Origin of the sequence: Psychrobacillus faecigallinarum (assembly GCF_014836595.1) — a bacterium.
GTDB classification, from domain to species: Bacteria; Bacillota; Bacilli; order Bacillales_A; family Planococcaceae; genus Psychrobacillus; species Psychrobacillus faecigallinarum.
In genome coordinates, this window is record NZ_JACSQO010000002.1 from 115,344 (window position 1) to 230,686 (window position 115,343).

Consider the following 115,343-nt stretch of genomic DNA (forward strand, 5'->3'; position numbering starts at 1 on the left):
TGAAAGAACAAGGCTGGATCGAGTGTTCAATCCTATAGAAAACTTTATATATAAATTATCTGGTATTAGTCAATCACATATGAATTGGAAGCAATACGCAACAGCTTTACTTATTAGTAACTTTGTAATGTTTGGACTCTGTTACTTAATTGTTAGGCTACAGGGGATTCTGCCCTTTAACCCAAGTGAAATAGGGGGGATGGAAGCATTATTATCATTCAATACGATTTCTAGTTTTCTGACAAATACTAATCTGCAGCATTATAGTGGTGAGAGTGGGCTATCATATTTTTCTCAAATGACAGTGATTACTTTCTTAATGATGACGACACCGGCAACAGGTCTTGCCCTATGTATCGCGTTCATCAGAGGAATTTCAGGTCATAAGAGCTTAGGTAACTTTTACGTGGATTTAGTTCGTTCGCTTACCAGAATTTTCATACCAAGTTCAATAGTAGTAGGTCTCTTATTGGTAGGCCAAGGAGTACCACAAACCTTGGATCCAACTGCAATTGCAACAACTCTTGAAGGGGAACAACAGCAAATATCTCGAGGACCAGTTGCATCCTTAGAATCTATTAAACATTTGGGAACTAATGGTGGCGGATTCTTTGGTGTTAACGCTGCTCACCCATTTGAAAATCCGACACCATTTTCAAATGTTATACACATGCTTTCGATGTTATTAATACCTATGGCGATTCCTTTTACCTTTGGATATATGACAAAAAAACGGAAGCTTAGCTGGATGCTTACGGGTGCTATGAGTATTATTTTCTTAGCAATGCTAGTAACAATTTATGTTCAGGAGTCTAATGGAAACCAAGCTTTAGCTAATATAGGTCTGTCGCAAGATGCAGGAAGTATGGAAGGTAAAGAAGTCAGATTTGGAATTGCCCAAAGTGTTTTATTTACAACTGTAACAACGGCTGCCACTACAGGGTCTGTAAATAATATGCATGATACATTAACGCCTCTCGGTGGCTTTGTGCCACTAGTGTTAATGATGTTAAACAATATCTTCGGGGGAGATGGAGTGGGCTTTGTAAACATTATTATGTATGCAATTTTAGCTGTCTTTATTGCTGGTTTAATGGTAGGCAGGACTCCAGAATTTTTGGGAAGAAAGATTGATGCAAAAGAAATGAAACTAATTGCAATTACCATTCTTATTCATCCTTTGATCATTCTAGTCCCATCTGCGATTGCGCTAACAACTGAAATGGGCAATTCAGCGATCTCGAATGCTAGTTTTCATGGAATATCTCAAGTGATATATGAATTTACTTCATCTGCAGCAAACAACGGATCGGGTTTTGAAGGTTTAGGAGATAACACAGACTTTTGGAATATCTCAACAGGTTTGGTAATGTTATTCGGTCGCTACTTTTCTATGATTGCTATGCTTGCTGTTGCTTCGTCTCTAATGGTTAAAAAGCCTGTGCCTGAAACAATAGGAACTATGAGGACTGACAATAGCACGTTTTTAGTTTTCCTAATAGCAACTGTATTGGTTGTTGGAGCATTAACATTCTTCCCAGTACTAGCATTAGGACCAATTGCCGAAGCTCTAACCATGTGAAATTGAAATGAAAAAAGAGATTAAAGGAGTATCATTATGAATTCAGAACGGAACACGGCGCTCACAAACGAGATGATTAAACTGGCTTTTGTCGAATCACTTAGAAAGTTGAATCCAAAAACAATGAGGAAAAACCCTGTCATGTTTGTTGTAGAGATAGGATTTTTAGTGACAATAATAATGACGTTCTTTCCATCTTTCTTTGGAGCAGAATCAGATTTTTATTATAACGGATTTGTAAGTATTATATTGCTTATTACAATTTTATTTGCAAACTTTGCGGAAAGTATAGCGGAGGGGAGAGGTAAGGCACAAGCCGAAAGTCTAAAGAAAACCCAAAAAGATTTACAAGCAAGAGTTTTGTTAGAAGACGGAAGCTATAGTTATGTCTGCTCTAAGGATTTAAAAAAAGGAGACATAATTTTTGTAGAAGCTGGGGAGTTGATTCCAAGTGATGGGGAAGTTATAAAGGGTTTAGCATCTGTCGATGAGTCAGCTATTACAGGTGAATCAGCTACCATTATTAAAGAGTCTGGAGGAGATTTTAGTTCTGTTACTGGAGGAACTAAGGTTATTAGTGATCAACTTACAATACGCATAACCTCTAATCCAGGTGAATCATTTCTAGACCGAATGATTAGTTTAGTAGAAGGTGCTAAGCGACAAAAAACTCCTAATGAAATTGCTCTTAATATAATTTTGGTGAGCTTAACATTAATATTTTTAATCGTTTGTGTTACCTTAGTGCCTATCTCAGGCTATGTAGGGGTTACTATTCCAATCGCTACTTTGGTAGCGTTGCTTGTTTGTTTAATTCCTACTACGATAGGTGGACTCTTGTCTGCAATAGGGATTGCAGGAATGGATCGTGTAACTAAATTCAATGTGATAGCTAAATCAGGAAAAGCGGTGGAAGCTGCTGGGGACATTAATACAATTATTTTGGATAAAACCGGAACAATTACTTATGGGAATAGAATGGCTTCCGAATTTATAACCGTTGAAGATGTTAAATCAGTTGAACTAACAAAAGCGGCATTACTTAGCTCTTTATATGATGAGACACCTGAAGGACGTTCGATTGTTGAACTAACAAAAGAATTGGAGCTTATCGAGATAGAGCAAAATATGAAAGAATCTTTCGGGGTTGAATTTAATGCACAAGCTCGAATGAGCGGAACAGACTTTCAAAATGGACTTAAAGTACGTAAAGGTGCTGTAGATGCAGTAAAAGAATATGTAATCATGCAAGGTGGCGTTATTCCATCTGATTTAGATGATAAAACAAAATTGATAGCATCCAAAGGTGGAACACCACTTGCTGTAGTAGTAGACAATAAAATAATGGGTTTAATATACCTAAAGGATACTGTTAAGGTTGGATTGAAGGAGCGCTTTGATCAACTACGAAAAATGGGGATTAAAACAATTATGTGTACAGGAGATAACCCATTGACTGCTGCAACCATAGCTAAAGAGGCTGGAGTTGATGAATTTATCGCAGAGGCAAAGCCTGAAGATAAAATTGCTGTTATAAAACGGGAACAAGCAGAAGGGAAGCTTGTAGCAATGACTGGAGACGGAACAAATGACGCGCCGGCACTTGCACAAGCGGATGTAGGAATGGCTATGAATAGCGGTACTATAGCTGCTAAAGATGCTGCTAATATGGTGGACTTAGATTCAGATCCTACCAAAATAATTGAAATTGTAGGTATTGGTAAGCAATTATTAATGACTAGGGGGGCACTGACGACATTCAGTATAGCTAATGATATCGCGAAATACTTCGCAATTATCCCTGCTATGTTTATGTTAACTATCCCTCAAATGAGTACTCTTAACATTATGAATTTAGCTACACCACAAAGTGCCATTCTGTCAGCATTAATTTTTAATGCAGTAATCATTCCGCTACTCATACCACTAGCAATGAGAGGTGTAAAATATTTGCCGATGAAATCTACAAAACTCTTAAGTCGTAACTTATTGATATATGGAATGGGAGGAGTCATTATTCCATTTATTGGAGTTAAGCTAATCGATATATTGTTAGTTTCTATTAATCTTGTTTAAGTAATATAAAAGAAAGGTGATATAAATGTTAAAAAATTTACGTATTAGTATTATTCTACTCTTAATATGTGGATTGGCATATCCTTTAGTAATGACTGGAATTTCACAATTATTAATGCCCGAGAAGGCTGCAGGAAGTATCATTACTAATGCAGAGGGTAATATTATTGGATCTGAACTGATAGGCCAAAAATTTACTGAACCACATTATTTTAATGGGCGAGTATCATCTATAGAATATAATGCTTCCGGATCGGGCTCTATGAATTATGCACCAACAAATAAAGATATGGTTGAACGAACGAAAACCGATTTAAAACTGTTTTTAAAGAACAATCCCGAAGTAAGACAAGAAGATATTCCCAATGATCTATTAACTAACTCTGGCTCGGGACTTGACCCACATATAACCAAGCTTGCTGCACAAATTCAAGTACCTAGAATTGCACAAGAGCGTGGATTAAGTGAAGCTAAACTAATGAATTTAATAGAAGATAATACAGAAAGTCGTCAATTTAATTTTATTGGTGAGCAGAGAATAAATGTCTTGAAATTGAATATTGCACTAGATCAATTGTAAGCATAAGGATAGAATTATGACTTCTTTTCTAAGATGAAGGAGGCAACCTTTAGGAAGCGAAATTTTAATTGGCTTACTTGAAACCCATTGGCGTAAAGAAACAATAGAGCAGTGGAGGAACTAGTAGAGGGCCCTGTAGAAAGGTTCCTTCAGAGTGGCATTTCGATGTGTTAGTTGTAGCAGAACAAAAGCATGCCAAGATAACATAGATACTATCAAAGCTTGGAACTAGTAATGACCTCATTTTAGGTATAAAAATCCATTTATTGGACAATAATTTATCTAAACTGGAGGGGAACTATAAATGCTTTTAGATGAAAAAGAAATCTACTGCTACAGTTGCCGTAGAAAAACCTTATTTACTTGTAGGGATCTGAATAATAATAAAGGTGTAGATAGCCATTGCAGCGAGTGTATAAATTTTTGGTTTGAATGGCAAAACAAAGCGGTAGAGCGAGAAATGAAAAAATGGTTAGATTATAATGAAGGAGTTTTACTTAAGGAATTTAGCAAAGAGTCAAATTTTTATAGCTAACAAATAGCAATATAAAATGTAGGTAATAAATAAACTGATAGTCGTACTTTGCTAGACTATTGACTACCTAACAATAAAGCATATCCAAGATTTTTCTTAGATATGCTTTTTTTATGCTTGTTAACCCTTTTTTATTCAATGATTTAATAGTAGCAAAAGATTCATAAAATCAAGATTAAAGTGCGTAATTAACCAAGTCAAAGTAGTTATTCCTTTCTCATCTATTTTTTTGCATAAAAAACTCGCCCCTAAATAGGGACGAGTTTGTACTAATGTTATTCTCATTATTTGATTAAGCCATCTTTCATCGTAATGATATGATCAGCATATGCAAGCATTTCCTCGTCATGAGTCACCATCAAGGTTGTAATATTAAGTGTTTTAGTTAAATTGCGAATTAGCTCCATAACATCTTTTGAGCGTTTTGAATCCAAGCTGGCAGTTGGTTCGTCTGCAAAAAGTATTTTGGGTTTATGAATGATGGCACGGGCAATCGCTACCCTTTGTCTCTCCCCACCAGACAAAGATGCTGGGTAGGCATTTTTTCGGTGTTCCATATCAATCAGTTTTAAAATATGGGCAATTTCTTTTTTTTGTTGCTCTTTTTTTAATTTTGATTCCGACACCTCGAGCATTAGAATCAACTGTTCTTCTACTGTAAGGAAAGGTACAAGATGCGCAGACTGAAAGACAAAGCCAAACTCACTAGCCCGGACTTTTCGTATTTGTTCTTGGTCCATGTCTGTCATGTTGTTTCCATTGAACATAATTTGGCCGTCCGATGCCGGTTGGAGCCCTGCTGCAATTGTCAGTAGAGTACTTTTACCAGAACCTGAGGCCCCTACTAGCGCAGTAATCTCGCCTTGTTGAAGAGAAAGGTCGATTCCCTTTAATATTTCTTCTACTACTTCGCCATTTGTAAATTTTTTTCTCACATCATTTATTGTGAAAATTGCCATATTAAACCTCTCCTTGTTGAATCGCTTGCAGCGGTTCGACTTTTTTTATTTGGATACCTGAAAGTGTTGCACCAACAAATCCAATAATGAGGAAAACGATAGACAATTGGACCGTAGTGGCAGCAGTTAAACTAAAAGGCATTCCTTCAGGTGCGATGTAGTTAAAACTCTGGCTAAGTGCAATTGACAGTCCGAGGGCAATGACTGTGATGAAGAGCATCTGAGCCCACATCATTTTAAACAGTGTACTCGTCTTTACACCGATTGCTTTTAAGATCCCATACAATCCGATTTTTTGTACATTTATCATATAGAAGAAGATGGCGAACAACAGCCCGCTGATGACGACTAAAAACCAGACAATCATGTTAAGTGACAATTGTTCCGCACTGTAACTGGGAATAGTATTGAGGAATTCGGTGTTTGAAAAAGATTGTAGCCCTTCGATTGCTAGTAAACTCTCTTCACCAGGTATAAAAATCAATTGCATTTCATTTACCCGATACATCTCTTTGTAGTTTTCCATATTGATAAATGCGACAGGAGCGTGACTGTACTTTTGTTGATCTACAAATCCTTTAACAATGAATTCGCCACTGAATTGGTTGTTGGTCAGTGTATCACCGACTTTTAATCCCTCTTCCTCCAGAGAGCGATCCAGGACAATTTCGCCTTCTTTGACGTTTTCAAACAACTTCGATTCAGTTGATGTGACAAATGCTACACTGCGTTGCTTGTCTTTTTCATCATTCAAAAACCCCATTTGAATGGATAATGCAGCAGCCTCTTCTTTTTCACTTAAAACAGTATCTTGGACACTGGTATCTATCAGCGAAAGATTATAGGTTTCTTCCGCGTCTGTATTCATATAAAATTGTCCATCCGGCAACTCTTTAATCAGAGCTGCGTTGTCTTGGGACAAACCATTAGCGAGACCAGAAATAATGAAGGTCAACAAACTGACCAGAAACACAATCGAACCCAAAATCATAAATCTTATTTTATTTTTTTTAATTTCTTTCCATGCAATGTTCATTTGAATGCCTCCGATTTTGTTTATAGTCTCAGTTTATATCCGTTAGATGAATGGAAGATGAACAAGAGATTACAGTTCGAGATGGAAGTCCCAAAATAACGTTTCACATTTTGAACCCAAAGAAATAAGTAGAAGCCAATCACCCTGTTCCGCGGTGAATGGCTTCTACTTATTTCTCATCTTTTTAGCATATCGAGAACGTTGTCAGCAACATCAAAAGCACAGATTAAACGGAACACTGCAAAGCAAAAAACTCCATTACATTTGTTATTTCAACATTCATTTATAAAAGAGGCAGTTTTATTTGTACTGTCGTGCCTATATTAGGAGTACTTTTTATTTCAACAGTCCCTTTATGCAATTCGACAATCTCTTTTACAATAGCCAATCCTAAACCAGATCCTTTCAATGAACGTATTCGTGCATGATCCGCCCGATAAAAGCGATCAAATGCACGACTGGCTTCTTCAGCTGTCATACCGATCCCTTCATCCAAAACTTCTAACACCATATTAGTAGAAGTAACGCTTAGTTGGACTTCAATGGAATCTCCAGGCTCACTATATTTAATTGCATTGGTCAACAGATTCTCCCAAACAGTTCGAAGGAGTACTGCGTTTCCTTTCACTTTAACAGCTACCAATTTAGCTGAAATTCCAATCTCTTTTTCATCAAATGCGTACCGCAAATGAGACAGTATGTCGCGTATCTGTTGGTCAATGAAAATCTCCTCTACTAAATCTGTCGCTTCTACATCAAATGACGCTAAAGTGAGTAATTGTTTAGTTAAAAGAGATAGGCGAGTCGTTTCTTCTTGGATAATGGCAGCGTATTGTTTTTTTTCCTCCTCGCTGCTTTCTTTCTTTTGAAGAAGAGACAAATAACTTTGTATTGTATGAAGCGGTGATTGTATATCATGGGACACATTGTGAACGAATTCTTTACGTTTTAAGGTGGATTGTTCAATACTATTACGCATCTTGATAAATTGATCGGCCAAACGGCCAATCTCATCTTTTCGATCAATGGAAAGAGGTACGTCAAAGGTTTCCGTACCCATTTTTTCTGTCGCTTCCGTTAATTTCGTAATCGGTTGAATCAATAAGCGTGCGACCAGTAGCATTCCGATAAAACTCAATAAAATGATACCTGCTGCCATTCCACCAAATAATAAGTGAAGTTCTTGGAAAAGAAGCTTAATATTCGGCCGTAGGAAGAGTGCGTGGTTTTCACCATTAAGTTCCAGAGGAACACCCACTGTATTTTCTAACTCGTTGGCAAAAAAACCGGTAACGAAGGTTTCTCGCGGAAAATCTCGTATACCATTAAAAACTTCCCCGTCCAGAACTTGTTGAACGTTCTCATCATCAATAGATTCGTCCCGGAACTTTCCGCCAAAGCGATTTACAGTCTTTCCATCTGTGACATACAGCTGATAACCGGCATCTCCTAGCAAACTAAAAGTTTTTTCAATTTGATCTGTGGGGAGGTTATCCATGAATTCGATAATAGATGTGGCAACGTCCAGATTTTTGTCGTTATTTTCTTCTTTTAAATATTGATGATAATAGGTGTTCATCGCGAAAAAGGAGACAACGCTGCTGAAGAGCATTGTTGCAAAGGTGAACCAAATAAATTTGACATAAAGGCTCATGTGTTCACCTCAAGTTTATAGCCTACTCCTCTTACAGTTATGATCCGAACATCTGGAGCGAAACGCTCTAAACGTTGGCGTAGACGTTTAATATGAACATTCACCGTCTGTTCATTGCCTTGAAAGTCAATTCCCCATATTTGTTCTATTATTAAATCTCGACTCAGCACTTGTCTAGGTCTCGAGGCAAGAAGTGTCAGCAATTCAAATTCTTTAAGGGGAATGAGCAATATTCCTTGTTGCGAGCTTACTTCGTAGCTTTTGAAATCAATGGTCAAGGAACCGATAGTCAACGTGTCATTCTCGGGATAATTATATCTTCGCAAAATAGCTTTAACCCGGTATAACAACTCCTTAGACTCGAAAGGTTTAACTAGATAATCGTCAGAGCCGGCTAAGAATCCACGCTCTTTATCTTCAATATGATGACGAGCAGTAAGCAGGATGACTGGAAGATCGTAATCTTTACGCAATATTTTTGTAAGTTCAAACCCATCCATACCTGGCATCATTACATCAACTACTGCTAAATCCATTGCCTTAGAATTTAAGCACATTAAAGCTTGTTCGCCTGAAGTCGCTTCAATTACTTCATAGCCATTTTGTCGAAGTTCGGCTGAAACAAAATTCAGCATATGTATATCGTCATCTACTGCAAGTATGCGAATCACTTAAATCCTCCTTCATATGCATTGTAAAATAACAATAATTAGACTATAAGGCTTAATAAACGAAGAAGCAATTAATGAGAAGAAAAAGGAAGATGTAATTTATAGAGGCACCTAAAGAAGATTATTAATGTTTCAATTGGTTTCGCGGAGGACTAGTTTAGGAAGTAGGGTAAAAGGGAGGATTACTTTCTATTACTTGTTTTATCTTTCATTATAGACAAAATAAAAAAGCCTCCAAACCCTGTATTAACAAGGTTGTGAAGGCTTTTAACATCACTCTTTGCAGAGCAATAAGATTAACGAGAGTAGAACTCAACGATAAGAGCTTCGTTGATTTCAGCTGATAATTCGCTGCGTTCTGGAAGGCGAACGAAAGTACCAACTTTGTTGTCTGCGTCAAATGTAAGGTATTCTGGTACGAAGTTGTTTACTTCGATTGATTCGTTTACAACGTCCAAGTTTTGAGATTTTTCACGAAGTGAAATTTCTTGACCTGGTTTTAAGCGGTAAGAAGGAATATCAACACGTTTACCATCAACCATAACATGACCGTGGTTAACTAATTGACGAGCTCCACGACGAGTGCGAGCAAGACCTAAACGGTATACAATGTTATCAAGGCGAGTTTCAAGAAGAATCATGAAGTTTTCACCATGTTTACCTTGCATTTTACCAGCTTTATCAAACAAAGTACGGAATTGACGTTCGTTTACACCGTAAGTGTGACGAAGTTTTTGTTTTTCTTGTAATTGAAGACCGTACTCAGTTAATTTTTTACGTTGGTTAGGACCGTGTTGTCCTGGTGCGTATGGGCGTTTTTCTAATTCTTTACCAGTGCCACTTAGTGAGATACCAAGACGACGTGATAATTTCCATGCTGGACCTGTATAGCGAGCCATGAAAGACTCCTCCTTTGTATTGGTTTTATTTTGTTGTAAAATAAGAACCAGATGCATTCAGAAAAGCAGCCATTTCGTTTTCATGTATCATCGCCCTAGCAGCCGAGGGTTACGGGATACACCATCTATATACATAGAGGAACAAAATGAACAATCTAATCCATACAACTGCTGCATTTATTTTACACAAAGATTATTGTATCTTGCAGGAAACAGAAAGTCAATCATATTCGTTTGAACTCATCATATTTAAATTGTTTTTGGAGATAGAATATATTGACAATCAGGTAGTTTTATAGTCAAATTGAATTATAAGGGTTTTGGGCTAAAAGTATCATGTTTTCTCTTAGAAAGCTGAGAGGTGTATAAATGGACAATCAAATAGACTTAACGAAGTTTAAAGGTAAAGTGTTTGACATATGGACAGAATTTGCGTTTAGCCATGAGTCTAGTGCTAAATGGTTCGAGGATTTTAAAATTTTATTAGCCGAATTTTTTGATGTGAAGTATGCCGGCTATTATATACAAGATGCACATACATTTATTCAATTGAAATGGAATCATTCACTCTCCAAGAAAAGAGAAGCCATTAGATGGCATGAGATAGAGGGTTTTTTCTACGAAAAAGATTTTGCAGAAATTCCTTTTATAAGAAAAGAGGAAAAATTGAACAGAGAAGTTTCTATTCTCTTAAGAGATGAAGAAAACGTTATACTCGGAATGCTTATGATGGACCTAACTGAAAAATGGGAGAGATTTTCTCAAACACCAGATGTAAATGAATTTATTGCCATTGTAAGTAAACTAATCAAGGTTATTCGAAAGTCAGTTTATCTCACTCAACAAGAGCACCAATATCGAAATCTATTTAATGTTACAAAGATGTTCCACTCGACTCTAGAAATTGACCAAATTTTACAAGGGACATTATTTGCCATTCATGATGCGTTTCCTGACTTTGGCACGACTCTAATACTATCGAATGATCAAGATCGTAAAACTTCTGTTCCTTACAAGCTGTTTGATTATACAGCGGAAAGACCTGCTACAGTAGAAGCATATGTGTCAGGGGAGATAACTTCCGATTTAGTAGAAGACCTAGAAATGAGACAGCTAAACGTACCGATTAAAGGAAAGCAGGGGAACTATGGGATTTTACAAGTTTCCACCCCTCTAGATTATTTGTTTTCCTATAGACAGAAGGAGTTTATCACGATGCTTGCTGCCACGGCGGGAAATGCATTGGAAAATGCGAAGTTATTTATCCAATCTCACCGTCTAGTAGGTGACTTACAATTAATAAATGAAACTACGCATAAGTTAAATATGAATTTATCGCAGGGTGAAATGGTTATTTTTTTAAGAAATCAGCTGATGAAATCCTTTCAACCAGAGCATGTGTGCTTTGTATTTATAGAGGATGAAGAATATTCTATAAATGCAGCAAGTTCGGATTATTTTTATACATTAGAAGGTCAAATGTATATCCAGCACGTGGGCAACCAATTTAAAAAAATGAAGGATTCTCTGTTTATAGCTGACTTCAATCGGATTAGCAATGCAAATGTTGCATATCGATCTCTAGTGGCAATTCCTTTGAGAGAACAAGATACTATTACTGGATTTAGCATTGTATTGCATAGTGAACCTTACTATTTTTCCTTTGATAGTTTCAAATTAATGCAATCATTAATACAGCATTCCTCTTTAGCACTTAGTAACTCAGCGCTTCGTCATAAGCTTCAAGAAATGGTTGATCGTGATCATTTGACGAATCTCTACGCTAGAAGCTATTTAGATAGGTATGTAGAGGAATCTATGGAGAAGGATACAAGCGGGACATTTGTATTAATGGATATTGATAACTTCAAACAAATAAATGACACACATGGTCATCAAATAGGGGACAGCATTCTTAGGCAAATTGCTACCGTTATTGAGAAGCAAGTTGAAAAATTAGGGATTGGTGCACGTTGGGGCGGGGAGGAGCTTGCTCTATATTTTTCCGAAATGACTCTTGAAGAAGGGAAAAAAATTTGTAAATCTCTTTTAGAAATAATTCCTATATATACAAATCCAAGTGTAACTGTGTCTATCGGTGTTTCGTTATGGTGTGAGGACGGCGAAATGAACTTCCACAATTTGTTTCATCATGCTGATACCGCGTTATATGAGGCAAAAAATAATGGTAAAAACCAGCTCTGTGTTTATAAGGCAGACCACTTCTAAGAGTAGCTGCCTTTTCTTTTTTTTAATAAATGTGTACACTATTGTTGTAAGCGTTTACAAAAGGGGTGCACTATTTTGGGAAAATCATCAATGGAAAAAGAAACATTATTAATTCATCAAGGGTACACGACAGAAAATCATCACGATAGTTTAGCTGTTCCGTTGTATCAAACTTCTACTTTTGCATTTGAGAATGCTGAGCAGGGTGCAAGACGATTTGCAGGGGAGGAAGCAGGCGGAATATACTCTCGCTTAGGGAATCCAACTGTTAATGTACTGGAACAAAGAATGGCTGCAATTGAAAATGGAGAGGGAGCGCTTGCCTTTGGGTCGGGGATGGCCGCAGTGAGCACAATCCTAGTACATTTAACAAAGGCAGGTGACCATATTTTATGTACTAGAGGCATTTATGGTTGTACATTCGGCTTACTCAACATTATGAAAGAAAAATACAATATTACACATAGTTTAGAAAAATTAACGACAGAAGAAGAGATTGAAGCTTCTATTAAACCGAATACAAGTTGTATTTATATTGAAACACCGATTAATCCAACAATGGAAATTGTAGACATTGCTTTAATCACGAATATTGCTAGGAAGCATAATATTCCAGTAGTAGTAGATAACACCTTTTGCTCTCCATATATACAAAATCCTTTGGACATAGGAGCGGACTTTGTGCTGCATAGTGCAACGAAATACATTAATGGACATGGTGACGTAATAGCTGGACTTCTGGTTGGAAAGAATAAAGAAGAGATGGATAAAATCCGCTCAACAGTTCAAAAGGATTTTGGTGGAATCATTTCTCCGTTTGATGCTTGGCTATTAATTAGAGGGTTAAAAACTTTGCATGTAAGAATGGATAGACATTCAAAAAATGCAGAAGAGGTGTTCTCCTTTTTAGCATCGCACCCTTCAGTAGAATCCATTTATTATCCTTTCGATGAGAAAAATCCTCAGTATGAGGTAGCAAAGAAACAGATGAAAAGTGGGGGGGGACTTATTTCTTTTGCAGTTAAAGGAGGCAAAGAAAAAGCCCAACAGCTGATGGATGCTCTTTCCCTTATCAAGATTGCTGTTAGTCTTGGTGATGCAGAAACGCTAATACAGCATCCGGCAACAATGACACATTCTGTTGTACCGGAAAAAGAAAGAGTTGCAATGGGGATTACTGATGGATTACTCCGACTGTCTGTCGGTCTAGAAAACTCCGAAGATATAATAGAGGATTTAAAGCAAGCCTTTGATAATTTGAAGCTATAAAAAAGAGAGGATGGCCGTGACATAAGTCAGGGGCATCCTCTCCTAATATTAAAAAACAAAGTCCTATCTTATATATGCTTAATAAGCACCTCTATAAATTTTTCTAAACCCTCTGCATCCTCGGAAGAAAAACGTTCTTTTACAGGGCTATCAATATCTAAAACTCCAACTAGTTTACTATCTTTTACTATAGGTACAACTATCTCCGATTGAGAGGCAGCGTCACAAGCAATATGACCAGGGAATGCGTGAACATCTGGAACGATAATCGTTTCCTGTGTTTCTGCCGCAGTACCACAAACGCCTTTACCCAGCTGTATTCTTACACAAGCAGGTAATCCTTGGAATGGTCCTAGTACAAGACCGCCGTCTTCTACTAAATAAAATCCAACCCAATTTATTTGATCAAAAAATTGGTTTAAAAGTGCTGCAGCATTACTTAAGTTAGCGATCACATTTTTTTCGCCTTCTAATAGAGCATCTAGCTGCTTAGATAATAATGAATAATTAGCTGATAAGTCAGTTGAATAGTTGGTTGTTTGAAACATATTGATTCTCCATTCTACAATATATTACTTATAAGATTATAATGCTGATGTAAATCTTTTGCTTGATGTGCATCTGAACCGAACACTAAAGGTATTCCTAATTTTTTTGCTAGTGATACGTATGGAAGTGGCGGATAACTCTCTTTACAAAAGGGCTTAGCAAAGCCAGCACTATTTACATCTAACTCCATATTTCTATTCTTTATTTCTACTAGTATAGCTAATATGTCCTCATGATCGTCAACCGTTTTGGGGAGAGCGTGCTGAAACTTATGAGCAAGCGTAATATGCCCAATTCGTTTTGGCTTAAATATTCCTAAGTCGCTCGTTATTGAATCCATCACCGTTTTGTAATACAATTTATAGACAGACATAGGATTACCTAGTTTTTGAACAAATTTTAGAAAAACTTCTTTAGAATAATCGATACATACATAGTCCTCATGAGCGAGTAAGAAATGTACGGATAAAATCGAATCATCTAAATATTTGCCATAAGTGTTTAGAAAACTAGTAGTTTCAAGTTCGAAGCCTGTAATATAGTCAATTTCCAAACCTGTAGATATAACAATATCTTGTTTGTATTCTTTTTTCAACTGATCTAGATCAAACAGATATGCCTCAAGTAGTTTTAAGTCCATGCCACTATCTTCGTCTGGGGTAGGGTCTTTAAAATTAGAAGGCAACGGAGCATGCTCGGTAAAGGAGATTTCGCTAGTTCCAGCTTGTATAGCCTTCTCAATATATTGATGAAAGCTATCTAGAGATCCATGTGGGCAGTAAGGTGTATGTATATGTCCATCTTTTATCATTATTACTAGCTCCTTTTGACAAAAGTAAAATATTTTTAACATTTCCTAGGTTTATTCTTCTTTTATGAAACAATAACATAAAAAGCATGGTAATATATAGAGTAAGATAGAATTAGAACTTTTTGATTTTGGAACAGGGGGCTTACGATGAGGTATATCATCCCAGCAGTCATTGTACTTTTAGTAATAGCAATCATTGCATTTATCATACGAAAAAAACATCATACAGAAATTGCTCGATTGGAGCATGAAAAGCACCAAATTCAAAACAAGCCTATTTTAGAAGAAATGACGAAAGTTAAACAACTGAATATGAATGGGCAGACAGAGGAAATGTTCGAAAGATGGCGCAATACCTGGACAGAGGTTATGGATGTACATATGCCTAAGATAGACGTTCTTCTTTTTGATGCAGAAGAATATGTAGATAAGTTCCTATTTATGAAAGCCACCAAAATCGAAAAAGAGCTTCAAATTTTAATATCCTCTTGTGATGAAAAAATGTCAGGCATCATTAAGGAACTCGAAGAACTGATCGGTAGTGAAGAAAAGAATAGAATTGAAATAGAACAATTGAAAGAGCAGCACCGAGCGGCAAGAAAAACATTACTTGCTCATCAATATTCCTTCGGAGAAGCGGCTCCTGCTCTAGAAGCCAAGTTAGAATCCTTTCTTCCACTTTTCGAGGAATTCGATCATTTAACTGATACAGGTAACTATTTGAGTGCTAGAGAAATAGTGATTAATATTCAAAACGAAGGACAAAAATTCTTTCATAAAATACATGAGATTCCAACATTGCTGAGCGAAATCCAACATAAGATTCCAGCTACTATTCATGAATTACGAAATGGTCAAAAAGAAATGGAAGCAAGCTCTTACTACTTGCAACATTTAGAAATGACAAAGAAGCTAGATGGATTAGAAGCGGAGCTTGGAGAATTGAAAGCCTCTATTGTGGAACTCGAGGTTAGTAAGCCATTGACTCGTGTAGAAGAGATTAAAGAAGAAATAGAAACTTTCTATGATTTATTGGAAAAAGAAGTATTGGCTAAAAAGTATGTGGATAATTATAAGGATCAAACCGCTATACGATTAAAAGAAGTAACGAGTGCTACTAAAGCGATAAACGAAGAAGCAACATATGTTCAACAAAGCTATCGTTTACCTGAAAAAGAAGCTGAAATTCCTCAAAGCTGTCTAAAAGAGCTGGAGGAACTTAATAAGAAGTTTAGCCTTCTAGCTCAAAGAGTTGAAGAAGAAAAATCTGCTTATTCTAGCCTTCAAGAGGAGTTAAATGATATTGCTGAAGAAATCGATCGGTTATACGAAGAACAGGATCGTTTTGCGAATCGCTTAAAAAATCTTCGTATTGATGAAAATAAAGCTCGTGAAAAGCTAGATGATTTAAAAGTATTACTGCATGATACAGACCGAATGATTCAAAAGGCTAATATTCCAGGAATTCCAGAGGAAATGGACGTCCGTCTAGAAGAAGCAGAAGAGCATATTTATGTTGCTATGCAAAGCCTACAGGAAGTTCCATTGAATATGACGTTAGTAGATGGCTATCTTGAAAAGGCTGAAGCTTGCATGGAAGAAGTGCACCAAAAAGCCAAAGAAATGCTAGAGAATGTAGAGTTAACCGAAAAAATTATTCAATATGGTAACCGTTATCGTGCGACACATCCAAATGTCCATGCACGTTTACTCGAAGCAGAGGAAGCATTCAGACAGTTGCGCTATGCTAAGGCGTTAGAGGATGCTGCTACTGCTGTGGAAGAGGTGGAACCGGGAGCTTTAAAGAAAATCGAAATGATGATTAAAGAAGCAGCTTGGCGTACATAACAAATATCTGGCATTAGCTATTAATTATTTTATAAAATCAGATAGAAATGTAGACCACCTCACTACTTGTGAAGGTGGTCTTTTTCCTAAAAAGGAGAGAGAATACTTTGATTTATTTGGACAATAGTGCAACAACCAAGGTTTTGCCTGAAATAATGGATACCTTTATTGCAGTGAATGAAAAATATTGGGCAAATCCATCCTCCATACATGAATTTGGTCATAACACAAATGAGCTGTTACAATCAGCGCGCGAGCAGGTTGCAGAAATATTGCATACGTCAAGCTCGAAGATATATTTTACATCAGGAGGAACTGAATCAAACAATTTAGCTATTTTTGGGCTGGCTAACAAGTACAAATTCCGAGGGAAGCATATACTTGTCTCAAAAATAGAACATCCATCTGTTTTAGAGGCAGCTAAACAGCTAAATACATTGGGTTTTGAAGTAGAATTCATTCCCGTTGATTCTAAAGGAATCATTGACTTAGTTGAACTACAAAAGCTACTAAGGAAAGAAACATCTCTAGTTAGTGTCATGCATGTGAATAATGAAATAGGTGCTATTCAACCAATAGAAGCTATTAGTAAAATGGTTAGAAGCAATAGTAAGGCAGTTATTCACATCGATGCCGTTCAGAGCTTTGGCAAGTTACCGATAGATTTCAAGCGTTATGATATAGATGCGCTTACTATTTCATCTCATAAAATTCATGGCCTAAAAGGTTCAGGTTTACTTGCACTTTCTAAAACACGTGAAGTGGAGCCAATGATCCTCGGTGGCGGACAGGAAGCTGGAATTCGTAGTGGCACTACACCTGTCCCCTTAGCAGTATGCACTGCTAAAGCAATTAGAATTGCTAGTGCTAGCTTAGAAAAAAATACAACGGAAATGAAGAGGCTAACAGAGGAGCTTGTTCATTTTCTTCGTGGCTTCGAAAATATTAAGATTATTTCTCCAGATACTCGTGCTCCCCATATCGTTACTTTTTCTGTGCGTAAAGTTAAGGGAGAGGTTATAATCAATGCATTGCAAAAAAGAAATGTGATTGTGTCGACAAGCAGTGCTTGCTCGTCTAGACAAACGAAGACAAGCCATGTGTTGCAGGCAATGCATATTTCAGATGATTATATTAAGGGAGTTATTCGGTTAAGTATTAGTTCCTTAACAACAGAACAGGAAATAGATACGTTTAAAAAAATATTCACCGAAGTGATAAATGTTATTAAAGGAGATTAAATGTTATGAAGTGGGAAAAAATATTAGTTAGGTACGGAGAGCTATCAACAAAAGGAAAAAATAGAAAGCAGTTTATCAATCATTTACGTAATAATATAAAATTTTCATTTGTGGATTTGCCTAATATAAAGGTTCATGCAGAAAGAGACCGTATGTTCTTAACTTCTTCTGATGATGAGGAAATTCAAGAGCTTATTAAACGTCTGCCTAAAATTTTTGGTATTCAATCCTTTAGTCCGGTTGCTTCTTGTACACAAGACATAGAAGATATTCAAAAAACTGCATTAGAGATTATGGAAAGTTTAGATACAGAGGATAAAACCTTCAGAGTTACGGTCAAGCGGACCGATAAACGATTCTCTATGGATACGTATGAATTGCAAACAACTGTTGCAAGTAATGTACTAAGAAATTATCCTTCTCTAAAAGTTCAAATGAAAAAGCCAGAAATTGATTTGCGAATTGAAGTTCTAGCAGATGCTGTTTATATGATGGCACAAGTAATTCCAGGAGCAGGAGGAATGCCATTAGGATCTAATGGTCGTTCATTATTGATGCTTTCAGGTGGAATTGACAGCCCTGTAGCAGGATACATGCTAATGAAGCGTGGGGTAAGATTAGACGCTATCCATTTTCATAGTCCCCCTTTTACAAGTGAGCGCTCAAAAGAAAAGGTTATGGATCTTGCCAATCAGTTGAGTCATTTCGGGGCAACTGTACGCCTTCATGTCATACCTTTTACAGAAATACAGCAAAGTATTCAAGCTCAAATTCCTGATAATGTTTCAATGACAACGACGCGCAGAATTATGATGAAAATTGCAGATCAAGTTCGTCTTGAAATTGGTGCATTGGGTATTGTAACTGGAGAAAGCTTAGGACAAGTGGCTAGTCAAACGCTTGAAAGTCTAACTGCAATCAATGCAGTAACTTCTACACCTATTTTTAGACCTTTAATATCAATGGACAAATTAGACATTATTGATATTGCCCGGGAAATAGGGACTTATGACACATCTATTCTTCCATACGAGGACTGTTGTACTATTTTTACTCCATCATGCCCTAAAACAAAGCCGAAGCTAGAAAAAGTGGAATTCTACGAAAGCTTTAAGGATTTTGATGAGCTAATAAAAGAAGCGGTTGAAAATAGAGAAGTTATTTCGTTTCCAAAGAAAAAAGAAAATGCTTTTGAAGAACTCTTGTAAAAATAACAAAATATACCTCATTTCTTGTGTACATAAAAAGAATGAAATCGACCATTCTAATTTCACAAGGAGGTGATTACAATGTCTTCAAACAACAGCAACCAACTTTTAGTTCCTGGTGTGAAACAAGCTCTTGATCAAATGAAATATGAAATCGCTCAAGAATTTGGTGTGAATCTTGGAGCAGATGCAACTGCGCGTGCCAACGGATCCGTAGGCGGAGAAATTACTAAGCGTTTAGTGCAAAAAGCTCAACAACAAATGAACGGTTTTAACAGCTAATAATATAAAAAGGAAGTCGGCAGTGAAAACTGTTGGCTTCCTTTTTCAATTTTAAGTAAGCCAAGATAAAGCCCCTTCAACGAATAAACTCATGCCATTATATTTTTTGAAAAATAAAATTATTATTTGAAAATTGAGAAGAATCCCCTATACTTTATAGTAGAACAAGAAGGGGGAAATGATTCATGAACAAAGAAGATTTAATCGCACCATCACACTATAATTTAGTCAGCGAGTTTGAGAAGTATGGTTCAGATGAAAATAGGTTAGCTCTTATTTGGGAATCAGATAAAGGTGAAAAGAAACAAATCACCTATAAAAATTTAATCCTTCGAGCAAACAAAATTGCAAATGTATTTACTAACAAGGGCCTTAAAAAAGGCGATGTAGTGCTTATTATGGTACCTCGACTAATTGAAGCATATGAAGTTTATATTGCCGCTTTAAAAGCAGGTTTAGTCGTAATACCAAGCTCCGAAATGTTAAGAGCAAAAGATATTGAATATCGTTTATCACATAGTGAAGCAAAAGCGATTATATCTTACGAACCCTTCCTGTCTCAATATGAAGAGGTAAGGGATTTAGAGAGTAGGCTATTATTTGTTATAGGCCAAGGTCAAGAGCAATGGATTTCTTTAACAGATGAGATGGAGAAGGAAGAAGATAGTTTTCCTACAATAGATACATTAAAAGAAGATATAGCTTTCTTATCTTATACGAGTGGAACTACAGGTAATCCTAAAGGTGTTGTTCATACACATGGCTGGGCTTTTGCACATTTGCGTACTTCAGCTCCTAATTGGCTAGGTATTGAGGATGGGGACATTGTATGGGCAACTGCTAGTCCAGGATGGCAAAAATGGATTTGGAGTCCTTTCTTAGCTACTCTTGGTAGTGGTGCAACAGGATATGTATATAACGGTAAATTCGAACCGAAAGTATATTTGAAGAACATTCAGCAACATAAAGTCAACGTTCTTTGCTGTACACCTACAGAATATAGAATTATGGCAAAGGTAGAAGGGCTTGCAGATTATAATCTTTCTAGCCTTCACAGTGCAGTATCTGCAGGAGAGCCATTGAATAGAGAGGTTATTGAAACCTTTGGGAAATTATTTAACCTCGAAGTAAGAGACGGATATGGGCAAACTGAAAATACTTTGCTAGTTGGTACTATGAAGGGGATGGATGCTAAGCCTGGTTCTATGGGCAAACCTACTCCAGGGAATACTGTAGAGGTTATAAACGACCAGGGTGAACCTTGTGCTGCAGAAGAAGTAGGCGACATTGCTGTTCATATAGAAACTCCAGCTCTTTTTAAGGAATATTTAAAGGATCCAGAAAGAACCTCAATGCAATTTAGAGGAGAATACTATATAACAGGAGACAGAGCTAGAAAGGATGAAGACGGCTATTTCTGGTTTGAGGGAAGAGGAGATGACATCATCATTAGCTCTGGGTATACTATCGGACCTTTTGAAGTAGAGGATGCATTAACTAAACACACATTAGTACAAGAATGCGCAGTTGTTGGAAGCCCAGATGAAGTACGCGGTACGATTGTTAAGGCATATGTCGTGTTAAGAGATTCTTCCGTGGTGCCAACTGAGGAGCTAGTGAAGGAGCTTCAAGACCACGTAAAATCTCTTACTGCACCATACAAGTATCCTAGAGAAATAGAATTTATATCTGAATTACCTAAGACGACTTCAGGGAAGATCAGAAGAATCGAGCTTAGACAAAAGGAATTATTAAAGACTAAGTAAAAATTATAAACTTAGTTACTGCTAGGACTGTAAACAGCATGGATATTCTATGCTTGTTTACAGTTCCCCTAGTATGGATCAAGGCTATATAGGTCTATATAATAGCTATCAGCTAAATGCTAAATAACTCCACATAACCATAACTAATCACATGTTAATCCTCCCAATAAAAAATTGCATCCATTATCAAATAGTCCCTAGGTTTACGATAAATCGTTGGAATTTTGGCTTGAAAAGGCAAAGGTTTATTTATATTTTCTGCTTCTAAAAGTGTATAATCGTACTTACTTAATACGGCTTTCAATTTCCTTACCATTGGACTAAATTTTTCACTAGTTTTTAATTGATTAGGATGCTCTAACATGCTATAACTGCCCCCAACGACTTCGTTTGTTATGATATGGATTGTCTTATCTCTTTCATCTTCTCCTAATATTGCCACAGGGGCTAAGCGACATATATTGATAACAACTCCTTCTATCCTTTCTGTTTTATGCTCTTTATTTTCTTTTATAACTATAATATCTTCCTTTCGAAAACAAAATAATTCCACAAATGAGGCAAATCCGCTACCAAAATGATCCCACTCTGCCACACAAGTTAAGTTGGGAATACGATTTATTTGATAAAATAGTCGTCGAATATGGGCTTCGATTTCAAGATGATCATTTGTATTATATGGAAAGCTATTGCCTATTACTTTACCTGCAATTAAATATTTTAATTGTTTTTCAGTAAACATAAACATTCTCCTAGGTAATTTCACATTATATGATTGCCTTCAAGGTAACCCTTGTTTATTTCGCTTATCAACTACTCTGCGTATTTACTTTAGTTAGATAAAGAACTATAATAATGCTATTATTTCGTGTGTCAAAGTATGTAAAGAAGGTGTTTGTTTTGAGTGCAGAAGAAAAGCAAGGAATTATTGTAGTTGTGCTGGCATATGCTTGGTGGGGATTTATGCCAATCTATTGGAAGCTGTTGGACCATGTTGCTAGTGGTGAAATATTATCTGGACGTGTTATATGGTCATTCGTCTTCACATTGATAGTAGTCCTACTAGGTCGAAGGTTTTCTGTTTTAATAGAAGACCTAAAAAATTTATGGAAGGACAAAAAGTCTTTTTGGAGTCTTGTTTTAGCCTCTTATTTAGTCACAGGAAATTGGTTTTTGTACATATTTGCAGTAAACGAGGGCTATATAGTGCAAGCGAGTCTCGGATATTACATCAATCCATTACTATCCGTATTGCTTGGCATTGTCTTTTTGAAGGAAAAGCTTTCTTGGGCCCAAAAGTTATCCGTCCTAATAGCAGCGACAGGTGTGCTTTTACTTACTATTTCCTATGGTGAAATACCATGGATTGCCATGTTATTAGCAAGTACATTTGCATTTTACGGGCTGATTAAGAAAAGAATCACCATTGATCCGTTAAGAGGGCTGACTATTGAGACATTATTTGTGCTTCCAGTTGCATTAGCTTACTTTAGTTACATGGTTGTAGCAGATCAAGCGGTATTTTTCTCGAGCGATTTTACGACAACCATACTTCTAGTATTTACGGGTGTAGCTACTGCAGTTCCACTTGTCCTATTTGCAAAAGGTACAAAAACAATGCCTCTTTATATGTCCGGATTTATTCAGTACATTGCGCCAACTCTGATGTTACTTATAGGTATTTTTGTATATGGTGAAAAATTTAGTAAAATAGAGTTCATCTCTTTTTCTTTCATTTGGGTTGCGCTTTTATTATTTACTTTTTCAAAAATTCTAGAATTAAGAAGAAAGAAAATGCTAATAGTATAAGTGTGATTTATAGAAAAGAACGTTTTACCTTATCCCAATAGCTATTGTCTTTTAGCTTAACGGTTTTCACTACTCTATCGCTCAAGGAAAGGGTAACAGTGTCCACATGCTGAATGCTTAGTGCCTCATTGTCTGTGCTCATGGATGGATAGTCGTTCCAATCCTGCTGCAAGCGAAGCTCTAGAGTTCTTTCACTGCTTAATACAAAAGGGGAACCTAGTGTTCGATATTCATTGCTATTCATAGATGCAATTTCAGCAACCTGAATGCATTGAAGGAGCGGATCCACTACAGCGCCGTTTAATGATTTGTTGTATGCGGAGCTACCGGTAGGGGTAGAAATGACCATCCCGTCTCCTCGAAAGGTTTCAAAATGCTTTTGATCAATAAAAATATCTAAAACAAAAGATTTGATGACATTGGAACGAATAGTAAATTCATTTAGACAAAAGAACTTTGGGTTCTTATTTACAGAGACCTCTAAAATAGGATATTTGCGAACTTCAATTTTATCTTTTTGTACAGCATCTGCCATCTTCTCTATGTCATCTGCGAAAAAATCGCAATACATGTTTAAAGAATCAGTTATAGAGATTCCTGCGTAAAGAGTGTCCTGACGAAACCCGGTTTTTCTAACTGCCTGTAAAAAAGTAGCGTCAGAACCGATGCTAACAATAATAGAAGCTTCTTCAAAATTATCAACAGCTTTAAATCCATGCTGATGAATAACTTTTTGCAACAATTCTTTTCGTCGTAGTGAGTCTGTGTCATTTTTAGTGTATAAGTAGATATTATTTCTGGAAGTCATATGCATGCTCCTTTTTTATGCTAATACTTTAATGTACGAAATCTATTATTTAAAATTGTACTTTTAGTCTATGTACTTTTATTTTATCATTTAGTGAAACATTTAGACATTTATAACGTATGTAAAAGGGATAGAAAAAGGAGGAAAATAGAAATATGAATACGAAACGTTGGTTGGCTATAGTCGGAGCTTCTATTTTGTTAGCCATATCTTTGGTTGTCAATACAGCTTCATCAATCTTTTCAACAAATTGGTCAACATTAATGGAAGAGGTTACTTCCACCGCAAATACAGAATTCTTTGAAACAGTTCTAGAACCAGGCAGCATAGATGAACGAGTTGCCATTTTAACAGTAGATGGAACTATTCAAGACACTGGTGGTACTACAAGCTTGTTTGGTACAGAAGGTTATAATCATCAATTTTTCCTAGAGCAATTAGATCAGGTGAGATATGATGACTCAGTAAAAGCAGTTGTTCTTCAAGTTAACTCACCTGGTGGAGGAGTTGTGGAATCTGCTCAAATCTACAAGGAAATTAGAGAAATCCAAGAGGAAACAGGAAAACCTTTTTACGTTTCAATGGGAAGTATGGCAGCCTCAGGAGGATATTACATATCTGCACCAGCGGAAAAAATATTTGTTAATAAAGAAACAATGACAGGATCCATTGGGGTTATTATGCAGAGTATTAACTATGGTGGCCTAGCTGAAAAATACGGAGTAGAATTTGTTACGATTAAATCTGGTCCTTATAAAGATATTATGAGTCCTACAAGAGACATGACAGAGGAAGAGCGTAATATGCTTCAAGAAATGCTGAATGATTCTTATGAAGATTTTGTAGATATTATAGAACAAGGTCGTAACATGACCGAGGCAGAAGTGAAAAAAGTAGCAGATGGAAGAATCTTAAATGGAAGACAGGCAGTCGAAGCTGGTCTAGCAGATGAGCTTGGTTTCTTAGAAGATGCAGTTGCCGCAGTTCAGGCAGACTATGATTTGGAGGGTGCAGAAGTATTCGAGTACGGATATTCACCTAGCTTCTCTTCGTTATTTGCGATGAAAGCACAATCATTTTTAGGAGTAGATATTGAATCTAAACTAATCGCTAAACTAATTGCGGACAATTCAGCACCAAAAATGATGTACTTATATGGAAATGAATAAGGAGGGTTCTAGATGAGTGAGTTTGTACAAAACGATGGGGAGAATGTGCAAGAAAGCCCATCGTCAACCCAACAACGAATAGTTGTACAGCAAACGGAAAGTTATGTACAAAAGGCGGCCGGATTTTGGATTCGTTTTTGGGCTTACACCGTGGATCTGCTCGTATTATCATCCATTGGTATGTTGCTGGTCAAACCGATTTTCCGATTATTTTCAATCGACATTAACAATCCGAGCTGGTATGCACCAATTTCGATAGTAACGGCTGTCATTTTTTATCTTTACTTCGTTCTTATGACTAAGTTCTTTGCTCAGACAATTGGTAAAATGATTTTTGGTATTCGAGTGATTCCCAAAAATAAAGGAAAGTTAACATGGGGGAATGTTATTTTTAGAGAGTGGATAGGCCGATTAATCTCAATTATTCCATTTAACCTTCCGTATATAGTAGCTGCGTTTACACCAAAAAAACAAGCGATTCATGATTATATTGCGGACACACTAGTTGTTCACGAGAATACGTACGATAAAAAGGAAAAAGTGTCGTATAAGCAAGTTCCCGTTGCAAATGAGTTGCAAGAGACGAACGAATTCTAGTAAGATGAAAGTATTGAAAAGGAGGCTACATATTATGACACAAGTAACTTTTAAAAATAATCCTGTAACTTTAGGTGGTAAAGAGGTCGAGGTTGGAGAAAAAGCTCCGAACTTTACAGTATTAGCTAATGACTTATCCCCAGTAACTCTTGAGGATTCAGCTGGCAAAACTCGATTAATTAGTGTAGTACCTTCCCTTGATACTGGTGTTTGTTCTGCACAAACTAACAAATTTAATGAGAGTGCAGCAAGTCTAGGTGATGATGTTGTTATTTTAACAATCTCTGTAGATTTACCTTTTGCACAATCTCGTTGGTGTGGAGCAAATGCAGCTGATGCAATTCAAACATTATCTGATCACCGAGACCTTTCCTTTGGTAAAGCATTCGGAGTAGTAATGGAAGAATTACGCTTACTTGCACGCTCTGTATTCGTAGTAGACAAAAATGGTGTTGTGACTTACAAGGAGATTGTAAGTGAAGGAACGAACCATCCGGACTACGAAAAAGCTCTTGAGGCTGTAAAAGCAGCACAATAACTATTAGTCTAAAAATTATAAAAAATAAGTAAACCCACTCTTTCTCGAGTGGGTTTTCATTTGAGGGATCATCATGCAAACAAACGTAGAAAAAATCTTTTCATTTATCGATCAAGAAGCCACTTTTATAGAAGAGCAAGAATCCGCTCCTTATCTTGAAGGAATCGTCTATGCGCTTGAGCTATGGCTCGAAGAAAAGAAAAAACCTGATCTTGTAAATCCTAAAAAAGAAGAGATTCGCAAAGCAATACAACTAGGAATCTTAAAAGGGATGAATAGATCAACACAAGTAAATCACCAAATGACACCTGACGCCATTGGATTACTTTTAAGCTATTTCGTAAAAGAAATGAATAAGGATAAAAAGGAGCTATCCTTTTTAGACCCTGCGCTAGGTACTGGAAACCTACTGTATACATTAATGAATGTTCTACCAAATTCCTCCCATGCTTTCGGAGTAGAAATTGACGAGTTGCTTATCCAGCTTGCGGCACAGGTAGGAGAGTTATTAGAGCAGGACATCCAGCTATTTAGACAGGATGCAATACGTCCATTAATGATCGATCCGGTTGATATAGTAGTAAGCGATTTACCTGTGGGTTATTATCCAGATGAGGAAACTTCCAAAGACTATTTCTTGCACACTGAGGATGAGATGCCTTATGCACATCATCTGTTCATGGAACAAGCAATGAAGCATGTAAAACCAGGTGGATACCTTTACTTCCTAGTTCCGGCAAGTATTTTTGAATCAAAACAAGCCGCACAGCTGCATAAATTTATTAAAGAAAATGGTTGGATTCAGGCAGTTATTCAACTACCAGGCTCTATTTTTAAGAACAAAGCCCAAGAAAAGAGCCTGCTCATTTTACAAAAGAAGGGTGAAAATTTACAGGCTCCACGTGAGGTATTGCTTGCTAAGGTTCCAAGTATGACGAATCGAGAAGCAATGGAACTTTTCTTTCAAAAAATTGACATATGGCAAGAACAAAATAATAGGTAAAATTTGCCCGCCCCTTTTATGCAAGGTACAATTATTGTATCAGTATAAAGAAGGGGCGTTTTCTTATGCCAAATATTTTAGCAGTGAATGCAGGTAGTTCTTCTTTAAAATTTCAATTATACAAAATGCCAGAAGAAAAAGTGATAGCAAAAGGATTAATCGAAAGAATTGGATTAGTTAACCCTGTATTTACGATGAACTTTGACGATGAGCGAATACACCTGATAGAGCAAGTAGAAAACCATGAACAGGCGGTTAAATTGCTTATTAAAATGCTTATTGATCATAAGGTGATAGATTCGTTAGAGAATATCCAAGGGATTGGTCACCGTGTAGTTCATGGTGGAGAAACGTACAGTGATTCTGTTTTAATAGACGAAGAAGTTATTCAGAATATCGAAAGACTAGCAGAATTTGCACCTTTACATAATCCTGCTAATGTTACTGGTATAAGAGAATTCCAAAAGGTATTACCGGACATTCCTGCTGTTGCAGTTTTTGACACTGCATTCCATCAAACTATGCCAGAAAGCTCTTATTTATATTCTATTCCCTATGATTACTATGAAAAATACAGTATTCGAAAATACGGCTTCCATGGAACCTCTCATAAATATGTAGCGCATCGAGCAGCGGAACTGTTAAATAGACCGTTAGAGATTACTCGTCTGATTTCATGTCACCTTGGTAATGGGGCAAGTATTGCAGCCATTCATAAGGGCAAATCCATCGATACCTCAATGGGCTTTACCCCACTAGCTGGAGTTACAATGGGGACAAGGTCTGGAAACATAGACCCGGCATTAATACCTTACTTAATGGAGAAGACCGGAAAGAGTGCAGAGGGTATTTTAGACATTTTAAACAAGAAATCCGGGATGCTCGGCGTATCTGGCTTCTCAAGTGATTTAAGAGACATTGTTACAGAGGCGACCAAAGGTAATGATCGTGCCCAATTAGCACTAGATGTCTTTGCCAACAGAATACACAAATACATCGGATCATACGCTGCTAGAATGAATGGTGTAGACGCAATCATCTTTACAGCGGGCATTGGCGAAAATAGCGAGGTCATCCGGGAAAAAGTACTCTCAGGGCTTCAATTCATGGGAATCTACATGGATCCAGATCTAAACAAGCTACACGGCAAAGAAGGTTTTATCAACTATCCACATTCTCCTGTAAAAGTTATCGTAATTCCGACAAATGAAGAGATCATGATCGCTAAAGATGTTATGAGGATTTCTGGGATGTAAGAGTACGAGAGAACCTAAGCTAATAATGATTATTTTCTTACATGCAATCATTGCTGATATAATGGAGAATAAAGCATAATAATTGAAGAAAGAACTATTGTTGATTTCCACTGTAGGTGATGGCTTATCGCTCACCCCACGGAAAGCGAAAATCAACTTCTACTTTCTTATTTATTCCTGCTTTATTCATCCTCCACATTTTTATAACTTTTCAAAATAAAAAAAGAGAACCAAGGCATAAGCCAGAGTTCTCTTTTAATTATATTAATAGATTAAGCTTGCACTTCATCAGTACGAACAACAAGAACATCACAAGTAGAAGAACGAACAATATATTCAGACACACTACCAATTAAGAATCGCTCCATTGCATTTAGACCAGTTGCTCCACAAATGATTAAATCTGCTTGTACTTTGTTTGCAAGATCTTTGGAAATCATTGTCTTTGGTGAACCGTATTCAACGATAATATTTACATTTTCAACACCTGCAGCAAGTGCCTCTTTTTTATAACCATCTAGTAAATCCTCTGCAAAATTTTGTGCTCTTTCAGCGATAGAACGGTCATAAGCTTCAATTGCAGCAAAAGATCTAGTATCAATTATATTAACAAGATTTAATGTTGCGTTATTTCTTTCAGCAATAGAAACAGATTTTTTAAATGCAAATTCAGCTTCCTTCGATCCGTCTACAGCTACTAAGATTTGATTGTATTTTAATGTCATTATAAATCCCTCCTGGGTTTGTTATACTATTATATTTCTATACTTATCCTCTTATTCCTGCTATTTTTTAATAGTTATTTAGTCTAATTTGTGAACAAAGACGGATTAAAAAAAGAAATTGATGAGCAATTTGGAATTATTAATGCTAAAATATACTTGTTTCACTAATCTATTTAATCTTGTTAAAGGGGATATAGGTATGCGTATAGGAGTTCCAAAGGAAATTAAAAACCACGAAAATCGTGTCGCAATGACACCAGCGGGAGTTGTTAGCTTAACTCTACATAACCATCAAGTGTTCATCGAAACAGGAGCAGGATTAGGTTCTAGCTTTACCGATGAAGATTATGTAGCTGCAGGAGCAACCATTGTTCAAACTGCTCAGGAAGCATGGAACCAAGAAATGGTGATGAAAGTAAAAGAACCAACTCATGACGAATTTGATTTAATTCAAGAAGAGTCAATCTTGTTCACTTATTTACATCTGGCTCCTGAAGAAGCTTTAACAAAAGTTTTGTTAGAAAAGAAAGTGACAGCAATTGCTTACGAAACAGTTCAATTACCAAACAATTCCTTACCACTTCTTTCTCCTATGAGTGAGGTTGCAGGACGTATGGCAACTCAAATTGGTGCGCAATTCTTAGAGCAAATTCATGGAGGTAAAGGGATTTTACTTGGTGGAGTTCCAGGGGTTCCACGTGCCAATGTTGCAATTATCGGTGGAGGTATTGCAGGAACAAATGCTGCACGAGTAGCAATCGGCATGGGAGCGAAAGTTACAATTATTGATTTAAATGTAGATCGTCTTCGTCAATTAGAAGATATTTTTGGAAGCAATGTTCAAACACTAATCTCTAACCCATATAATATTGGAGAAGCTGTGAAAGAAGCAGACTTAGTAGTAGGCGCCGTATTAATACCAGGTGCTAAAGCTCCGAAACTAGTAACAGAGGATATGATTAAATCTATGACTCCTGGATCGGTTGTAATTGATATTGCCATCGACCAAGGTGGAATTTTTGAAACTTCTGATAGAATAACAACTCATGACAACCCAACCTATGAGAAGCATGGCGTGGTGCATTATGCAGTTGCAAATATGCCTGGAGCTGTTCCAAGAACATCTACTATGGCATTAACGAATGCAACTGTACCTTATGCGGTGCAAATCGCAAACAAAGGGTACAAGCAAGCGTGCTTAGATAATCTAGCGCTTCAAAAAGGGATTAATACATTAGATGGTCACGTTACTTTTGCAGCAGTTGCAGAAGCACAAGGTCTGCCTTATACAGACGTTACATCACTATTAAAATAAGAATGACAAATCACCCAGCTCCTTTGAGTCTGGGTGATTTCTAACTTTTTAGGACAGAGAGGTGGAGGAAATGAACTATTTATATATTGGTGTTGCTGGGGGATTAGGGGCAATTTGCCGGTATATAATCGGTATTTTTTTAGCTCCTCAATCTACTTTTCCTTTTTCCACTTTACTTGTGAATTGGATAGGTTGTTTTGTCCTGTCCTTTATTCTGTCTCGTACAGAGAGATTCTCCTTGAAATTACGTTTAGCTCTAGGGACGGGATTCCTTGGTTCTTTTACAACTTTTTCTGCTTTTAGTATGGAAACTATTCAGTTGATAGAACAAGCTCATATCCTTCTTGCTATGCTCTATTTGGCAAGTAGTATCATAGGCAGCATTCTTTTGACTAATCTCGCGTGGAAAAAAGAGGTGGACGAATGACTCTTATTTCTTTAATAGCAGTAGGGGGAGCGGGTTTCCTTGGAGCAATTATAAGATACTATACATCGGAAAAATTAAATAAGCATACTAAGATTCCACTGGGTACACTTTTCGTGAATATAATAGGTTCTTTTATGCTTGGCTTACTATGTGGACTGCATGTGGAAGGAATTTATTATTTGATGATTGGCATCGGACTATTAGGAGCACTAACAACATTTTCTACTTTAAATGTGGAGTTAATTAAATTACAGAAATATAGAAGGTTATACTATTTCTATTTTACGGCCACCTATGTCGGTGGCTTACTAGTGGCATTCATAGGATACATGCTAGGTAAAGTATTTTAACTTTGATAGAAACAATTTAATTATTATTGATTGAAGCGATAAGCGGCGACTCCTGCGGAAGGAGGGAGACAGATAAGCCATCATGTACGGCGCGTTAGCGACGGTGATGGCTTATCGCTCCCCCGCGGAAAGCGTCCGCTTAAGAGCGTAAATCAAACATCTCTCGTTCATGCTATTTCAGTAAACTGTTTTTATTCGTTTCATATACTTTCTGACCGCTTCTCTCTATATGTGATTGAAGCGATAAGCGGCGACTCCTGCGGGAGGAGGGAGACAGATAAGCCGTCATGTACGGCGCGTTAGCGACGGTGATGGCTTATCGCTCCCCCCGCGGAAAGCGTCCGCTTAGGAGCGTAAATCAAAAATCTCTCTCTATACTTTTAAAGTAAATGGTTTCTATTCGATGGTTATATGAAAAAAGAGTCTAATCCAATAGAGGATTAAACTCTTTTTTGTTTAAAGAATTTGTAATTCTTTAGGGAATTTAGTTAAGACTTCTACTCCATCCGAAGTTACGACTACATCATCTTCAATTCGAACGCCTGTAATATCTGGGTGGTAGATTCCTGGTTCAATTGTAAATACCATGCCTTCTTCTAATACCATTTCATTTACACCTGTAATTGAAGGGAATTCATGAACAGATATTCCTAAGCCATGACCTAAACGATGTGTAAAGTAATCCCCGTAACCAGCGTCTGTGATTACATCGCGAGCAGTTTTGTCTAACTCCATAGCAGTTACACCAGGCTTCACTGCATGGACAGCTGCTAGTTCTGCTTTCAGCACTGTTTCATAGATTTCTCTTTTGTCAGGAGATGGCTCACCGAATGCTACAGTTCGTGTAATATCAGAGCAGTAGCCGTTATATACAACTCCAAGGTCAAATAGGATAAAGTCACCTTTTTGGATTTTACGATCACCTGGAGTTCCATGTGGAGAAGCGGTTTTCGGACCACTTAATACCATCGTATCAAATGACATTTGAGCTGCGCCTTTTTCTTTTACAGCTAGCTCTATCGCATTTAGAATTTCTAATTCTGTTTTGCCTTCAGCAATTTCTTTACAACCCACTTCAATAGCGTAGTCGGCTAACTCTGCTGCTTTACGCATATTAATTAATTCTTCCTCAGATTTAATTACACGAAGCTCGTTAATCTTCTCGTCTAAACGATTAATCTGTAGGGATGAAAATCTTTTTGTTATTGCTTCTAATCTTTCTACAGTCATATGAGACTTTTCGATAGCAAGACTTTGAATAGACTGTCCATTGTCTTTTACTGCCGATGCTAAAATGTCCCAAGCATTTTCTGTATCCTGATGACCAATAATTTTACCTGCCCAACCAGCCGCTTTGGCATCTGGCATCTCCATTTTTGGGCAAATAATGAATGGGTCAGCATTTTTAAAAATCATTACGCCGAGTAAACGTTCGTGCGGATTGCTTCTAAATCCAGTAAAATAGAAGACGTTATCAGGAGTAGTTACAAACGCCGCATCTATATTATTAGTTTGTAGGTAAGATTGTATTTTTTCAATAGTTTTCAAATGTAGCACCTCTTTTTAGTTTATAAGATAAGGATAGCAGAATAAAGGAATTCTCGCATCTACGTTGAATGAACAATAAGTGAACCTAATACTATTTGAAGGAGAGATATCAAAATGAAAATTAGTTATCACGGACACTCAGTAGTAAAAATAAAAACAAAATCTCACACTATATTAATCGATCCCTTTATCACAGGTAATGAGATTACGGACTTGAAGGCATCAGAACAACAGGTGGATGCTATTCTTTTAACACACGGTCATGATGATCACGTGGGGGATACTGTTGAAATTGCTAAAAAGTGCAATGCGATTGTCATCGCTCCTTTTGAGCTAGCAAATTACATACAATCTAAAGGAGTAGAAGTACATCCGATGGGTATTGGCGGAGAGCGTGAATTTGAGTTTGGTAAAGTGAAATTTACACAAGCTTTTCATAGCTCTTCTACGACCACGGAGGATGGAAATATAATTTACTTAGGTATGCCTACTGGAATTATTTTCAGTGCTGAGGGAACTACTCTCTATCATGCGGGAGATACGGGTTTATTTGGTGATATGAAGCTTATAGGAGAGCGACACGATATTGATATTGCCTTTCTACCAATAGGTAGCAATTTTACAATGGGGCCAGAGGACGCTGCCTATGCGACGGAGCTAATCCAACCAAAAATAGTAGTTCCAATTCACTATAATACGTTTCCGCCTATTAAACAGGATCCAGAGTACTTTAAAGGCTTAGTTAAAAAAGTAGATGTACAAGTACTTTCAGCTGGAGAATTTGTTACACTCTCATAGGATTAGAAAATTATTAATATGTGTTACAATAAGCGTATAACTAACGTTTGGATGTGACTACATGACAACAAAACATGAGCAGATTTTAGCTTACATTGAAAACCTTCCCGTTGGTGATAAAATATCGGTTAGGCAAATTGCTAAGGATTTATCGGTAAGCGAGGGAACAGCTTATAGAGCGATAAAGGAAGCAGAAAATAGAAGAATAGTTAGTACCATTGAACGAGTTGGTACGATTCGTATAGAGCTTAAGAAAAAGGAACATTTTGAACGTCTGACTTTTGCTGAGGTTGTGAATATAGTCGATGGACAGGTGCTTGGTGGAAAAGCAGGATTATATAAAACGTTGAACAAATTTGTAATTGGCGCAATGCAGCTAGAGGATATGATGCGTTATGTAGAGCCTAGCAATTTATTGATTGTTGGTAATCGTTTGAAGGTGCATGAAACTGCTTTAAAAGCAGGAGCTGCAGTACTAATCACAGGGGGCTTTGATGTTCTAGACCACACAAAAAAGTTGGCTGATGAACTAGAGCTACCGGTGATTTCTACTAGCTATGATACCTTTACAGTAGCAACTATGATAAATCGTGCTATTGACGACCAGTTGATTAAAAAAGATGTTCTGCTTATAGAGGATATATATGTTCCTTTAGAAGATACCTATTATTTATATGCAACCGACCAGGTGAAGCAATACCGAGACTTAAATAATATAACAACTCATGGCGGATTCCCGGTAGTAGATAGAGCTAATAAGCTTGTCGGAATTGTTACGGCTAGAGATGTCATAGGGAAAAATAGCAATGAGATAATTGAAAAGGTAATGACGAAGAATCCTATTTCGATAACTATGAAAACAAGTGTAGCCTCTGCCAGTCATCGGATGATATGGGAGGGCATTGACCTGCTGCCGGTAGTTAAGGATAGCAATTACTTAGTAGGTGTCATTAGTAGACAGGATGTTTTAAAGGCATTACAAGCAGCTTCTAGACAACCTCAAAACGGTGAAACGATTGACGATATAGTAAAACAACAGATTAAAGTAGTTTCATCAGAAGAATTTATATTTGAATTTGTCGTTACTCCTCAAATGACCGATCATTATGGAGCGATGTCTTATGGAGCCTTTACTATTCTTTTAACGGAGACAGGAGCTCAAACGTTGAAAATCCGAAAACGTGGAGAATCCGTTGTAGAAAATATGACAATCTATTTTACAAAACCAATACAATTAGAAAGTATACTTCGTATACAAGCAAGGCTATTAGAAATGAGCAGAAAAGTAGCAAAAATGGATATCGAAGTTTTCAATGACAAGCAGTTAGTTGGGAAGGCAATGGTCACTTATCAATTACTAGAGAGATAGCATTTGTTAACTAGCTTTTACTAGTAAAGGACAAAAAAATGATGCGGCATAATGCCGCATCATTGATTTAGATTAAGTTCTTCTTGGACAAACTGACCATAGTGTTTGGCTGCTTTATAATTATGGTACATAAAATAACCGCCGATTAATATAAATAGTATCGAAACCACATAAGTGATGGCTGATTGATAAATCACTAAAAAGTTAATACCAAAAAATAAAATAAAAGCTCCAAGACAAACGGAAGCTTTCGCAGTATACCATTTTTTGCGAATCGGAAGTGTTGCGCGAAGCTGTTTTGTTTTAAAATAAAAATACCATACAAAAGAGACTATTATACCTAACACTAATATACCGTTTATAAACATAATGTACCTCCAATAAAAGTAATGCTACTTTTATTGTATAGGTAAATTTAAAAAAAGGCGAATAGTAGTTACGTCTCTACGGAGGAAAAATAATGAAAAGACAAATCATCGACACAATCGAAAGCTATGACAAAATTATTATACATCGTCATGTTAGACCCGATCCGGATGCATATGGCTCTCAAATTGGTTTAAAGGAACTTATCGCATTAAATTATCCAGACAAAAAAGTTTGGGCAACGGGTACTCATGAAAGTACTTTAGATTTTCTAGCAAAACCAGATTCTGTTTCAGACGAGGATTTTAAGGATGCACTAGTTATTGTGACCGATACTGCAAATACAGAGAGAATCGATGATAGCCGTTATAAACTAGGTAGTTTTTTAATCAAGATAGACCATCATCCTAACGAGGATGCTTATGGAGACCTATTATGGGTAAACACAGAGGCTAGCTCTGTAAGTGAAATGATCTGTGAGCTTTATGAAGAAGCGAAGGAATATAAGGGTTGGGAGTTAGATGCTTCTATTGCTCGATTGTTATACGCAGGTATTGTAGGCGATACTGGTCGATTTATGTTCCAGAGCACTACCGAGCAAACAATGTTTTATGCTGGTAAGCTTCTGTCTTATGGGTTTGACCGAACTACTTTGTTCAATGAAATGTATGAGGTAGAGAGTAACATGCTTCAGCTAAAAGGTTATATCTATGCCAATTTCGAAATGGAAAATGGTGTAGGGCATATGAAACTTACAAAAGAGTTGCTGAATAAATATCAAGTAGCAGAATCTGAGGCTTCCTTATTGGTAAGTGCCTTGTCAGACGTGAAAGGTATGAAATGCTGGGTATTTTTCATCGAGGACGAGAAGGAAATTCGGGTACGATTACGTTCCAAGGGACCGATTATCAATGAAGTAGCGAAGAAGTATGGTGGTGGAGGACATCCTTTAGCCGCGGGTGCAACCGCTTATTCATGGGAAGAAGCAGATCGGGTAATAGAAGATTTAAAAAAAGCTGTAAATTGAGGTGGTTTGAATGCAAACAGTATATCCCCAAATTGTAACATCAGCGGATATGCTGAAAAGTACAATTCAATTGGAGCAGCTCGTTGAAAAGCTGAAAAAGAATAATACAAAGGTAGCAGCCATTACAAACAGTAAGTTGTATGGTGTGTTGCCTTTTTGGCATACGCTCATAAAAAATCAAATCCAACCCGTAATCGGACTAACTTTAAAAGTCCAGTTAGACTACAGTCCGGTATCAATAGTTCTATATGCGGAAAATAACAAAGGGTATGAGAATATCTTGAAAATTTCAAGTGGTATGGAAACAAGAGAGCTAGATTTACTTCCAAAAAAGTGGCTTCATGCCTATAAAGAAGGAATCATAGCAGTTTATAAAGCAGATTTGTTATTTTCCAAGGATTCTCTTGAGGAACTGAAATCTATATTTACTCCAACCTATTTGTTTGTTGGCGTAGAACGACCAAGCGGCATTGAAACAGAGGAAGAGAAAGCGATTAGAAAAACCTGTGGAGAGGAAAATATTAAGCTTACTGCTTATCATGAATGTCGCTATGTTGAGAAGGATGATGCCTTTGCATTTGAAGTTTTAAATGCTATGGATCAGTCCGTAAAAATGTCTGATTTTCAAAGAAAAAAACCTCAGCCTGATTCACATTTGCTTTCCCATGAGGAGTGGCAGGAATGGTTTACAGACGTGCCTGAATGGCTATCGAACACAAAATTAATGCTAGAACGATGTATGGTTGTTTTTGATAAAAAGAAGCATATAATGCCGAAGTATCCATTGCCGGCCGAGATTACAGCTAAGGATTACTTAACTCTCCAATGTGAGGAGGGACTGAAGGCTCGTATTCCTCATTACACCCATGACTATACAGTAAGACTACACTATGAGTTAGACGTCATTAGTCAAATGCAATATGAGGATTATTTTTTAATCGTTCAAGATTTTATGAAATTTGCAAGGCAGTCAAATATTCTAACCGGACCGGGAAGGGGCTCCTCCGCCAGCTCTCTTGTAGCTTACACATTGTATATTACGGATGTAGATCCTCTTCCATATGGACTTCTGTTTGAACGCTTTTTAAACCCAGAACGTATTACTATGCCTGATATTGACATTGACTTTGCTGACTCGAAAAGAATGGACGTTGTACGCTATGTAGCAGAAAAGTATGGTCAAAACTATGTTTCTCAAATTATTACATTTGGTACGTTATCCGCCAAAGCAGCTGCTCGTGAAGTAGCGAGAGTGTTTGGCTTTGAATCCAGTACATTAGAGGCAATCTCCTCGTTTATCCCTTCAAAGCTAGGAATCACCTTAAAAGAGGCTTATGATCAATCATCAAAATTACGTGAGTTCATCCAAACAGAAGATATACGAAAAAAATGGTTTGATGTTGCATTGAAATTAGAAGGATTACCTAGAAACGCTTCCACGCATGCAGCTGGAGTTGTGTTGTCACCAGTTCCTCTTGTGGACATTGTTCCTATACAAAAAGGGCATGAGGATATCTACCTTACTCAATGGCCAATGAAGGAAGTAGAGGAAAAGGGTCTGTTAAAAATGGACTTTTTAGGTTTAAGAAATTTGACCATTATGGAGCGAATACTAAATTCCATTCATTATAAAAAACAGAGCTTTTCTTTGAAGGAAATACCGTTCAACGATGAGCAAACGTTTCGCTTATTGCAAAAAGGAGATACAACAGGAGTGTTCCAATTGGAATCGAGTGGTATGAGGAGTGCACTAAAGCAAATTAAACCAACTAGATTTGAGGATATTGTGGCAGTGAATGCCTTATACCGTCCAGGCCCAATGGAAAGTATTCCTCTGTATGCTAAGCGTAAGCTTGGGCATGTGCCAGTCACTTATGAGCACCCTGTTTTAGAGCCAATACTGAAAGAAACATATGGTATTATTGTTTATCAAGAGCAAATTATGCAGATTGCCTCTCAAATGGCAGGTTTTACATTCGGTGAAGCTGATTTGCTTCGTAGGGCAGTTAGTAAAAAAATTCGTGAAGTATTGGAAAAGGAGCGCAGCCACTTTGTTCATAAGGCAAAACAGCTTGGACATCAAGAGCAGGCTGCCACCTCTGTTTATGATTTAATCGTCCGTTTTGCAGATTATGGCTTTCCTAAAAGTCACGCAGTTGCTTATAGTGTAATCTCTTATCAAATGGCCTATTTAAAGGCCCACTACCCTTTAGAATTTTATGGTGCTTTATTAAGTACTGCTATAGGCAATCAGGATAAGATCAATCAGTTAGTTCTAGAAATGAAGCAAAAGCAAATTTCGGTATTACCACCATCAATTTTTAAAAGTCAATCAACCTTTACGGTGGAGCAAAATGGTATTCGTTTTGGCTTACAGGCAGTAAAGGGAATATCTTATCCTTTCACCCAAAAGCTACTACAGCAAAGACAAAGAAGATCTGCTAAGTGGGAAGATATTTTTGACTTAGCTACTGATTTATCAGCCGTTTTTTTTACACGTAAAAATATAGAGCCACTTGTGAAGGCTGGAGCATTGGATGATTTCGGAGTAGAGCGTTCCACATTATTGGCTACTATTGATGCCGCAGTAAAATATGCAGAGCTTGTCAGTCCTACTGAGGAAACAGATTTATTTGAAGGAGACTCATCACCTTTTGGCAAATCTAAATATATTAAAACGGATCCATTACCAGTAATGCTAAAGCTTCAGTTTGAGAAGGAAGTACTTGGCCAATATTTCTCAGAGCATCCTACGGTCTCCAAGAAAAAAACAAACGACAAGGTGCAGCATATATGGGATATAATGCAATCCTCTAAGGACTCATTTGTACATGCTATTGGAATGATACAAGAAATTAGAAGAATTCGGACTAAAAAAGGAGAGGCAATGGCCTTTGTCACAATTCAGGATGACACTGGAAACATTTCAGTAACTCTTTTTCCGGAGGAATACGCTAAGTTTAATGCAATATTAAAAGAACAAGCCATCATTTTAGTGGAGGGCAAGAGAGAGAGCAGAAATAATAGAATTCAGGTTATCGCTAAAAATATTACACTCTACTAAACGAACCAACAGTCTGTATGCATTATTACAAACTATCGACAAAGATAATGAGAGTACAATCTCTCGATTATCTTTGTCTTTTCTATTTAAGGGAATCATTAGCTTAGCTAGCATTTATGATTATTTTTTAATGTTACGCTACTAAACTTATGTGGAAAATTACAAAGCAGGATATGAACTTAAAAACTTGAATACTTATACGTCACAAATTAAGCAAAATTTATAAAAAAAGTTGGAATAGCTTCTAATTCAGAAAATTCCAGAAGAAATGACTTTCTTATAAAAAATAGACAGTACATTGTTACATATGCAATTTTTCCTTTACGTTTAAGAAAAATTTATGTATCCTATTATTTATAAGTGGTCAGACCACTTTGTAATTAATGGAAGAGTGATGGTGGATGGATTCAAATAATAACTCTAGAAAAATGTTTTCAGAAATTGTAAAACAGTTGAGGCAGTTAATCCACGATGAAAAAATTCCTGTAGGTGGTAAATTGCCATCTGAACGAGAATTAGCAGAAAGGCTTCAAGTTGGTAGGTCTTCAGTAAGAGAAGCATTAAGAAGCCTAGAGCTACTTGGTTTAATAGAAACGAGAAGAGGCGAAGGGACCTTTCTTTCAGATTATCGAAAGCATCAATTAGTTGAGTTGTTATCCACTTTCATCTTGCCAGAATCCAAATCAAAGGAAGATGTACACACAACTAGAGCATCGCTCGAAAAAGATGCTATCAGACAGGTCTGCCATTCGGATAAACTTCATAAGCTATTAATTTGGGATGCATTTATCGAAAAGTTACTAAAGGAAGAAGTGCTTAGGGAAGATATTATTAGAGAAATTTTAATCATTTCGAATAATCGCCTTGGCTTAAAAATATGGTTTTTATTGAAACAATACGGTGGAGAGCCTTATCGTAGCTACATGACTTTAGAAGAGAAAGGAATATGGACTCTACTGCTAGAATGTATAAAGCTAGGAGATGAGCAAAAAGGAATTTCTCTTTTTGAGGATTGGCTATTGTTACTAAACAGGGGAGATGTTTAAATGAGCATTCGAGATATATTTAGAAAGAATCAGAAAAGAAAATATGCCACGATACCATCGGAGAAGGCAAAAAATGATGTTCCAGAAGGAATAATGGTTAAATGTCCTGAGTGTAGAAAGAATGTGTTTACAAAGGACTTGATGAAAAATCTAAAAGTTTGTCCTTCCTGTGATCATCATATGAAAATGACAGCTCAAGAACGAATTGAAATTTTTCTAGATGAAGACACATTTGTATCAATGGATGACCATCTAGAAACGGTTAACCCTTTAAATTTTCCAGGCTACACAGAAAAGGTAAAATCAGATTCCAATAAGACGGGACTAAACGAGGCTGTCTTAACCGGTGTCGGAAAGCTACAAGGACAAACGATAGTTGTTGCTGTGATGGACTCTCACTTTAGAATGGGCTCTATGGGGTCAGTGGTAGGAGAAAAGATTACAAGAGCTGTTGAAAAAGCTACAGAGCTAAAAGTTCCTTTCATTATTTACACAGCAAGCGGTGGAGCAAGAATGCAGGAAGGTGTACTATCCTTAATGCAAATGGCGAAGACGTCTGTCGCTTTGCGTAGACATAGTGATCATGGATTATTATATATATCTATCTTAACTCATCCAACTACCGGGGGGGTTTCAGCGAGCTTTGCTTCAGTAGGAGATATAAACTTGGCTGAACCAAAAGCTTTGATAGGCTTTGCTGGAAGAAGAGTAATTGAACAAACAGTTAGAGAAAAGCTTCCGGAAGATTTCCAAACTGCCGAATTTTTAATGGATCATGGTCAGCTTGATGCAGTAGTCCATCGAAAGCAAATGAGAGATACAGTAGCGAATTTAGTTAATCTACACGTGCAGAAGGAGGTTATCACATGGTAAAGGTACTTCCGTTTGAGGAGCCAATTGTTCAGTTAAAAAGTAAAATCGAAGAGATTAAAGATTATACTGCGACTGCAGAGGTAGATATGTCTACTGAGATAGAAAATCTTGAAGAACGTCTTAGAAAGCTGGAAATAGAGATTTATGAGAACATGGAGCCTTGGGACAGAGTACAGGTTGCTCGTCACCCAAGCCGACCTACTACAAGTGATTATATTCAGCAAATATTTACGGATTTCATCGAGCTGCATGGTGATCGCTCATACGGTGATGATGCGGCCATTATTGGTGGCATTGCATTATTAAATGGGAATCCCATCACAGTTATTGGACACCAACGTGGCCATGATACGAAAGAAAATATTAAAAGAAATTTTGGAATGCCCCATCCGGAAGGATATCGAAAAGCTTTACGTTTAATGAAGCAAGCGGAAAAATTTAATCGACCTATCATTTGCCTTATTGATACAAAAGGTGCCTATCCAGGCAAGGCGGCAGAAGAAAGAGGTCAAAGTGAAGCCATTGCAAGAAACTTAGTAGAAATGGCTGGTTTAAAAGTGCCGGTTATTAGCATCGTTATTGGTGAAGGTGGTAGCGGCGGAGCATTGGCTTTAGGCGTTGCGAATCATATCCATATGCTTGAAAACTCTACGTATTCAGTTATATCTCCTGAGGGAGCAGCATCAATTCTTTGGAAAGATTCTTCACTTTCCAAGCAGGCTGCAGAGGCTATGAAAATTACTGCCCCGGATTTAAAACAAATGAACATCATTGACACAATCATAAAAGAAATACATGGTGGTGCTCACAAGGATTTAGAGACACAAGCTCAGTACATGAAGGAAGCTATTATTCAATCTCTTCGAGAACTTTCGAAGCTATCTCCAACTGAATTAGTGGATGCAAGGTACAATAAATTTAAACAAATTGGTAAGTATAAAGAAAATGCGTCTAACTAGACGCATTTTTTTTGAAAGCATTTCGTGTTAAGCTTATAGTAAATATAGCTAGGTTGGAGGGATTAATGTGAAGCGTATAGGTGTATTGACAAGTGGTGGAGATGCTCCGGGCATGAATGCTGCTATTCGTGCGGTAGTAAGAAAAGCTATTTATGAAGGGGTAGAAGTTGTTGGTATTTTACATGGATACCAAGGATTGATCGAGGGGAAGATGGAAAAGCTTGATTTAGGCTCCGTAGGTGATATTATCCAACGTGGAGGAACAAAACTGTATTCTGCTAGGTGTCCAGAATTTCGTACAGAGGAAGGACAAAAAAAAGCTATTGAACAGCTAAAGGCAAATAATATCGATGGCCTTGTTATTATTGGAGGAGATGGCACATATAGAGGTTCGATGACCTTGACTAAGAACGGTTTCCCATGTGTCGGAATTCCAGGGACAATTGATAATGATATTCCTGGCACAGATTATACATTAGGTTTTGATACTGCCCTTAACACAGTCATTGAATGTATAGATAAAATTCGAGATACCGCAACTTCTCACGATCGTACTTTTATCATTGAAGTTATGGGAAGAGATGCTGGTGATTTAGCTTTATGGGCAGGGCTTGCGGGCGGTGCAGAAACTATAATTGTGCCCGAAGTAGAGATGAAAATAGAAGAAGTAGTGGAACGTTTAGAAAGCGGAACTGCACGTGGGAAAAAACACAGTATTATCGTAGTAGCAGAAGGAGTCATGAGTGGACAAGATTTTGCTCTAAAACTTAAGGAACATGCTAATATTGAGACGAGAGTTTCTGTTCTCGGTCATATTCAACGTGGAGGTTCTCCTACGGGAAGAGACCGTGTCCTTGCGAGTTTATTTGGAGCGAAGGCCGTTGAGGTTTTAATGGCAGGTCATGGAGGACGTGCAATTGGAATCCAAAATCATCAAGTGGTAGACTATGATATGACGGAAGCATTTGAAAAGACAGAGGTATTTGATCAAAAGATGTATCAATTATCTAAAGAGTTATCTATCTAAACAGACTACATAATTTCAGCAATAGGAAGGATAAGATTATGAGAAAAACTAAAATAGTATGTACTATCGGTCCCGCAAGTGAATCAGAGGAAACTTTAGAAAAATTAATTGAGGCAGGAATGAACGTTGCCCGTTTAAACTTTTCTCATGGTAGTCATGAAGAACATGCCGGAAGAATCGAACGCATCAAAAAAGTATCTAAAAAGCTAGGCAAAATAGTTGGGATATTATTGGATACAAAAGGTCCAGAAATTAGAACTCATAAGATGGAAGGTGACGCCATCGAATTAGTCACTGGTCAGTCTATTGATATATCTATGACGGAAGTGTTAGGTAACACAGAGCGTTTTTCTATTTCCTACGAAAAGTTAATAGAAGATGTACAGGAAGGCTCTATTATATTATTGGATGATGGGCTAATCGAGCTAGTTGTTCAGGGAATTGATTCGGAAAATGGAATCATTCATACGTATGTTCAAAATGCTGGAACATTGAAAAACAATAAAGGTGTGAATGTACCAGGTGTCTCTGTCCAATTACCAGGTATTACAGAAAAAGACGCAAAAGATATTCTTTTTGGTATCGAGCAGGATGTAGATTTCATCGCCGCTTCTTTTGTTAGAAGAGCAAAAGATGTACTGGAAATCAGAGAATTATTAGAGAATAACAATGGATCTCACATTCAAATCATCCCTAAAATTGAAAACCAAGAAGGCGTAGATAATATTGATGAGATTATTGAAGTATCTGATGGGTTAATGGTTGCAAGGGGAGACCTTGGAGTAGAAATTCCTGCTGAGGAAGTTCCTTTAGTTCAAAAATCTCTTATCCAAAAATGTAATGAAGCAGGAAAACCAGTTATTACGGCGACTCAAATGTTGGACTCTATGCAAAGAAACCCGAGACCAACTCGTGCAGAAGCAAGTGACGTAGCAAATGCGATTTTAGATGGAACAGATGCCATCATGCTTTCTGGTGAGACTGCAGCAGGCCTTTACCCACTAGAGGCGGTTCAAACAATGGACAAAATTGCAAGACATACAGAAAATGCAGTAGATTATAGAGCGAATGTTACTAAGTTGAGTAAGGCTCGCGATGTAAACCTAACGGATGCCATAGGCCAAGCAGTTGCTCATACTGCTATCAATTTAAAGGTGAAGGCAGTTATAGCTCCTACAGAAAGTGGGCATACTGCTAAAATGATCTCTAAATTTAGACCAGGGGTTCCTATTATAGCTGTAACTTCAACAGTGAAACCTTCTAGAATGCTTACACTAGTATGGGGAGTTTATCCTATTGTTGGTAAAAAAGCTTTCTCAACAGATGAAGTGTTAGAGATTGCTGTGGAAGAAAGTATTCTGCAACATTATGTAACTCATGGTGACCTAGTTGTTATCACTGCTGGTGTTCCAGTAGGACAAGCTGGAACTACTAATTTAATGAAAGTTCATGTTATTGGTGATATGGTCGCTAAAGGTCAAGGTATTGGTAAGAAAACTGCCTTTGGTAAAGCAATTGTTGTTCAAAATGCAAAAGAACTAGAAGGCCAAGATACGAGCGAAAGTATTATCGTAACGATAGGTTCTGATAAGGATATGGTTCCTGCTATCGAAAATTGTAGAGGATTAATCACAGAAGAGGGCGGCTTAACTAGCCATGCTGCTGTGGTTGGCTTAAGCTTTGGAATCCCTGTAGTTGTTGGTGTTGCCGACGCGACTAAACTTATTGAAAATGGTCAAGAACTAACGCTTGATGCTGAAAGTGGAGTTATTTATAACGGTCAAGCAAGTATTATTTAAAACCTAAGCAAGTGCCTCACATAAAGTGGGGCACTTGTTTTATAATTAGTATAGAGAGGAAGGTGACTGTATGAAATGGATTATAGGCTTATTTGTGGTAGTTCCTGCAATTGAGTTATATATATTACTTTTAGCTGGGAAGTCCATTGGAGCATTTAACACCTTACTATTGATCATTGCCACTGGAGTTATTGGTGGTTTTGTAGCCAAAAGACAAGGTATGAAAGCATTCAGGGAGGTTTCTGATAGTGTTAAAAACTATCAAGCACCAGGCGAATCAGCTATAAATGGAATCAGCATTTTTTTAGGAGCAATATTAGTTGTACTTCCAGGGTTTATATCAGATATCCTTGGTTTTTTGCTGCTGTTCTCACCAACAAGAAAATTATTTAAGCCTCTTTTTTATAGATGGATTCGTAAGAAAATGAAAAAAAATCAAATTATCGTGATGAAGTCTTCATAGAACCTCCCCATTTGTTTGCGATTAAATAAATAAAGGGACTAAACAGGATGCCAATAAAGCCGAAAATTAATATTGCCGCTGCACTTAAGAAAAAAACATGAACTGCTTTTATTTGCATGGAGGCCGACCAAAGGAAATTATCTACGATATGTCTAGTCAGCTGAACAAAAATATAAAGCAATAAAATTATACTGCCAAACAGTTTAGCATCCAGTAAAAAGAAGTAAATAGCCATAGGTATTAAAATAATACCTGTCCCTAGAAATGGTATGCTATCGACTAAAGATATTAAAAAAGCATTTTTTATAGGGTTATGTAAGCCAAGTACACTGAAGCCAGTGGCAAGTAGCACAAAAGTTAGAAGTAAAAGCTTCACTTCCACACCTAAAAAGCTATTAACGACTTCCGAAGACTTAATCACTGTTTTATGAAAAAAATCTCTCGTTTTTATTGGAAAATAGATTAGAAACCAAAGTCTGTCCTTCGTGGACTCATATAAAGAAAAAAAAAGCCCGATGCTAAAGAGAAGTATTTCGAAAATATAAGTTGGTAGATGCGTTAGATTAATCAATAAATTATTTAAAATAGTGTCTAGCAACTCTTGAAGCTTATCTTCAAACATAAGAAAAATTGGATGATTTTGTAAATCATCGAATGGTAAGTATAAAAGATGTTCATGAATTAGCGGGATTAGTGTAACTAAAGATTGGAAAATAAAGAATACAAACAACAGAAAACTACTTAATATTATTATCTCTGTTAACAATACACTCATGAAAATTGGAAGTTTAAGTTTTTTATGAAAGAAATTAGATGTTGGAAAAAGCAAGTATCCACACAAAATAGATAACGTTAATGGGTACGCTATAAAAAGGATTAGCAGAATGACTCCTATAGGTATCCAGTAAGATATAATATCTTTCTTGTTCATTTGAAAAGTAACGAGTTTCATCCATTCTTTTATTAGGATAATTTAATTGAAAAGTTATTTTTTAATAATTTTAAGCGTTTTCATTCACAAAATAGCCAAAATTGATTATAATACGAGAGTAAGCATTTTGAAGGTACATATTAAATGCAGGTAAATCTCCATATTACGAGATAAGTAGATGGATAAATTTTACTGTAGAAGGGGAGATAACAAATGACGTCAACTCGTGGTTTAGAAGGAATCGTAGCGACTCAGTCATCGATTAGCTCTATTATAGATGACACACTTACATACGTCGGCTATGATATCGATGATTTAACGAATAATGCAAGTTTTGAAGAGGTTGTATACCTGCTTTGGCACAAACGTCTGCCAAATGCTTCTGAACTAGCAGAATTAAAGCAACAATTGGCTGATAACATGGCAGTTCCTCAAGAAGTTTTGAATCATTTCAAGACTTATCCAATTGATAAAGTTCACCCAATGTCAGCACTAAGAACGGCTGTATCTATGCTAGCATTATATGATGATGCTGCTGAGGATATGTCCGAAGAAGCAAACTACCTAAAAGCTATTCAATTACAAGCTAAAATGTCTACATTAGTAACTGCATTTTCTCGTGTACGTAAAGGATTAGAGCCGGTAGCTCCTAAAACAGATTTAGGCTATGCTGCTAACTTCTTGTACATGCTTTCAGGTGAAATGCCAGAAGAAATTGAAGTTGAAGCTTTCAACAAAGCTTTAGTACTTCATGCAGATCATGAGTTAAATGCTTCTACATTTACTGCACGTGTTTGTGTAGCAACTTTGTCTGATATCTACTCAGGAGTTGTTTCAGCTATCGGAGCTCTTAAAGGGCCACTTCACGGTGGAGCTAATGAGCAAGTGATGAAAATGCTAACTGAAATTGATACTCTAGATAACGTTGATAGCTATATCCAAGATAAATTAGATAACAAAGTTAAAATTATGGGCTTTGGTCACCGTGTATATAGAAAAGGAGATCCACGTGCAAAACACTTACGTGAAATGTCTCAAAAACTTACAACACTTCGTGGTGAATCTAAACTTTATGATATGTCAGTACGTATTGAAGAAATCGTTACTGGTCAAAAGAACTTACCACCAAATGTAGATTTCTATTCTGCATCTGTATACCATTCATTAAATATTGACCATGATTTATTCACACCTATTTTTGCAGTTTCTCGCGTTTCTGGATGGGTAGCTCATATTCTTGAGCAATATTCAGACAACCGATTAATTCGTCCTCGTGCAGAATATGTTGGACCAGGAATGCAAAAATATATTCCAATTGAAGAACGATAATATTAATTGTTTGTAAAAGATTAGGGCTAAACACTCCTGTGTTATTGGCCCTATGATTATGATAGTAGGAGGAAATATACATGACATCTGGTAAAATTACAGTAGAAAACGGTGTACTTAACGTACCAAACACAGCAATCATTCCATTTATTGAAGGTGACGGAACTGGTCCTGATATTTGGGCAGCAGCTTCACGTGTATTAGAATCAGCAGTAGAAAAAGCTTATAACGGAGAAAAGAAAATTGAGTGGAAAGAAGTTCTTGCTGGACAAAAAGCATTTGACCAAACTGGCGAATGGTTACCTCAAGAAACTTTAGACGTTATCAATGAGTACTTAATCGCTATTAAAGGTCCTTTAACTACGCCAATTGGTGGAGGAATCCGTTCATTAAACGTGGCACTTCGCCAAGAACTAGATCTATATACTTGCCTACGCCCAGTTCGTTATTTCACTGGTGTTCCATCTCCAGTTAAACGTCCTGAAGATACAGATATGGTTATTTTCCGTGAAAATACAGAAGATATCTATGCTGGTATCGAATATGCAAAAGGTACAGACAATGCGAAGAAACTAATCGACTTCTTACAAACAGAGTTTGGTGTTAAGAACATCCGTTTCCCAGAAACTTCTGGTATCGGTATTAAACCAATTTCTGAAGAAGGTACTAAACGTTTAGTGCGTGCTGCATTAAATTACATCATTAAAGAAGGTCGCACTTCTTTAACATTAGTACACAAAGGTAACATCATGAAGTTTACTGAAGGAGCTTTCAAAAACTGGGGCTATGAAGTAGCTGAACAAGAGTTTGGTGACAAAGTATTTACTTGGAACCAATACGACAAAATTAAAGAAGAACAAGGTACTGAAGCAGCTGATAAAGCTCAATCTGAAGCACTTGCAGCTGGTAAAATCTTAGTTAAAGATTCAATCGCTGATATCTTCTTACAACAAATTTTAACTCGTCCAAAAGAGTTTGATGTAGTGGCAACTATGAACTTAAATGGGGATTATATCTCTGATGCACTTGCTGCACAAGTTGGTGGTATTGGTATCGCTCCAGGAGCTAACATCAACTACGTAACTGGACATGCTATTTTTGAAGCTACTCATGGTACAGCTCCAAAATATGCAGGTTTAGATAAAGTTAACCCATCTTCAGTAATCCTTTCAGGTGTATTAATGCTTGAGCACCTTGGCTGGAACGAAGCTGCTAAACTTATCATGGACTCAATGGAAAAAACAATTGAATCTAAAGTTGTAACATATGACTTTGCTCGTCTAATGGATGGTGCTAAAGAAGTTAAATGTTCGGAGTTTGCTGACGAATTGATTAAAAATCTTTAATCTGTAGTAATGAAATTTGGTTTAACAAGAGAGAGGATTCTATCCTCTCTTTTCTAATTTGGACAAAAGGAGAGTTACGACATGACAATGAAACGTAATAAAATCTCAGTTATTGGTGCCGGATTCACTGGAGCTACTACAGCATTTTTACTAGCTCAAAAAGAACTAGGAGACATCGTGTTAGTCGATATTCCTCAAGCTGAAAACCCTACTAAAGGAAAAGCGTTGGATATGGCAGAAGCTGGCCCTGTCCAAGGGTTCGACGCTAATATTATTGGAACTTCCAACTATGAGGATACAAAAGACTCAGATCTAGTTATTATTACAGCTGGTATTGCACGTAAACCAGGGATGAGCCGTGACGATTTAGTTCAGACAAACCAAAAAGTAATGAAAGGTGTCACAGGTGAGATTGTTAAATATTCGCCTAACACAACAGTTCTAGTGTTAACTAACCCAGTAGATGCAATGACGTATACTGTTTTCAAAGAATCAGGATTACCTAAAGAAAGAGTTATTGGTCAATCAGGAGTGCTTGATACTGCACGTTTCCGAACTTTTGTTGCTCAGGAGTTGAATCTATCTGTTAAAGATGTGACCGGCTTTGTACTTGGTGGCCACGGAGATGACATGGTTCCTCTTGTAAGATATTCCTATGCTGGAGGTATTCCCTTGGAAAATCTAATCGATGCAGAGCGCTTAGAAGCGATTGTAGATCGCACTCGTAAAGGTGGCGCAGAAATTGTTAACCTTTTAGGAAACGGTTCTGCATACTATGCACCAGCTGCTTCCCTAGTAGAAATGGCAGAGGCTATCTTAAAAGATCAAAAACGTGTTCTTCCTTCTATCGCATATTTAGAGGGCGAGTATGGAATGGAAGGAATATATCTTGGAGTGCCAACTGTACTTGGAGCAGGCGGTATCGAAAAAATTATTGAGTTGGAGTTAACAGAAGAAGAAACGACTTTGTTAAACAAATCTGCTGATACTGTAAAAGCTGTCATGAAGATTTTAAGTGAATAATCATAGTAAAAACGAGCGAGATTAAATTCTCGCTCGTTTTTGTGGCTATAAGATATGCAACATTTAACTCGTCAAAACGTCCATTAAGGGAAATCAATTACATACTTTACTTATGATTATTAAAGTAGGCAGTACAGTGTATTGCGCAAAACTAAGAGTTATTGATAAGATAGAGTTAGACTAAATATAGGGGGATGAATAATAATTGTTAGGTAAAACGTATAAAATTGGAAAGAGTATTGAAGACTTGTCTATAGGAGAAAAATTATCTATAACCGAGAAGATGGAGGATAAGGATTTATTATTATATTTGGGATTGACGAATGATAATAATCCTCTATATATTCAACATGATTTTGCTTCTAAAACAGTATTTGAAAAACCAATTGTACCAACAATTATGTTAACTGGCATTGTGACTTCTGCCATTTCCAAGTATCTTCCTGGTCCGGGTTCTCATGTGAATAAGCAAGAGTTAAATTTTCCTGTACCAACCTATCATTATTCTTTAATAACTTTTACGTTTGTAATAACAGAAGTCAATGTACATAAAAATGAAATTATTATAGAAGTAGAAGGAAAAAATGAGGAAAATGCAATAGTGATGAATGGTATTCTTCATGTGACACCACCTGCTTATCGTTTCTGAAAAACTATAATAACTTCCTATTTAGTTGCAGATTTGGAATGGGGGTTTCAAATCGACTATGGAGGCCAAAATAATGAAAAAAGTATTAGTTGTAGATGATGAGAGTTCAATCGTAACATTATTAAAATATAATTTGGAAGAAGCAGGTTTTCATGTTATAACTGCTTCAGATGGGCAGGAAGGCTTAAACCTTGCCATAGAAGAACAGCCTGATGTCATTTTGTTGGACTGGATGCTACCGCGTTTAGATGGTATGGAAGTGTGTAAGGAGCTACGATTAAAAAAAATCCAGACACCGATTATAATGCTTACAGCAAAAGGAGAAGAGTTTGATAAGGTGCTTGGTCTAGAGCTAGGTGCAGATGACTATATGACAAAACCTTTTAGCCCTAGAGAGGTTACAGCTAGAGTTAAGGCTATGATACGCAGAAGTGTATTAACGTCAGAGCATCAAAAGAAAAATTCCGATGAAAGATATATATTTGGTGGACTGCAAGTATTTCCTGAACGCTTCGAAGTGATCATGAATGATAAGCAGTTGGAATTTACTCCAAAGGAATTCGAACTACTTGTTTACTTAATCGAAAACAAAAATAGAGTGCTTACCCGAGATCAGCTATTAAGCTCTGTTTGGAATTATGATTTTGCTGGAGATACTCGAATCGTAGATGTCCACATTAGTCATTTGAGAGATAAAATAGAAGAAAACAGCCGAAAACCGATTTACATTAAAACTATTAGAGGTCTTGGATATAAATTTGAGGAGCCTAAAAAAGTATGAGCTTTCACAATAGAATATTTCGTACCTATTCTATTTTAATTGGACTTATTCTAGTTGGAATAGGTCTAGCTCTTGCTCAAATCTTTCCTATTTTCATTGAACGTACTACGAGTACAAGCATTGATGGAAAAATAAACGATATTGAAAACTATCTAAGTAGTACGCAGCTTTCTATAGAACAAAGGCAAGAAGTCGTCGAGATACTTGATGCTTCATTGCTAGAAGACAATGTCAATTTTTTTCAAGGTACCTTATGGTTAGTGTTGGCAACAATTTTAATAATTGCATTTCTTATTGCTTTACTTATCGGCTTTAATATCTTAAAGAGGTATGCACAGCCTGTTGAACATTTAACTGAAACAGCTATGGAGCTAGCAAGAGGTAATTATCGTATTAGAGCTTTCGAGGATAACAGTTCAGGTATGTCAAAATTAACGAAATCAATCAATATTCTTGCAAGGAACCTACAGGATATTTCGATAATTCGTGAAACAGAAAAAGAACGACTGAAAACACTGATTGAAAACATGGGGAGCGGTCTAATAATGATCGACCGTAGTGGGATAGTTAGTATTGTTAACCGTTCCTTTCTCAATCAACTCCAGCTTAGCTTTGAACAGGTAAATGGGAAACAATTTCGTAAAATTGGCTTGCCAGAAAAGGTTGAAGCTTTTATAGAAAAGCTATTTTTGACAGAAATGCTCAGTAAAGAACAAATTGCACTGCAACGAAATTTAAGTACTAATCATATGGTAGCATATGGTGCGCCTGTTATAGGGGAGCATGGAAGATGGCTAGGAATAGTTGTTGTGATTCATGATGTCACGGAGTTAGTGAAGCTAGAACAGGTAAGAAAAGACTTCGTTGCTAATGTTTCACACGAATTAAAAACCCCTGTAACATCTATCAAAGGGTTCTCTGAAACACTTTTATACGGTGCATATAAAAAGGAAGATACCTTACTTTCGTTTTTAGAGATAATTTATAAGGAAAGTAATCGTCTACAAATGCTTATTAATGATTTACTGGACTTATCAACTGTCGAGCAAGTTGGATACGAAATTAAGTTAAATAAAGTGAAACTTTATGATGTGCTCATTCAAAGTATTGAAATGACCAATCATTTATTAGAAGAAAAAAATATGGAATTGACCCTCTCTTTGGATGAAAAGGTAGAGGTGCTAGGAGATTCCGATCGAATTATGCAAATCATGATGAACTTATTAACAAATGCAATTACCTATTCTTCTGAGGATACCTTTATCACGATTACTATTGGTAAAGATCATAAATATGGTTACTTTACGATTAAGGATCAAGGAATAGGTATAAAAACTGAAGAAATAGATCGTATTTTTGAACGTTTTTATCGTGTAGATCGAGCTAGGAGTCGCAACTCTGGTGGTACAGGATTAGGTCTGGCAATCGTCAAGCATATAGTTGAAGCTCATCATGGTTTGATAAAAGTTGAAAGTGAGGTAGGAAAAGGTACAGCATTCACTGTGTACATTCCACTCATGAATAGTTAATGGAGGTCATCATGAATAATCAACCCTTTATCCCTATTATAATTGGGACAGATATGAATGCTTACAATATGTCTATTTCCTTCCACGAGGAATACGGTATCAAGCCAATTTTAGTTGGGAAGGAAGAAATGTCCTTCACTAAATTGAGTAGTGTTATAGGTCATATAGAAATACACCCAAACTTATGGGACAAGTCGGAATTCGTGTCCGTTTTAACTGAAGTTGCAAAGAAATATAAAACAGCCGATAAGAAGTTATTATTAATAGGCACAAATGATTTTTATGTGCGTTTGATCATTGAAAATGCAGATGTTTTAAAAGAAATGTTTGTGTTTAATTATATGCCCGAGGATTTAATGAACAACCTTTTAGTAAAGTCTAATTTTTATAAGCTCTGTGAAGAGCATGGTATAGATACACCTAAAACGTATTTTTACTCTTGCGCTAAAAAACAACCATTTACAGAAGATGTCCTTTTCCCATTAATCATCAAGCCTAGTAATGGGGTTGAATATTATAAGCATAAATTTGTAGGGCAACAAAAAGTATATAGAGTTGAAACTCAGCAGGAATTAGATGACGTGATTCGCAAGGTAAATGAAAGTGGCTATGAGGAAGACTTAATCATCCAGGATTATATTCCTGGAGATGACACATATATGTGGGATTCTGTGTTTTATGTTAGCTCGGAGGGCAAGGCACAGCTAAGTACACTTGCTCAAGTTGTTTTACAAGAGCACACGGTTACGGCGATTGGAAACTATACTGCACTTATTACTCGCTATGATGAAGAGTTAATGAAAAAGCTTCAACACTTCCTTGAAGCGATTGGATATGTCGGTTTTGCTAACTTCGATTTAAAATATGATGAGCGAGATGGCAAATATAAAGTATTTGAAGTTAATATTAGACAAGGTCGATCTAGCTACTATGTTACTGCACTCGGACATAACATGGCTCGATATATGGTGGATGATGTGATTTACCATAAAGAAAAACCGCTGACCCTACTAAATGAACATTACTTGTTCACAGTAGTTCCTAAAATAGTTTTAAAGAAATTCGTGGATAATCTTTCTATCCAACAGGAAATTCGTTTGCTATTAGGTGAAGGTAAGTGGGGGAACCCATTGTTTTATAAAGGGGATAAGAATTTGAAACGTAAGTTCTACCTGATGGCCCGTCAGGTGAATTATTATAAAAAATATCAAAATAATAAATGGTAAGTTAAGTTTTACAAGAAATTCACACGCCATTTACAATACTTTGATACATTTTATATAGACCCCTTTTCCAAACGAAATACTTTAAAAGGCTAGCACTAGTTGCTGGCCTTTTATTGTGTAGTATAATTCTAGTTAATTCAAACAGATTTCCGCTATAGTCGGACGCTTTCCGTGGGGTGAGCGATAAGCCATCACCGTCGCTTACGCGTCGGGCGTGATGTCTTATCTGTCTCACTCATCCCACAGGAGTCGCCGCCAGTCACTTCAATCATCTGTTAAGTATTAATGAGAAAGTCATATAGCGACTCTACTATATAAAGTAATCAGTTACAGATAATTTACTGGAAGAGTGAGAACGAGAGATGGCGGATTTCCGCTATAGTCGGACGCTTTCCGTGGGATGAGCGATAAGCCATCACCGTCGCTTGCACGTCGTTTGTGATGTCTTATCTGTCTCATTCATCCCACAGGAGTCGCCGCCTTCCGCTTCAATCATCTGTTGAATATTAATGAGAAAGTCATATGAGCGAATTTAACTATATAAAGTTATCAATGACAGATAATTTACTGGAAGAGTGAGAACAAGAGATGAGAGATTTCCGCTTTCGTCGGATGATGGAGGGATCAATAAGCCATCGCATTCGTCTACGAGTCTTAAATTGAACAGGAGTGAAACTGATGAAAAAATTAGATGAAAAACTGTGTGAAAAAATTAAATATGCTTTATCTAATTCCTGGTCTATTGAATCGAGTACTAAATGGAGTAAAGAGAATATAGCAAAAGGTCAATGTGGTGTAACAACTTTAGTAGTTCATGATTTATTGGGTGGAGAAATTTTGAAAACTAAGCTATTAGACGGCTGGCATTTTTATAATAGTATTAATGGCAAACGTTATGATTTTACTGACAGTCAATTTAAGGGAGCAATAGAGTACATGGACGCTCCCTCAAACAGAGAAGAAGCTTATTTAGATACCAATGAAACACAATACAGTTACTTGAAACAAAAAGTATTAAATATACTAGAACAACTTTTATAATAATTATTTAATGGATTTATGGTAAAATCGGAAAAAAGTTAATATATGGGGGGTATTTTATGAAACTTATCAATATATTGTTCGGATTTATAGTTTGTATTTGTATTGGTTCTGTATTGAATATACTACTTAAGACGACCAAAAAAGAGATTGGCTTATTACATTCTTAATAAGTCTAGCTTTATCAATAATAATAGTGCCTTTGTTAGGGAGAGGATTAAGAGAAGTTTATTGAACTAACACGGCTTTAGTTTAACAAGCAAAGTCAATTTTCTATGTCCTCATTGTGAACATATAGCTGGTAACGGAAATTGAATAATAAATCGAAGGGCATCTATTGGGTGCTCTTTTTATATTTGAAAGTAGAAAAGTAATATGAAACATTAACTTTACTAATATTCCAAATAGGCTGATAATAATATTAGTATTAATTACTTTATTAGTGGTGGAAGATATTTTATGAGCGGGAAAAACAAAGAAGAGACACACGCATCATCGTTAGTTGAAAAAGCATCTGAACTATTAGAAAAAGAAAAAATTGACCTTTCGTTAGAAGATATTGAAAATCTAATGCAACTTGCACCAAATATTAAAGATATGTTCTTAAAAGTAACCGATTTGTCCAGTAGTTCATCACAAAATGTTTTTGACGTTTTAAAACAGATTATATTAGTCTATAAGGATGAATTGAAAAGAGTTGATATTACTCAAGAACAAAGGGAAGCGATTTACGATCGAATGGATAAACATGCTCAGAGTGCACGCGAACAAGACGATAGTAATAAAAAGTTCATTGTTGGTGTAATTGCAACAGTACTAACTGTAGCTGGAGGTGCAGCTGTTAAATATGGCCCAAAGATTATTGGTGGTTTGATTAAGAAATAAAATAAGAAGTGAGCTTGAAACAGCTTTTTTGTTAACATCAGGAACCTAATGCGTATGAATTTATTTAAAGGGGTTATGAGTATGATTCATTATAGTCATATGCCAGAAGGCTATGTTTGTCCATTTTGTCTTTTGGTAAAAGGTATTGAGGATAAAGAAGACAAGCTAATCCAATCTAAACAGCAAGATATTGTGTACAAAGATGATTATGTAACGGCTTTAATCGCAACATTGTGGTGGCCAAATAATAAAGCGCATGTAATCATCGTTCAAATAAACATTTTGAAAATATTTTCGACTTACCTGTTGAATATGCTACACGAATTCATCAGTTGGCTCAGAAGATATCCTATGCATTAAAGGAGTGCTACAAATGCGATGGTATCTCCACTCGACAACACAACGAACCTGGAGGAAGCCAGGATGTTTGGCATTATCATTTACATGTTTATCCACGCTATAATAATGATGATCTTTATCGAACTGACGGCAAGTTAAGTTCTTCAGAGGAAAGGCTAAGCTATGCTGAACAGCTAAGAACCTGGTTTGAAATAGATAAGTTGAATAATGATAAATGAAATTCACAAAATACATTTTCCCACTTTAACAAAAACGGCATTTTAGTTTAATAAAGGTCTAGATTATTACGGTAAAGTTGGATTGTGGAGGGGGATAATATGTCAAAGTATATTAGTATATTTTTCTTAACTTTAATGGTTAGTGTAATTTTCTTTTTTCTATTTGGAAATGTGTTTGATGGCGGTGATGCTACCGAAACAGCAATCTATATATTCGGTACAATAATTGTTATACTTCTATCATTTATGATTTCACTCATGTACTACTTAATAAATTTGTTGAATTTATTAAAAAGAAAACTTTAACATGACTTTTAACTAACGGGGCAGGGAGTTAGGAAAATATGAAACCATTACAAGGGAAAATTGCTGTTGTTACAGGTGCATCCCGTGGTGCAGGTAGGGGCATTGCTTTTCAACTAGGCAGTGCAGGAGCGACGGTGTATGTGACAGGACGGAGTGTAAAGGGGTCTAGAACCGATAATCGACCAGAAACCATTGAAGAAACTGCCGATGGTGTTACTTCACGAGGAGGTAAAGGCATCGCAATACAGTGTGACCATACAAGTGACAATGATGTAAGGAACTTATTTGAGCAAATTGAAAGGGAACATGGTCGCATTGATATTTTAGTTAATAGTGTATTTGGTGGGTCCGAAAGTTCTCTACCATCAGGAGATGGGCGGCATTTTTGGGAACGACCACTGGAGCATTGGGATGCTATGATGGTTGCTGGACCGCAAGCTTATTTGCTGACTACTCGATATGCTGTACCTCTGATGGCCCAACACCATAAAGGGTTAATTGTAAATATCACATTTTTTATCAAAGACAAAATCTCAAGTAATTTATATTACGATTTAGCTATGAATGCTATCAATCGAATGACAGTAGGAATGGCAAAGGAATTAAAGGAATACAACGTTTCAGCCGTTGCTGTTTGCCCTGGTTGGATGAGAACAGAAAGAGTTATAGACTCGGGTTTTGGACCAGAGGATGGAACAACTGAAACGACGGCGTATGTAGGCCGTGCGGTTGTCGCATTGGCATCAGACACTACGGTATCTAAGTTTTCTGGAGAAACAATAATGGTGGCTGAGCTAGCGAGAAAATATGGCTTTACCGATGTCGATGGAACTCAACCTTTGCCGTATGAATGATAATCAGCTTTCTGTCTATAGAGAGCGAGAGTTGAAAATCATTTAATTATTAATACAAAAGAATGATAGTGAAATATGCACTTAAACTAACGGTGTGCTTTACATCAAGAGGGAGTAAAGCCCTTTTTCTTATTGAGCTAAACAACAGGTTAGTTGAACAGTGTTGTTTAAATTGTGCTCAACAAACGCGTCATTTAACTGAATAATACAAGGGGGTATTAAATATGTCTAAAGATGTTATTGCCATAGTAGCCATAGTTTCTTTTGTGATATGGATTGCGGTTTCCCAAGAGGCTGCAAAACCTTCAAAAGAGATAAATTGGCGAAAAATGATAACCTTACTGTCCGCAGGATCTTTATCGGCATTAGTTATAACTATTTCGCTTTTTCAAAGCCTGCCGTTTTAGTTACGTTAACGAGGTGCTATAGTAAAAAAATGGTATCAAGATATAATGAGCGTGGAGATACATTTTCCAGCTCATTTTTTATTGCACTTTTAAATCAACCTTAACTTTTAACGTAGCATAAAAAATCTAAATATTTATATTTTTGAAACCATCTACCCTTTCTTTCCGTAAAAGAATTATATAGAGAGAAAGGGGAAAAGATATGAGTACAAAAAGATTATTGACCATTATCGCTGTTTCTATAGTTGGAATTATTCTTTTATCCGCAGTATTTACTTCTTGGTATACAGTAGATGAATCAGAACAGGCAATCGTCATTACGTTTGGTGAGGCGAGTGAGCCAATAACAGAGTCTGGTTTGAAATTTAAACTTCCTTGGCCGATTCAGAAGGTAGAAAAGTTATCAAAAGAAACCTTTAGCCTTCAGTTTGGATACAAGCAGGATGAGAGTGGGGAAATAACCTCATATGACAAGGATACAAAAATGATAACAGGTGACGACAATATCGTATTGACGGACCTAGTAGTACAATACAAAATTACCGATCCAAAATCGTACCTATTTAATTCCGAAAATCCAAAAGAAATGTTGCATGATGCAACCTCAGCATCCATTCGTTCAGTTATAGGGAATTCTAAAATTGATGATGCATTAACTTCTGGGAAGGCTCAAATAGAAGCAGATACAAACGAGCTTCTAGGGTCATTGATTAAAAAGTATGATATAGGAATTACTGTCTTAACGGTAAAATTACAAGATGTAGAGCTTCCAAATGCAGAGGTTCGTGCAGCTTTCACAGCAGTAACGGATGCGGAGGAAACAAAAAATACAAAGGTAAACCAAGCAGAAAAATATGAAAATGAGAAAATAAGTGTTGCTGAGGGAGAAGTAGATGCAATTATCTCTGAAGCTCGTGGTTACCAAACAGCCCGCATAGAACAAGCCAAAGGGGATGTAGCCTTATTTGATAAGCTTTATGCTGAATATCAAAATAACAAAGAGATAACAAGACAGCGATTAGTAATGGAGACATTAGATTCCGTTTTACCGGGCGCGAAAATTTATATTATGAATGATGATGGTGGAACGATGAAATACTTACCATTACAACCGCTAGAATCTACTAAACAAAATGCACCTGCAGCTACCACAACAAATGAATCGAAGACAGAAGAAGGGAGTGGACAATAATGTCAGATAACAACAACCCTTTTGCAAATTTAGAATCTAAGTTTAAGACTGTTCCGAATAAACCAAAGAAAGAAAAGACACCAATCGATTTTAAAAAGCATACTAAGTCTTTTATTACTATCTTAGTAGTCTTTGTAATAGCAGTAATTGCCCTTGCTAATATTTATGTAGTGAAAGAAGGGGAATATAAGGTTATTCGTCAGTTTGGTGAGATTAAAAGCATTAAGGATTCACCAGGATTGCATATGAAAATCCCATTTGTCCAAAGTGTAACGACCATTCCAAAATATCAAATGAATCATAATCTGTCTGAGGCAGAAATAAATACAATGGATAAACGTCGAATAATTATTGATAATTATGCAATTTGGAGAGTAGTTAATCCTAAAGATATGATTTCTAATGCAGGGAATATTGTTAATGCAAGCTCACGTATGGAAGAATTCATCTATTCTGTCGTTCGTTCAGAGCTTGGTCAATTAAATTATAACGAAATCATTAATGATGAAAACTCATCTCGAGGAAGCCTTAACGATCAAATAACACAAGAAGTTAATGAACTTCTAGCAAAAGATAAATATGGTATTGAAGTAGTAGATGTGCGTATTAAACGAACAGACTTGCCAGAAGAGAATGAGCAATCTGTTTATAACGAAATGATTTCCGATCGTGAAAGTGTTGCTCAAAAGTTTTTATCTACTGGTGATGCTGACAAGAGGAGAATTGAAGCAGAAACGGATAGTAAAGTTATTCAAATGCAGGCTGCTGCAAAAAAAGAAGCTGCACTTCTTGTAGCAGAAGGTGATGCGGAGGCAGCGAGAATTTATAACTCGAGCTTTTCTAAAGATCCTGAATTCTATTCGTTATACAGAACATTAGAATCCTATAAGAAAACCATTGGTGAAGATACAATGATTATTATTCCATCAGATTCACCTTATGCTAATATCCTTTCAGGATACTTAGAATAGTATATGAATCGTCATTCCCCTTACTGTCATGGTAAGATATAGGGAATGACGATTTTATTTTTAGCAAAATGTATTAATACAAAAATACACTTTTAATAATGTGTAGAAGCTAATGTAAAACAATATAAACCAAGGAGTGAATTTATTCATGTCTTCTGAAAAAATTCTATTATTAGATGGGAATAGTTTGGCTTATCGCGCATTCTTTGCTCTTCCTTTATTAACAAATGAACATGGAATACATACGAACGCCGTGTATGGCTTTACGATGATGCTCCAAAAAATTATGGACGAGGAAAATCCCACGCATATGCTTGTGGCATTTGATGCTGGGAAAACAACCTTCAGACATTCTACATTTGGAGAATATAAGGGTGGCAGACAGAAAACTCCACCAGAGCTTTCTGAGCAATTCCCGTATTTACGCAAGCTAATCGATGCTTATGGTATTAAACGCTATGAGCTGGAAATGTATGAGGCAGACGATATTATAGGGACGCTTAGCCGCCAGGCGGAGACGACGGGTCAGCAAGTAGTCATTGTGTCAGGGGACAAAGATTTAACTCAGCTAGCTACAGACTCCACGACTGTTTACATTACAAGAAAAGGAATAACAGATATAGAGAAATATACACCGGAGCATGTTCAGGAAAAATACGGACTAACCCCGCTTCAAATCATTGATATGAAGGGATTGATGGGAGATGCTTCCGATAATATCCCGGGAGTTCCAGGTGTAGGAGAAAAAACAGCGATTAAACTATTAAAGGAGCATGGCTCTGTCGAAAATCTATACAAGGCACTTGACTCTGTTAGCGGTGCTAAGCTAAAGGAGAAGCTTGTTGCTAACGAGGAACAGGCGAAGATGAGTAAGGTGCTCGCTACCATTGAAACAAATGCTCCTATTGAAGTTTCACTTGAAGATATCACTTATAGCGGACCAAACATGGATGAAGTGATCTCTATATGGAAGGAACTATCCTTTAAAACTTTATTAGAAAAAACGGAATATGTGGCGGAAGAGCAATCTACTACTGAAACGAAATTTGAAATAGTAAAGGAAATAGATTTCACTTTATTAAAGGATGAAATGTCTCTTCACTTGGAATTATATGATGAACAATACCATACAGCGGATTTATTAGGAATCGCTTTATCCGATGGAGAGCAATCCTATTTTGTTCCAGGGGAAGCTGCTTTTCATTCAAAAGAATTTTGTACATGGCTAGAGGATGAGTCGAAGACAAAATATGTAGTGGACTCCAAGGCGACCCAAGCGGTAAGTAGAAAGCATGGAGTTAGCATTTCCGGAGTAGAGTTTGACCTAACGCTGGCAGCTTATATTGATAATGCCTCATTATCTGCAGACGATGTTGCAACTATTGGAAAAGAGTATGGTTATTTTAATGTATTAAGCAACGAGCAGATATATGGAAAGGGAGCAAAAAAATCTGTTCCAGAGGAAGAGAAACTGGCGGAGCATGCTACTAGGAAGGCTTTGGCTATCTGGCATTTAAAGCCTATTTTAGAAAAGAAATTAAAAGAAAATGAACAATTTAAGCTATATAAGGAATTGGAATTGCCACTTGCTTCTATTTTAGGAACGATGGAGTCGGATGGAGTAAAGGTAGATAAGCAGGTTCTTGTAGAAATGGGTCATGATTTAGAGATCAAGCTACAACAAATTGAAAAGGACATTCATGCCCTAGCAGGTGAAGCATTTAATATCAATTCGCCTAAGCAGCTTGGAGTGATTCTTTTTGAAAAACTAGGACTACCGCCTATTAAGAAAACTAAGACAGGTTATTCTACAGCAGCCGATGTATTAGAGAAGCTTGCAAATGAGCATGAAATCATAGAGCAAATTCTTCAATACCGTCAGTTAGGAAAGTTAAATTCAACCTATATCGAAGGTCTCCTAAAAGAGATCCATACAGATGATGGGAAAATCCACACAAGATATCAGCAGGCGCTTACTACAACAGGACGTTTAAGCTCTGTTAACCCTAACTTACAGAATATACCTATCCGTATCGAGGAAGGAAGAAAGATTCGTAAAGCGTTTGTTCCATCTAACCCGGAATGGGTGATGTTTGCAGCTGACTATTCTCAAATAGAGTTACGTGTGCTTGCTCATATGTCGGAGGATGATAATCTAATCGAAGCATTTAACAATAATATGGATATTCATACTAAAACTGCTATGGATGTGTTTCATGTAGGTGCAGACGAGGTTGACTCGAATATGCGCCGTGCTGCCAAGGCTGTAAACTTTGGAATTGTTTATGGAATTAGTGACTATGGTCTTTCTCAAAGCCTAGATATCACACGCAAAGAAGCGGCTGTTTTTATCGACAAGTATTTAAAAAGCTTCCCAGGCGTGAAAGAATATATGGATGAAAGTATACAAACAGCGAAACAAAAAGGTTTTGTTACTACAATATTAAATAGAAGAAGATATTTACCTGAGATTACAAGCTCTAATTTTAACTTGAGAAGCTTTGCAGAGCGTACGGCGATGAATACGCCTATCCAAGGAAGTGCAGCCGATATCATTAAAAAAGCAATGATTGATATGGCTGAACGATTAGAAAAAGAAAATATGCAAACAAAAATGCTCCTGCAAGTGCATGATGAACTAATCTTTGAGGCTCCTCCAGAGGAGATAGCTCTATTAGAAAAAATTGTCCCGGAAGTAATGGAATCAGCGATTAAATTAAATGTGCCTTTAAAAGTTGAATATGCATATGGATCATCTTGGTACGATACAAAGTAAGGAGTTTTAAGTATGCCGGAATTACCAGAGGTTGAAGGGGTAGTTCGAGGACTTCAGCCAGTTGTTACGGGAAAATTGATTAAATCAGTAGATGTTTCCCCTACTATTATTCATTCAAAGGAAAATGGGAAGGAAGCAATCATTAAGGGGGCAGACGTGGAATCTTTCCAGTCTGCTCTTCCCGGAATGGCGATTGTTCGAATAGAACGCCGCTCTAAATATATTTACTTTCATTTAAAAAATCAAGACGGAGAATCATTTTTGCTTGTCTCCCATCTTGGCATGTCAGGTGCTTGGTTCTATGTACGAAGTCTTGATGACATCATGGAGGAAAAGTTTAAGAAGCATAGTCATGTTACGCTTCATTTTGATGAGGATGATATGCTTGTATATGCCGATATACGTCGGTTTGGTGAACTGCGTCTGTTAGAAACCGAAGCAGATTATCCGCCGTTACTGCTAATGGCTCCTGAACCTTTTAACAAAGGAGCGCTAGACCATTACCTAAATATGAGCCTTCTCCCACGATACGAAAATAAACCGATTAAAGAATTCATCATGGATGGCCATGTAGTCTCAGGTTGTGGCAATATATATGCAACAGAGGCGTTATTTAATCTTAGAATTCATCCTGCTCGAAAAGTAAAAAGAATTAGCAAGGAAAGAAAAATTCAATTGTTCCATGAAATTGTCGCCGTGCTATTAGACAGTATTGAAAATGGGGGAAGTACCATCTCGGATTATCGCTCTATAAATGGGGGAGCAGGAACAATGCAACATAGACTACAAATGTATAGCAAAAAAAATTGCCCAATCTGTGGGAAACCAACCAAGCAGAAAACAATTGCCGGTCGAACATCTACCTATTGTGGTTCGTGCCAAAAGTAACGGAGGATTCATCATGATTATTGGTTTGACAGGAAGTATTGCTAGCGGTAAAAGTACTGTATCAAATATGTTAAAGAAAATGAACTATCCAATTATTGATGCTGATCTTGTAGCAAGAGTCGTAGTTGAGAAAGGGACCGAAACCCTACAAGCGATTATAAATGTGTTTGGGGAAGATATACTAACTTCAGATGGAGATCTAAATCGTCCAAAACTTGGAGAAATCATTTTTTCCTCGCCCGCTAAAAGAAAGCAGCTAAATGACATAATGCACCCAGCCATTCGAGCTGAGATGATGAGGCAAAAGGAAGAGCTATTGGAAGCGGGTTACCCAACTATTATTATGGATATTCCCTTACTATTTGAAAGTAGACTACAATCCTATGTCGATAAGATTATTGTTGTAACTGTATCAGAAGAAACGCAATTGAATAGGCTAATGGCAAGAAACAATTATTCTATGGAGGAAGCAAAGGCAAGAATCCAATCACAGCTGCCGCTCTCTATAAAGGAAAAGGGTGCAGATGCTGTTATTTATAATAATGGTACTTTAGAGTCTACTCAGGAGCAATTAGAAAAAATTTTAAAATCTTGGAAAAAATAATTATGTGAAAATAATGAATTTTAAAATGGGCTATTTTAAGGCTACATAATTCTAAAAATGTGTTATACTAATGCATGATTATAAAACAAAAAGTATCACACGTTACGGGAGGACTTATTATATGTCAGCTTCAATTGCAATCAATGGTTTTGGACGAATCGGGAGAATGGTATTTCGCCAAGCAATCGTACAAGAGGATTTAAATGTAGTAGCTATCAATGCGAGATACCCATTAGAAACTTTAGCTCATTTAATTAGATATGATTCTACGCATGGCACTTTCACTGGAAAAATTGAAATAGGCGAAAATGCTTTAATCGTTAACGGTAAAAAAGTACAAATCGTAAATGAACGTGAGCCTGAAAAGTTACCATGGAAAGAATTGAACGTGGATATCGTTATTGAATCCACTGGAAAATTTAATGATGGTGAAAAAGCATCTGGTCACTTGAAAGCAGGAGCGAAGAAAGTTGTAATTACAGCACCTGCCAAAAATGAAGATGCAACGATTGTTATTGGTGTAAACGACGATAAGTTAGATGTGAAAAATCACCAAATCATTTCAAATGCAAGCTGTACAACAAACTGCTTAGCGCCAGTTGTCAAAGTATTGAATGATGCATTTGTAATTGAAAATGGTTTAATGACTACGGTTCATGCATATACAAATGACCAAAATAATTTAGACAACCCACATAAAGACTTAAGACGCGCACGCTCATGTGGACAATCGATTATTCCAACATCGACCGGTGCTGCGAAAGCACTTTCATTGGTTCTACCAGAGCTAGAAGGGAAGATTCATGGAATGGCTTTGCGTGTACCTACTCCTAATGTTTCTTTAGTTGATTTAGTTGTGGATGTTCAAAAAGAAGTGACAGCTGAAGAAGTAAATGCTGCCTTCGAAAAAGCAGCTGAAGGTTCTATGAAGGGTATTTTAGGAATAACTCATGAGCCGTTAGTTTCCATTGATTTCAATACAACTACTAATTCTAGTACGGTAGATGGTTTGACGACTATGGTAATTGGCAAAACAAAAATTAAAGTTCTAGCTTGGTACGATAATGAATGGGGCTATTCTGCAAGAGTAGTTGACCTTACTAAAAAAGTAGCAAGTGGTCTTTAATCGTCAATTTCTAGACAGCTAATTTTAGCTATTCTTTGCGTATTAATAATTTTTATCTCCTGTTAATAACATATTTCCATCCTCTTTCTATAATTAGTAGAAAGAGGATTTTTTATATTGCATTATTAAAAAAACTGTTTTATAATGGGAATCGTGTACTTCTAGTACATGGACTACTTAAAGGGTTAGGACCTCTTTGGACTAACTTTCCCCCGTGGTAGTCAACTTTGATGTTAAAAATAAAACTAATCAAAGGGGGAAACGGACATTGGAGACAATGGGACGTCACATTATTGCAGAACTATGGGAGTGCGATTTCGACAAACTTAACGATATGCAATTTATCGAGCAAACATTTGTTGATGCTGCACTAAAATCTGGTGCAGAGGTAAGAGAAGTTGCTTTTCACAAATTTGCGCCACAAGGTGTAAGTGGAGTCGTTATTATTTCCGAATCGCATTTAACGATTCACAGCTTTCCAGAGCACGGTTATGCAAGCATTGATGTGTATACTTGTGGTGATTTAGATCCATCAATCGCAGCTAACTATATCGCAGATGCTCTTAATGCTGGAACGCGCGAAACGCTCGAAATGCCACGTGGTATGGGGCCAGTTAAGACACCTCAAGAACGCATGACAGTTCAAGCGTAAATGAAACATAATGCCTAAATGAGTGAGCAGAGGAACTTATTCCTCTGCTTTTTCGATTTTATGAGAAAAAATTGTTATAATAGGAATACAAAATTATAGATAAGATTTAGGAGAGGTTCTATGAGATGCCCAGCATGTCAATTTAATGGCACTAAAGTAGTCGATTCACGACCTATAGACGATAACAAAGCGATTAGAAGAAGGAGAGAGTGCGAAGACTGTGGTTTCCGCTTCACGACTTTTGAAAAAGTAGAGGAGACTCCATTAATTGTAGTAAAGAAAGATGGCTCACGAGAAGAATTTAGTCGTGAAAAAATATTACGTGGATTAATTCGTGCATGTGAAAAGAGGCCCGTTGCACTTGACCAATTAGAGGAGATCGTGTTTTATATTGAGAAGGAGCTAAGAAGAACTGGTAACTCTGAAGTGAAATCAGAGGAGGTAGGCGAAAAAGTCATGGACAAGCTTGCTGAAATCGATGAAGTTGCCTATGTTCGCTTTGCTTCCGTTTATCGTCAATTCAAGGATATCAATGTATTCATCGATGAATTAAAGGAAATATTGAAAAAGAACCCTTCATTATAAGTTATTAATTAGAGAGTAGGTTAACAAGTGATGTTATATAAGGAGCTACATTCAACAGATACATATATGATTCGCTTGCCATATTCTTTTTCTGATTATGATCGTCAGTTATTGACGTTATTTTATCAGCCGCTAGTAGGTGCTGAAAGTATTAGTCTCTACTTGACTTTATGGGCTGATGGAGAGATGAAAGATAACGAACAATGGACGCATTATCATTTATTAAACGTCTTAGGTTTGTCACTAGGTAAAATTTTTCAGGCTAGAATTGCCCTGGAAGCAATAGGCTTGCTTCGTACTTGGCAAAAGTCAACTGAGGAAGGAAGAACCTTCTATTATGAGCTCGAGGCTCCTTTAGATGCAGAGTCCTTTTTAAAGGATCCCTTATTATCTATGTTTTTACTAAATAAAATTGGGGAAAATGCATATAAACAGCTAAGAAACCGTTACATACAAAAGCCTAACTGGCATGAAGAGTTCACAGATGTTTCTAGAACGTTTGTTGATGTCTTTAAGCCATCAACAAAAACGGGTACTTCGATATCAACACAAGAGCAATTTCAATCAAAGAAACGAAATAATTCTGTACCGTTCTATTATGAAGATTTTGACTTTGTTTTATTGCAGGAAGGGTTATCAGAACAGTTGGTGCCCAAGTCAGCAATGACATTGGAAGCAAGAGAAGTAATTGCGAAATTGGCTTTTTTGTATAATTTATCACCAATAGAAATGCAAAAGGTTGTTATTTTGGCATTGGATGATGATCTCAATCTTTCTGATGCTAGATTGAAAAAAGCATGTGCCGAGTATTATAAGCTAACAGTTTCTCGAACTGCCCCAGTTCTTCAAAAAATAGAGCTAACAGAGAAACCAATACAGAATGTAGAGAAAAAGCTAACGAAAGAGGAAGAGTTGATTCAATATTTGGAAACAACTGCTCCTGCAAAGGTTTTAAAGGATATTGCTAATGGAAAAGAGCCTATACTTGCAGATGTTCAGTTAGCCAATTATTTTGTCACACATTATAAAATGCCAATTGGTGTAGTGAATGTCCTTTTACAATACGTTCTTCTGCGAACGGACATGAAACTAACAAAGAATTATGCAGAGAAGATTGCATCACACTGGATGCGTAAGGATATCAAGACGGCGAAAGAAGCTATGGAGCTCGCAAGAAATGAGCATGAGCAATATATGAAGTGGAAAAATGAAGGCTCTAAACAGAAATCCTATTCGAAAAAACCTACTAGGGAAGAAAAGGTACCAGATTGGTTTTATAAAAAAGATGACGAGCTGAAACAGTCAGGAAAAGAAACAAATGGAATTCAGGATATTGATGCAGAGAGACAAAAATTACTAGAAGAACTAGGTATGAAGAAAAGGTAGGTGAATAAAATGGAGCGGATCAATGAAACACTCAAAAGGGTGATTACTCCCGAATTTACTTCTCGATTGGACGAATTACAGCAAGAAGTATTGGAGGATCCGGGTATACAAGGATTTATAGAAGAAAACTCCGAAGATATCTCGAAACAGGTAATAAGTCGAAGTTTGAGCAAGCTATATGAATATAAATCTCAGTCTCATGATTGTAAGGAATGTCCCTCGCTAGAGCAGTGTGCGAACTTTATGAAGGGCTATGAGCCGAAGCTAGTGTTAGATCGAAACCTAATAGATGTAGAATATGTAAGGTGTAAACGAGGGGTAATAGAGGATGAACGTAAAAAAGTAACCTCTATGATAGACAGCATTCATATGCCTAAAGAAGTGATGGAGGCGAGTCTCTCAAGTTTAGATTTACAGGATGACAGTAGGGTAGTTGCGGTAAGGGCTGCTAAAGACTTCTTGAACGAATGGGAAAGAACAAATGTCTTGCCAGCTAAAGGACTCTATATTTACGGTAAGTTTGGTGTTGGTAAATCCTATCTATTAGGAGCATTAGCCAACGAGCTAGCCGCTAGACATATTCATTCTGTCGTTGTATATGTGCCGGAGTTTCTGCGAGAAATGAAACAAGCGATACAAGATCAGTCTCTACCTGAAAAAGTAGAGTTTGTGAAAAAGGCCCCAGTGCTAATGCTTGACGATATTGGAGCGGAAACTATGTCTAGCTGGACAAGAGATGAGATTATAGGGACAATACTCCATTATAGAATGTCAGAGCAACTCCCGACGTTTATGTCCTCGAACTTTAACTACGATGAATTACAACATCATCTTTCCTACACGCAACGCGGAGAAAAAGAGGTAGTAAAGGCAGGGCGTATTATGGAGCGGATTAAAGCACTCACTAATCCAGTTGCTCTACGAGGGAAAAACTGGAGAGAGCTTAAATAACTACTTGCAAATGATAAAGTCGTGGCGTATAATCATTTTCATAAGAATAAGAATAATGCGTTGAAGAGGACAATAATCAGTTTGTACGACTTATAGAGAGAGAAGCCTTGGCTGGAAGCTTCTTAAGTATCGACAATCGATTTACCACCTCCGAGCAGTAGCTGTGAAATTGAAGTAGCAGTTGCCGGTTACCGGCCCGTTAGCCGATGCAGAGCTTCGTCTATACTTGTATAGATAGAAGAAGGGTGGAACCACGATTTAAACCTCGTCCCTTTACCGGGATGGGGTTTTTTATTTTGTCTAAAATAAATAATCGTATTACCTGAACAGGCTTATCTGTTCAAGGAAAGAACAGTTTTGAAGCCAACATTTAATCTAAAACAATTAAGGAGTGTTCAAAATGGCAGATGTTATTAAATTACAATTCCCAGATGGAGCAGTAAAAGAGTTTCCTTCATCTACAACTACAGAAGAAATAGCTCAATCTATTAGCCCTGGGCTACGTAAAAAAGCTTTAGCAGGTAAATTAAGTGGTAAGCTGATTGATCTAAAAACACCTATTACAGAGGATGGGGAGATTGCAATCATCACTCCGGAATCAGATGAGGCATTAGAAATTCTTCGTCACAGTTCTGCGCATTTATTGGCACAAGCAGTTAAACGTCTTTTCAAGGATGTTAAATTAGGTATTGGTCCAGTTATTGAAAGTGGATTCTACTATGATATAGATTCTCCAGAGCCAATAACAGCAGATGACCTACCATTGATCGAAAAAGAAATGAAAAAAATCATTAATGAAAATATCGAAATTATTCGCCACGATGTTTCTCGTGAAGCAGCTTTTGACAAATTTAAAGATGATGAGTATAAAGTAGAGCTTTTAGAAGCAATTCCTGCTGGTGAACAGGTTTCTATTTATGAGCAAGGTGAATTCTTTGACCTTTGTCGTGGAGTCCATGTACCATCTACAGGCAAGTTAAAGGAATTCAAGCTATTAAGCATAGCAGGTGCTTATTGGAGAGGTAACAGTGACAACAAGATGCTTCAACGTATTTACGGAACTGCCTTCTTCAAAAAAGAAGACCTTCAAGCTCATTTGAAAATGTTGGAAGAAGCAAAAGAGCGTGATCACCGTAAAATTGGTAAAGAACTCGAACTTTTCACTAACTCATTGAAGGTAGGACAAGGTTTACCTCTTTGGTTACCGAATGGAGCAACTATTCGACGTGTAATCGAGCGTTATATCGTGGATAAAGAGCTGAAGCTCGGCTATAAACATGTATACACACCTGTGCTGGGTTCTAAAGATCTTTATGAAACTTCAGGCCATTGGGAGCACTATCAAGATTCTATGTTCCCACCAATGGAAATGGATAACGAAACATTAGTATTGCGTCCGATGAACTGTCCGCATCATATGATGATTTTCAAAAATGGCATGCATTCATACCGCAACCTCCCATTACGCATTGCTGAGCTCGGTACTATGCATCGTTACGAAATGTCGGGAGCTGTATCGGGACTTCAACGTGTTCGCGGGATGACTTTAAATGATGCTCACCTTTTTGTACGTCCAGATCAAATCAAAACTGAATTCCAAAAGGTTGTAGAACTAATCATCTCTGTTTACAAAGACTTTGACTTAAATGATTATTCTTTCCGTTTATCTTACAGAGATCCAAACAACAAAGAAAAATACTTTGATGATGATGAAATGTGGGAAAAAGCTCAAAGCATGCTAAAAGAAGCAATGGATGAGTTAGGTTTAGATTATATCGAAGCTGAAGACGAGGCAGCATTCTATGGCCCTAAATTAGATGTACAAGTAAAAACTGCGATTGGTAAGGAAGAGACTTTGTCTACAGTTCAATTAGACTTCTTGTTACCTGAGCGTTTCGACTTAACATATGTAGGAGAAGACGGTAAACCTCATCGTCCGGTTGTTATTCACCGTGGAGTCGTTTCAACTATGGAACGTTTTGTCGCATTCCTGATTGAAGAATACAAAGGTGCTTTCCCAACTTGGTTGGCTCCAGTGCAAGTTGAGCTTATACCAGTTTCCAATGAAGTGCATTTCGATTATGCGAAGCAAATTGAAGAGCAATTGGTTGCTGCTGGATTCCGTGTAGAAATGGACGACCGTGAAGAGAAGCTTGGTTACAAAATTCGTGAAGCGCAAATGCAAAAAATCCCGTACATGCTTGTTTTAGGCGATAAAGAGTTAGAGGCTGGGAACGTTAACGTACGTAAATACGGAGAACAAAACTCTGAAAGCATACCTTTCGATGAGTTCTTAACTAGAATCCAAGAAGAAGTAAAACACTAATTAATAATTATTGAATAATCTTGTTGACAACTATTGTTACAGATGGTATAGTTATTAAGGTTATTGAATACAAGTTTGTGGTATAAGAAGAGGCTGCCCGCTTCTCACCTGTTCGACACGTTAGGTTGTTGACTGGTAAGCACACGATCGACTGTAATATGTAGTTGCTACATATTTCTCATATCGGCGGGCAGACATAACAAATGTCTGCTCGCTTTTTTATTGGATCGAAAACGGCGTAACTGATTCGTTTCTACGGAATTTATGCCCAAACCATGTATTCGCGACACTATCTGGAGGTGGATCATTATTAGCAAAGACATGTATGTGAACGATGGCATTCGAGCACGCGAACTACGCGTTATTGATCAAAATGGTGATCAATTAGGTTTAAAAACACGTAACGAAGCACTTGAAATAGCAGGTCGTGTAAATTTGGATCTTGTCCTTGTGGCTCCTCAAGCCAAGCCACCAGTCGCTCGTATCATGGACTATGGTAAATTCAAATTTGAGCAGCAAAAGAAAGATCGTGAAGTTCGTAAAAATCAAAAGATCATCGTAATGAAAGAGGTTCGCTTGAGCCCAACAATCGATGAACACGATTTCCAAACGAAATTGAAAAATGCGATCAAGTTCCTTGAAAAAGGAGACAAAGTGAAAGCATCTATTCGCTTTAAAGGTCGTGCCATTACTCATAAAGAGATCGGACAACGAGTTTTAGATAGATTTGCAGAAGCTTGTGCGGAAGTATCCACTATCGAGTCAAAACCGAAAATGGATGGACGCAGCATGTTCTTAGTGCTTGCACCTAAGAACGAAAAACAGTAATAGAGTACAATTGTTTAGGAGGAATTCGACATGCCGAAAATGAAAACTCACCGTGGAGCTGCAAAGCGTTTCAAAAAAACGGGTACAGGTAAATTAAAACATGACCGTGCTTTTGGAAGCCACTTATTCGCTAACAAATCTACTAAAGCTAAACGTAAATTACGTAAAACTAAAGTAGTTTCTTCAGGCGATTACAAACGTATCAAAACTTTACTTACTTACATGAAATAATTTAAACGAAATCAAATTATTCGAAAGAATAGCAGGAGGTAATGAACATGCCACGCGTAAAAGGCGGAACAGTGACGCGCAAGCGTCGTAAAAAGGTATTAAAATTAGCTAAAGGTTATTACGGTTCTAAACATACATTATATAAAGTAGCAAACCAACAGGTTATGAAATCATTAATGTATGCATACCGTGACCGTCGTCAAAAGAAACGTGATTTCCGTAAATTATGGATCACACGTATCAATGCGGCAGCTCGTATGAACGGACTTTCTTACAGCCGTTTAATGCACGGATTAAAATTAGCTGAAATCGAAGTTAACCGTAAAATGTTAGCTGATTTAGCTGTAACTGATGCAGCTGCATTTACACAACTTGCTGATGCAGCAAAAAAAGCAATCAACAAATAAGTTAGATGAAAAGGCTGATAGATTTTCTATCAGCCTTTTTTTTACAATCTAATGCTTTCCCCCATTTGCTACCTGGGGTGAATATAGGCTTTTGCGCATTTCGTTATGTCTAGCTGCAGTGAGGAGCTGCCTCTACGCTATTCTTCAGTTACTTGTTGGAGGCAGGTAAAGGCACTTACGTTTTTTTAGAGGAGGGACAATTATGGTAAATGTAATTCTCATTTTTATCTTGTTAATGTCGGTCTCAGCGTTCTTTTTGATGGGCTATGACAAATCACAAGCAAAGAAAAAAGGACAAAGGGTTCCTGAAAAAACTTTATGGACTTTTGCCATCTTTGGAGGTGGAATTGGTGCATATTTAGGGATGCAGCTTTTTCATCACAAAACAAAGCATACCAATTTTCGTGTAGGCTTTCTCATGTTACTAATTTTGTATATATTTCTAATTGTTTGGTTGTTAACGGATAATAGTCCTCTAGTATTCTAATTTAATTTAGAAGAATCTTTAGATTGATACGAAATAATTACATTCGTATAGTGGTATAAGTAATATAGCCATATATAATTGAAATGAGGTTTTCGAAAATGACTAAGAATAAGTACTTTTTACAAGTGGTATTTCTTTTAGGAATAGCTATAGTAGGTCTCCTTTTTTTAACAATCTCATCTAGTTATTTTAATACAAAGGAAATAAATTTAGCTAACAATGGCTGTCTTGAAATTGGCGGGACGCCCATCCTCGATATTCATAGTAACCTAACAAGTGAATATTCTTTTGAGTGTAAAAAATGAAGGTAATAGTTGAAAAAGAGCTTTAAGAAGAACCTTGAACTGCGCCCTAAACTATGACAGTTAAAGGATAGATTTTCGCTTTCGGCGGGCGCTTTCCGTGGGGTGAGCGATAAGCCATCACCGCCGCTTATGCGTCGTTTGTGATGTCTTATCTGTCTCACTCATCCCACAGGAGTCGCCGCCTGTCGCTACAATCATATGAGTGTAGTAATAAAAATTGTAAGGTAAGGCAAAATGGAGATATAGAACTTTACATTTTAAGGGGCGGAGCAGTTATAGGTAGTTGTACGTTTTATATTAATTTCTTACTTTTCACTTTATTTTTTATTATATAATAAATAGAGAAGAAAGGGAGGAATGACATATGAAACATATATACGCTTTTGAAACACCATATGAGGCTGTTAAATACTTAGAAATAATAGAGTCCTTTAAAGTTAGATTAAAAGACTTTAAAGCCTTACTAGAGGAAGAATATGAATTAAATGAACCGCCTAAAGGATTCGTCTGGACTCCAGTAGATTTAGCTACTAGTACCTTTTCGGACATTCCAATTCCAGCTTATACAAATCGAAATCTAATCTATATGACACCAGACATTGGTGAATGGAGAAATTTTTTCATGAAAATATACGGAGATGTAGAGAATGATTTGATAAAAGATTTCTATCAACATTTTAAGGACGAAGGCGTCTTAACGATAGCTGGTCACGAAATGGTTCACCATTTAGATTTGTTTCCCGATGAGTTTGATGAGGAACGAGATAGTATTTGGTTTGAAGAAGGAATGTGTGACTACATAGCTAGGAAAAATTTATTGAACCCTGAAGATTTTGAAATAATCACTAATGTTGAATTAGCAATTGTAGCATATTATAAGGATCAATACGGCACTAGAAGTATAGATGAATTTGGAACTAGTTCCTATATTAATGAGTTATCCAGTATTATGTATGATTATTCTCGAAGCTTTTTAACCGTTAAGCATTTGGTGGAAGAGCAAAATAATAATAACCCAATAGAAGTATTTAAACAATACAAGCAATGGTATGAAACGGGAAGAAAAGAACCTTTGAGCACTTTTTTTAATGTAGAGAACTTATTTATAACCCTTAGCAACAAGGCAACCTTATGAAAAACAGAATCGTTATAATGACTGTCGGAAAGACACATAGTGGTAAAACAACATTCGCCAAACTATTAGAAAAACATTTAGCAAATTCAGTGATAATTGATCAGGACAATCATGCGGAGTTTTTAGCTACTCATTACATAAACTTATTACCAAAGACGGCTAGCAATAAGTTGAAATATGGGCTTACACAAATGATTGTCGATTATGCCGTTAAAGAGTCGGATTGCCATCTTATTTTGTGTAACTCCAATAGAAATATTAATGGTAGAACTAGGTTTTTAGAGTATTATAAGAGTTCTGGTTTTAAGACAGTGGTTGTATATTTTGATATACCTGAAGAAATATTAAAGGATAGAGTTACGGCTAGCGAGCGCAGTACATCGATTTTAAGAACTGCTTCTAATTTTGATGAAGTACTTATTCGACAAAATCTAGCAGAAGTAGTTGAACCAACAAAAGAAGAGGCAGATTATTTGTTTGTGATTAAAAAACAACAGGATGTGCAGATTATAGTAGGAGAAATAGTTAAACTTGCACAATTAAAATGAGTATCACCTTCTATTAATGCATCCTATTACAATTCCTATAAATTCTATAAGGAAGAGCTCTCGAATGAAATTATTTCGAGAGCTCTTCCTTATAATTATTACTCTTCCTTCATCAGCTGCTCGATTGGACTCTTCCAATTAATTGTAGCGTCAGGGTAATTCATTAGTATTTCTTTTTGGAGGAAATAGAAATCCTCTTTTGTGAATCCTTGAAGCTTAGAAGGATCTTTAATCCAAATGAAAATAGATACTACCTCAAAAGCCTGTTCGGTAGTACCAAGATATTTTTCACCTTCAAACATTGCGCCCTTGTAAGTGATAAAGAAGTTTTTACGAACGTTTTTAATATCATCATAGTAATAATACTGATCTTTTTCATAGGCTTCGTCTAGCTTTCGTTTAGGATCAAATAAGTATCGCAAAATTTTATAAAATAAATATATGATTAATGCAATTATTAGTAATCTTAAAATATGGACCATTAAAATGTCCTCCTTGTAAAATACATGATAATTGCTATACGATATAAGAAGTAGTTTGGTTTCAAAATAAATTAAATTTTTTGGAGGAAAATATGAATTTACAAAAACTTTTTAAAATGCAACGAGAATTAGACAGCTATATTGAAACAAATATGAAAGTAAATGAGGATGTATTTCAAAGAAAAGGTTTAGCATTAATCGTAGAATTAGCAGAATTGGCTAATGAAACAAGATGCTTTAAATTTTGGAGCAATAAAGGAGCGTCTGAGAGAGAGGTAATCTTAGAAGAATACGTAGATTCTATTCATTTTTTATTATCATTAGGTATAGAAAAAAAACTGGATTATCTAGAGGTTTGGCCACAATCTAATCTGAAACAAGAAATAACTGAGATTTTTCTTATGACAAATTCAGCTATATTAGATTTTCTTACTAATCCATCAGAAAATCGATATGAAAAAGTATGGATTATGTATGGGGCTATAGCAGAAAAACTTGGTTTCTCCAGTGAAGAAGTGCTGAATGCCTATATATCCAAAAATGAAACCAATTATGAAAGACAGAAAAATGGCTATTAAGTTTTAAATGTGAAACTTTTTTAAGTATTTTCCGTACGATATGTATCTTGATAATATTGGTATGGGAGGTGCTTTATGAAAAAGTTATTATATTTCTTGGTATCTTTAGTGATCGCTTTTCTTTCCTTTGGTTCGGTGGCAGAAGCAAAATCATTCAGCATTGACAAAGTACACATTAAATCTTGGATACAACCAAACGGCGATTTATTAGTTAATGAGGTATTTACTTATAATTTTGATGGGGCCTTTACCAATCTATATAGAGAATTTCCTGATACATACGATGATAGGGTAGTAAATTTCTATTCCTATGAGCTTAAAAGTCTAGATATGGAGCCAGGTTTTGTAGGAGAAGAATCGATGATTCCATTAAGTGTATCCTATGAAAATGACTATTTTCGTACGATTATTGATAAATCAAATGAAAAGGTATCCTTTTTTTATGCTTATACACTAAAGGATGCAGTAAAGTCTTATGAAAATTATAGCGAGCTAAAAGTGACTTACTTTGATGGGAACGCTCATGATCAAACCTATGAGAATGTTACAATTGATTTTATCCTTCCGCAACCAATGAATCCTGATCGTTTTGATGGTATTATGTTTGATCGGCATGCGGTAAAACGTGAGAAAAATCAATATGGGGTTAGGTTTGTGACTCCTAAATCAGAGGCGTATTCTACAACCAAGACTAGTTTTTACTTTCCATCTTCAGTGATGACAGGGATGTCGAAGATTAAGTCATCTCAAACGTTAAGTGATGCTTTTGCTATAGAACAACAAACATTTGACGAGACGTACAATCGATTAGAGGGGATGGGAGAAATAAAGAATCTCATTCCCAAAATAATTATTGGGTTGCTAGTGACTGCATTATTATTCATAATCTTATTGCCACAGAGACATTTTTGGAGAAGGGGATCTGAAAGAGATATCCTAGATACGGATGTTTTATATCTTTTTTTTGTGGACTCCGTAGGTAACACCAGTCGAAAAAGCTTTTTGGCAGGTTTATTTTCATTAGTAGAAAATGGAGCATTAAAAGTTATGAAAGGAAAGGCAGCGGTACGTTTCAAGAATGATCCCAAATCACCAAAAGAGACACTTGAGTTTCAGTTGGTCGATCGAAGCATCGCTAAGGCTGATTTTGAAAATATAATGATAAATTGGTTATTCTCATCAAGAAAAGGATCGATTAAATCAAAATTTAATTTGCATGATATAGCTGGCGCGGCTAGAGAAGAGAAAAGTCAAAATGACTATTTTGTTCATCGAAAAAGAGATTTTAAAGAAAAGCAAAAAAAATGGGAATCGGCAGTTGAATCCGAGATGAAAGAAGCTGGAGCTTTTAATGATAAGATACCACTTACTATTTTAAGTATGGCGACCATTATACTGGCTATACTATTCTCTATTGCCTATTTTGTAGACTTAAGAAGCAGTTGGGGGATAGCATGGATTATAGGTGTTTCCTTGGTGTATATTGTAATACTATGGGTAAAGAAAAAGTCTAAACTATGGCTATTTTTATATATAGCATTCATGTTTTTTGCAAGCGCACAACTGGTAGATGAACAACTGTTCAATCAAACCTTTAATTTATTGGTTGCTTTCATTGTTTTATATATTGCTGTTCCAAGGAATATTTTATCTATGAATGCGGTCAGAGCGAAAGATTCTATAAGAACTTTTAAAAGAGCACTGAGAAAGCGTAAAAAAGAGAATGTTCCTTTATATTCTGAAGAAAGCTGGGCTATTCGAGCGTATTTGTTTAAAAGAAGACAACAAACTTTCCCTCTTGAAATGGCCACAGTTCCATTGGCAGGTTTGTTATTAGTAGAAACAGATCCTATGAATTATGTAATGGATTCATGGAGATGGTCTAAGGGTTCCCTATTTTCTGGTGATGGTTCCTCAGGTTCCTCAACTTCATCCTCTGATGGTGGAGGTAGCTCTGGTGACGGTGGAGGAGGCGCTGGTGCAGACTAGTTATTTTATCACTAGAAAACTTGAAGATTCTTTAATAAATATTTTGAATATGCATTCAATTTGTCATATAATTAGTTGATGAGTATATTTAGGAGGTCGAAATAATGACGAAATTAGATGAAACATTAACAATGCTTAAAGATTTGACCGACGCAAAAGGAATACCAGGTAATGAGCGTGAGCCACGTCAAGTGATGGAGAAGTATATCGCTCCTTATGCAGACAAAATTGAATATGACAATCTTGGAAGCTTGATTGCTGAAAAAGTTGGTGATGCCAATGGCCCAAAAATTATGGTCGCTGGTCATTTAGATGAAGTAGGCTTTATGATATCTAAGATTGATGATAAAGGCTTTTTAAGCTTTCAAACAGTAGGAGGCTGGTGGTCACAAGTAATGCTAGCTCAACGTGTTACGATTGTTACACGTAAGGGAGAAACAATTACAGGTGTTATTGGTTCGAAACCACCGCATATTCTAAGCCCAGATGCTCGTAAAAAACCAGTTGATATTAAAGAAATGTTCATTGATATTGGTGCATCCTCTAAAGAAGAAGCAATGTCATGGGGAGTAATGCCAGGAGATATGGTCGTTCCATATTTTGAGTTTTCTGTTATGAACAATGAAAAACTATTACTTGCAAAAGCATGGGATAACCGTATTGGCTGTGCCATTGCTATTGATGTCTTAAAAAATTTACAAGGTCAAGATCATCCTAATATCGTTTATGGTGTCGGGAACGTCCAAGAAGAAGTAGGTCTTCGTGGAGCTAAAACGTCTACAGCAAAAATTAACCCTGATATCGGCTTTGCAGTTGATGTGGGTATCGCTGGTGACACTCCTGGAATTTCACCTAAAGAATCTACAAGTAAAATGGGAGACGGCCCACAAATCGTTCTATTCGATGCTTCTATGGTTTCACATAAAGGCTTACGTGATTTTGTAGTGGATACTGCCGAAGAAAATAATATCCCATACCAATTCGAAACAATTGCTGGCGGTGGAACAGATGCGGGATCCATGCACATCTCATTAAACGGGGTACCATGTTTATCGATTGGAGTCGCTACTCGTTATATTCATTCACATGCAGGAATTCTGCATAGAGATGATTATGAGAATACAGTTAAGCTAATTGTGGAAGTTATTAAAAAGCTAGACCGTGATACAGTAAATAATATTACTTTTAACTAATTATAAAAGACTAATGAAGGTTGCAATAGTATTCCTCATTAGTCTTTTTTATGTATAAATAAATGTATATAAATCCACTTGACTTTATAAATATTCATATTTATAATAAAAAATACAGAAGGATACGGAAAAGAAGGGGATTAAATTTATGAAACTATTGGAATGGGTAAATCTGAAAATGGTTGATAGCTTAAAAGGAAAAGACCTTTTAACTCTCTTGGATTACTCAAAAGAGGAAGTGAGTGAATTGCTAGAGCTTGCCACAAATTTAAAATCGTTGACAAAAGCAGGGAAATGCCCGCCGCTGTTAGAAGGTAAAACACTTGGGATGATTTTTGAAAAGCATTCTACTCGTACAAGAATTTCTTTTGAAGTAGGAATGAAGCAATTAGGCGGTAATGGTATGTTCATGAATGCACGTGATTTACAAATTGGGCGAGGAGAATCTGTATATGATACTGCTCATGTTTTATCTGGTTATTTAGATGGCATTATGATTCGTGCCAATTCACATACAATGGTAAGAGAGCTAGCTGAGCATGCGAGTATTCCAGTGATTAATGGATTGACAGATCTTTATCATCCCTGCCAGGCATTAGCGGATATACTTACTGTGCAGGAAGTAAAGGGCTATACGAAGGGACTAAAGCTAGCATATGTTGGAGACGGAAACAATGTAGCACATTCCTTAGTTATAGCGGCAGCATACATGGGTATGCACATAGCAGTTGCAACACCGATAGGCTATGAACCGAATAAAGAAATTATGGAAAAGGCCAAGGCTATTGCATTGGATAATGAAGGCTCATTATTTGTATGTAATGATCCCATAGAAGCAGTAGTGAATGCAGATGTAGTGTATACAGATGTATGGACTTCTATGGGACAGGAGGAAGAAGCTGCTAAGCGCTTAGAGGAATTTAAGGAATATCAGATTAATGATAAGCTTGTAGCCAATGCAAAGCCAGATTATATATTTCTCCATTGCTTACCAGCCCACCGAGAAGAGGAGGTTGCCACATCTGTCATAGATGGACCAAACTCATATATCTTCCAACAGGCAGAAAATCGCTTGCATGCACAAAAAGCCGTACTTGCTTCGTTAATGGCTTAAAAGTATTGAATAAACTGTAACGACAGGGTGTGTCCTACAGTTTATATATATGCGATGTCGCTTATCTAGAAGGATGACTACATCGCTACATAGGAAGAGTGATTCGGGAGACGCCGAGTCACTCTTTATTATTTTTCTTCATTTTAATGATACAAATATAGAGAGGACCATTTGTTGGTGATGGATGACCAGTACGTTCTTGTCATACTCCTCCTGGCAGCCTTCTAACTCGTAATCCGTTCTCGTTTTGGATTGGACAGTGACTAAGGAGGTACAAGATGTTGTCTTCAAGCTACCTGCACCAAAATGATCTCTTCTTGTATCTAATTTAGAGATAATAACGTTTCCATCGTATGCTAGATCACGAAGTATAGGGTCTCCTTCTGTGGTATAAGTAACTATACGAATATTGTCTTTGTTCATTATTCAAGTTGCTTAGAAACTCCTCAAATCTATTGAAATTCTGCATGTCTCCATGTGTATCAACTATGTCCTCTGAACTAGGTGTATAATCTGGCAACGATGGTAGCTGTGATTGAATGACAGACCCCTCTTCTTGACATCCTATCAGTAACATTGCAAAAACAAAAATGAGCATGAACTTCTTTTTCATTTCTTAGCTCTTTTTAGTATTAGTCGGGAACGCTTCTTGAATGTTACATTTATAAAAATAGAGATGATGGAATTACAGTTTCCAATAAAAATTATTAATCGTACATAAAAGTGAAAAATAATGAAACGTTTTACATCCTTGCTTTATCTAACAGTTAGAAAGAAAGGGGGATTACTAAATTGTCGGATATAAAGAAAGTGCAAAAAGCAAAGAAGGGGAATCATAAAGCATTTCAGGAGCTAATTGATGAGGAAAAAGTAAAGCTATATAAAATGGCTTTCATGTACATGAAAAATGAAGAAGACGCCCTAGATGTTTTTCAAGAAACTGTTTATAAAGCTTTCGTTTCTCTCAAAAATTTAAAAGAGGACGAATACTTTTCAACATGGATAACTCGCATTCTTATAAATACTTCACTTGATCATATTAAAAAGAAAAATAGAGTAATTCCGATGGACCGAGAGTCGATAGAGCGGAAAGTAAATCCTTATGTCTCTTCAGAGAAGGATATGGATTTATTGGAGGCTGTCATGAAATTAGATGAAAAATATAAAACAGTTTTAGTGCTAAGGTTTTATCAGGACTTTTCCATCAAACAAATAGCGGAAATATTAGAATATCCAGAGGGAACTGTGAAAACAAATGTACATCGAGGTATTAATATTTTACGAGACACATTGAAGGAGGATTGTGTAAATGAGTAAGCAATGGCCAGATTTAAAAAAGGAAATGGATAAAATACATGTGCCACTGGAGAAACTAGATACAATCATAAAAAACACCGTCCAACCGGTCAAAAAGAAAAAATCAATGATAAAGATAGTGTCCTATAGTGCAGTGGGAGCAGCAGTCGCATTGAGTGTGTTTATAGGAACTGCTAGTGTTTCTCCTGCAATGGCCAAAATTGCTTCCCAGGTACCTCTAATTGGTACATTTTTTAATGATGTACAAGACGAAGGTTTACAAATAGCTGGACAGAAGGGTTTAACACAAATTATCGACCAGTCTACAAAGGATAGTGGAATTACTTTAACAATAAACGAAATTTTTTATGATGGAACAAGACTAGTATTAGGTTACACACAAGAATCATTGTTTGCTATAGGAGAGCTGGAAAGACCAACTATTGAGGTAAACGGAAAAGAAATAAATTTCAGTTCTAGCTCATCTGGAAAATTTATTACTCCACAAAAGTATAAAGGGATGATAGAAATAAATCCAACAGAGGAGCTACCAGAAGAATTTGAGCTTAGCATGAGGATAGATGCTGTTGGCCTAATACCTGGCACTTGGAAGTTCGAATACAATGTAAAACAATCGAATGAAGTAATTGTGATACGCCCTGAAGTAGTGAAGATGATTGATGCAGCAGAAGTCAAAATAAGTTCTCTGAAAATTGGTCCTGCTGGGACAGATCTTGCCGTAAATGTTATGTCAGAGGAGAAAGAAACGAATTTAGAGCCATATGATATAGAATTCTTTATAGTTGATGATGGTGGAAATATATTGGATCCATTAGGGAAAAATGGTCACGGTGATACTGAAAACGGCATCGTTACTACGCAATTAAGCTATCTCTTTAGCCCACTGAAGGAAGGAACTAAAAAGGTTCGAGTTATTCCTTATATGCTGGAGGACAAATTTGCCCTAGAGAAGGTCATCATACCTTTAAAAGGACAAAAATATCCTTTTACATTAAGTCAAGGGGATTTCGGAGATATTCTTGTTACAGAGATTCAGTCGAATGAGGAGCAGATATCTGTCTATTTTGATATACAAAGTGACTCAATTTACGATAATAGACTTTCTAGAAATCCATTATGGCTAGAGGATGATCAGGGGAATAGTTTAGTGCTTGAGGATTCTCCATTCGCGCAAAGGATTGAAGGAAATAGCTTTAAACAAGTTTTTAAAGTAAGTGAACTAGAAAAGGCTCAAATAGTTACTTTCCAATATCCAAAGCCTATCATGTATGAAGAGTATGAAATAGAAGTCCCAGAGCAATAAACATATCTTTTAGTGAAGGAAAAAGTTGGGGAAATCAAAATATAGAGCGATTATATAGGAAGAAGAGCAAATAACATGATTTTTGGAGTTAAAAAACTTAAATAGAAAGAGGATGGAACTAACTATAAGGATACTTCATTCTGAATGAATTTCGTTTTGGTAAAAAATTAACTAAAGATGTCCTTTTATAACTGAAATTATATACAGTTTTCTCTTAATCTCAAAGAAAATTAAAGTTGTTCGGAGTGAAGGCGGGACCTCCTAGGAAACAAGCGCGTGGGAGTAGACTGCAGGCTCTCCCCGTGTCCTCAGGAAAGCGTCCGCAGTAGCGGGCAACAACGACTATGTAATAGAAAAGAGTCTCGAAAATTTACTATTCGGTAAATTTTCGGGACTCTTAAATGTCTAAGGTGGGTTTTGTTCCAACCTCTTCTTTTAGTTGTGTATATTTAAATCTGTGATGGCTTACCTTCTAGAGGAATAGACTCAACCTCAACCTTATCTTGTTTTCCTGCGCTCTTGGACCAAACAGTTGCTATAATTGGTCCTGAAATATTATGCCAAACGGCTCCTAAGGCACTTGGAAGAGCGGCTAGTGGACCTAAATGTGCAGTTGCTAGTGCAACTCCTAAACCAGAGTTTTGCATACCAACTTCTATGGAAATAGCACGACAATCTGATTTAGATAGCTTCATCATTTTTGCAGCATAATAGCCAAGCAATAGCCCAGCTCCGTTATGAAGGAAAACCCCAACAAAAACTAATGGACCAGCCGAAGCAATATTGTCTACATTACCAGCAACTACTGCGGAAACAATGATAATAATAGCTAATACAGAGATCAATGGAACAATATTGGCGCTTTTTTCTACAGCTGTTGGTAGTAATTTTTTTATGAGTAATCCAAGTACGATTGGAACAATAATTACTTGTACAATAGACATAAACATGTCCATGGCATTTACCGGCATCCATTGGCCTGCTAACAGTAATAGAAGAACCGGTGTCATTAAAGGCGCCAAGAGAGTTGAGAACGAAGTCATCGTAATTGAAAGTGGTACATTTCCCTTTGCTAGGTAAACCATTACGTTAGAAGCAGTTCCCCCTGGCACAGAGCCAAGTAAAACCAAACCAGCTGCCAGTTCACTAGGTAACTGTAGTAAGTAAGCTATAGCAAAGGCAGTTAAAGGCATGATTATAAACTGTGCTGCTACACCGATTAGTACTGGCTTGGGATTTGTTAAGATCAGTTTAAAATCAACTGCTCTAAGCGTAAGTCCCATTCCAAACATTACTATTCCAAGTAGGATAGTTATATAGCCGCCAAAAGGTAGGAATGCTTCTGGTATTAAGAAAGCTATTACTGCTATTAAAATAACCCAGATGGCAAAATACTTTCCGGCAAAGCTACTGATTTTTTCTAAAATTTTCATATTACCCACCGTCACTTTCAAGTTTTACTATTTTATTTGGGTTTAAAATATTTAGCGGATCGAGAGCAACTTTAATTTTTTCCATAATTCGAAGAGCCTCGCCATGTTCTGCCGCCTGATACTTTTGTTTTCCGACACCTACCCCATGCTCACCAGTGCAAGTTCCTTTTCGTTCGAGAGCATAAAGAACAATCTTTTCATTATAGTTCTGTGCCTTCAGTACCTCCTCGGGATTATTCATATCAATCATGAGCAGAGCATGAAAATTTCCGTCTCCGACATGACCAGTAAGTCCTCCTGTTAATCCGATAGCATCGAGCTCCTGACGAGCAAATATAACCGCATCGGCCAATTCTGAAATAGGAACACACACATCTGTAACCATCATTTTCTTACCGACGTTTCCGTGAATATAAGCATAAGCTAAATTATGCCTAGCATCCCAAAGCTTTGTTCGTGCGGTATTATCTGTTTCAAATTGAATATCATCACAGCCATGGTCTTTTACAATTTCTTGGGTAAACTCGACATCTTGAGTGAGTCCAGCTTCATTGCCGTGGAATTCTAAAAACAACGTAGGCTTTTCAGCATAATCAGTTTCACTAAAATGATTAACTTGACGAATCGAGCTCTCATCCACAAGTTCTACACGTGCGATGGGAATACCCGCCTGTAATATTGAAGTTACAGCTTCAACTGCATTTTTGACCGTAGGAAAGGTTGCTCTAGCAGCAGTTGTAAATTCAGGAATGCCATACACCTTTAAAGTTAGTTCTGTAAAGCATCCTAAAGTGCCCTCTGATCCAACGAATAATCCGTTCAAATGAAAACCAGAAGCAGATTTAGCTGCCAAATTACCTGTATGCATGATTGTTCCATCAGCAAGCACTACCTCTAAATCTCTTACTTGATCTCTCATTACTCCATATTTGACGGTGGTAGTTCCGCTAGCATTAGTCGCAGCCATGCCCCCAAGAGTTGCATCTGCACCAGGGTCAACAGAGAAGAACAGGCCATATTTTTTTAATTCTTTGTTAAGCTGCGTTCTCGTAACACCTGGTTGGACCTTCACCAGTAAATCGTTTTCTCTTATCTCTAAAATTTTGTCCATCAATGAAAAGTCAATGGTAATACCATTTTCGTAGGGTATGACATGACCCTCTAAACTTGTTCCACGTCCAAAAGGTACTACTGGAACTTTAAGTCTACTAGCAGTCTTCATAATATTACTAACGTCTGTTGCGCTTCTAGGGAAAACGACAACGTCTGGTAAACTTATAGAGTGATAGGATTCATCTTTCCCATGTAATTCTCTAATAGTTTGATTGATGGAAATCTGGTCTTGCTCTAGATGTTCACTCAATGCTTCTACAATATTTTCCACCATAATGTTCATACACTTCGCCTCTTTGCTATAATTTAAATATAATATCTTTTGAAACTTTTCTAATTATTCAAACTCATAGAGTAATTATATACAGTATATCGGAGAAATCAAGGATAATTTTCGCAAAAGTTAAATTAATTTAGTGGTTTAGTGAATTAAAATAACTAGTTTTATATTTTATTAAATAAGGAGAATATTATGATAGAAAATGGACTAATTGTTTATCATATTGTTACGAGGAAAAAGATGAAGGTAGGACAGATAATTAATTTTGAAGAGAATCAAAGGAATACTTTGTATAGGTTCTTTTTTGAAAGAGAGCATTTAAATTCTAAAGGTGAGGATTTTATAAAAATTTTTCAGAACCAATTTACGGATGAAGGGTTGAAATTAACTAAAGAAGATTCAGAAGTAGGACGTCAATATTTTGACCAAACAACTAGAGCAATACGAGAAACGGTAGCAGAAATGGTGAGATTAGAAGAATACCCGGATTACCCTTCTAGACTTTCTTGTTTATATGCGACGAAAAACTTTGAGGATGCTTTAAAATGGGTGGAAATATTTAATTCCTATAATCGGCAGGTTTTACAACTTGTTAGCTTAAGAGTTTTTGGTAAATCCTTTGAGGGAGATGCTAGCCTTTTGCCAAAGGAGGATGGAGCCTCGTTTTCAAGAAAAATTGAACAAGCAAGAGATTACTGGAAGGGAAACGTAAAAAGTGAATTACCTGAGCTGTTAGTAGACGGACCAAAGTTTGCCTAGCTCTGGTCATGGAACTAATATTGAATTAATAAATAGACCGTAGACTAAGTCTACGGTCTGAACAATTACTTAAACTTATTGAGCAAATGCAGTAGAAACATTATTTAGCATTGCTTGTTTGCTCGATTCATCAGCAGTTTTCCACCATTTTTCAAAAATTACGCCAAGACCAGGTAGTAAATGTTCTTCTCCTCGGTTAATCGCATCTTCCACGACTTCTTTAATATCTGTAGCGGAATTTCCTTTTAGGTTTGCTGCTATTGCTTCTCGAATTTGAAAATCCATTTTCATCACTCCTTTTCTTTATCTTTCCCAATGTCTTGCCACGTATACATGATTTTGATAAATTCGTGGAAGATAAATATGAAGTAATAGATTAACGTGATATAATTTTTTTACAAAAGAAAAGATGCTGTATTATTTTTTGTGCGGTATATAAGAAAAAGGCGGTACATAACATGAAACGAATTGAATCTCCACAAAATTCCTTAGTTAAACATTGGAAGAAATTACTTAGTGTTCGAAAAGAGCGAGACAAAACAGGAGAATTTATCATTGAAGGATATCATTTAGTCGAGGAAGCAATTAAACAAAAAGAAAATGTTTTAACTATTATGCTAAGTGATACTAGTGAAATTCCTGTAACATGGGACGTTGATAATCTGGAAATCGTTGAGATTAATGATGTTATCAAAAAAGAGCTTGCCGAAACAGAGCATACTCAAGGGATTTTTGCACATTGTAAACAAAGTACAGCTAAGTTAGATGAACAGGGAAGTTGGAAAAGGCTGTTATTGATTGATGCGGTTCAAGACCCTGGAAATATTGGTACGATGATTCGTACAGCCGACGCTGCTGGAATAGACGCAGTCATTCTTGGCAAAGGATCAGCAGATGCTTATAATTCCAAAACACTACGATCTGCACAAGGCTCTCATTTTCATATACCTATTTTAAAAGGTGAATTAAGCTATTGGGTGGACCAGCTGAAAGACAAAAATGTAAAAGTATATGGAACAGCATTTGAAAACTCTACTCCGTTCCATGAAGTAGAGAAAAGTGATTCGTTTGCATTGATAGTAGGAAACGAAGGAAGCGGTATTCAAGCGGATTTGTTGGAACAAACCGACCAAAATATTATTGTCCCTTTGTTTGGTCAAGCAGAATCATTAAATGTTGCAGTGGCAACGGGAATTCTTCTTTATGGACTTACTTTGAGATAAATGCCCTTGATGAAATGTTTAAAAGTCCGTATAATAGATAATAATTTAATAAATAAGAAAAGCTGTCATCGGGAAAAGTATATATGGGAATTCGAATGTAGGGATTTTACGCCTTGACTGGAAGCGTAGATGGAGATTTCATATAGAAGTTCACCCCGTTAGCTGCCACCGGGACCAGTATTTACTGTAAAGGTGTGCCGGTGTAGAGCCGTTAGTCGAATTGAGTGATTGCACGTTTTTTTGTGCAATAATCAGGGTGGTACCGCGAAAATAGTCCTCGTCCCTTTTATAGGGGCGAGGATTTTTTATTTTGTCAATTAGGAGGGATTTTTGAAATGGAAGCACAACTTCAACAGTTGAAAGAAGAAGCTCTAAAAAAAATTGAAGCTTCACAAAACACAAAAGAATTAAATGACGTGCGAGTTGCATATTTAGGGAAAAAGGGCCCAATCACGGATTTATTAAAGGGAATGGGTAAACTTCCAGCCGAGGAGCGTCCGAAGATGGGGGCACTTGTCAATGTAGTACGAGAGGAAGTAACTAATGTATTAGAAGCCCGTATGACCTTATTACAGGAGCAAGCGATTCAAGAGCAGCTAGAGAAAGAATCTATTGATGTAACTTTACCTGGTCGTCCAGTGAAAACCGGGAATCATCATCCACTTACTCGCGTTGTCGAGGAGATTGAAGATCTATTTTTAAGCATGGGCTATGAAATTGCAGAAGGTCCTGAGGTTGAAAAGGATTACTATAATTTCGAAGCTTTAAATTTACCTAAAGGTCATCCAGCTCGTGATATGCAGGATTCCTTCTACATTTCAGAGGATATTTTGTTACGTACGCATACATCTCCAGTACAAGCGCGCACAATGGAGGCAAAAGAAGGTCAACCGATTAAAATTATTTGTCCTGGTAAGGTGTATCGTCGTGATAATGATGATGCGACACATTCACACCAATTTACTCAAATTGAAGGTCTAGTAATCGGTGAGAATATCCGTATGAGTGATTTAAAAGGTACATTATCTTTATTCGCGAAGAAGATGTTCGGAGAGGATCGCGAAATTCGTTTGCGTCCAAGTTTCTTCCCATTTACAGAACCATCTGTAGAGATGGATATCTCTTGCTTTAAGTGTGGAGGTAGCGGCTGTAACGTATGTAAGAAGACTGGCTGGATTGAAATACTAGGAGCAGGTATGGTTCATCCTAACGTCCTTGAGATGGCTGGCTATGATTCTAAAAAGCTTTCTGGTTTTGCATTTGGTATGGGGCCAGAGCGTATTGCAATGTTGAAATATGGAGTGGAAGATATTCGTCATTTCTATACAAATGATGTGCGTTTCTTATCGCAATTCCACCGAACAGAAGTGTAAGGAGGAAATGACATGTTAGTATCGACGAAATGGTTATCAGAATATGTAAACACACAAGGATTGAATCCAAAGGATTTAGGAGAAAAAATCACACGCTCAGGTATTGAGGTAGATGCAGTAATTGACCGCTCTCAAGGCATGACAAATGTTGTAGTTGGATATGTAAAAGAAAAGGTGAAACATCCGGAAGCTGATAAGTTAAACATCTGTCAGGTAGACGTAGGAGATGAAATCACTCAAATCATTTGTGGTGCTCCTAACGTAGACGCTGGTCAGAAAGTAATCGTTGCTCGTCCTGGTGCAGTGCTACCAGGGGGCATTAAGATTAAGAAAGCAAAGCTACGTGGAGAAATATCTAACGGTATGATCTGTTCTCTTCAGGAGCTAGGTATAGAAGGCCGCCTTGTCTCAAAAGCATATGCAGAAGGGATTTATGTTCTCCCTGAAACAGCTGTACCAGGTGAAAGCGCACTCCCGTTATTAGGTCTGGACGATATAGTGTTAGAACTAGGTTTAACACCAAACCGTTCTGACGCACTAAGTATGCTAGGAGTAGCTTATGAAGTAGGAGCAATTCTTTCTGAAGATATGAAATACCCAGAAGCGTCCTATACAGAAAGTATTGAAAAAGCAGAAGACTATATAAAGCTTCGTGTGGATGCAATAGAAGAAAATCCTTTGTACATTGCGAAAGTTGTAAAAAACGTACAAGTAAAAGAATCACCACTATGGCTACAAAATCGTCTAATGGCAGCTGGTGTCCGTCCTCATAACAATGTCGTAGATATTACAAACTACGTGTTAATGGAATACGGCCAACCACTTCATGCATTTGACTATGATCGCCTTGCTACAAAGGAAATCGTTGTTCGCCTAGCAAATGAAGAAGAAAAAATTGTTACACTTGATGATCAAGAGCGTACACTTAAATCTAATCATTTAGTTATTACTAATGGTAAAGAACCAGTTGCTCTTGCTGGAGTTATGGGTGGTGCCAATTCAGAGGTTCATGATGGTACGACAACAGTTGTTATCGAGTCTGCGTACTTTACAGCAAGTTCAGTTCGCCAATCTTCTAAAGATCATAATTTACGTAGTGACGCGAGTGCCCGCTACGAAAAAGGTGTTGATCCTAACAGAGTTGTTTTAGCAGCTGAACGTGCAGCTAGCCTATTAGCAGAACTTGCTGGTGGAGAGGTGTTAGCTGGTTCTGTAGTAGTAGATAAGTTAGATAAATCTCCTGCTGAGGTAATCGTATCTCCTGATTTCATCAACAGTCGCTTAGGAATGAAAATTTCTCTAGAAGATATGACATCTATATTAACTCGTTTGAAGTTTGATTTCCAAGTAGCTAATGGATATTTGTATATTAAAGCTCCGACACGTCGCCAGGACATCAAAATCCCAGAAGATATCGTAGAAGAAATTGCTCGTATGTATGGCTATGATGAAATCCCAATGACATTACCAGTGGAAGAATCGAAGCCTGGTGGTTTAACTTCCTACCAAGCAAAACGTCGCCAAGTGCGAGGATTTATGGAAGGTGCAGGACTTTATCAAGCAATCACTTATTCATTAACTTCAAAAGAAATGGCTCAAAAGTTTGCATTAGAATCTGCTCCAGTGACAGAATTATTAATGCCAATGAGTGAGGAACGCAGCACGTTACGTCAAAGCTTAATCCCACATTTGTTGGAAGCTGTAACATATAACACTGCTCGCCAAGCTGATACAGTTGCATTATATGAAATTGGCTCTGTATTCTTAGGGGAAACGGAATCTGGTCTTCCTCAAGAGCAAGAGCATTTAGCAGGAGTTATTGCTGGTAAATGGGTAGAGCATAGCTGGCAAGGTGAGAAGAAGAGCGTGGATTTCTTCGTGCTTAAAGGAATTGTGGGAGGTTTGATGGACCTCCTTGGACACACTGCGGATTTAACATTTGAACGTACAGTTGTAGAAGGTATGCATCCAGGAAGAACTGCATCCATTCAATTAGCAGGTGTAGAAATAGGTATTATCGGACAATTACACCCAGCAGAACAAAAAGCCCGCGACTTAAAAGAAACGTATGTGTTCGAATTGAATTTAGTAAAAGTATTAACTAAAGAAGTAGAAACATTATATTATGCACCAGTTTCTAAATTCCCATCTATTACTCGGGATATTGCATTAGTAGTGGAACGTGAAAAAGCTGCTGGAGAGCTCCAAGCGATTATCCAGCAATCAGGCGGAAAACTATTGAAGGCTGTACATCTCTTCGATTTATATGAAGGCGAAAAAATGGAACCAGGAAAAAAATCAATTGCATTCTCTCTAACATACTTCGATCCGGAACGAACACTGACAGACGAAGAAGTAGTCAATGCTCACAACAAAGTTCTAAAAGCACTTGCTGAACAAGCAGGAGCAGAGCTAAGAGGATAATTGAAAAAAAGAAAGAGGAGCAGCACTTAAATTGGTGCTGCTCCTTTTTATAGCTATGTGAAGGGGAACAGTGATGTACTTAAACTAACACCGTAGTTAAAGCTGACCATTCAATCGACCCTCAGGTTTGTGGGTTTTTGGGGTGAAGAAATACCAGGACTTTCCCATCCTTAGCATCATTAGAATATCTCTCTGCTTCGTCATCTGGGACTCCGATTTCCATAAGAGCATGTTTTAATCCACCAGCACCAGAGTTGGCCCCTACGACTGCGCCTCCAATTGTTGTAATGATAGGACCTGCAGCCAACACAGCGCCAAATCCGGGAATCAATACTGTAGATAACCCTGCTATAACTCCCGCTATGCCAATTGCTCCTCCTGTTAAAGCTCCCGCAATGGCTCCATCTTTAGTGGAGGGTTTTACTTCGTTTGTGATTTCAGAAAGTTCCTTTGTATTTTTAGCAATAATTGAAATTTCATCAGTTGTATAACCTTTATCTTTTAAATCTTTGACAACTTCAGCTGCTTGTTGTTCGTTTTCGTATACGCCAATAACATGATTCTCCATAAAAAATTACCTCCTGTTTGCTTCAACTACATATTCTTTACCCTTTCTTTAGTTTTTCTAGACATATTTCCACTTTCCATAATTGGGTAAATGATTCTATAATTAAATTACTGCATTAATTTCATAGGAAATACTTTAAGATGAGGTAACTTGCTCCTTCCTCATTAGGTGACTAAACCCTGCAATGATCACTAGTATCAAAAAATATTATTTAAATCATCCCTTTTTTATTAAACTGGCCTGTTGCGTTGTTTTAGTTATTTTCTTCTCTATCTCTATAGTTATTTAACAATCAGTTAAGGTAATTTAGGGCAGGATAATCATAGCTTAATTAGAAAAACAAAGAGGTGATAGTATGAATTCGTTTAAACCAAGCAAGCCAATAAAAGCAATACCCAACATAAAAGAAATTTTGAATAAACAGCTTATTCTTTCGAAGTCTTTAACACAAAGTGAAGCAGATAAATTGAAATTAGCTAATAGCAACTACGAAAGTGAAGAAGATAATTTCCTTCCGAAGCAATGGTTTTGTAGTCTAGATATTGGGGAGTGGGAAGAGGTAGAAATATTTGTTCAAGGGGATACAGAAGATCCTTCAGAAGAATTTATTGAACTGGCAGGGGAAATATTCTCTCAGTTGCCTCAGCACATTAACCGTGCATTAAATTATTTGAAGATATTCTTTCCAACTCATGAGATAGAAGACTATTATCTAGCTACCATATCCTTTGGAAGGATGATCAATTTTGATGATCATCTGTTTTCAGGATTTACAGTAGCCTTTTATAGCGAACGTCCACATGAATTTCAGTATAAGGTAAAATTGAAAAAAGATGGTTGGCCGATTGGCTTTGAAGGTGGACCATTATAAATTAATGATGCAGATTACATATTCTTTAAGATTAAATGAATATGAATATTAAAATAAGGAGGTTGTGTAGAAAATGGGTTTTTTTAACCGTCTTTTTAGGAAAATAGAAGATGTTAATAAGGGAGAGACAGCTGTTTCTGAATTGGAATCTGAGTTTTACATAGAGTCGACTGTAGAAGATGCAATGGAATATTGGGTGGAAATGGCACAGAATATTATTGTAAACACGGTTAAAGCAACTAATAATACTGTAGAACGTGCCTTTGTATTGGTGGATTTAGGTGAACAACCATCCTTCGACATTTTTTATCAAATAGATGGCGGTTTAGTTATGTGGGATCAACTTGACAGTCAATCTATTAAAGAAAAAATTGAAAACGAATTACTACCTCAAGCATCAAATGTTGCCACTGCTGTAAATGACAATTTTACTCAAGCGGAGCATCCTAACATTGCATATGCTGAGCTACAATTTGAATGGCTAACAGGTGCGTGGTTTTCTCATATAATTTGGGAAGATGATAAGGATTCAAAGCTACCTAAGGATGAGATTTTAAATAAATGGTTCGATACATTGAGTAAGGAAATCCAATCCAAGCCGTTAGACAGTGATAGTAAACTAGCATGGTATCCATAAAGTTTTTGTAATTGGATAATGTAACTTATGTTCCACATAGTAAGAGTGAATAAAAATGATATTAGTTTTAGACTGTTACATACTCAAATCGAGTGTTAGCAGTCTTTTTTTGTTGGATTAATTTAACACTAGTGGAAGAAAAAATTATCTCGTTCTTTTATTATGGTTTATACCATCTAAGCAGGGGTAATAAAGTAATAGCAAATTTTTAATAATTTACTTATTTTATTAATAATGTTTGCAAATACAAAAAGATGGAGGGGTTGGATGGGTTTAGCTTTTTGGACATGGACAGTTACAATCACGTTATCTATAGTCTTCATTGGAATGTCATTCCTGTTTAAGAAAAAAGCGGATACTAGCTTTGCACATTACGCGATTGCTGGAGGTACATTACCCTTTTTTCTATTACTGTTCACAGATATCGCAACTATTATGGGAGTTGGAAATTTTGTTGGACATTCATCCAAGGGGTATGAGATTGGAATAGCAAATGTGCCCTTTGTCATTGGCGAACAAGGAGCAAAAATTTTGTTCGCTCTAATATTTGCAGGATTTGCAGCAAAATTTACATATAATACGTTAGCAGAAATGATGGACGATTTAATAATAAGAGATAGGTATTCTCGTAGTTTAATAGCTATTTTAACTTCATCTATTATGATTGCTTGGGTTAGTGGTCAGGCAATGGGGATGGGAGCGCTATTTTCAGCTTTCACAGGTGCCGACCCGCTATTGATGATTTTAGTTTTTTCTGCAGTATTCATCATCTACACTGCTGTTGGCGGTATGTATTCTGTTGTATGGACCGATCTAATACAGGGAGGGATACTCATTGCAATTGCAGTTTGGTTTTACATACAAGTATTCGATAAAGTTGATTTTAGTTATTCGACACTTAAGGGTGGCTTAGAAAATGTTGGAGCTATCGAGTTAGCACAAATGAATCTATCAGCTGTGGAGGTAATTTCTCTGTTTGTAACGGGTACGTTGGGAATATTAGCTGCACAGGTATATTGGCAGCGGTGTTTTGCTTCGAAAAACCCTAAAGCGGCTAGTCGTGCAATGCTAATAAGTGGAGTAGTCGCGATAATTTTCACGATATTTGCCACAATCGCAGGTATGGTTGTGAAATTGCAAAACCCAAATTTGGCAGCAGACGAAGCAATCTCGTGGTTAATTCTTGAGGAAATGACTCAATTAGCTGCTCTTGCCTTTTTCATCATGATTTTCTTGGCAGCCATCTCTAGTGCCTCCTCACTTCTACATTCTGCTGCAGTAGTTATTGTAAATGACTTAGTCATTCCAAATATGAAGCCAAAAGAAGATTCCTATTATTTAAGGTTAACGAGGATAGGGGTCATTGTTATTGGAGCTTTTACTATTGGAACAGCCATTTGGGCAGACTCTATTATCGATTTATTTTCCATGGCCTATTCCATGGCGGGAGGTGGAGTTGTTCCAGTATTAATAGTAGGGCTACTTTGGAAAAAGAGGAAAGGTCAAGAGTTTACGATGGGGACAAGTAATAGTCAAGTTTCCGTTTGGGGAGCGAGGATCGGTATCATAGCTGGCTCTATAGTATCACTTACCATAGGAATTTTATGGGGTGTGATAATATCGGTTTTATTAACTATGATTACCTCAAAAATAATGCCTAATTCAAGTGAAACATCTGTAGAGGCATAAAAATATCCCTATCCGATTTGGTAATCGGTATAGAGTTATTTTTTGGTTTAGGCTCGAAATGTTGCAATGGCTAGCCCTTCCTTTAAAATAGAGGTACTAAGTAAATTATTTTGAATAGGTGATAATATGCCAGCAATAACGTTTGAGCAAGAATTTATATTAAATGAACATCGAATATACACGTCTAAGCCGCTTCGAACTCTTTTTACATTAGAGCGACTAAGTAAGGAATTTTTCCAGGATGATTTTTCAAAGTTGATGCAGGGGATTACCGAAGCAAAAAACCAAGTAGCAGCTGTTTCCCATTTTGCTAAAAGATACGGTATGTTTTTTGCCAATCAATTTTACATGCTGGCTGCTTACGACATGGTTTGGGATGGCAAGCACACAGAGCTTCATTTCGATGTTACAAAGGAATATGGTGCATATACTATAGCTATGTTCATCAATCCAAATGATTTTCGTTACGTGAAGGAAGAAGAGAGAGAAGAGGTCATCCGAAAGATTTTAAGTAAGCAAGGATATGAAATAGTACAGCAGTTAAGAAATACAACAAGTATTTCACCGCTAATCATTTGGGAAAGCTTTTTCGTTCATCTTGTTAATCAGTATGAGAAGCTCTTAGAAGATCCTTCTACCGCTGGTCAAGCTATGGATGATATTGAAATACTCGAGAACCCAGAGGTGTGGAAATTATTCTCCACTAAATCTCTATTCTACGAATACACTCAAGGTAGAAATCCAGCAGTATTAGTAAATCAGCCTATTCGTAGAAGCTGTTGTATGTCTATGGATTTACCAGGTCAAGGAGCATGCGGCTACTGTCCTAAAACAAATAAATAAATTACATTCTATCCCAAAATAGAGCCCTGCCACAAAGGCAGGGCTTGTTCTATGGAGAAATCTTTTTGTGACTGATCCACCAATCTATATGGTCTAAATTAAAGGCTATAATGTCTCCGATTGGTCTAAGATGTGGTATTTCTTTATTTAGCATAAGCTGATGGATTTGTTCTTCTGTTAGTGGATAGCCAACAGAATCTAGATATGTCATTAATTTTTTTACTCCATAGACTCTTCTCAACTAATCACCTCCCACCAAAAGCTCTTACCTTCAAAGAAAGAAATCTTAGTGAGACGTATTAATCGATAGATTTGTTAAATATATACCCCATAAAACTAAAGATAATCCTATAATTATCGAACAACAGTTTGCTAAAAATTTAAAATATTATTAAAAATGAAATCATACATTTGATATAATTCTAATAAAGCTCCTAGAAGATATGTGAGCAACAAATTTCAGTATACAGGAAGATTGATAAGTAATGAAAAGAGTAGATGTAGTCTATGGCTTGATTGCCGATGCAAATGAGGAGAATTTTTTAATGGTCCGGAACACTGGGGCTAGCTGGACACTTCCTGGAGGTGCGGTGGAGAATGGAGAAACATTGGAGCAGGCTATTGTAAGAGAGGTCCAAGAAGAAACAGGGTTAATGACAGAGGTAGAGAGAGTAATAGCACTTAATGAAGCATTTTTTCAACATAAGAACAGTCATGTATTGTTTGTGACATTCAAGATGAAAATTATTGCTGGTGAATGTTGCATAATAAATCCAGAAGAAATTGAAGAATTAAGATGGATGGATAAGCAAACTGTAGATAACAAGATGCCCTATCATCCTGGAGGTATTAACAGCTTGTTAAAATCAGCAGCGCCATATATATATCAAAAAAATTAGGAGGATATGATATTGTTTAATTTGTTTAAAAATGAAAATACAAAAGATACTAATTTGAATGAAAGGGATTTTATTAATGAGGAGGACGGCTTAGGAGTGGGCATACTCATCCACTATACTCCGATTGCCGTTTATATGTATTTATCTACTGATATATTAATAGAAAATGGTGATACCTTGTATGATTCCAAGCATAGAGAAATCATTGTCCAAGGTAACAGTGTGTCTATTACATTAAACGATAAAAGTGAAATCCCAGAAATTATCGATTTATATGGTTTAAATAATAATAATTTGCCTTTAATCACAATTGATGTCACATTGTCCTATTAGAGGATGCGTAAATGATGAAAAGAAAGTACGGTAATCGTTCGGATTGGTCTAGAATTTTAAAGAGACAATATATTTTTAAAGATACTTTTTCAGAGCAATTTACTGGAGGAATCTCTCTTTTACATTTAGTTGAGATTGGAGAACCTTTATGGGTGAATTATGACTCTCAGAAGATTTGTATTGTAGACGATGGATATATGTGGCTTCAACAATATCCAAATGAAGAAAATTATACGGTAACAACGATGTTTAATCATAACGGAGAAGTAGTTCAATGGTATATAGATATTTGCTATAAACACGGAGTGGACTATAACGGACCATGGTGGGATGACTTATTTTTAGATATCATTGTCCTCCCATCAGGAGATTATTACCTTATAGACGAAGATGAGCTTGAAGAGGCTTTACTTAAAGGACAAATAAATTACCAACAGTATAACCATGCAAAACAGACAGCTGATAAAATTATGGGTGAACTAAAAGAAAATAAATTTGATATATTAAAACAGTCGAATGCTCATAAGAACCTATTGCTAGAGCTTCTAGAGTAAAGTGAGGATAAACATGAGAAAAGTTGAAGTCATTGAATATTCAAAGGATTGGGCTTTACTCTTTGAGCAAGAATCAAAGACGTTAAATGAGATTTTCAAGGAAGAGTTACTTGAAATACATCATATAGGAAGTACTTCAGTAGAAGGACTCTCAGCAAAGCCAATTATAGATATGATGCCGGTAGTACGTGATATTGAGAAGATCGATTTATTCAATCAACAAATGATTCAGCAAGGGTATACACCAAAAGGAGAAAATGGTTTACCTGGTCGACGTTACTTTCAAAAGGGGGAAAATAATCGAACACATCATATACATATTTATGAACAAGGGAATCCAGAAATAGAGAGACATCTTGTCTTTCGAGATTATTTAAAGGTACACCCCGTGGATTTAAATAGATATGGAGAACTAAAGAGCAAACTTGCTAAACTGTTTCCCTTTGATATTGAGAGCTATATTAATGGAAAAGATAAGATTGTTCAAGAAATAGAGGAAAACGCTCAGCGCTGGAAAAAAAGGATACAACTAAATTTTCATAGACCCTTTGGTGTCTATGGTATATGCGTGCAGGAAAAGAAGCTCCTAGTCATTGAAAAGAATAGTGGGCCTTATATCAACCGCTATGATCTTCCAGGGGGAAATTTAGAACCTAGGGAATCACTTAAAGAGGCAGTCCAGAGAGAATTTTTAGAGGAAACGGGGTTATTAATAGATGTACTTGAACAGATAGGAACTGCTGATTTTATGATTCATACAGATTGGAGAGAAGGTACGGCCGTACATCATATTGCAGTTTTTTATTTAGTAGAGCAAACAGGGGGTTCCATAACAAAGCCTCTTCTTTTTGAAGGTCAAGACTCTTTAGGGGCTGTTTGGATTGCTGAAGAGGAAGCAACTAAGGAAAATTCATCTCCTTTAGTACTAAAAGCTTTTGAATGGCTGCGTACAAAAAAGTTTTCTATAGAAGCTACTTATTATGAACAATGGCAAGTAAAGAAAAACTAGTGTGAAAGAGAGGATTCCTATTATGGACAATACTTTTATTAGAGCGTTAGATTTAAAATTCCCTATCATTCAAGCGCCAATGGCTGGTGGGGCGACAACCTCTGCTTTAGTAAGCGCTGTCTCCAATCAAGGAGCACTCGGCATGATTGGCGCAGGGTATTTAAAACCAGATGATTTACGCCATCAGATAAAACAAGTGAAATCAGAAACTAACGCAAGTTTCGGAGTAAATTTGTTTGTGCCTGAACATTATGAGATTAAAGAAGAACAGATAGAAAAATCAAAACGACTAATAGAGACCTATGAGCTTCTTTTAAATCAACAGGTTGGAGAGCCTTCTCTACCTAATCGAGAAACTGAAATGTGTATCTACGAAGAGTTAATACAGGTTGTCTTGGATGAGAACGTACCTGTCTGCTCCTTTACCTTTGGGATACCATCTAAAGAAACTATACAAACATTTAAACGTCAAGGAGTTTTTACGATTGGTACTGCTACTAATGTATCTGAAGCAATAGCCGTTGAAAGTTTAGGAATGGATGCGGTAGTTGTTCAGGGGAGTGAGGCAGGGGGCCATCGAGGGAATTTCCTATGCGATTCCAACGAAAGCATGATTGGTTTAATAGCTCTTGTTCCTCAAGTGGTAGACCAAGTAGACATTCCAGTTATTGCTGCAGGTGGAATAATGGACGGTAGAGGGCTATCTTCCGCGCTCTGTTTAGGAGCAGAGGCAGTACAAATGGGGACTGCATTCTTAACCTGTAAAGAAAGTGGGGCACATCCAGTACATCAACAAGCAATACTTCTAGCAAAAAGTGAGGACATAGTAACCACGAAGGCATTTTCAGGTAAGGATGCTAGAGGAATTGAAAATCAGTTTATGAAGGAAATGAAAGAGCACGAAGCAGTTCTTCCTCCATTTCCTGTACAAAATGCTCTTACACAAAATTTAAGAAAATTAGCCTCTCAACAAAAAAATCCAGAGTTCATGTCTCTTTGGTCTGGACAAGGCCCAACATTAGCGAGAGAAGAAACAGTTGAACAGCTTATTAACCGTGTTGCAAATGAGGCGGCTTTAATATTAGATAGGATTAGGCTTTAAAAGAGCTCAGAAAAAAGGAGGTTCATAGTAATCCCATGAACCTCCCCAGATAATACAATATTGTATTTAAAAGCACTGCACATTACGAATCTAATGTAATATGGTTTCCTTATTCGGTCTATATTCATAAACAGGCTCTTCCTGCTGGGTATCATCGAACCATTTTAGTCCCAGATATGTAAAACCAGCTCGTTCTAAAATTTTGAGGGATCCTGCGTTTTCTATACTAGCAGAAGCAGACACAATAAGAACATTTGGATGATTCCTTACGATGTCCATACAAGCAGCTACCGCTTCAGTTGCATATCCTTTCCCCCAAGATTTCTTATTAAAATGATAGATTAATTCTACTTCTTCTATTTTATCCTCGACGTTGAAGCCAGCTGCTCCAATAATCTCTCCCGAGCTTTTTTCCATCACAGCATAAACAGACAAATTTTTCTCTTCATGACATTCGCGATAAAACTCTATAGTTCTAGGTAATGCTTCATGGGAAGATGCTCCTCCACATGATTTCATCACGTCGTTGTCTCCCCAAAACAGCTTAGCTGAATCCAAAAATCTTTCTTCGAATACTACAAGGCATAATCTTTCTGTTTCACCTACTATGTTCATTCATTTCCCCTCCACACGTTAAAATTTTCTTTTTTGAACAAGTTTCATGGCTTTTTGTGTATTTGCAAAATGCCATTTTGTAATAGATTTAAGGAATTCCTCTCCATGTTTAAAATAAATTTTTGCAGCTGTTTCGTCCACTTTTGCACTAGCTCCTTTTGGAATAGTGGTATGTGCTATTTCCGTAAGACGGTCCATTTCCTTCAAGAAAGCATATCTTGCTATAATGGAAGCTGCAGCGACTGAAACGTGTAATTGCTCTGCCTTTGTCGAAAACAAAACATTTTCACGTATGATTTCCTTCTCCATTTTGATATGGTTGTAATAAATACCACGCTCTGCAAACTGATCAATTAATATGTAAGCGGGCTTTTCTGGCTCTATTTTATTTAAAACATGCTTTAAGGCTTGGTTATGCATCATTGCTTTAATTTTACCCTGGGACCAGCCTCGACCTTGAATTTCGTTATACTTTTCATTTTTTAATACGAGCACACTATGGGACAATGTTTTCATCAGGTCTGGGGCAATTCGACGCATCAGCTCATCTGTTAGCATTTTGGAATCCTTAACTCCCAGTTCTCTCACAAGTTCTACTTGATGTGCAGGTACATAGCAGGCTGCTACAGTAATGGGACCAAAATAATCTCCAGTGCCTGTTTCATCAGAACCGATCACGGATAATGTGGTGAAGTTTTCCGGGAGAATGTCACCTTTTGACGAACTGCTCTTTATAGGATTTGCTGGAGAAATGTTTCCGCTCCAAAGAGCTGCCTCTCTAGAAGCACCGTTTCCTTGAAACATTACCTTTCCTGATTTATAAATGGTGATGGCTGTATCTACAAGCTTAGCAGCGAAAACTACCCCTGGTGCAGAGCGTTCGATTTTGAATTTTAAGTAATGTGCCTTCACTTTTTCTATTTCGTTAGCTGGCAATAATAAAACTTCATTTGACATTCATATTGTTCCTTTCTTCACAACGTAATCTATTTCGTGTTATTATTATACATAGGATTTTCTGGGGGAGGGTATGTCTTTGTCAGAACAAGAGAAAACAAGGATTTCTGTCGATATTTATGGACAGAATTATAAAATGGCAGGAACTGAAACATCTGGTCATATGAGACTCGTTGCCTCCATCGTAGATGATAAAATGAGAGAAATACACTCTCATAATAGACAGCTAGATATCGCAAAATTAGCAGTGCTTACCGCTGTTAATGCAGTAAACGATTACATAAAAGTAAAAGAACAGCTAGAACTTCTAGAAGAAGAATTGAAAAGGCTAAAGGACTGAAAAAATGTTAGATTTAATTATCCTGATTTTATTAATTGCCGGCTTTGTAACTGGCGCTAGACGTGGGTTGATCGTTCAACTTATTCATATGACGGGCTTCATCGTTGCCCTCATCGTCGCCTATATCTATTATAAACCACTGGCAGACAAATTTGTTCTGTGGATACCATTTCCTGCAGTAACCTCAGATTCATCATTAACAATTGCAGTAGAAACATTGGACCTAGACCAAACGTTTTACCGGATTATCGCGTTTACTTTAATTTTTATGGTTGTTAAGTTTGGCTTACAATTAATAGCCTCCATGTTTGATTTTTTAAAGTATTTGCCTATACTAGGCTTTGTGAGTAATGTTGCAGGAGCAATTCTAGGATTTATAGAGTTTTATTTCATCATATTCGTCCTTTTATATGTTTTTGCGCTATTGCCAATTGAATTTATACAAAATATTACATCAGGTTCATTCTTAACTTCATGGATGCTTGAACATACGCCAATCCTATCTGAGATGGTTAAAAACTGGTGGTATATTTATTTAGAAAAGTAATATCTAGTATCTAAGAAGAACTTCTCTCAGTAGAGGGAAGTTTTTTTAAATAGAGGAGGTCTACTCATGGACAAAAAGACAATTATTAAAACGTTAGAAAAAATTGCGTTATATATGGAACTCCAAGGAGAAAATCCTTTTAAGGTGTCTGCTTTTCGTAAGGCTGCCCAAGTTTTAGAGTTAGACGAACGTAGCTTATCTGAGATGGACAATATTACTTCTCTGAAGGGGATTGGAGCAGCAACAGGGGCAGTGATCAACGATTTAATCGAAACTGGTGAGTCCTCTTTGCTTAAGGAAATGCAAGAATCTGTGCCAGGCGGACTTTTACCTATGTTAAAGATTCCAGGTCTTGGAGGAAAGAAAATCGCCAAGCTTTATAAAGAATTAGGTGTAGATTCGATTGAGTCCTTAAAGATTGCATGTGAGGAAGGTAAGGTTAAAGGACTAGCGGGATTTGGAGCTAAAACAGAAGAAAAAATATTAGCACAGCTAGAAGTCTTTCAAACAAAACCTGAGAGAACCGCTATTTGGCAGCTTGAGCCTATTGTTGCTTTTATCGAAGGTATTTTAGCAAGCATGGATACTGTTGTTAAGTATTCTGTTGCAGGTTCCTATCGAAGAGTAAAGGAATCTAGTAAGGATATCGACTTTATCGTAGCAACGACTTTACCACTAAAGGTTAGAGAGGAATTGCTAGAGAAGCTCCCCCTACTAAAAGTGATTGCAGCAGGAGACACCAAGGTATCTGTGACCTTAGATGTAGAAAATGAGGTAGATGTTGATTTTAGGCTGGTGGAGCCCCATCAATACGCTTCCGCATTGCACCATTTTACCGGTTCTAAGGACCACAATATTAAAATGAGACAAATTGCCAAAGAAAAGGGTCTGAAAATAAGTGAATACGGGGTAGAGCAGGAAGATGGCTCCGTTCAGTCCTTTGAATCTGAGAAAGAATTCTATGCATACTTTGATTTACCTTTTATCCCGCCTACAATTCGAGAGGATGGAACAGAGCTAAACAAGCTAGAAATGATTCCTAGCCTTGTAACGTTAGAGGATATAAAGGGAGATTTTCATATGCACACTACGTGGTCAGATGGAGCTCACTCTATTGAAGAAATGGTAGAGGCATGTAGAGAAAAAGGATACTCTCATATTGTAATTACTGACCACTCAAATTATTTAAAAGTAGCAAACGGCCTTTCTAGGGAGAGACTGTTACAACAAATAGAAGCAATACATGTCATGAATGAAAAATATAGTGATATAGAAATTTTCGCAGGTACAGAGATGGATATACTCCCAGATGGCTCTCTAGATTTTGATGATGAATTGCTTGAGCAGTTAGACTTTGTTATTGCTTCCATCCATTCAAGCTTTAGTCAATCACAGGACAAGATTATGGCAAGGCTGAGAACAGCAATTGAAAATCCACATGTTCATATGATTGCTCATCCTACGGGGAGAATTATTGGTAGCCGTACTGGCTACGATCCGGATGTGCCGACTTTAATAGAGTGGGCAAGTGAATTCGGAAAGATATTAGAGCTAAATGCTAATCCGCATCGCTTGGATTTAGAAACAGTCTATTTAAAAATGGCGCAGGAAAAAGGTGTGCCAATTGCCATTAACACGGATGCGCATCATTTAGATCAACTAAGATATATGGATGTAGGCGTCAAATATGCACAAAAAGCATGGCTTCACAAAGAGAATATTGTTAATACATGGACATTAGATAAATTTAAACAATACTTGAAGAAATAATTAGGAGGTGCCTCGGTGATAGCTGAAAGAGCACTGAAAACTTTAGAATATTATAAAATCAGGGAAGAAGTAGGAAAATATTGTACTTCTTCTATTGGAAAATCTCATATTGAAAAATTAGTCCCTTCTGTAGATTATGAGGAAGTATCTATACTATTAGAGGAAATGGATGAGGGTCTCACAATTCTTCGCTTGAGAGGGAACGTTCCTATGGGAGGGATTGTAGATATCCGTCCCCATGCGAAACGTGCTCAAATTGGTGGGATGCTGAGTCCAATGGAACTTATGGAAACTGCAAGCACTATTAGAGCAAGTAAAATTCTTCGAAACTTTTTAGAAAATGTGGCAGAAACAGAATCTGTAGAGATTCCTCATTTTCTTTCAAAAAAGGATTCGTTACCAATTTTGACAGCTTTAGAGCATGAGATAAACGACTGCATTGATGAAAACGGCAGCGTACTAGATAGTGCGAGTAGTACATTACGTTCCATTCGTCAGCAACTGAGAATTCAGGTTAGTCGTGTCCGTGAGAAGCTAGAGAGCTACACACGTGGCGCTAATGCAGCAAAAATGCTATCTGATTCTATTATAACGATTAGAAACGACCGATATGTGATTCCGGTTAAATCGGAATATCGCAGCCATTACGGAGGCATTGTTCACGATCAATCTTCTTCTGGTCAAACTCTTTTCGTTGAACCTTCAGCTGTAGTCCAGATCAATAACGACATTCGAGCTTTAAAGGTGAAGGAACAGGAAGAAATTGAACGCATTCTTATACGTTTGACAGGTGAGGTTGAGGTTGTAGGGCATGAGATTTTCCTTTTAGTTAACATACTTGGAGAAATCGATGTCATTTTAGCAAAGGCTAAATATGGACAGGCAGAAAAATGTACTATGCCCCAAATCAACAACGATGGTTATATACGCTTAGTAAAAGCGAGACACCCTCTTATTCCAGTAGATCAAGCAGTTCCAAATACGATTGAATTCGGAAGAGAAATTACAGCGATAGTGATAACAGGTCCGAATACGGGCGGGAAAACCGTTACTTTGAAAACAGTTGGCCTTTGTACTCTAATGGCTCAAAGTGGAATACCGATTCCAGCGCTGGACGGGTCAGAGGTTGCTCTGTTTGAATCTGTGTTTGCAGATATCGGAGACGAGCAATCTATCGAGCAAAGCTTAAGTACGTTCTCCTCTCATATGGTTAATATTGTGGATATTTTGAAGAAATATAACGATAAATCGTTAATCTTGTTTGACGAGCTTGGAGCAGGAACGGATCCTCAAGAGGGGGCAGCCCTAGCAATATCTATTCTTGATGCTGTCCACGGAACGGGTGCACGTGTCATGGCAACTACCCACTACCCTGAGCTAAAGGCATATGGTTATAACCGACCTGGTGTAGCCAATGCCAGTGTGGAGTTTGACATTGAAACACTAAGCCCGACCTATAAGCTTTTAATTGGTGTACCTGGACGAAGCAATGCGTTTGAAATTTCCGAGCGCTTAGGTCTACCAAACCATATAATTTCACAGGCTCAAACCTTTACTGGAACGGATCGAGGAGAGGTAAACTCCATGATAGCCTCATTAGAGGATAGCCGTAGGCAAGCAGAGCGAGATGCAGAAGAAACTGAGGTCGAGTTAGAAAAAGCTAAGCGCCTAAAAGACGACCTCGAGCAAAAGTTGGCTGAGTACGACGAGAAAAAAGAAAAACTAGAGCAAAAAGCAAAGGAAAAAGCGAGAAAGATTGTGGAAGAAGCAAGAAGAGAAGCGGATGAAATCATCAGTGAGCTACGAAAAATGCAGTCAAATACGCATAAGCTTGTGAAAGAGCATGAGCTAATAGATGCTAAAAAACGTTTAGATGAAGCCCTTCCGAACAATCCAGTTTTGAAGAAGCAGAAAAAATTGAATGAACAGGCAAAAGAATTAAAGTCGGGCGATGAGGTGAAGGTACTAAGCTTTGGCCAAAAAGGTACCTTACTTGAAAAAGTATCGAAAACTGAATGGTCCGTTCAGATCGGAATGCTCAAGATGAAGTTAGACGAGGCAGACTTAGAATATATTAAACCCGAAAAGCAGAAACAATCAGTATCAGTTAATGCTGTTAGAGGGAGAGATTCACATGTAAAGCTTGAGCTAGACCTACGTGGAGAGCGATACGAGGATGCTATACTTCGAACTGAAAAATATATAGATGATGCTATTTTGGCTAATTATCCACGAGTTTCTATTATCCACGGGAAAGGTACAGGCGTCCTAAGACAGGCGATACAACAGTACTTGAAAAATCATTCTCGAGTGAAAAGTTATCGATTTGGTGAAGCGGGCGAAGGTGGCCATGGAGTAACTGTAGTTGAACTAAAATAACATGGATGGAAGGAAAGAGATACAGATTTTGTGTACTTCTGTCATCTCTTTATTTACGATACTTATTCAAATAAATATATATTATGTTGAAACTTTTCAACTACCCATCCGTATAGAAAGAAAAGTTTGAGAGGGGCTATATCATGCTGCTAGGTAGTTTTTGGTCAAATCCATTAGTAGAATCTGCAGGTTATTTTAGTGTCGTTGTTTTATGTTTAATTGTTTCCATGGTTTTGTTTGAAATAGTGACCAAATATAAAAACTGGCAGGAAATTAAAAATGGAAATGTTGCAGTGGCATTAGCTACTGGTGGGAAAATATTTGGTGTGTGTAATATTTTTAAATACTCCATTGAAGAGCATAATTCCCTTTTTGAGATGATAGGCTGGGGATTATATGGCTTTGCATTACTAATTGTAGCTTATTGGCTTTTCGAGTTTTTAACTCCAAGTTTTAATGTCGATAAAGAAATAGAAAATGATAATCGCTCTGTTGGATTTATCTCGTTAATTATTTCCGTTGGATTATCATTTGTAATTGGTGCGAGTATTTAATTAGGAGAGATAAAGATGGAAAAATTGTCGAAAATATTGATTGTAGTTGGAATATTTTTTCTAGCAATCGGCATACTATATATAGTAAAAAATTCATAGAACTAATTTAAACTCTAAACGAGGCTGTAATAATGCGTGTGTAATTCAAATTAATGAATTAGCGGATTATTGCGGTCTCTTTTTTTAGGAAAAGAAAGTAAATGCTTTCTTTTCCAATTATTTATCTAACTGCTACTGCCTTGTCCTGCGTGGTCAAATGGATAAAAGCTATGATAATTGTGTAACCGCTTTCTCGCTTTCTCCCTTTTGCATGTCAGGGCAGGCACAAGCGCTAATATTTTTCTTGTTTTATGAATTGAATTGTCATTCATTTTTATCTATAATAAAAAATAGGAATATTCACTCTATTAAAATCGTACAAAGGGGGCAAACAAATGATTGAAAAACCATGGCTTTCTCACTATCCGCCGGAAGTTCCACACACACTTGACTATGAATCTATTCCCGTCCAAGAGTATCTTACGAGAGCGTACAAGAAATTTCCAACGAAGATAGCTATACATTTCATGGGGAGAGATGTAACTTACAAAGAGCTATATGAATCATCAATGAAGTTTGCGAATTATTTGCAGTCATTAGGTCTGCAAAGTGGCGAAAGAGTAGCAATCATGCTACCGAACTGTCCACAAGGGGTTATAGGTTATTACGGGATTCTGTATGCTGGAGGTATTGTCGTTCAAACAAATCCTCTATACACCGAACGTGAGGTAGCTTATCAATTAAAGGATTCAGGAGCTAAAATTATTTTGGCTATGGACATTCTTTACCCTCGAATAACTAAGGTTATTAAAGAAACAAATTTGGAAAACTTAATTATTACAGGGATTAAGGATTACTTACCTTTTCCTAAAAACCTCATTTATCCTTTTATTCAGAAGAAGCAATATGGATTTAGTGTAAAAGTAGAGCATCGGGGGATGAACCATCTTTTTACTGAAATTATGAAGGTTGGAAAGATGGATTCGATTTCTTTACCATTTGATTTTAATGAAGATATAGCTCTTCTACAATACACAGGGGGTACGACTGGCTTCCCTAAAGGAGTTATGCTCACACATAAAAATTTGATTGCAAACGCTTCGATGTGCCGTGCTTGGCTGCATGAATGTCGTGAAGGTGAAGAGTCAATTTTAGGAATTTTACCTTTCTTTCACGTGTATGGAATGACTACTGTTATGATTTTCTCTGTTATGCAAGGAAATCGTATGGTATTATTACCTAAGTTTGATGTAGAAACTGCTTTAAAAACAATTGATAAACAAAAACCTACATTGTTTCCTGGTGCACCAACTATGTATATAGGGATTTTAAATCATCCAGATGTAAAAAAATATGATTTATCCTCTATCGTAGCTTGTTTAAGTGGCTCGGCACCTCTACCAGCAGAAGTTCAGGAAAAATTTGAAAAAGTTACGGGTGGAAGACTGGTAGAAGGCTATGGCTTAACTGAAACTTCTCCAGTAACACATGCTAATTTAATCTATAGTGCAGATCGAGTAAAAGGTTCCATCGGTGTTCCTTGGCCTGATACGGAAGCAACTATTTTTGGACCAGAATCCACGGACCCATTAACTTATGGTGAAATAGGAGAAATCGCTGTAAAGGGACCACAAGTAATGAAAGGCTATTGGAATCGTCAAGAGGATACTGATATGACGATGAGAGATGGTTGGTTGCTAACAGGTGATTTAGGGTACATGGATGAAAACGGTTTCTTTTATATTGTAGACCGTAAAAAAGATCTTATTATTGCTGGTGGTTATAATATTTATCCTCGTGATGTGGAGGAGGTTCTTTACGAACATCCTGCAGTACAGGAATGTGTAGTTGCGGGTGTACCTGATCCATATCGTGGCGAGACTGTAAAAGCCTATATAGTTGTAAAAGAGGGAATGACTGCAACTGAGGAAGAGCTTAATACACATTGTCGCGAAAATCTCGCATCATTTAAAGTTCCAAGGATTTATGAATTTAGAAAAGAGCTTCCAAAAACAGCTATCGGAAAAATATTAAGAAGAAACCTGATAGACGAAGAAAGAGAAAAATTGAAGCAGGTGGCAGTACAGAGTTAATTGTTTATTGACAATATAAAAAATTGAATATAAAATAAAAATATGAATGAATCATCATTCATATTTTTATTTTTTGGTGGTGAATTCATTGAAGAAAGACAAACCTAAGTATAAGCAAATTATTGACGCTGCAATCATTGTTATAGCAGAGAATGGATACCATCAGTCTCAGGTTTCTAAAATAGCTAAACAAGCTGGTGTGGCAGATGGAACAATCTATTTGTACTTCAAAAACAAGGAAGATATTTTAATATCGGTTTTTGAAGAAAAAATGGAAGTTTTTGCGGATAACTTGAAGGAAATTTTAAAAGAGAATATCAGTGCTTCTGATAAGTTGTATAAAATGATCGAAAATCATTTTAAGGTGCTTGCTAGTAATAGGCATCTAGCAACTGTAACTCAATTGGAGCTACGTCAATCTAACCTAGCGTTACGTTTGCGAATAAATGCTATCTTAAAAAATTATTTGACATTACTCGACACTATCTTAAAAGAAGGTATTGAAAACGAGGAATTCGAAAATTCTGTAGATATTCGCTTAGCAAGACAAATGGTTTTTGGTACAATTGATGAGACGACTACTTCCTGGGTGATGAATGAGTATAAATATGACTTAGTCGGACTAACAGAAAAAGTACATCGTCTATTACTAAAAGGTATAACAACCTAAAAGGGATGTGGGTAGATGGAGTTTTTGTCATGGAATGTCGAAAATCATGTAGCAACCGTTACACTGAATCGTCCTCCTGCAAATGCATTAGCTAGGGGTGTTATTTTAGAGGTTAATAGCTTGCTAGATGAGGTGGAGCACGATGAAAATGTTCGTGTTATCCTTCTCAAAGGGGAAGGTCGATTCTTTTCTGCAGGAGCAGACATTAAAGAATTTACCACTGTGACTTCTGGAGAGGAGTTCTCGAAGCTAGCTTCTAGCGGACAAACTATATTCGAAAGAGTCGAAACATTTCCAAAACCGGTGATTGCAGCCATTCATGGTGCAGCACTTGGTGGGGGACTTGAGTTGGCCATGAGCTGTCATATTCGATTGGTCGCTGAAAATGCTAAACTTGGTTTGCCAGAGCTACAGTTAGGTTTAATACCTGGCTTCGCTGGTACCCAACGCCTTCCACGATATGTAGGGTTTGCTAAGGCGGCAGAAATGCTACTAACAAGTGAACCAATCAGTGGAAAGGATGCGGCAGCATTTGGGCTAGCTAATCATGCTTACCCAGAGGAAGAATTGTTTGAAAAAGCAGGGGAGCTAGCAAACAAAATTGCTACGAAAAGCCCTGTTGCCGTGAAGGCTGCTTTGGAAATGCTTCAATTTGTGAAGACTTCATCTTATCATGAAGGGGTAAAAGCAGAAGCAAACGCTTTTGGAACAGTATTTGTTTCAGAGGATGCCAAAGAAGGTATTTCAGCATTTATTGAAAAAAGACAGCCTGTCTTTAAAGGTAAATAACAATATTGGGAGGACTTCAACATGAATATTTATGTTCTAGTTAAACGCACGTTCGATACAGAGGAGAAAATTGTTGTAAGTGGTGGAAAAATTCAAGAGGATGGTGCTGAGTTCATCATCAACCCATACGATGAGTATGCAATCGAGGAAGCTATCCAAGTTCGCGACGCACACGGTGGTGAAGTTACAGTCATTACAATGGGTGGCGAGGATGCTGAAAAGCAACTACGTACAGCTTTAGCAATGGGTGCTGACAAAGCAGTTCTGATCAATACAGAAGATGATGTTGAAGAAATGGACCAATTCACAGCGGCTCATATAATTTCCGAATACTTAAAAGACAAGGATGTAGATTTAATCTTAGCTGGAAACGTTGCGATCGATGGCGGTTCAGGTCAAGTTGGACCACGCGTTGCAGAATTATTAGGTATAAACTATGTAACTACTATTACTAACCTAGAAATCGATGGAACAACTGCTACGATCAAACGTGACGTTGAAGGGGACACAGAAATTTTAGAAGCATCTTTACCTCTTTTAGTTACTGCACAGCAAGGTTTAAACGAGCCACGCTATCCTTCTTTACCGGGAATAATGAAGGCTAAGAAAAAACCTTTAGAAGAACTAGAATTAGATGACCTTGATATTGATGAAGATGACATAGAGGCAAAAACAGAAACAATAGAAATTTACTTACCTCCTAAAAAGGAAGCTGGAAAAGTTTTAGAGGGAGAACTAGCTGATCAAGTAAAAGAGTTAGTGAGCCTACTTCATTCAGAAGCGAAAGTAGTATAACTTTTACGGTTAAGTTTCTAGTAATCTATGAACTATCTTGTTAAGTAAAGAGGGTTCGAATCATTTATTAAATGGGAGGAACAAATCATGTCTAAAAAAGTATTAGTTTTAGGGGAAGCACGTGAAGGTGCACTTCGTAATGTATCATATGAATCAATCGCTGCAGCAAAGCAAATTTCTGACGGTGGGGAAGTAGTAGCAGTATTACTAGGAGATGCAGTTCAAGATTTAGCTGCTGAGCTAGGAAAATACGGTGCAGACCGTGTGATTACTGTAGAACATCCACACTTGAAACAATATACTTCTGATGGCTATGGTCAAGCTTTTATGGCTGTAATCGATCAAGAAAACCCAGAAGCAATTGTATTTGGTCATACAGCTCTTGGAAAAGATCTATCTCCTAAAATCGCTAGTAAATTACAAATCGGTCTAATTTCCGATGTAACAGCTATCGAAGGAGAAGGGGAAGATGCAGTATATATTCGTCCAATCTATTCTGGTAAAGCCTTTGAAAAAGTTAAAGTTAAAGAAGGTATTAAGTTCATCACAATTCGTCCAAACAACATCGCACCACTTGTAAAAGACGATAGCAAATCTTGTGACGTTTCTTCTCTATCAGTTGACGTCACAAACCTACGCACAATCATTAAAGAAGTAGTACGTAAATCTACGGAAGGCGTAGACTTATCAGAGGCGAAGGTTGTAATTGCGGGTGGACGTGGAGTGAAGAGTGAGGAAGGATTTGCACCATTAAAAGAGCTTGCGAACGTGTTAGGTGGAGCAGTTGGAGCTTCTCGTGGAGCTTGTGATGCTGACTACTGTGATTATTCACTACAAATCGGCCAAACTGGTAAGGTTGTAACTCCTGACCTTTATATCGCGGCTGGTATTTCTGGAGCAATTCAGCATTTAGCAGGTATGTCTAACTCTAAAATTATTGTGGCGATTAACAAGGATCCAGAAGCTAATATCTTTAAAGTCGCTGATTATGGTATTGTCGGAGACTTGTTTGAAGTTATCCCGATGCTAACAGAAGAATTCAAAAAACTTAAAGTGAATGCATAAAAAATGCTCGGCTCTTTAAGGGCCGAGTTTTTGTGTGAATAAATGAAATTTACGTGTGTAAGCTAAATTGTAGATGAAGCATTTTTTGTCTGCTATAATCTATTTAGAGTTAATAAAGGAGGAATTATATATGGCAATTGTTCATGGAACAGATCAAACCTTCTCACAAGAAGTTGAAAAAGGATTAGTATTAGTAGATTTTTGGGCAACATGGTGCGGACCTTGTAAAATGATTGCTCCAGTTCTAGAAGAAATGGATGCTGAAATGAGCGAGAAAGTTAAAATCGTTAAAGTTGACGTAGATGAGAACCAAGCGACTGCAAGTCAATTCGGTATCATGTCAATCCCAACATTAGTGTTATTTAAAGATGGTCAGCCAGTAGACAAAGCTGTTGGTTTCCAACCAAAAGAAGCACTAGTTCAATTCGTTGAGAAAAACGCATAATAATAAAAACCGGGTCCTCTAAGGCGCCCGGTTTTTTTAAACAGGTGATGAGATGAACGAACTAATTCAACAGAAATGTGCAATCCTACCAGATCAACCGGGCTGTTATTTGATGAAGGATCGGCAAGGCACTATTATATATGTAGGAAAAGCAAAAGTATTAAAAAATCGTGTAAGATCTTATTTTACCGGTTCACATGATGGAAAAACTCAAAGATTAGTACAAGAGATAGTGGACTTTGAATATATCGTTACATCGTCTGAGCTAGAGGCATTGATTTTGGAGCTCCATTTGATCAAAAAGCATGATCCAAAATACAATATCATGCTCAAGGACGATAAGACGTACCCATATATAAAAATTACAGGGGAAAAGAACCCAAAGCTAATTATTACAAGACAAGTAAAAAAGGACAAAGGGAAATATTTTGGACCCTATCCAAACTCCCATTCTGCCCATGAAACGAAAAAGCTGCTAGATAGACTATATCCATTAAGAAAGTGTCAAAAGCTACCTAGTCAAGTTTGTCTTTACTATCATATTGGTCAATGCTTAGCTCCATGTGTAAAGGAAATTGATGAACCAACATACACAGAAATAATTCACGAAATCTCTAGTTTCCTTAATGGCGGACATGGTAAGGTCAAGAAAGAACTGACTGAAAAAATGAACGCTGCAGCGGAACAGCTTGAGTTTGAACGAGCTAAAGAATACCGCGATCAAATTGCCCACATTGATCAAGTTATGGAAAAACAAAAAATGACGATGAATGATTTCACGAACCGTGATATTTTTGGATATTCAGTAGACAAAGGGTGGATGTGCGTCCAAGTCTTTTTTGTGCGTCAAGGTAAACTGATAGAAAGAGATGTGTCTCTATTCCCGATGTATCGTGACCCGGAGGAAGAGTTTCTTACGTTTCTAGGCCAGTTTTATGCCAAACCTGAACACATCAAGCCAAAGGAAATATTCGTCCCAAATACTACCGATTTGGATTTGGCGTCTGAGCTGCTGCAAATGAAGGTCATTATTCCACAAAAGGGAGCAAAAAAGAACTTAGTAGATCTGGCTCAAAAAAATGCTTCAATTGCACTGAAAGAAAAATTTCACTTAATCGAACGTCAAGAGGAGCGGACAATTGGGGCTGTAGAGGAATTAGGTCAGTTGATGGGAATTAGCATGCCAAGCAGAATCGAAGCATTTGATAATTCACATATCCATGGGACAGATGCAGTTTCAGCCATGGTAGTTTTTGTTGATGGCAGAGCATATAAAAAAGATTATCGTAAATATAAAACTAGAACAGCAGCCAAGCATGATGACTACGGAGCGATGCGCGAGGTTGTTCGAAGAAGATACACAAGAGTCCTAAAAGAAAGACTGC

115 protein-coding genes, 1 pseudogene and 2 other annotated features (2 of these 118 cut by a window edge) are annotated in these 115,343 nt (G+C 36.9%); of the genes and pseudogenes, 94 read left to right on the plus strand and 22 right to left on the minus strand.

What is annotated here, in order from left to right; genetic code table 11:
* The 4 genes from kdpA to H9650_RS05290 all read left to right on the plus strand — a co-directional run.
* Nucleotides 1-1,582, plus strand: the 3' portion of a protein-coding gene (gene kdpA / locus H9650_RS05275; RefSeq protein WP_191696760.1) for a potassium-transporting ATPase subunit KdpA. Its footprint begins 89 nt before the window's first position; the window shows 1,582 of its 1,671 coding nt (coding positions 90-1,671); the start codon falls outside the window, past its left edge; the stop codon is at nucleotides 1,580-1,582.
* Between the two features lie 36 nt (nucleotides 1,583-1,618).
* A complete protein-coding gene (kdpB, locus tag H9650_RS05280) occupies nucleotides 1,619-3,658 on the plus strand; it encodes a potassium-transporting ATPase subunit KdpB (protein WP_144535330.1) in 2,040 nt (679 codons plus the stop codon).
* 25 nt (nucleotides 3,659-3,683) lie between these two features.
* On the plus strand, nucleotides 3,684-4,238 hold the full coding sequence (gene kdpC / locus H9650_RS05285; protein WP_154310350.1) for a potassium-transporting ATPase subunit KdpC: 555 nt from the start codon (nucleotides 3,684-3,686) through the stop codon (nucleotides 4,236-4,238).
* Between the two features lie 304 nt (nucleotides 4,239-4,542).
* Entirely contained in the window at nucleotides 4,543-4,773 is a 231-nt protein-coding gene (locus H9650_RS05290) for a hypothetical protein (protein WP_144535334.1), read from the plus strand.
* 284 nt (nucleotides 4,774-5,057) lie between these two features.
* On the opposite strand, the gene H9650_RS05295 is transcribed toward H9650_RS05290, so the two are convergent.
* The 5 genes from H9650_RS05295 to rpsD form a co-directional block, all read right to left on the minus strand.
* Entirely contained in the window at nucleotides 5,058-5,732 is a 675-nt protein-coding gene (locus H9650_RS05295) for an ABC transporter ATP-binding protein (protein ID WP_151113524.1), read from the minus strand.
* 1 nt (nucleotide 5,733) lies between these two features.
* Nucleotides 5,734-6,768 (minus strand): ABC transporter permease, encoded by a 1,035-nt coding sequence (locus H9650_RS05300; protein ID WP_191696761.1) that lies wholly within the window; start codon nucleotides 6,766-6,768, stop codon nucleotides 5,734-5,736.
* 283 nt (nucleotides 6,769-7,051) lie between these two features.
* Nucleotides 7,052-8,422 carry a sensor histidine kinase gene (locus H9650_RS05305; protein WP_191696762.1) on the minus strand — a complete coding sequence of 457 codons (1,371 nt, stop codon included), beginning with the start codon at nucleotides 8,420-8,422 and terminating at the stop codon, nucleotides 7,052-7,054.
* On the minus strand, nucleotides 8,419-9,093 hold the full coding sequence (locus tag H9650_RS05310) for a response regulator transcription factor (RefSeq protein ID WP_144535342.1): 675 nt from the start codon (nucleotides 9,091-9,093) through the stop codon (nucleotides 8,419-8,421). Before H9650_RS05310 ends, H9650_RS05305 begins: the two co-directional genes overlap by 4 nt.
* A gap of 296 nt (nucleotides 9,094-9,389) precedes the next feature.
* Complete coding sequence (gene rpsD / locus H9650_RS05315; RefSeq protein ID WP_144535344.1) at nucleotides 9,390-9,992, minus strand: 30S ribosomal protein S4; 603 nt, start codon at nucleotides 9,990-9,992, stop codon at nucleotides 9,390-9,392.
* A gap of 146 nt (nucleotides 9,993-10,138) precedes the next feature.
* Here rpsD and H9650_RS05320 point away from each other — a divergent pair, with 146 nt between their 5' ends.
* The 3 genes from H9650_RS05320 to megL all read left to right on the plus strand — a co-directional run bounded on the left by H9650_RS05320 (nucleotide 10,139) and on the right by megL (nucleotide 13,490).
* Nucleotides 10,139-10,291: a hypothetical protein gene (locus tag H9650_RS05320; RefSeq protein WP_154310360.1), complete on the plus strand. Its 153-nt coding sequence runs from the start codon at nucleotides 10,139-10,141 to the stop codon at nucleotides 10,289-10,291.
* Between the two features lie 70 nt (nucleotides 10,292-10,361).
* Nucleotides 10,362-12,221, plus strand: a complete 1,860-nt coding sequence (locus H9650_RS05325) for a sensor domain-containing diguanylate cyclase (RefSeq protein ID WP_144535346.1) — start codon at nucleotides 10,362-10,364, stop codon at nucleotides 12,219-12,221.
* A gap of 75 nt (nucleotides 12,222-12,296) precedes the next feature.
* Nucleotides 12,297-13,490, plus strand: a complete 1,194-nt coding sequence (gene megL, locus H9650_RS05330; protein WP_370455707.1) for a methionine gamma-lyase — start codon at nucleotides 12,297-12,299, stop codon at nucleotides 13,488-13,490.
* Nucleotides 13,491-13,558: 68 nt separating this feature from the next.
* Here the strand turns inward: megL and H9650_RS05335 are convergent, their stop codons facing one another.
* Both H9650_RS05335 and hisJ read right to left on the minus strand, forming a co-directional pair.
* Entirely contained in the window at nucleotides 13,559-14,038 is a 480-nt protein-coding gene (locus H9650_RS05335; protein ID WP_154310362.1) for a GAF domain-containing protein, read from the minus strand.
* A 14-nt stretch (nucleotides 14,039-14,052) separates the two neighbouring features.
* Entirely contained in the window at nucleotides 14,053-14,850 is a 798-nt protein-coding gene (gene hisJ, locus H9650_RS05340; RefSeq protein ID WP_144535350.1) for a histidinol-phosphatase HisJ, read from the minus strand.
* A 147-nt stretch (nucleotides 14,851-14,997) separates the two neighbouring features.
* On the opposite strand from hisJ, the gene ezrA reads away from it, so the two are divergent.
* The 5 genes from ezrA (at nucleotide 14,998) to mbcS (ending at nucleotide 21,195) form a co-directional block, all read left to right on the plus strand.
* Nucleotides 14,998-16,698 (plus strand): septation ring formation regulator EzrA, encoded by a 1,701-nt coding sequence (gene ezrA, locus H9650_RS05345; protein WP_144535352.1) that lies wholly within the window; start codon nucleotides 14,998-15,000, stop codon nucleotides 16,696-16,698.
* A gap of 107 nt (nucleotides 16,699-16,805) precedes the next feature.
* The gene (locus H9650_RS05350; protein WP_154310366.1) at nucleotides 16,806-17,939 is read left to right on the plus strand and encodes a cysteine desulfurase family protein; all 1,134 of its coding nucleotides are present in this window, start codon (nucleotides 16,806-16,808) and stop codon (nucleotides 17,937-17,939) included.
* A 5-nt stretch (nucleotides 17,940-17,944) separates the two neighbouring features.
* On the plus strand, nucleotides 17,945-19,147 hold the full coding sequence (gene thiI, locus H9650_RS05355) for a tRNA uracil 4-sulfurtransferase ThiI (protein ID WP_154310368.1): 1,203 nt from the start codon (nucleotides 17,945-17,947) through the stop codon (nucleotides 19,145-19,147).
* A gap of 81 nt (nucleotides 19,148-19,228) precedes the next feature.
* The gene (locus H9650_RS05360) at nucleotides 19,229-19,429 is read left to right on the plus strand and encodes an alpha/beta-type small acid-soluble spore protein (protein WP_144535358.1); all 201 of its coding nucleotides are present in this window, start codon (nucleotides 19,229-19,231) and stop codon (nucleotides 19,427-19,429) included.
* Nucleotides 19,430-19,614: 185 nt separating this feature from the next.
* Nucleotides 19,615-21,195, plus strand: coding sequence for an acyl-CoA synthetase MbcS (gene mbcS, locus H9650_RS05365; protein WP_151113541.1), 1,581 nt, complete (start codon nucleotides 19,615-19,617; stop codon nucleotides 21,193-21,195).
* A 154-nt stretch (nucleotides 21,196-21,349) separates the two neighbouring features.
* On the opposite strand, the gene H9650_RS05370 is transcribed toward mbcS, so the two are convergent.
* Nucleotides 21,350-21,937, minus strand: a complete 588-nt coding sequence (locus tag H9650_RS05370) for a hypothetical protein (protein ID WP_191696763.1) — start codon at nucleotides 21,935-21,937, stop codon at nucleotides 21,350-21,352.
* Between the two features lie 158 nt (nucleotides 21,938-22,095).
* Between H9650_RS05370 and rarD the strand changes: the two genes are divergently transcribed.
* Nucleotides 22,096-23,004 carry an EamA family transporter RarD gene (gene rarD / locus H9650_RS05375; RefSeq protein ID WP_225215932.1) on the plus strand — a complete coding sequence of 303 codons (909 nt, stop codon included), beginning with the start codon at nucleotides 22,096-22,098 and terminating at the stop codon, nucleotides 23,002-23,004.
* A gap of 7 nt (nucleotides 23,005-23,011) precedes the next feature.
* Here the strand turns inward: rarD and H9650_RS05380 are convergent, their stop codons facing one another.
* Nucleotides 23,012-23,812, minus strand: coding sequence for an NAD kinase (locus H9650_RS05380; RefSeq protein ID WP_144535367.1), 801 nt, complete (start codon nucleotides 23,810-23,812; stop codon nucleotides 23,012-23,014).
* Nucleotides 23,813-23,967: 155 nt separating this feature from the next.
* On the opposite strand from H9650_RS05380, the gene sppA reads away from it, so the two are divergent.
* From sppA to H9650_RS05405, 5 genes are all read left to right on the plus strand, one after another.
* Nucleotides 23,968-24,981, plus strand: coding sequence for a signal peptide peptidase SppA (sppA, locus tag H9650_RS05385; protein WP_144535369.1), 1,014 nt, complete (start codon nucleotides 23,968-23,970; stop codon nucleotides 24,979-24,981).
* A 12-nt stretch (nucleotides 24,982-24,993) separates the two neighbouring features.
* Nucleotides 24,994-25,578, plus strand: a complete 585-nt coding sequence (locus tag H9650_RS05390; RefSeq protein WP_191696765.1) for an RDD family protein — start codon at nucleotides 24,994-24,996, stop codon at nucleotides 25,576-25,578.
* Nucleotides 25,579-25,612: 34 nt separating this feature from the next.
* Nucleotides 25,613-26,116: a thiol peroxidase gene (tpx, locus tag H9650_RS05395; RefSeq protein WP_144535373.1), complete on the plus strand. Its 504-nt coding sequence runs from the start codon at nucleotides 25,613-25,615 to the stop codon at nucleotides 26,114-26,116.
* 73 nt (nucleotides 26,117-26,189) lie between these two features.
* On the plus strand, nucleotides 26,190-27,119 hold the full coding sequence (locus H9650_RS05400; RefSeq protein WP_154310380.1) for a class I SAM-dependent methyltransferase: 930 nt from the start codon (nucleotides 26,190-26,192) through the stop codon (nucleotides 27,117-27,119).
* Nucleotides 27,120-27,184: 65 nt separating this feature from the next.
* Nucleotides 27,185-28,375 carry an acetate kinase gene (locus tag H9650_RS05405; protein ID WP_191696766.1) on the plus strand — a complete coding sequence of 397 codons (1,191 nt, stop codon included), beginning with the start codon at nucleotides 27,185-27,187 and terminating at the stop codon, nucleotides 28,373-28,375.
* Between the two features lie 272 nt (nucleotides 28,376-28,647).
* Here H9650_RS05405 and H9650_RS05410 read toward each other — a convergent pair whose 3' ends face one another.
* Nucleotides 28,648-29,100, minus strand: coding sequence for a universal stress protein (locus H9650_RS05410; RefSeq protein ID WP_144535378.1), 453 nt, complete (start codon nucleotides 29,098-29,100; stop codon nucleotides 28,648-28,650).
* Nucleotides 29,101-29,299: 199 nt separating this feature from the next.
* On the opposite strand from H9650_RS05410, the gene ald reads away from it, so the two are divergent.
* From ald to H9650_RS05425, 3 genes are all read left to right on the plus strand, one after another.
* The gene (gene ald, locus H9650_RS05415; protein ID WP_144535380.1) at nucleotides 29,300-30,415 is read left to right on the plus strand and encodes an alanine dehydrogenase; all 1,116 of its coding nucleotides are present in this window, start codon (nucleotides 29,300-29,302) and stop codon (nucleotides 30,413-30,415) included.
* 70 nt (nucleotides 30,416-30,485) lie between these two features.
* The gene (gene crcB / locus H9650_RS05420; protein ID WP_191696767.1) at nucleotides 30,486-30,842 is read left to right on the plus strand and encodes a fluoride efflux transporter CrcB; all 357 of its coding nucleotides are present in this window, start codon (nucleotides 30,486-30,488) and stop codon (nucleotides 30,840-30,842) included.
* The gene (locus H9650_RS05425) at nucleotides 30,839-31,192 is read left to right on the plus strand and encodes a fluoride efflux transporter FluC (RefSeq protein ID WP_191696768.1); all 354 of its coding nucleotides are present in this window, start codon (nucleotides 30,839-30,841) and stop codon (nucleotides 31,190-31,192) included. Before crcB ends, H9650_RS05425 begins: the two co-directional genes overlap by 4 nt.
* Before the next feature lie 456 nt (nucleotides 31,193-31,648).
* On the opposite strand, the gene H9650_RS05430 is transcribed toward H9650_RS05425, so the two are convergent.
* Nucleotides 31,649-32,740 (minus strand): M24 family metallopeptidase, encoded by a 1,092-nt coding sequence (locus H9650_RS05430; RefSeq protein WP_154310391.1) that lies wholly within the window; start codon nucleotides 32,738-32,740, stop codon nucleotides 31,649-31,651.
* A gap of 114 nt (nucleotides 32,741-32,854) precedes the next feature.
* Between H9650_RS05430 and H9650_RS05435 the strand changes: the two genes are divergently transcribed.
* Together H9650_RS05435 and H9650_RS05440 are read left to right on the plus strand one after the other, a co-directional pair.
* A complete protein-coding gene (locus H9650_RS05435) occupies nucleotides 32,855-33,538 on the plus strand; it encodes a metal-dependent hydrolase (protein WP_191696769.1) in 684 nt (227 codons plus the stop codon).
* Nucleotides 33,539-33,599: 61 nt separating this feature from the next.
* Nucleotides 33,600-34,907 (plus strand): DRTGG domain-containing protein, encoded by a 1,308-nt coding sequence (locus H9650_RS05440; protein ID WP_144535390.1) that lies wholly within the window; start codon nucleotides 33,600-33,602, stop codon nucleotides 34,905-34,907.
* A gap of 59 nt (nucleotides 34,908-34,966) precedes the next feature.
* Here H9650_RS05440 and H9650_RS05445 read toward each other — a convergent pair whose 3' ends face one another.
* Nucleotides 34,967-35,275 (minus strand): YtpI family protein, encoded by a 309-nt coding sequence (locus tag H9650_RS05445; protein WP_144535392.1) that lies wholly within the window; start codon nucleotides 35,273-35,275, stop codon nucleotides 34,967-34,969.
* A 92-nt stretch (nucleotides 35,276-35,367) separates the two neighbouring features.
* Here H9650_RS05445 and H9650_RS05450 point away from each other — a divergent pair, with 92 nt between their 5' ends.
* From H9650_RS05450 to H9650_RS05485, 8 genes are all read left to right on the plus strand, one after another.
* Nucleotides 35,368-36,300, plus strand: a complete 933-nt coding sequence (locus H9650_RS05450; protein WP_144535394.1) for a DHH family phosphoesterase — start codon at nucleotides 35,368-35,370, stop codon at nucleotides 36,298-36,300.
* Nucleotides 36,301-36,310: 10 nt separating this feature from the next.
* Nucleotides 36,311-39,364 carry a DNA polymerase III subunit alpha gene (gene dnaE, locus H9650_RS05455; protein ID WP_191696770.1) on the plus strand — a complete coding sequence of 1,018 codons (3,054 nt, stop codon included), beginning with the start codon at nucleotides 36,311-36,313 and terminating at the stop codon, nucleotides 39,362-39,364.
* A 401-nt stretch (nucleotides 39,365-39,765) separates the two neighbouring features.
* Nucleotides 39,766-40,410 carry a FadR/GntR family transcriptional regulator gene (locus tag H9650_RS05460; protein ID WP_154310399.1) on the plus strand — a complete coding sequence of 215 codons (645 nt, stop codon included), beginning with the start codon at nucleotides 39,766-39,768 and terminating at the stop codon, nucleotides 40,408-40,410.
* Nucleotides 40,411-41,283, plus strand: a complete 873-nt coding sequence (gene accD, locus H9650_RS05465) for an acetyl-CoA carboxylase, carboxyltransferase subunit beta (protein ID WP_144535400.1) — start codon at nucleotides 40,411-40,413, stop codon at nucleotides 41,281-41,283.
* Entirely contained in the window at nucleotides 41,277-42,242 is a 966-nt protein-coding gene (gene accA / locus H9650_RS05470; RefSeq protein WP_144535402.1) for an acetyl-CoA carboxylase carboxyl transferase subunit alpha, read from the plus strand. The genes accD and accA overlap by 7 nt, the downstream gene beginning before the upstream one ends.
* Nucleotides 42,243-42,309: 67 nt before the next feature.
* Nucleotides 42,310-43,269 carry a 6-phosphofructokinase gene (pfkA, locus tag H9650_RS05475; protein ID WP_191696771.1) on the plus strand — a complete coding sequence of 320 codons (960 nt, stop codon included), beginning with the start codon at nucleotides 42,310-42,312 and terminating at the stop codon, nucleotides 43,267-43,269.
* A gap of 38 nt (nucleotides 43,270-43,307) precedes the next feature.
* Entirely contained in the window at nucleotides 43,308-45,068 is a 1,761-nt protein-coding gene (gene pyk / locus H9650_RS05480) for a pyruvate kinase (protein ID WP_151113551.1), read from the plus strand.
* Nucleotides 45,069-45,138: 70 nt separating this feature from the next.
* Nucleotides 45,139-45,531, plus strand: a complete 393-nt coding sequence (locus H9650_RS05485) for an FxsA family protein (RefSeq protein WP_144535407.1) — start codon at nucleotides 45,139-45,141, stop codon at nucleotides 45,529-45,531.
* On the opposite strand, the gene H9650_RS05490 is transcribed toward H9650_RS05485, so the two are convergent.
* Nucleotides 45,509-46,483, minus strand: coding sequence for an AI-2E family transporter (locus tag H9650_RS05490; RefSeq protein WP_151113553.1), 975 nt, complete (start codon nucleotides 46,481-46,483; stop codon nucleotides 45,509-45,511). The genes H9650_RS05485 and H9650_RS05490 overlap by 23 nt on opposite strands.
* Before the next feature lie 192 nt (nucleotides 46,484-46,675).
* Between H9650_RS05490 and citZ the strand changes: the two genes are divergently transcribed.
* The 31 genes from citZ to H9650_RS05640 all read left to right on the plus strand — a co-directional run bounded on the left by citZ (nucleotide 46,676) and on the right by H9650_RS05640 (nucleotide 75,814).
* Nucleotides 46,676-47,791 (plus strand): citrate synthase, encoded by a 1,116-nt coding sequence (citZ, locus tag H9650_RS05495; protein WP_144535411.1) that lies wholly within the window; start codon nucleotides 46,676-46,678, stop codon nucleotides 47,789-47,791.
* Between the two features lie 80 nt (nucleotides 47,792-47,871).
* Nucleotides 47,872-49,137, plus strand: a complete 1,266-nt coding sequence (gene icd / locus H9650_RS05500) for an NADP-dependent isocitrate dehydrogenase (RefSeq protein ID WP_144535413.1) — start codon at nucleotides 47,872-47,874, stop codon at nucleotides 49,135-49,137.
* An 81-nt stretch (nucleotides 49,138-49,218) separates the two neighbouring features.
* Nucleotides 49,219-50,160 (plus strand): malate dehydrogenase, encoded by a 942-nt coding sequence (gene mdh / locus H9650_RS05505; RefSeq protein WP_144535415.1) that lies wholly within the window; start codon nucleotides 49,219-49,221, stop codon nucleotides 50,158-50,160.
* A 205-nt stretch (nucleotides 50,161-50,365) separates the two neighbouring features.
* On the plus strand, nucleotides 50,366-50,809 hold the full coding sequence (locus tag H9650_RS05510; protein ID WP_225215933.1) for a MaoC/PaaZ C-terminal domain-containing protein: 444 nt from the start codon (nucleotides 50,366-50,368) through the stop codon (nucleotides 50,807-50,809).
* A 70-nt stretch (nucleotides 50,810-50,879) separates the two neighbouring features.
* Nucleotides 50,880-51,590 (plus strand): response regulator transcription factor, encoded by a 711-nt coding sequence (locus tag H9650_RS05515; RefSeq protein ID WP_144537110.1) that lies wholly within the window; start codon nucleotides 50,880-50,882, stop codon nucleotides 51,588-51,590.
* Complete coding sequence (pnpS, locus tag H9650_RS05520) at nucleotides 51,587-53,119, plus strand: two-component system histidine kinase PnpS (RefSeq protein WP_144535417.1); 1,533 nt, start codon at nucleotides 51,587-51,589, stop codon at nucleotides 53,117-53,119. The genes H9650_RS05515 and pnpS overlap by 4 nt, the downstream gene beginning before the upstream one ends.
* An 11-nt stretch (nucleotides 53,120-53,130) precedes the next feature.
* Complete coding sequence (locus tag H9650_RS05525) at nucleotides 53,131-54,345, plus strand: carboxylate--amine ligase (protein ID WP_151113557.1); 1,215 nt, start codon at nucleotides 53,131-53,133, stop codon at nucleotides 54,343-54,345.
* 678 nt (nucleotides 54,346-55,023) lie between these two features.
* Nucleotides 55,024-55,386 carry a YunG family protein gene (locus tag H9650_RS05530; protein WP_191696772.1) on the plus strand — a complete coding sequence of 121 codons (363 nt, stop codon included), beginning with the start codon at nucleotides 55,024-55,026 and terminating at the stop codon, nucleotides 55,384-55,386.
* A gap of 459 nt (nucleotides 55,387-55,845) precedes the next feature.
* Nucleotides 55,846-56,271: a hypothetical protein gene (locus H9650_RS05535; RefSeq protein WP_191696773.1), complete on the plus strand. Its 426-nt coding sequence runs from the start codon at nucleotides 55,846-55,848 to the stop codon at nucleotides 56,269-56,271.
* 81 nt (nucleotides 56,272-56,352) lie between these two features.
* Nucleotides 56,353-56,631, plus strand: coding sequence for a hypothetical protein (locus H9650_RS20390; RefSeq protein ID WP_225215935.1), 279 nt, complete (start codon nucleotides 56,353-56,355; stop codon nucleotides 56,629-56,631).
* On the plus strand, nucleotides 56,604-56,849 hold the full coding sequence (locus tag H9650_RS20395) for an HIT family protein (RefSeq protein ID WP_225215936.1): 246 nt from the start codon (nucleotides 56,604-56,606) through the stop codon (nucleotides 56,847-56,849). Before H9650_RS20390 ends, H9650_RS20395 begins: the two co-directional genes overlap by 28 nt.
* Nucleotides 56,850-56,948: 99 nt before the next feature.
* On the plus strand, nucleotides 56,949-57,155 hold the full coding sequence (locus H9650_RS05545) for a hypothetical protein (RefSeq protein WP_144535425.1): 207 nt from the start codon (nucleotides 56,949-56,951) through the stop codon (nucleotides 57,153-57,155).
* Between the two features lie 38 nt (nucleotides 57,156-57,193).
* On the plus strand, nucleotides 57,194-58,009 hold the full coding sequence (locus tag H9650_RS05550; protein WP_151113562.1) for an SDR family NAD(P)-dependent oxidoreductase: 816 nt from the start codon (nucleotides 57,194-57,196) through the stop codon (nucleotides 58,007-58,009).
* Nucleotides 58,010-58,233: 224 nt separating this feature from the next.
* Complete coding sequence (locus H9650_RS05555) at nucleotides 58,234-58,416, plus strand: hypothetical protein (RefSeq protein WP_151113564.1); 183 nt, start codon at nucleotides 58,234-58,236, stop codon at nucleotides 58,414-58,416.
* A 202-nt stretch (nucleotides 58,417-58,618) separates the two neighbouring features.
* The gene (gene hflK / locus H9650_RS05560; protein ID WP_191696774.1) at nucleotides 58,619-59,608 is read left to right on the plus strand and encodes an FtsH protease activity modulator HflK; all 990 of its coding nucleotides are present in this window, start codon (nucleotides 58,619-58,621) and stop codon (nucleotides 59,606-59,608) included.
* Entirely contained in the window at nucleotides 59,608-60,579 is a 972-nt protein-coding gene (gene hflC, locus H9650_RS05565) for a protease modulator HflC (RefSeq protein WP_144535434.1), read from the plus strand. The genes hflK and hflC overlap by 1 nt, the downstream gene beginning before the upstream one ends.
* Nucleotides 60,580-60,727: 148 nt before the next feature.
* Complete coding sequence (gene polA, locus H9650_RS05570) at nucleotides 60,728-63,355, plus strand: DNA polymerase I (RefSeq protein WP_191696775.1); 2,628 nt, start codon at nucleotides 60,728-60,730, stop codon at nucleotides 63,353-63,355.
* A 12-nt stretch (nucleotides 63,356-63,367) separates the two neighbouring features.
* The gene (gene mutM / locus H9650_RS05575; RefSeq protein WP_151113570.1) at nucleotides 63,368-64,243 is read left to right on the plus strand and encodes a bifunctional DNA-formamidopyrimidine glycosylase/DNA-(apurinic or apyrimidinic site) lyase; all 876 of its coding nucleotides are present in this window, start codon (nucleotides 63,368-63,370) and stop codon (nucleotides 64,241-64,243) included.
* Between the two features lie 13 nt (nucleotides 64,244-64,256).
* Nucleotides 64,257-64,847 carry a dephospho-CoA kinase gene (gene coaE, locus H9650_RS05580; RefSeq protein WP_191696776.1) on the plus strand — a complete coding sequence of 197 codons (591 nt, stop codon included), beginning with the start codon at nucleotides 64,257-64,259 and terminating at the stop codon, nucleotides 64,845-64,847.
* Between the two features lie 121 nt (nucleotides 64,848-64,968).
* Nucleotides 64,969-65,973, plus strand: coding sequence for a glyceraldehyde-3-phosphate dehydrogenase (locus tag H9650_RS05585; protein WP_144535441.1), 1,005 nt, complete (start codon nucleotides 64,969-64,971; stop codon nucleotides 65,971-65,973).
* Nucleotides 65,974-66,241: 268 nt separating this feature from the next.
* Nucleotides 66,242-66,625 (plus strand): adenosylmethionine decarboxylase, encoded by a 384-nt coding sequence (speD, locus tag H9650_RS05590; RefSeq protein ID WP_144535443.1) that lies wholly within the window; start codon nucleotides 66,242-66,244, stop codon nucleotides 66,623-66,625.
* Between the two features lie 120 nt (nucleotides 66,626-66,745).
* Nucleotides 66,746-67,210, plus strand: coding sequence for a transcriptional regulator NrdR (gene nrdR / locus H9650_RS05595; protein WP_144535444.1), 465 nt, complete (start codon nucleotides 66,746-66,748; stop codon nucleotides 67,208-67,210).
* 30 nt (nucleotides 67,211-67,240) lie between these two features.
* A complete protein-coding gene (locus H9650_RS05600; protein WP_151113899.1) occupies nucleotides 67,241-68,596 on the plus strand; it encodes a replication initiation and membrane attachment family protein in 1,356 nt (451 codons plus the stop codon).
* Between the two features lie 9 nt (nucleotides 68,597-68,605).
* Nucleotides 68,606-69,547: a primosomal protein DnaI gene (gene dnaI, locus H9650_RS05605; RefSeq protein ID WP_144535447.1), complete on the plus strand. Its 942-nt coding sequence runs from the start codon at nucleotides 68,606-68,608 to the stop codon at nucleotides 69,545-69,547.
* Between the two features lie 51 nt (nucleotides 69,548-69,598).
* Nucleotides 69,599-69,823, plus strand: a binding site (T-box leader).
* A 124-nt stretch (nucleotides 69,824-69,947) separates the two neighbouring features.
* Nucleotides 69,948-71,873 carry a threonine--tRNA ligase gene (thrS, locus tag H9650_RS05610; protein WP_144535449.1) on the plus strand — a complete coding sequence of 642 codons (1,926 nt, stop codon included), beginning with the start codon at nucleotides 69,948-69,950 and terminating at the stop codon, nucleotides 71,871-71,873.
* A gap of 306 nt (nucleotides 71,874-72,179) precedes the next feature.
* Complete coding sequence (gene infC / locus H9650_RS05615; RefSeq protein WP_186318088.1) at nucleotides 72,180-72,701, plus strand: translation initiation factor IF-3; 522 nt, start codon at nucleotides 72,180-72,182, stop codon at nucleotides 72,699-72,701.
* A gap of 30 nt (nucleotides 72,702-72,731) precedes the next feature.
* Nucleotides 72,732-72,932: a 50S ribosomal protein L35 gene (gene rpmI, locus H9650_RS05620; RefSeq protein ID WP_144535453.1), complete on the plus strand. Its 201-nt coding sequence runs from the start codon at nucleotides 72,732-72,734 to the stop codon at nucleotides 72,930-72,932.
* Between the two features lie 47 nt (nucleotides 72,933-72,979).
* A complete protein-coding gene (rplT, locus tag H9650_RS05625; RefSeq protein ID WP_144535455.1) occupies nucleotides 72,980-73,339 on the plus strand; it encodes a 50S ribosomal protein L20 in 360 nt (119 codons plus the stop codon).
* 202 nt (nucleotides 73,340-73,541) lie between these two features.
* The gene (locus H9650_RS05630) at nucleotides 73,542-73,826 is read left to right on the plus strand and encodes a DUF1294 domain-containing protein (RefSeq protein WP_144535457.1); all 285 of its coding nucleotides are present in this window, start codon (nucleotides 73,542-73,544) and stop codon (nucleotides 73,824-73,826) included.
* A gap of 669 nt (nucleotides 73,827-74,495) precedes the next feature.
* Nucleotides 74,496-75,266 (plus strand): hypothetical protein, encoded by a 771-nt coding sequence (locus H9650_RS05635; protein WP_186318035.1) that lies wholly within the window; start codon nucleotides 74,496-74,498, stop codon nucleotides 75,264-75,266.
* Nucleotides 75,263-75,814, plus strand: a complete 552-nt coding sequence (locus H9650_RS05640; RefSeq protein ID WP_225215938.1) for an ATP-binding protein — start codon at nucleotides 75,263-75,265, stop codon at nucleotides 75,812-75,814. The genes H9650_RS05635 and H9650_RS05640 overlap by 4 nt, the downstream gene beginning before the upstream one ends.
* A 98-nt stretch (nucleotides 75,815-75,912) precedes the next feature.
* Here H9650_RS05640 and H9650_RS05645 read toward each other — a convergent pair whose 3' ends face one another.
* On the minus strand, nucleotides 75,913-76,296 hold the full coding sequence (locus tag H9650_RS05645) for a sigma-w pathway protein ysdB (RefSeq protein ID WP_144535459.1): 384 nt from the start codon (nucleotides 76,294-76,296) through the stop codon (nucleotides 75,913-75,915).
* Nucleotides 76,297-76,388: 92 nt separating this feature from the next.
* Here H9650_RS05645 and H9650_RS05650 point away from each other — a divergent pair, with 92 nt between their 5' ends.
* The 4 genes from H9650_RS05650 (at nucleotide 76,389) to argF (ending at nucleotide 81,170) form a co-directional block, all read left to right on the plus strand.
* Complete coding sequence (locus tag H9650_RS05650; RefSeq protein ID WP_144535461.1) at nucleotides 76,389-76,874, plus strand: dUTP diphosphatase; 486 nt, start codon at nucleotides 76,389-76,391, stop codon at nucleotides 76,872-76,874.
* A gap of 75 nt (nucleotides 76,875-76,949) precedes the next feature.
* On the plus strand, nucleotides 76,950-78,863 hold the full coding sequence (locus H9650_RS05655) for a DUF2207 domain-containing protein (RefSeq protein WP_191696777.1): 1,914 nt from the start codon (nucleotides 76,950-76,952) through the stop codon (nucleotides 78,861-78,863).
* A gap of 104 nt (nucleotides 78,864-78,967) precedes the next feature.
* Nucleotides 78,968-80,056: a M42 family metallopeptidase gene (locus H9650_RS05660; protein WP_191696778.1), complete on the plus strand. Its 1,089-nt coding sequence runs from the start codon at nucleotides 78,968-78,970 to the stop codon at nucleotides 80,054-80,056.
* 148 nt (nucleotides 80,057-80,204) lie between these two features.
* On the plus strand, nucleotides 80,205-81,170 hold the full coding sequence (argF, locus tag H9650_RS05665) for an ornithine carbamoyltransferase (RefSeq protein WP_154310445.1): 966 nt from the start codon (nucleotides 80,205-80,207) through the stop codon (nucleotides 81,168-81,170).
* A gap of 138 nt (nucleotides 81,171-81,308) precedes the next feature.
* On the opposite strand, the gene H9650_RS05670 is transcribed toward argF, so the two are convergent.
* Complete coding sequence (locus H9650_RS05670; RefSeq protein ID WP_191696779.1) at nucleotides 81,309-81,593, minus strand: DUF4362 domain-containing protein; 285 nt, start codon at nucleotides 81,591-81,593, stop codon at nucleotides 81,309-81,311.
* 369 nt (nucleotides 81,594-81,962) lie between these two features.
* Here H9650_RS05670 and H9650_RS05675 point away from each other — a divergent pair, with 369 nt between their 5' ends.
* Both H9650_RS05675 and H9650_RS05680 read left to right on the plus strand, forming a co-directional pair.
* The gene (locus tag H9650_RS05675) at nucleotides 81,963-82,487 is read left to right on the plus strand and encodes a sigma-70 family RNA polymerase sigma factor (RefSeq protein WP_191696780.1); all 525 of its coding nucleotides are present in this window, start codon (nucleotides 81,963-81,965) and stop codon (nucleotides 82,485-82,487) included.
* Nucleotides 82,480-83,790 carry a DUF4179 domain-containing protein gene (locus H9650_RS05680; RefSeq protein WP_191696781.1) on the plus strand — a complete coding sequence of 437 codons (1,311 nt, stop codon included), beginning with the start codon at nucleotides 82,480-82,482 and terminating at the stop codon, nucleotides 83,788-83,790. The genes H9650_RS05675 and H9650_RS05680 overlap by 8 nt, the downstream gene beginning before the upstream one ends.
* A gap of 449 nt (nucleotides 83,791-84,239) precedes the next feature.
* On the opposite strand, the gene H9650_RS05685 is transcribed toward H9650_RS05680, so the two are convergent.
* Together H9650_RS05685 and H9650_RS05690 are read right to left on the minus strand one after the other, a co-directional pair.
* Entirely contained in the window at nucleotides 84,240-85,223 is a 984-nt protein-coding gene (locus H9650_RS05685; RefSeq protein ID WP_191696782.1) for a bile acid:sodium symporter family protein, read from the minus strand.
* A 1-nt stretch (nucleotide 85,224) separates the two neighbouring features.
* Nucleotides 85,225-86,619 (minus strand): FAD-binding oxidoreductase, encoded by a 1,395-nt coding sequence (locus H9650_RS05690; protein WP_144535475.1) that lies wholly within the window; start codon nucleotides 86,617-86,619, stop codon nucleotides 85,225-85,227.
* 189 nt (nucleotides 86,620-86,808) lie between these two features.
* Between H9650_RS05690 and H9650_RS05695 the strand changes: the two genes are divergently transcribed.
* The gene (locus tag H9650_RS05695; protein ID WP_191696783.1) at nucleotides 86,809-87,375 is read left to right on the plus strand and encodes a DUF2441 domain-containing protein; all 567 of its coding nucleotides are present in this window, start codon (nucleotides 86,809-86,811) and stop codon (nucleotides 87,373-87,375) included.
* 75 nt (nucleotides 87,376-87,450) lie between these two features.
* Here the strand turns inward: H9650_RS05695 and sspI are convergent, their stop codons facing one another.
* Nucleotides 87,451-87,660, minus strand: coding sequence for a small acid-soluble spore protein SspI (sspI, locus tag H9650_RS05700; RefSeq protein ID WP_144535479.1), 210 nt, complete (start codon nucleotides 87,658-87,660; stop codon nucleotides 87,451-87,453).
* 173 nt (nucleotides 87,661-87,833) lie between these two features.
* Between sspI and H9650_RS05705 the strand changes: the two genes are divergently transcribed.
* The 3 genes from H9650_RS05705 (at nucleotide 87,834) to pheT (ending at nucleotide 92,395) form a co-directional block, all read left to right on the plus strand.
* On the plus strand, nucleotides 87,834-88,598 hold the full coding sequence (locus H9650_RS05705; protein WP_191696784.1) for a TrmH family RNA methyltransferase: 765 nt from the start codon (nucleotides 87,834-87,836) through the stop codon (nucleotides 88,596-88,598).
* Nucleotides 88,599-88,653: 55 nt separating this feature from the next.
* Nucleotides 88,654-88,886, plus strand: a binding site (T-box leader).
* Between the two features lie 47 nt (nucleotides 88,887-88,933).
* Nucleotides 88,934-89,971 carry a phenylalanine--tRNA ligase subunit alpha gene (gene pheS / locus H9650_RS05710; protein ID WP_191696785.1) on the plus strand — a complete coding sequence of 346 codons (1,038 nt, stop codon included), beginning with the start codon at nucleotides 88,934-88,936 and terminating at the stop codon, nucleotides 89,969-89,971.
* A gap of 12 nt (nucleotides 89,972-89,983) precedes the next feature.
* Nucleotides 89,984-92,395, plus strand: coding sequence for a phenylalanine--tRNA ligase subunit beta (pheT, locus tag H9650_RS05715; protein ID WP_191696786.1), 2,412 nt, complete (start codon nucleotides 89,984-89,986; stop codon nucleotides 92,393-92,395).
* Nucleotides 92,396-92,516: 121 nt separating this feature from the next.
* On the opposite strand, the gene H9650_RS05720 is transcribed toward pheT, so the two are convergent.
* Nucleotides 92,517-92,963 carry a general stress protein gene (locus H9650_RS05720; RefSeq protein WP_154310463.1) on the minus strand — a complete coding sequence of 149 codons (447 nt, stop codon included), beginning with the start codon at nucleotides 92,961-92,963 and terminating at the stop codon, nucleotides 92,517-92,519.
* A 355-nt stretch (nucleotides 92,964-93,318) separates the two neighbouring features.
* Here H9650_RS05720 and H9650_RS05725 point away from each other — a divergent pair, with 355 nt between their 5' ends.
* The 4 genes from H9650_RS05725 (at nucleotide 93,319) to H9650_RS05740 (ending at nucleotide 97,003) form a co-directional block, all read left to right on the plus strand.
* Nucleotides 93,319-93,834, plus strand: a complete 516-nt coding sequence (locus H9650_RS05725; protein WP_191696787.1) for a hypothetical protein — start codon at nucleotides 93,319-93,321, stop codon at nucleotides 93,832-93,834.
* Nucleotides 93,835-93,907: 73 nt separating this feature from the next.
* A complete protein-coding gene (locus H9650_RS05730; RefSeq protein WP_151113585.1) occupies nucleotides 93,908-94,471 on the plus strand; it encodes a hypothetical protein in 564 nt (187 codons plus the stop codon).
* Nucleotides 94,472-94,738: 267 nt separating this feature from the next.
* Nucleotides 94,739-96,160, plus strand: coding sequence for a sodium:solute symporter family protein (locus tag H9650_RS05735; protein ID WP_144535494.1), 1,422 nt, complete (start codon nucleotides 94,739-94,741; stop codon nucleotides 96,158-96,160).
* A gap of 126 nt (nucleotides 96,161-96,286) precedes the next feature.
* A complete protein-coding gene (locus H9650_RS05740; RefSeq protein ID WP_144535496.1) occupies nucleotides 96,287-97,003 on the plus strand; it encodes a Fe-S oxidoreductase in 717 nt (238 codons plus the stop codon).
* 49 nt (nucleotides 97,004-97,052) lie between these two features.
* Here the strand turns inward: H9650_RS05740 and H9650_RS05745 are convergent, their stop codons facing one another.
* Nucleotides 97,053-97,244, minus strand: a complete 192-nt coding sequence (locus tag H9650_RS05745) for a hypothetical protein (protein ID WP_144535498.1) — start codon at nucleotides 97,242-97,244, stop codon at nucleotides 97,053-97,055.
* A gap of 244 nt (nucleotides 97,245-97,488) precedes the next feature.
* On the opposite strand from H9650_RS05745, the gene H9650_RS05750 reads away from it, so the two are divergent.
* The 6 genes and pseudogenes from H9650_RS05750 (at nucleotide 97,489) to H9650_RS05770 (ending at nucleotide 100,900) form a co-directional block, all read left to right on the plus strand.
* On the plus strand, nucleotides 97,489-97,902 hold the full coding sequence (locus H9650_RS05750; protein WP_144535500.1) for an NUDIX hydrolase: 414 nt from the start codon (nucleotides 97,489-97,491) through the stop codon (nucleotides 97,900-97,902).
* Between the two features lie 12 nt (nucleotides 97,903-97,914).
* The gene (locus H9650_RS05755; protein ID WP_144535502.1) at nucleotides 97,915-98,235 is read left to right on the plus strand and encodes a hypothetical protein; all 321 of its coding nucleotides are present in this window, start codon (nucleotides 97,915-97,917) and stop codon (nucleotides 98,233-98,235) included.
* 11 nt (nucleotides 98,236-98,246) lie between these two features.
* Nucleotides 98,247-98,789: a DUF402 domain-containing protein gene (locus H9650_RS05760; RefSeq protein ID WP_144535504.1), complete on the plus strand. Its 543-nt coding sequence runs from the start codon at nucleotides 98,247-98,249 to the stop codon at nucleotides 98,787-98,789.
* Between the two features lie 13 nt (nucleotides 98,790-98,802).
* Nucleotides 98,803-99,276: pseudogene (locus tag H9650_RS20400) on the plus strand (GrpB family protein); the annotation flags it as partial.
* Between the two features lie 36 nt (nucleotides 99,277-99,312).
* Complete coding sequence (locus H9650_RS20405) at nucleotides 99,313-99,798, plus strand: NUDIX hydrolase (protein WP_229654119.1); 486 nt, start codon at nucleotides 99,313-99,315, stop codon at nucleotides 99,796-99,798.
* Nucleotides 99,799-99,820: 22 nt separating this feature from the next.
* The gene (locus H9650_RS05770; RefSeq protein ID WP_144535508.1) at nucleotides 99,821-100,900 is read left to right on the plus strand and encodes an NAD(P)H-dependent flavin oxidoreductase; all 1,080 of its coding nucleotides are present in this window, start codon (nucleotides 99,821-99,823) and stop codon (nucleotides 100,898-100,900) included.
* 90 nt (nucleotides 100,901-100,990) lie between these two features.
* On the opposite strand, the gene H9650_RS05775 is transcribed toward H9650_RS05770, so the two are convergent.
* Nucleotides 100,991-101,515, minus strand: coding sequence for a GNAT family N-acetyltransferase (locus H9650_RS05775; RefSeq protein ID WP_144535510.1), 525 nt, complete (start codon nucleotides 101,513-101,515; stop codon nucleotides 100,991-100,993).
* 18 nt (nucleotides 101,516-101,533) lie between these two features.
* Nucleotides 101,534-102,472, minus strand: a complete 939-nt coding sequence (gene rnhC, locus H9650_RS05780; protein ID WP_191696789.1) for a ribonuclease HIII — start codon at nucleotides 102,470-102,472, stop codon at nucleotides 101,534-101,536.
* Between the two features lie 79 nt (nucleotides 102,473-102,551).
* Between rnhC and zapA the strand changes: the two genes are divergently transcribed.
* From zapA to uvrC, 12 genes are all read left to right on the plus strand, one after another.
* On the plus strand, nucleotides 102,552-102,812 hold the full coding sequence (gene zapA, locus H9650_RS05785; protein WP_144535514.1) for a cell division protein ZapA: 261 nt from the start codon (nucleotides 102,552-102,554) through the stop codon (nucleotides 102,810-102,812).
* 4 nt (nucleotides 102,813-102,816) lie between these two features.
* Entirely contained in the window at nucleotides 102,817-103,359 is a 543-nt protein-coding gene (locus tag H9650_RS05790; protein WP_144535516.1) for a CvpA family protein, read from the plus strand.
* Nucleotides 103,360-103,425: 66 nt separating this feature from the next.
* A complete protein-coding gene (polX, locus tag H9650_RS05795) occupies nucleotides 103,426-105,129 on the plus strand; it encodes a DNA polymerase/3'-5' exonuclease PolX (RefSeq protein WP_144535518.1) in 1,704 nt (567 codons plus the stop codon).
* 15 nt (nucleotides 105,130-105,144) lie between these two features.
* A complete protein-coding gene (locus H9650_RS05800; protein WP_151113589.1) occupies nucleotides 105,145-107,508 on the plus strand; it encodes an endonuclease MutS2 in 2,364 nt (787 codons plus the stop codon).
* Nucleotides 107,509-107,651: 143 nt separating this feature from the next.
* Nucleotides 107,652-108,062: a DUF350 domain-containing protein gene (locus H9650_RS05805; protein ID WP_144535521.1), complete on the plus strand. Its 411-nt coding sequence runs from the start codon at nucleotides 107,652-107,654 to the stop codon at nucleotides 108,060-108,062.
* A 434-nt stretch (nucleotides 108,063-108,496) separates the two neighbouring features.
* The gene (locus H9650_RS05810) at nucleotides 108,497-110,194 is read left to right on the plus strand and encodes an AMP-binding protein (RefSeq protein ID WP_144535523.1); all 1,698 of its coding nucleotides are present in this window, start codon (nucleotides 108,497-108,499) and stop codon (nucleotides 110,192-110,194) included.
* A gap of 88 nt (nucleotides 110,195-110,282) precedes the next feature.
* Nucleotides 110,283-110,864, plus strand: a complete 582-nt coding sequence (locus H9650_RS05815) for a TetR/AcrR family transcriptional regulator (protein WP_144535525.1) — start codon at nucleotides 110,283-110,285, stop codon at nucleotides 110,862-110,864.
* Between the two features lie 15 nt (nucleotides 110,865-110,879).
* Nucleotides 110,880-111,653 (plus strand): enoyl-CoA hydratase, encoded by a 774-nt coding sequence (locus H9650_RS05820; protein WP_144535527.1) that lies wholly within the window; start codon nucleotides 110,880-110,882, stop codon nucleotides 111,651-111,653.
* A gap of 21 nt (nucleotides 111,654-111,674) precedes the next feature.
* Nucleotides 111,675-112,448, plus strand: coding sequence for an electron transfer flavoprotein subunit beta/FixA family protein (locus H9650_RS05825; protein ID WP_144535529.1), 774 nt, complete (start codon nucleotides 111,675-111,677; stop codon nucleotides 112,446-112,448).
* A gap of 87 nt (nucleotides 112,449-112,535) precedes the next feature.
* Nucleotides 112,536-113,513, plus strand: coding sequence for an electron transfer flavoprotein subunit alpha/FixB family protein (locus H9650_RS05830; RefSeq protein WP_144535531.1), 978 nt, complete (start codon nucleotides 112,536-112,538; stop codon nucleotides 113,511-113,513).
* A 130-nt stretch (nucleotides 113,514-113,643) separates the two neighbouring features.
* Nucleotides 113,644-113,958: a thioredoxin gene (trxA, locus tag H9650_RS05835; RefSeq protein ID WP_144535532.1), complete on the plus strand. Its 315-nt coding sequence runs from the start codon at nucleotides 113,644-113,646 to the stop codon at nucleotides 113,956-113,958.
* Between the two features lie 52 nt (nucleotides 113,959-114,010).
* Nucleotides 114,011-115,343: the 5' portion of an excinuclease ABC subunit UvrC gene (gene uvrC, locus H9650_RS05840; protein ID WP_144535534.1), read on the plus strand. 458 nt of this gene lie beyond the right edge of the window; only the first 1,333 of its 1,791 coding nucleotides appear in the window; the start codon lies at nucleotides 114,011-114,013; its stop codon lies beyond the right edge, outside the window.

Excerpts from the sequence above, each read along its gene's own strand:
- kdpB (WP_144535330.1), top strand. The coding sequence starts at position 1,619 with ATGAATTCAGAACGGAACACGGCGCTCACAAACGAGATGATTAAACTG.
- kdpC (WP_154310350.1), top strand. The coding sequence starts at position 3,684 with ATGTTAAAAAATTTACGTATTAGTATTATTCTACTCTTAATATGTGGA.
- H9650_RS05290 (WP_144535334.1), top strand. The coding sequence starts at position 4,543 with ATGCTTTTAGATGAAAAAGAAATCTACTGCTACAGTTGCCGTAGAAAA.
- H9650_RS05295 (WP_151113524.1), bottom strand. The coding sequence starts at position 5,732 with ATGGCAATTTTCACAATAAATGATGTGAGAAAAAAATTTACAAATGGC.
- H9650_RS05300 (WP_191696761.1), bottom strand. The coding sequence starts at position 6,768 with ATGAACATTGCATGGAAAGAAATTAAAAAAAATAAAATAAGATTTATG.
- H9650_RS05305 (WP_191696762.1), bottom strand. The coding sequence starts at position 8,422 with ATGAGCCTTTATGTCAAATTTATTTGGTTCACCTTTGCAACAATGCTC.
- rpsD (WP_144535344.1), bottom strand. The coding sequence starts at position 9,992 with ATGGCTCGCTATACAGGTCCAGCATGGAAATTATCACGTCGTCTTGGT.
- H9650_RS05320 (WP_154310360.1), top strand. The coding sequence starts at position 10,139 with ATGAACAATCTAATCCATACAACTGCTGCATTTATTTTACACAAAGAT.
- H9650_RS05325 (WP_144535346.1), top strand. The coding sequence starts at position 10,362 with ATGGACAATCAAATAGACTTAACGAAGTTTAAAGGTAAAGTGTTTGAC.
- H9650_RS05335 (WP_154310362.1), bottom strand. The coding sequence starts at position 14,038 with ATGTTTCAAACAACCAACTATTCAACTGACTTATCAGCTAATTATTCA.
- hisJ (WP_144535350.1), bottom strand. The coding sequence starts at position 14,850 with ATGATAAAAGATGGACATATACATACACCTTACTGCCCACATGGATCT.
- ezrA (WP_144535352.1), top strand. The coding sequence starts at position 14,998 with ATGAGGTATATCATCCCAGCAGTCATTGTACTTTTAGTAATAGCAATC.
- thiI (WP_154310368.1), top strand. The coding sequence starts at position 17,945 with ATGAAGTGGGAAAAAATATTAGTTAGGTACGGAGAGCTATCAACAAAA.
- H9650_RS05360 (WP_144535358.1), top strand. The coding sequence starts at position 19,229 with ATGTCTTCAAACAACAGCAACCAACTTTTAGTTCCTGGTGTGAAACAA.
- mbcS (WP_151113541.1), top strand. The coding sequence starts at position 19,615 with ATGAACAAAGAAGATTTAATCGCACCATCACACTATAATTTAGTCAGC.
- H9650_RS05370 (WP_191696763.1), bottom strand. The coding sequence starts at position 21,937 with ATGTTTACTGAAAAACAATTAAAATATTTAATTGCAGGTAAAGTAATA.
- H9650_RS05380 (WP_144535367.1), bottom strand. The coding sequence starts at position 23,812 with ATGACTTCCAGAAATAATATCTACTTATACACTAAAAATGACACAGAC.
- sppA (WP_144535369.1), top strand. The coding sequence starts at position 23,968 with ATGAATACGAAACGTTGGTTGGCTATAGTCGGAGCTTCTATTTTGTTA.
- H9650_RS05390 (WP_191696765.1), top strand. The coding sequence starts at position 24,994 with ATGAGTGAGTTTGTACAAAACGATGGGGAGAATGTGCAAGAAAGCCCA.
- tpx (WP_144535373.1), top strand. The coding sequence starts at position 25,613 with ATGACACAAGTAACTTTTAAAAATAATCCTGTAACTTTAGGTGGTAAA.
- H9650_RS05400 (WP_154310380.1), top strand. The coding sequence starts at position 26,190 with ATGCAAACAAACGTAGAAAAAATCTTTTCATTTATCGATCAAGAAGCC.
- H9650_RS05405 (WP_191696766.1), top strand. The coding sequence starts at position 27,185 with ATGCCAAATATTTTAGCAGTGAATGCAGGTAGTTCTTCTTTAAAATTT.
- H9650_RS05410 (WP_144535378.1), bottom strand. The coding sequence starts at position 29,100 with ATGACATTAAAATACAATCAAATCTTAGTAGCTGTAGACGGATCGAAG.
- ald (WP_144535380.1), top strand. The coding sequence starts at position 29,300 with ATGCGTATAGGAGTTCCAAAGGAAATTAAAAACCACGAAAATCGTGTC.
- crcB (WP_191696767.1), top strand. The coding sequence starts at position 30,486 with ATGAACTATTTATATATTGGTGTTGCTGGGGGATTAGGGGCAATTTGC.
- H9650_RS05425 (WP_191696768.1), top strand. The coding sequence starts at position 30,839 with ATGACTCTTATTTCTTTAATAGCAGTAGGGGGAGCGGGTTTCCTTGGA.
- H9650_RS05435 (WP_191696769.1), top strand. The coding sequence starts at position 32,855 with ATGAAAATTAGTTATCACGGACACTCAGTAGTAAAAATAAAAACAAAA.
- H9650_RS05440 (WP_144535390.1), top strand. The coding sequence starts at position 33,600 with ATGACAACAAAACATGAGCAGATTTTAGCTTACATTGAAAACCTTCCC.
- H9650_RS05445 (WP_144535392.1), bottom strand. The coding sequence starts at position 35,275 with ATGTTTATAAACGGTATATTAGTGTTAGGTATAATAGTCTCTTTTGTA.
- H9650_RS05450 (WP_144535394.1), top strand. The coding sequence starts at position 35,368 with ATGAAAAGACAAATCATCGACACAATCGAAAGCTATGACAAAATTATT.
- dnaE (WP_191696770.1), top strand. The coding sequence starts at position 36,311 with ATGCAAACAGTATATCCCCAAATTGTAACATCAGCGGATATGCTGAAA.
- H9650_RS05460 (WP_154310399.1), top strand. The coding sequence starts at position 39,766 with ATGGATTCAAATAATAACTCTAGAAAAATGTTTTCAGAAATTGTAAAA.
- accD (WP_144535400.1), top strand. The coding sequence starts at position 40,411 with ATGAGCATTCGAGATATATTTAGAAAGAATCAGAAAAGAAAATATGCC.
- accA (WP_144535402.1), top strand. The coding sequence starts at position 41,277 with ATGGTAAAGGTACTTCCGTTTGAGGAGCCAATTGTTCAGTTAAAAAGT.
- pyk (WP_151113551.1), top strand. The coding sequence starts at position 43,308 with ATGAGAAAAACTAAAATAGTATGTACTATCGGTCCCGCAAGTGAATCA.
- H9650_RS05485 (WP_144535407.1), top strand. The coding sequence starts at position 45,139 with ATGAAATGGATTATAGGCTTATTTGTGGTAGTTCCTGCAATTGAGTTA.
- H9650_RS05490 (WP_151113553.1), bottom strand. The coding sequence starts at position 46,483 with ATGAAACTCGTTACTTTTCAAATGAACAAGAAAGATATTATATCTTAC.
- citZ (WP_144535411.1), top strand. The coding sequence starts at position 46,676 with ATGACGTCAACTCGTGGTTTAGAAGGAATCGTAGCGACTCAGTCATCG.
- icd (WP_144535413.1), top strand. The coding sequence starts at position 47,872 with ATGACATCTGGTAAAATTACAGTAGAAAACGGTGTACTTAACGTACCA.
- mdh (WP_144535415.1), top strand. The coding sequence starts at position 49,219 with ATGACAATGAAACGTAATAAAATCTCAGTTATTGGTGCCGGATTCACT.
- pnpS (WP_144535417.1), top strand. The coding sequence starts at position 51,587 with ATGAGCTTTCACAATAGAATATTTCGTACCTATTCTATTTTAATTGGA.
- H9650_RS05525 (WP_151113557.1), top strand. The coding sequence starts at position 53,131 with ATGAATAATCAACCCTTTATCCCTATTATAATTGGGACAGATATGAAT.
- H9650_RS05530 (WP_191696772.1), top strand. The coding sequence starts at position 55,024 with ATGAAAAAATTAGATGAAAAACTGTGTGAAAAAATTAAATATGCTTTA.
- H9650_RS05535 (WP_191696773.1), top strand. The coding sequence starts at position 55,846 with ATGAGCGGGAAAAACAAAGAAGAGACACACGCATCATCGTTAGTTGAA.
- H9650_RS20390 (WP_225215935.1), top strand. The coding sequence starts at position 56,353 with ATGATTCATTATAGTCATATGCCAGAAGGCTATGTTTGTCCATTTTGT.
- H9650_RS05545 (WP_144535425.1), top strand. The coding sequence starts at position 56,949 with ATGTCAAAGTATATTAGTATATTTTTCTTAACTTTAATGGTTAGTGTA.
- H9650_RS05550 (WP_151113562.1), top strand. The coding sequence starts at position 57,194 with ATGAAACCATTACAAGGGAAAATTGCTGTTGTTACAGGTGCATCCCGT.
- H9650_RS05555 (WP_151113564.1), top strand. The coding sequence starts at position 58,234 with ATGTCTAAAGATGTTATTGCCATAGTAGCCATAGTTTCTTTTGTGATA.
- hflK (WP_191696774.1), top strand. The coding sequence starts at position 58,619 with ATGAGTACAAAAAGATTATTGACCATTATCGCTGTTTCTATAGTTGGA.
- hflC (WP_144535434.1), top strand. The coding sequence starts at position 59,608 with ATGTCAGATAACAACAACCCTTTTGCAAATTTAGAATCTAAGTTTAAG.
- polA (WP_191696775.1), top strand. The coding sequence starts at position 60,728 with ATGTCTTCTGAAAAAATTCTATTATTAGATGGGAATAGTTTGGCTTAT.
- mutM (WP_151113570.1), top strand. The coding sequence starts at position 63,368 with ATGCCGGAATTACCAGAGGTTGAAGGGGTAGTTCGAGGACTTCAGCCA.
- coaE (WP_191696776.1), top strand. The coding sequence starts at position 64,257 with ATGATTATTGGTTTGACAGGAAGTATTGCTAGCGGTAAAAGTACTGTA.
- H9650_RS05585 (WP_144535441.1), top strand. The coding sequence starts at position 64,969 with ATGTCAGCTTCAATTGCAATCAATGGTTTTGGACGAATCGGGAGAATG.
- nrdR (WP_144535444.1), top strand. The coding sequence starts at position 66,746 with ATGAGATGCCCAGCATGTCAATTTAATGGCACTAAAGTAGTCGATTCA.
- H9650_RS05600 (WP_151113899.1), top strand. The coding sequence starts at position 67,241 with ATGTTATATAAGGAGCTACATTCAACAGATACATATATGATTCGCTTG.
- dnaI (WP_144535447.1), top strand. The coding sequence starts at position 68,606 with ATGGAGCGGATCAATGAAACACTCAAAAGGGTGATTACTCCCGAATTT.
- thrS (WP_144535449.1), top strand. The coding sequence starts at position 69,948 with ATGGCAGATGTTATTAAATTACAATTCCCAGATGGAGCAGTAAAAGAG.
- rpmI (WP_144535453.1), top strand. The coding sequence starts at position 72,732 with ATGCCGAAAATGAAAACTCACCGTGGAGCTGCAAAGCGTTTCAAAAAA.
- rplT (WP_144535455.1), top strand. The coding sequence starts at position 72,980 with ATGCCACGCGTAAAAGGCGGAACAGTGACGCGCAAGCGTCGTAAAAAG.
- H9650_RS05630 (WP_144535457.1), top strand. The coding sequence starts at position 73,542 with ATGGTAAATGTAATTCTCATTTTTATCTTGTTAATGTCGGTCTCAGCG.
- H9650_RS05635 (WP_186318035.1), top strand. The coding sequence starts at position 74,496 with ATGAAACATATATACGCTTTTGAAACACCATATGAGGCTGTTAAATAC.
- H9650_RS05640 (WP_225215938.1), top strand. The coding sequence starts at position 75,263 with ATGAAAAACAGAATCGTTATAATGACTGTCGGAAAGACACATAGTGGT.
- H9650_RS05645 (WP_144535459.1), bottom strand. The coding sequence starts at position 76,296 with ATGGTCCATATTTTAAGATTACTAATAATTGCATTAATCATATATTTA.
- H9650_RS05650 (WP_144535461.1), top strand. The coding sequence starts at position 76,389 with ATGAATTTACAAAAACTTTTTAAAATGCAACGAGAATTAGACAGCTAT.
- H9650_RS05655 (WP_191696777.1), top strand. The coding sequence starts at position 76,950 with ATGAAAAAGTTATTATATTTCTTGGTATCTTTAGTGATCGCTTTTCTT.
- H9650_RS05660 (WP_191696778.1), top strand. The coding sequence starts at position 78,968 with ATGACGAAATTAGATGAAACATTAACAATGCTTAAAGATTTGACCGAC.
- argF (WP_154310445.1), top strand. The coding sequence starts at position 80,205 with ATGAAACTATTGGAATGGGTAAATCTGAAAATGGTTGATAGCTTAAAA.
- H9650_RS05670 (WP_191696779.1), bottom strand. The coding sequence starts at position 81,593 with ATGAACAAAGACAATATTCGTATAGTTACTTATACCACAGAAGGAGAC.
- H9650_RS05680 (WP_191696781.1), top strand. The coding sequence starts at position 82,480 with ATGAGTAAGCAATGGCCAGATTTAAAAAAGGAAATGGATAAAATACAT.
- H9650_RS05685 (WP_191696782.1), bottom strand. The coding sequence starts at position 85,223 with ATGAAAATTTTAGAAAAAATCAGTAGCTTTGCCGGAAAGTATTTTGCC.
- H9650_RS05690 (WP_144535475.1), bottom strand. The coding sequence starts at position 86,619 with ATGAACATTATGGTGGAAAATATTGTAGAAGCATTGAGTGAACATCTA.
- H9650_RS05695 (WP_191696783.1), top strand. The coding sequence starts at position 86,809 with ATGATAGAAAATGGACTAATTGTTTATCATATTGTTACGAGGAAAAAG.
- sspI (WP_144535479.1), bottom strand. The coding sequence starts at position 87,660 with ATGGATTTTCAAATTCGAGAAGCAATAGCAGCAAACCTAAAAGGAAAT.
- H9650_RS05705 (WP_191696784.1), top strand. The coding sequence starts at position 87,834 with ATGAAACGAATTGAATCTCCACAAAATTCCTTAGTTAAACATTGGAAG.
- pheS (WP_191696785.1), top strand. The coding sequence starts at position 88,934 with ATGGAAGCACAACTTCAACAGTTGAAAGAAGAAGCTCTAAAAAAAATT.
- pheT (WP_191696786.1), top strand. The coding sequence starts at position 89,984 with ATGTTAGTATCGACGAAATGGTTATCAGAATATGTAAACACACAAGGA.
- H9650_RS05720 (WP_154310463.1), bottom strand. The coding sequence starts at position 92,963 with ATGGAGAATCATGTTATTGGCGTATACGAAAACGAACAACAAGCAGCT.
- H9650_RS05725 (WP_191696787.1), top strand. The coding sequence starts at position 93,319 with ATGAATTCGTTTAAACCAAGCAAGCCAATAAAAGCAATACCCAACATA.
- H9650_RS05730 (WP_151113585.1), top strand. The coding sequence starts at position 93,908 with ATGGGTTTTTTTAACCGTCTTTTTAGGAAAATAGAAGATGTTAATAAG.
- H9650_RS05735 (WP_144535494.1), top strand. The coding sequence starts at position 94,739 with ATGGGTTTAGCTTTTTGGACATGGACAGTTACAATCACGTTATCTATA.
- H9650_RS05740 (WP_144535496.1), top strand. The coding sequence starts at position 96,287 with ATGCCAGCAATAACGTTTGAGCAAGAATTTATATTAAATGAACATCGA.
- H9650_RS05750 (WP_144535500.1), top strand. The coding sequence starts at position 97,489 with ATGAAAAGAGTAGATGTAGTCTATGGCTTGATTGCCGATGCAAATGAG.
- H9650_RS05760 (WP_144535504.1), top strand. The coding sequence starts at position 98,247 with ATGATGAAAAGAAAGTACGGTAATCGTTCGGATTGGTCTAGAATTTTA.
- H9650_RS05770 (WP_144535508.1), top strand. The coding sequence starts at position 99,821 with ATGGACAATACTTTTATTAGAGCGTTAGATTTAAAATTCCCTATCATT.
- H9650_RS05775 (WP_144535510.1), bottom strand. The coding sequence starts at position 101,515 with ATGAACATAGTAGGTGAAACAGAAAGATTATGCCTTGTAGTATTCGAA.
- rnhC (WP_191696789.1), bottom strand. The coding sequence starts at position 102,472 with ATGTCAAATGAAGTTTTATTATTGCCAGCTAACGAAATAGAAAAAGTG.
- H9650_RS05790 (WP_144535516.1), top strand. The coding sequence starts at position 102,817 with ATGTTAGATTTAATTATCCTGATTTTATTAATTGCCGGCTTTGTAACT.
- polX (WP_144535518.1), top strand. The coding sequence starts at position 103,426 with ATGGACAAAAAGACAATTATTAAAACGTTAGAAAAAATTGCGTTATAT.
- H9650_RS05805 (WP_144535521.1), top strand. The coding sequence starts at position 107,652 with ATGCTGCTAGGTAGTTTTTGGTCAAATCCATTAGTAGAATCTGCAGGT.
- H9650_RS05810 (WP_144535523.1), top strand. The coding sequence starts at position 108,497 with ATGATTGAAAAACCATGGCTTTCTCACTATCCGCCGGAAGTTCCACAC.
- H9650_RS05820 (WP_144535527.1), top strand. The coding sequence starts at position 110,880 with ATGGAGTTTTTGTCATGGAATGTCGAAAATCATGTAGCAACCGTTACA.
- H9650_RS05825 (WP_144535529.1), top strand. The coding sequence starts at position 111,675 with ATGAATATTTATGTTCTAGTTAAACGCACGTTCGATACAGAGGAGAAA.
- H9650_RS05830 (WP_144535531.1), top strand. The coding sequence starts at position 112,536 with ATGTCTAAAAAAGTATTAGTTTTAGGGGAAGCACGTGAAGGTGCACTT.
- trxA (WP_144535532.1), top strand. The coding sequence starts at position 113,644 with ATGGCAATTGTTCATGGAACAGATCAAACCTTCTCACAAGAAGTTGAA.